The sequence below is a fragment of the Bacillus capparidis genome (assembly GCF_017832095.1).
In the GTDB taxonomy this organism is placed as follows: Bacteria; Bacillota; Bacilli; order Bacillales; family Bacillaceae; genus Bacillus; species Bacillus gobiensis.
In genome coordinates this window covers 459,175-574,517 of sequence record NZ_JAFDST010000001.1, presented here as the reverse complement: position 1 = coordinate 574,517, position 115,343 = coordinate 459,175, and the positions used below count along the sequence as shown (strand labels likewise).

At 42.0% G+C, this 115,343-nt stretch carries 113 protein-coding genes and 1 pseudogene (2 of these 114 only partly in view); all 114 read right to left on the bottom strand.

The window, feature by feature from the left end; all coding sequences use genetic code 11:
- Nucleotides 1-666, bottom strand: the beginning of a protein-coding gene (locus tag JOC74_RS02845; protein ID WP_053602875.1) for an MDR family MFS transporter. Its footprint begins 771 nt before the window's first position; the window shows 666 of its 1,437 coding nt (coding positions 1-666); its start codon is at nt 664-666; the stop codon falls past the left edge of the window.
- Between the two features lie 395 nt (nt 667-1,061).
- Nucleotides 1,062-2,912 (bottom strand): DNA mismatch repair endonuclease MutL, encoded by a 1,851-nt coding sequence (gene mutL / locus JOC74_RS02840; protein WP_053602874.1) that lies wholly within the window; start codon nt 2,910-2,912, stop codon nt 1,062-1,064.
- A gap of 18 nt (nt 2,913-2,930) precedes the next feature.
- Complete coding sequence (gene mutS, locus JOC74_RS02835) at nt 2,931-5,507, bottom strand: DNA mismatch repair protein MutS (RefSeq protein WP_053602873.1); 2,577 nt, start codon at nt 5,505-5,507, stop codon at nt 2,931-2,933.
- A 151-nt stretch (nt 5,508-5,658) separates the two neighbouring features.
- A complete protein-coding gene (cotE, locus tag JOC74_RS02830; RefSeq protein ID WP_053602872.1) occupies nt 5,659-6,207 on the bottom strand; it encodes an outer spore coat protein CotE in 549 nt (182 codons plus the stop codon).
- 266 nt (nt 6,208-6,473) lie between these two features.
- Nucleotides 6,474-6,905 (bottom strand): regulatory iron-sulfur-containing complex subunit RicA, encoded by a 432-nt coding sequence (gene ricA, locus JOC74_RS02825; protein ID WP_053602871.1) that lies wholly within the window; start codon nt 6,903-6,905, stop codon nt 6,474-6,476.
- Between the two features lies 1 nt (nt 6,906).
- Nucleotides 6,907-8,436: a tRNA (N6-isopentenyl adenosine(37)-C2)-methylthiotransferase MiaB gene (miaB, locus tag JOC74_RS02820; RefSeq protein ID WP_053602870.1), complete on the bottom strand. Its 1,530-nt coding sequence runs from the start codon at nt 8,434-8,436 to the stop codon at nt 6,907-6,909.
- A 154-nt stretch (nt 8,437-8,590) separates the two neighbouring features.
- On the bottom strand, nt 8,591-8,851 hold the full coding sequence (spoVS, locus tag JOC74_RS02815; RefSeq protein ID WP_003154135.1) for a stage V sporulation protein SpoVS: 261 nt from the start codon (nt 8,849-8,851) through the stop codon (nt 8,591-8,593).
- Between the two features lie 197 nt (nt 8,852-9,048).
- Nucleotides 9,049-9,843, bottom strand: a complete 795-nt coding sequence (ymdB, locus tag JOC74_RS02810; protein WP_053602869.1) for a 2',3'-cyclic-nucleotide 2'-phosphodiesterase — start codon at nt 9,841-9,843, stop codon at nt 9,049-9,051.
- A 110-nt stretch (nt 9,844-9,953) separates the two neighbouring features.
- Nucleotides 9,954-11,513, bottom strand: a complete 1,560-nt coding sequence (gene rny / locus JOC74_RS02805) for a ribonuclease Y (protein WP_053602868.1) — start codon at nt 11,511-11,513, stop codon at nt 9,954-9,956.
- A 363-nt stretch (nt 11,514-11,876) separates the two neighbouring features.
- Complete coding sequence (recA, locus tag JOC74_RS02800) at nt 11,877-12,908, bottom strand: recombinase RecA (protein ID WP_053602867.1); 1,032 nt, start codon at nt 12,906-12,908, stop codon at nt 11,877-11,879.
- A gap of 186 nt (nt 12,909-13,094) precedes the next feature.
- Nucleotides 13,095-14,349 (bottom strand): annotated as a pseudogene (locus JOC74_RS02795) (competence/damage-inducible protein A).
- 14 nt (nt 14,350-14,363) lie between these two features.
- Nucleotides 14,364-14,945, bottom strand: coding sequence for a CDP-diacylglycerol--glycerol-3-phosphate 3-phosphatidyltransferase (gene pgsA / locus JOC74_RS02790; protein ID WP_053602865.1), 582 nt, complete (start codon nt 14,943-14,945; stop codon nt 14,364-14,366).
- A 40-nt stretch (nt 14,946-14,985) separates the two neighbouring features.
- Nucleotides 14,986-15,900, bottom strand: coding sequence for a helix-turn-helix domain-containing protein (locus JOC74_RS02785; protein WP_053602864.1), 915 nt, complete (start codon nt 15,898-15,900; stop codon nt 14,986-14,988).
- Between the two features lie 16 nt (nt 15,901-15,916).
- Nucleotides 15,917-16,708: a DUF3388 domain-containing protein gene (locus tag JOC74_RS02780; protein ID WP_053602863.1), complete on the bottom strand. Its 792-nt coding sequence runs from the start codon at nt 16,706-16,708 to the stop codon at nt 15,917-15,919.
- A gap of 119 nt (nt 16,709-16,827) precedes the next feature.
- On the bottom strand, nt 16,828-17,085 hold the full coding sequence (locus JOC74_RS02775) for a DUF3243 domain-containing protein (RefSeq protein ID WP_053602862.1): 258 nt from the start codon (nt 17,083-17,085) through the stop codon (nt 16,828-16,830).
- A 68-nt stretch (nt 17,086-17,153) separates the two neighbouring features.
- Complete coding sequence (gene ymfI, locus JOC74_RS02770) at nt 17,154-17,882, bottom strand: elongation factor P 5-aminopentanone reductase (protein ID WP_053602861.1); 729 nt, start codon at nt 17,880-17,882, stop codon at nt 17,154-17,156.
- Nucleotides 17,883-17,951: 69 nt separating this feature from the next.
- Nucleotides 17,952-19,232, bottom strand: coding sequence for an EF-P 5-aminopentanol modification-associated protein YfmH (yfmH, locus tag JOC74_RS02765; RefSeq protein ID WP_053602860.1), 1,281 nt, complete (start codon nt 19,230-19,232; stop codon nt 17,952-17,954).
- A 1-nt stretch (nt 19,233) separates the two neighbouring features.
- Nucleotides 19,234-20,514 (bottom strand): EF-P 5-aminopentanol modification-associated protein YfmF, encoded by a 1,281-nt coding sequence (gene yfmF, locus JOC74_RS02760; RefSeq protein ID WP_053602859.1) that lies wholly within the window; start codon nt 20,512-20,514, stop codon nt 19,234-19,236.
- A gap of 282 nt (nt 20,515-20,796) precedes the next feature.
- Nucleotides 20,797-23,145, bottom strand: a complete 2,349-nt coding sequence (locus tag JOC74_RS02755) for a DNA translocase FtsK (RefSeq protein ID WP_053602858.1) — start codon at nt 23,143-23,145, stop codon at nt 20,797-20,799.
- Between the two features lie 108 nt (nt 23,146-23,253).
- Entirely contained in the window at nt 23,254-23,469 is a 216-nt protein-coding gene (locus tag JOC74_RS02750) for a YlzJ-like family protein (RefSeq protein WP_053602857.1), read from the bottom strand.
- Complete coding sequence (locus JOC74_RS02745) at nt 23,466-24,218, bottom strand: ClpP family protease (RefSeq protein ID WP_053602856.1); 753 nt, start codon at nt 24,216-24,218, stop codon at nt 23,466-23,468. Before JOC74_RS02745 ends, JOC74_RS02750 begins: the two co-directional genes overlap by 4 nt.
- A 93-nt stretch (nt 24,219-24,311) precedes the next feature.
- Entirely contained in the window at nt 24,312-25,979 is a 1,668-nt protein-coding gene (gene rnjB / locus JOC74_RS02740) for a ribonuclease J2 (RefSeq protein ID WP_053602855.1), read from the bottom strand.
- Between the two features lie 226 nt (nt 25,980-26,205).
- Nucleotides 26,206-27,081, bottom strand: coding sequence for a 4-hydroxy-tetrahydrodipicolinate synthase (dapA, locus tag JOC74_RS02735; RefSeq protein WP_053602854.1), 876 nt, complete (start codon nt 27,079-27,081; stop codon nt 26,206-26,208).
- Nucleotides 27,082-27,111: 30 nt separating this feature from the next.
- Nucleotides 27,112-28,326: an aspartate kinase gene (gene dapG / locus JOC74_RS02730; protein ID WP_053602853.1), complete on the bottom strand. Its 1,215-nt coding sequence runs from the start codon at nt 28,324-28,326 to the stop codon at nt 27,112-27,114.
- A gap of 94 nt (nt 28,327-28,420) precedes the next feature.
- Nucleotides 28,421-29,461 carry an aspartate-semialdehyde dehydrogenase gene (gene asd, locus JOC74_RS02725; protein WP_053602852.1) on the bottom strand — a complete coding sequence of 347 codons (1,041 nt, stop codon included), beginning with the start codon at nt 29,459-29,461 and terminating at the stop codon, nt 28,421-28,423.
- Between the two features lie 107 nt (nt 29,462-29,568).
- Nucleotides 29,569-30,165, bottom strand: a complete 597-nt coding sequence (dpaB, locus tag JOC74_RS02720; protein WP_053602851.1) for a dipicolinate synthase subunit B — start codon at nt 30,163-30,165, stop codon at nt 29,569-29,571.
- A 1-nt stretch (nt 30,166) separates the two neighbouring features.
- Nucleotides 30,167-31,063 carry a dipicolinic acid synthetase subunit A gene (gene dpaA, locus JOC74_RS02715; protein ID WP_053602850.1) on the bottom strand — a complete coding sequence of 299 codons (897 nt, stop codon included), beginning with the start codon at nt 31,061-31,063 and terminating at the stop codon, nt 30,167-30,169.
- 259 nt (nt 31,064-31,322) lie between these two features.
- The gene (locus JOC74_RS02710) at nt 31,323-31,568 is read right to left on the bottom strand and encodes a YlmC/YmxH family sporulation protein (protein WP_053602849.1); all 246 of its coding nucleotides are present in this window, start codon (nt 31,566-31,568) and stop codon (nt 31,323-31,325) included.
- A gap of 72 nt (nt 31,569-31,640) precedes the next feature.
- Nucleotides 31,641-32,870, bottom strand: a complete 1,230-nt coding sequence (locus JOC74_RS02705) for a M16 family metallopeptidase (protein WP_053602848.1) — start codon at nt 32,868-32,870, stop codon at nt 31,641-31,643.
- 37 nt (nt 32,871-32,907) lie between these two features.
- On the bottom strand, nt 32,908-33,867 hold the full coding sequence (locus tag JOC74_RS02700) for a polysaccharide deacetylase family protein (RefSeq protein WP_053606000.1): 960 nt from the start codon (nt 33,865-33,867) through the stop codon (nt 32,908-32,910).
- Nucleotides 33,868-34,088: 221 nt separating this feature from the next.
- A complete protein-coding gene (gene pnp, locus JOC74_RS02695) occupies nt 34,089-36,206 on the bottom strand; it encodes a polyribonucleotide nucleotidyltransferase (RefSeq protein ID WP_053602847.1) in 2,118 nt (705 codons plus the stop codon).
- A gap of 147 nt (nt 36,207-36,353) precedes the next feature.
- Nucleotides 36,354-36,623, bottom strand: coding sequence for a 30S ribosomal protein S15 (gene rpsO, locus JOC74_RS02690; protein WP_003154182.1), 270 nt, complete (start codon nt 36,621-36,623; stop codon nt 36,354-36,356).
- A 120-nt stretch (nt 36,624-36,743) separates the two neighbouring features.
- Nucleotides 36,744-37,730: a bifunctional riboflavin kinase/FAD synthetase gene (gene ribF, locus JOC74_RS02685; protein ID WP_053602846.1), complete on the bottom strand. Its 987-nt coding sequence runs from the start codon at nt 37,728-37,730 to the stop codon at nt 36,744-36,746.
- Between the two features lie 23 nt (nt 37,731-37,753).
- Nucleotides 37,754-38,674 (bottom strand): tRNA pseudouridine(55) synthase TruB, encoded by a 921-nt coding sequence (gene truB, locus JOC74_RS02680; RefSeq protein ID WP_082363749.1) that lies wholly within the window; start codon nt 38,672-38,674, stop codon nt 37,754-37,756.
- Between the two features lie 134 nt (nt 38,675-38,808).
- A complete protein-coding gene (gene rbfA / locus JOC74_RS02675) occupies nt 38,809-39,165 on the bottom strand; it encodes a 30S ribosome-binding factor RbfA (RefSeq protein WP_053602845.1) in 357 nt (118 codons plus the stop codon).
- Between the two features lie 17 nt (nt 39,166-39,182).
- Nucleotides 39,183-39,461 (bottom strand): DUF503 domain-containing protein, encoded by a 279-nt coding sequence (locus tag JOC74_RS02670; protein WP_053602844.1) that lies wholly within the window; start codon nt 39,459-39,461, stop codon nt 39,183-39,185.
- Nucleotides 39,458-41,605 (bottom strand): translation initiation factor IF-2, encoded by a 2,148-nt coding sequence (gene infB, locus JOC74_RS02665; protein ID WP_053602843.1) that lies wholly within the window; start codon nt 41,603-41,605, stop codon nt 39,458-39,460. Before infB ends, JOC74_RS02670 begins: the two co-directional genes overlap by 4 nt.
- A gap of 19 nt (nt 41,606-41,624) precedes the next feature.
- Nucleotides 41,625-41,927, bottom strand: a complete 303-nt coding sequence (locus tag JOC74_RS02660) for a YlxQ family RNA-binding protein (RefSeq protein WP_053605998.1) — start codon at nt 41,925-41,927, stop codon at nt 41,625-41,627.
- Nucleotides 41,920-42,204 carry an RNase P modulator RnpM gene (gene rnpM / locus JOC74_RS02655; protein WP_082363746.1) on the bottom strand — a complete coding sequence of 95 codons (285 nt, stop codon included), beginning with the start codon at nt 42,202-42,204 and terminating at the stop codon, nt 41,920-41,922. Before rnpM ends, JOC74_RS02660 begins: the two co-directional genes overlap by 8 nt.
- Before the next feature lie 15 nt (nt 42,205-42,219).
- On the bottom strand, nt 42,220-43,323 hold the full coding sequence (gene nusA, locus JOC74_RS02650; RefSeq protein ID WP_053602842.1) for a transcription termination factor NusA: 1,104 nt from the start codon (nt 43,321-43,323) through the stop codon (nt 42,220-42,222).
- Nucleotides 43,324-43,347: 24 nt separating this feature from the next.
- The gene (rimP, locus tag JOC74_RS02645; RefSeq protein ID WP_053602841.1) at nt 43,348-43,821 is read right to left on the bottom strand and encodes a ribosome maturation factor RimP; all 474 of its coding nucleotides are present in this window, start codon (nt 43,819-43,821) and stop codon (nt 43,348-43,350) included.
- A 339-nt stretch (nt 43,822-44,160) separates the two neighbouring features.
- A complete protein-coding gene (locus tag JOC74_RS02640; RefSeq protein ID WP_053602840.1) occupies nt 44,161-48,504 on the bottom strand; it encodes a PolC-type DNA polymerase III in 4,344 nt (1,447 codons plus the stop codon).
- Between the two features lie 90 nt (nt 48,505-48,594).
- A complete protein-coding gene (locus JOC74_RS02635) occupies nt 48,595-50,310 on the bottom strand; it encodes a proline--tRNA ligase (protein ID WP_053602839.1) in 1,716 nt (571 codons plus the stop codon).
- Nucleotides 50,311-50,333: 23 nt separating this feature from the next.
- Nucleotides 50,334-51,602, bottom strand: coding sequence for an RIP metalloprotease RseP (gene rseP / locus JOC74_RS02630; protein WP_098945200.1), 1,269 nt, complete (start codon nt 51,600-51,602; stop codon nt 50,334-50,336).
- A 6-nt stretch (nt 51,603-51,608) separates the two neighbouring features.
- Nucleotides 51,609-52,757 carry a 1-deoxy-D-xylulose-5-phosphate reductoisomerase gene (gene dxr, locus JOC74_RS02625; protein ID WP_053602837.1) on the bottom strand — a complete coding sequence of 383 codons (1,149 nt, stop codon included), beginning with the start codon at nt 52,755-52,757 and terminating at the stop codon, nt 51,609-51,611.
- 44 nt (nt 52,758-52,801) lie between these two features.
- Nucleotides 52,802-53,599: a phosphatidate cytidylyltransferase gene (locus JOC74_RS02620; RefSeq protein WP_053602836.1), complete on the bottom strand. Its 798-nt coding sequence runs from the start codon at nt 53,597-53,599 to the stop codon at nt 52,802-52,804.
- A 12-nt stretch (nt 53,600-53,611) separates the two neighbouring features.
- Nucleotides 53,612-54,397 (bottom strand): undecaprenyl pyrophosphate synthase, encoded by a 786-nt coding sequence (gene uppS, locus JOC74_RS02615; RefSeq protein ID WP_053602835.1) that lies wholly within the window; start codon nt 54,395-54,397, stop codon nt 53,612-53,614.
- A gap of 114 nt (nt 54,398-54,511) precedes the next feature.
- Complete coding sequence (frr, locus tag JOC74_RS02610) at nt 54,512-55,069, bottom strand: ribosome recycling factor (protein ID WP_053602834.1); 558 nt, start codon at nt 55,067-55,069, stop codon at nt 54,512-54,514.
- Between the two features lies 1 nt (nt 55,070).
- A complete protein-coding gene (pyrH, locus tag JOC74_RS02605) occupies nt 55,071-55,793 on the bottom strand; it encodes a UMP kinase (RefSeq protein ID WP_053602833.1) in 723 nt (240 codons plus the stop codon).
- A 276-nt stretch (nt 55,794-56,069) separates the two neighbouring features.
- Nucleotides 56,070-56,945 (bottom strand): translation elongation factor Ts, encoded by an 876-nt coding sequence (gene tsf / locus JOC74_RS02600; protein WP_053602832.1) that lies wholly within the window; start codon nt 56,943-56,945, stop codon nt 56,070-56,072.
- 124 nt (nt 56,946-57,069) lie between these two features.
- Entirely contained in the window at nt 57,070-57,786 is a 717-nt protein-coding gene (gene rpsB / locus JOC74_RS02595) for a 30S ribosomal protein S2 (RefSeq protein ID WP_053602831.1), read from the bottom strand.
- Between the two features lie 155 nt (nt 57,787-57,941).
- Nucleotides 57,942-58,430, bottom strand: coding sequence for a DUF6115 domain-containing protein (locus tag JOC74_RS02590; protein ID WP_053602830.1), 489 nt, complete (start codon nt 58,428-58,430; stop codon nt 57,942-57,944).
- 22 nt (nt 58,431-58,452) lie between these two features.
- The gene (locus JOC74_RS02585) at nt 58,453-59,217 is read right to left on the bottom strand and encodes a FliA/WhiG family RNA polymerase sigma factor (RefSeq protein ID WP_211086038.1); all 765 of its coding nucleotides are present in this window, start codon (nt 59,215-59,217) and stop codon (nt 58,453-58,455) included.
- A gap of 25 nt (nt 59,218-59,242) precedes the next feature.
- Nucleotides 59,243-59,743 (bottom strand): chemotaxis protein CheD, encoded by a 501-nt coding sequence (locus JOC74_RS02580; RefSeq protein ID WP_053602828.1) that lies wholly within the window; start codon nt 59,741-59,743, stop codon nt 59,243-59,245.
- On the bottom strand, nt 59,740-60,369 hold the full coding sequence (locus JOC74_RS02575) for a chemotaxis protein CheC (RefSeq protein WP_053602827.1): 630 nt from the start codon (nt 60,367-60,369) through the stop codon (nt 59,740-59,742). Before JOC74_RS02575 ends, JOC74_RS02580 begins: the two co-directional genes overlap by 4 nt.
- Nucleotides 60,370-60,374: 5 nt before the next feature.
- A complete protein-coding gene (locus JOC74_RS02570; protein ID WP_053602826.1) occupies nt 60,375-60,845 on the bottom strand; it encodes a chemotaxis protein CheW in 471 nt (156 codons plus the stop codon).
- Between the two features lie 17 nt (nt 60,846-60,862).
- Complete coding sequence (locus tag JOC74_RS02565) at nt 60,863-62,839, bottom strand: chemotaxis protein CheA (protein WP_053602825.1); 1,977 nt, start codon at nt 62,837-62,839, stop codon at nt 60,863-60,865.
- A 16-nt stretch (nt 62,840-62,855) separates the two neighbouring features.
- Nucleotides 62,856-63,890, bottom strand: coding sequence for a protein-glutamate methylesterase/protein-glutamine glutaminase (locus JOC74_RS02560; protein ID WP_053602824.1), 1,035 nt, complete (start codon nt 63,888-63,890; stop codon nt 62,856-62,858).
- 4 nt (nt 63,891-63,894) lie between these two features.
- On the bottom strand, nt 63,895-64,767 hold the full coding sequence (locus JOC74_RS02555) for a MinD/ParA family protein (RefSeq protein WP_211086037.1): 873 nt from the start codon (nt 64,765-64,767) through the stop codon (nt 63,895-63,897).
- Complete coding sequence (flhF, locus tag JOC74_RS02550) at nt 64,767-65,861, bottom strand: flagellar biosynthesis GTPase FlhF (protein WP_053602822.1); 1,095 nt, start codon at nt 65,859-65,861, stop codon at nt 64,767-64,769. The genes JOC74_RS02555 and flhF overlap by 1 nt, the downstream gene beginning before the upstream one ends.
- Nucleotides 65,858-67,891 (bottom strand): flagellar biosynthesis protein FlhA, encoded by a 2,034-nt coding sequence (gene flhA, locus JOC74_RS02545; protein ID WP_053602821.1) that lies wholly within the window; start codon nt 67,889-67,891, stop codon nt 65,858-65,860. Before flhA ends, flhF begins: the two co-directional genes overlap by 4 nt.
- 37 nt (nt 67,892-67,928) lie before the next feature.
- A complete protein-coding gene (flhB, locus tag JOC74_RS02540; RefSeq protein ID WP_053602820.1) occupies nt 67,929-69,005 on the bottom strand; it encodes a flagellar biosynthesis protein FlhB in 1,077 nt (358 codons plus the stop codon).
- The gene (fliR, locus tag JOC74_RS02535) at nt 68,999-69,778 is read right to left on the bottom strand and encodes a flagellar biosynthetic protein FliR (RefSeq protein ID WP_053602819.1); all 780 of its coding nucleotides are present in this window, start codon (nt 69,776-69,778) and stop codon (nt 68,999-69,001) included. Before fliR ends, flhB begins: the two co-directional genes overlap by 7 nt.
- Before the next feature lie 4 nt (nt 69,779-69,782).
- Nucleotides 69,783-70,052, bottom strand: coding sequence for a flagellar biosynthesis protein FliQ (gene fliQ / locus JOC74_RS02530; protein ID WP_053602818.1), 270 nt, complete (start codon nt 70,050-70,052; stop codon nt 69,783-69,785).
- 16 nt (nt 70,053-70,068) lie between these two features.
- Complete coding sequence (gene fliP, locus JOC74_RS02525) at nt 70,069-70,734, bottom strand: flagellar type III secretion system pore protein FliP (protein WP_211086036.1); 666 nt, start codon at nt 70,732-70,734, stop codon at nt 70,069-70,071.
- A complete protein-coding gene (gene fliZ / locus JOC74_RS02520; RefSeq protein ID WP_053605996.1) occupies nt 70,727-71,359 on the bottom strand; it encodes a flagella biosynthesis regulatory protein FliZ in 633 nt (210 codons plus the stop codon). The genes fliP and fliZ overlap by 8 nt, the downstream gene beginning before the upstream one ends.
- 33 nt (nt 71,360-71,392) lie before the next feature.
- Nucleotides 71,393-71,755 carry a chemotaxis protein CheY gene (gene cheY, locus JOC74_RS02515; protein ID WP_053602816.1) on the bottom strand — a complete coding sequence of 121 codons (363 nt, stop codon included), beginning with the start codon at nt 71,753-71,755 and terminating at the stop codon, nt 71,393-71,395.
- 238 nt (nt 71,756-71,993) lie between these two features.
- Nucleotides 71,994-73,103 (bottom strand): flagellar motor switch phosphatase FliY, encoded by a 1,110-nt coding sequence (gene fliY / locus JOC74_RS02510; RefSeq protein ID WP_053602815.1) that lies wholly within the window; start codon nt 73,101-73,103, stop codon nt 71,994-71,996.
- Nucleotides 73,093-74,091 carry a flagellar motor switch protein FliM gene (gene fliM / locus JOC74_RS02505; RefSeq protein WP_053602814.1) on the bottom strand — a complete coding sequence of 333 codons (999 nt, stop codon included), beginning with the start codon at nt 74,089-74,091 and terminating at the stop codon, nt 73,093-73,095. Before fliM ends, fliY begins: the two co-directional genes overlap by 11 nt.
- Nucleotides 74,092-74,124: 33 nt before the next feature.
- Nucleotides 74,125-74,523 carry a flagellar basal body-associated FliL family protein gene (locus tag JOC74_RS02500; RefSeq protein ID WP_053602813.1) on the bottom strand — a complete coding sequence of 133 codons (399 nt, stop codon included), beginning with the start codon at nt 74,521-74,523 and terminating at the stop codon, nt 74,125-74,127.
- Nucleotides 74,516-74,737 (bottom strand): swarming motility protein SwrD, encoded by a 222-nt coding sequence (gene swrD / locus JOC74_RS02495; RefSeq protein WP_053602812.1) that lies wholly within the window; start codon nt 74,735-74,737, stop codon nt 74,516-74,518. Before swrD ends, JOC74_RS02500 begins: the two co-directional genes overlap by 8 nt.
- A gap of 36 nt (nt 74,738-74,773) precedes the next feature.
- On the bottom strand, nt 74,774-75,559 hold the full coding sequence (gene flgG / locus JOC74_RS02490; RefSeq protein ID WP_053602811.1) for a flagellar basal body rod protein FlgG: 786 nt from the start codon (nt 75,557-75,559) through the stop codon (nt 74,774-74,776).
- Between the two features lie 20 nt (nt 75,560-75,579).
- On the bottom strand, nt 75,580-76,011 hold the full coding sequence (gene flgD, locus JOC74_RS02485) for a flagellar hook assembly protein FlgD (protein ID WP_053602810.1): 432 nt from the start codon (nt 76,009-76,011) through the stop codon (nt 75,580-75,582).
- The gene (locus tag JOC74_RS02480; RefSeq protein ID WP_053602809.1) at nt 76,008-77,870 is read right to left on the bottom strand and encodes a flagellar hook-length control protein FliK; all 1,863 of its coding nucleotides are present in this window, start codon (nt 77,868-77,870) and stop codon (nt 76,008-76,010) included. The genes flgD and JOC74_RS02480 overlap by 4 nt, the downstream gene beginning before the upstream one ends.
- An 11-nt stretch (nt 77,871-77,881) precedes the next feature.
- Nucleotides 77,882-78,472: a MotE family protein gene (locus JOC74_RS02475; RefSeq protein WP_053602808.1), complete on the bottom strand. Its 591-nt coding sequence runs from the start codon at nt 78,470-78,472 to the stop codon at nt 77,882-77,884.
- 11 nt (nt 78,473-78,483) lie between these two features.
- Nucleotides 78,484-78,927 (bottom strand): flagellar export protein FliJ, encoded by a 444-nt coding sequence (gene fliJ / locus JOC74_RS02470; protein WP_053602807.1) that lies wholly within the window; start codon nt 78,925-78,927, stop codon nt 78,484-78,486.
- Nucleotides 78,928-78,929: 2 nt separating this feature from the next.
- Nucleotides 78,930-80,246, bottom strand: a complete 1,317-nt coding sequence (gene fliI, locus JOC74_RS02465; RefSeq protein ID WP_053602806.1) for a flagellar protein export ATPase FliI — start codon at nt 80,244-80,246, stop codon at nt 78,930-78,932.
- Nucleotides 80,243-80,989, bottom strand: coding sequence for a flagellar assembly protein FliH (gene fliH, locus JOC74_RS02460; protein WP_376773322.1), 747 nt, complete (start codon nt 80,987-80,989; stop codon nt 80,243-80,245). The genes fliI and fliH overlap by 4 nt, the downstream gene beginning before the upstream one ends.
- A complete protein-coding gene (gene fliG / locus JOC74_RS02455; protein ID WP_211086035.1) occupies nt 80,982-81,998 on the bottom strand; it encodes a flagellar motor switch protein FliG in 1,017 nt (338 codons plus the stop codon). The genes fliH and fliG overlap by 8 nt, the downstream gene beginning before the upstream one ends.
- 11 nt (nt 81,999-82,009) lie before the next feature.
- Nucleotides 82,010-83,614, bottom strand: coding sequence for a flagellar basal-body MS-ring/collar protein FliF (gene fliF, locus JOC74_RS02450; RefSeq protein WP_053605994.1), 1,605 nt, complete (start codon nt 83,612-83,614; stop codon nt 82,010-82,012).
- Between the two features lie 42 nt (nt 83,615-83,656).
- Nucleotides 83,657-83,962: a flagellar hook-basal body complex protein FliE gene (gene fliE, locus JOC74_RS02445; RefSeq protein ID WP_053602804.1), complete on the bottom strand. Its 306-nt coding sequence runs from the start codon at nt 83,960-83,962 to the stop codon at nt 83,657-83,659.
- Between the two features lie 14 nt (nt 83,963-83,976).
- On the bottom strand, nt 83,977-84,426 hold the full coding sequence (gene flgC / locus JOC74_RS02440) for a flagellar basal body rod protein FlgC (protein ID WP_053602803.1): 450 nt from the start codon (nt 84,424-84,426) through the stop codon (nt 83,977-83,979).
- Nucleotides 84,423-84,815 (bottom strand): flagellar basal body rod protein FlgB, encoded by a 393-nt coding sequence (gene flgB, locus JOC74_RS02435; protein ID WP_053602802.1) that lies wholly within the window; start codon nt 84,813-84,815, stop codon nt 84,423-84,425. The genes flgC and flgB overlap by 4 nt, the downstream gene beginning before the upstream one ends.
- Nucleotides 84,816-85,104: 289 nt before the next feature.
- Nucleotides 85,105-85,884 carry a GTP-sensing pleiotropic transcriptional regulator CodY gene (codY, locus tag JOC74_RS02430; RefSeq protein ID WP_053602801.1) on the bottom strand — a complete coding sequence of 260 codons (780 nt, stop codon included), beginning with the start codon at nt 85,882-85,884 and terminating at the stop codon, nt 85,105-85,107.
- An 81-nt stretch (nt 85,885-85,965) separates the two neighbouring features.
- A complete protein-coding gene (gene hslU / locus JOC74_RS02425) occupies nt 85,966-87,366 on the bottom strand; it encodes an ATP-dependent protease ATPase subunit HslU (RefSeq protein WP_053602800.1) in 1,401 nt (466 codons plus the stop codon).
- A gap of 19 nt (nt 87,367-87,385) precedes the next feature.
- Nucleotides 87,386-87,931 (bottom strand): ATP-dependent protease subunit HslV, encoded by a 546-nt coding sequence (hslV, locus tag JOC74_RS02420; RefSeq protein WP_053602799.1) that lies wholly within the window; start codon nt 87,929-87,931, stop codon nt 87,386-87,388.
- Between the two features lie 18 nt (nt 87,932-87,949).
- Nucleotides 87,950-88,852 carry a tyrosine recombinase XerC gene (xerC, locus tag JOC74_RS02415; RefSeq protein WP_053602798.1) on the bottom strand — a complete coding sequence of 301 codons (903 nt, stop codon included), beginning with the start codon at nt 88,850-88,852 and terminating at the stop codon, nt 87,950-87,952.
- Between the two features lie 62 nt (nt 88,853-88,914).
- Nucleotides 88,915-90,219, bottom strand: coding sequence for an FADH(2)-oxidizing methylenetetrahydrofolate--tRNA-(uracil(54)-C(5))-methyltransferase TrmFO (trmFO, locus tag JOC74_RS02410; RefSeq protein ID WP_053602797.1), 1,305 nt, complete (start codon nt 90,217-90,219; stop codon nt 88,915-88,917).
- A 70-nt stretch (nt 90,220-90,289) separates the two neighbouring features.
- The gene (gene topA / locus JOC74_RS02405) at nt 90,290-92,365 is read right to left on the bottom strand and encodes a type I DNA topoisomerase (RefSeq protein ID WP_053602796.1); all 2,076 of its coding nucleotides are present in this window, start codon (nt 92,363-92,365) and stop codon (nt 90,290-90,292) included.
- Between the two features lie 252 nt (nt 92,366-92,617).
- A complete protein-coding gene (gene dprA, locus JOC74_RS02400) occupies nt 92,618-93,526 on the bottom strand; it encodes a DNA-processing protein DprA (RefSeq protein WP_053602795.1) in 909 nt (302 codons plus the stop codon).
- 68 nt (nt 93,527-93,594) lie between these two features.
- The gene (sucD, locus tag JOC74_RS02395; protein ID WP_053602794.1) at nt 93,595-94,497 is read right to left on the bottom strand and encodes a succinate--CoA ligase subunit alpha; all 903 of its coding nucleotides are present in this window, start codon (nt 94,495-94,497) and stop codon (nt 93,595-93,597) included.
- Between the two features lie 21 nt (nt 94,498-94,518).
- Entirely contained in the window at nt 94,519-95,679 is a 1,161-nt protein-coding gene (sucC, locus tag JOC74_RS02390) for an ADP-forming succinate--CoA ligase subunit beta (protein ID WP_053602793.1), read from the bottom strand.
- 146 nt (nt 95,680-95,825) lie between these two features.
- Entirely contained in the window at nt 95,826-96,107 is a 282-nt protein-coding gene (locus JOC74_RS02385; protein WP_053602792.1) for an EscU/YscU/HrcU family type III secretion system export apparatus switch protein, read from the bottom strand.
- Nucleotides 96,104-97,336 carry a hypothetical protein gene (locus JOC74_RS02380; protein ID WP_148564313.1) on the bottom strand — a complete coding sequence of 411 codons (1,233 nt, stop codon included), beginning with the start codon at nt 97,334-97,336 and terminating at the stop codon, nt 96,104-96,106. The genes JOC74_RS02385 and JOC74_RS02380 overlap by 4 nt, the downstream gene beginning before the upstream one ends.
- Entirely contained in the window at nt 97,273-97,746 is a 474-nt protein-coding gene (locus JOC74_RS02375; protein ID WP_053602790.1) for a hypothetical protein, read from the bottom strand. The genes JOC74_RS02380 and JOC74_RS02375 overlap by 64 nt, the downstream gene beginning before the upstream one ends.
- 29 nt (nt 97,747-97,775) lie before the next feature.
- Nucleotides 97,776-98,540, bottom strand: a complete 765-nt coding sequence (rnhB, locus tag JOC74_RS02370; protein WP_053602789.1) for a ribonuclease HII — start codon at nt 98,538-98,540, stop codon at nt 97,776-97,778.
- 66 nt (nt 98,541-98,606) lie between these two features.
- Nucleotides 98,607-99,455 carry a ribosome biogenesis GTPase YlqF gene (gene ylqF / locus JOC74_RS02365; protein WP_053602788.1) on the bottom strand — a complete coding sequence of 283 codons (849 nt, stop codon included), beginning with the start codon at nt 99,453-99,455 and terminating at the stop codon, nt 98,607-98,609.
- Between the two features lie 115 nt (nt 99,456-99,570).
- Entirely contained in the window at nt 99,571-99,918 is a 348-nt protein-coding gene (gene rplS / locus JOC74_RS02360; protein WP_053602787.1) for a 50S ribosomal protein L19, read from the bottom strand.
- 138 nt (nt 99,919-100,056) lie between these two features.
- Nucleotides 100,057-100,788, bottom strand: coding sequence for a tRNA (guanosine(37)-N1)-methyltransferase TrmD (trmD, locus tag JOC74_RS02355; protein ID WP_053602786.1), 732 nt, complete (start codon nt 100,786-100,788; stop codon nt 100,057-100,059).
- Nucleotides 100,785-101,309: a ribosome maturation factor RimM gene (gene rimM / locus JOC74_RS02350; protein WP_053602785.1), complete on the bottom strand. Its 525-nt coding sequence runs from the start codon at nt 101,307-101,309 to the stop codon at nt 100,785-100,787. The genes trmD and rimM overlap by 4 nt, the downstream gene beginning before the upstream one ends.
- A gap of 15 nt (nt 101,310-101,324) precedes the next feature.
- Complete coding sequence (locus JOC74_RS02345) at nt 101,325-101,705, bottom strand: YlqD family protein (RefSeq protein WP_053605993.1); 381 nt, start codon at nt 101,703-101,705, stop codon at nt 101,325-101,327.
- A gap of 172 nt (nt 101,706-101,877) precedes the next feature.
- Nucleotides 101,878-102,138 carry a KH domain-containing protein gene (locus tag JOC74_RS02340; protein ID WP_082363740.1) on the bottom strand — a complete coding sequence of 87 codons (261 nt, stop codon included), beginning with the start codon at nt 102,136-102,138 and terminating at the stop codon, nt 101,878-101,880.
- Nucleotides 102,138-102,419, bottom strand: coding sequence for a 30S ribosomal protein S16 (rpsP, locus tag JOC74_RS02335; protein WP_053602784.1), 282 nt, complete (start codon nt 102,417-102,419; stop codon nt 102,138-102,140). Before rpsP ends, JOC74_RS02340 begins: the two co-directional genes overlap by 1 nt.
- 93 nt (nt 102,420-102,512) lie before the next feature.
- Nucleotides 102,513-103,853, bottom strand: coding sequence for a signal recognition particle protein (ffh, locus tag JOC74_RS02330; protein ID WP_053602783.1), 1,341 nt, complete (start codon nt 103,851-103,853; stop codon nt 102,513-102,515).
- Between the two features lie 14 nt (nt 103,854-103,867).
- Nucleotides 103,868-104,200, bottom strand: coding sequence for a putative DNA-binding protein (locus tag JOC74_RS02325; protein WP_082363738.1), 333 nt, complete (start codon nt 104,198-104,200; stop codon nt 103,868-103,870).
- A 97-nt stretch (nt 104,201-104,297) separates the two neighbouring features.
- On the bottom strand, nt 104,298-105,287 hold the full coding sequence (gene ftsY, locus JOC74_RS02320) for a signal recognition particle-docking protein FtsY (RefSeq protein ID WP_053602782.1): 990 nt from the start codon (nt 105,285-105,287) through the stop codon (nt 104,298-104,300).
- 19 nt (nt 105,288-105,306) lie between these two features.
- Nucleotides 105,307-108,867 (bottom strand): chromosome segregation protein SMC, encoded by a 3,561-nt coding sequence (gene smc, locus JOC74_RS02315; protein ID WP_211086034.1) that lies wholly within the window; start codon nt 108,865-108,867, stop codon nt 105,307-105,309.
- Nucleotides 108,868-108,969: 102 nt separating this feature from the next.
- A complete protein-coding gene (gene rnc, locus JOC74_RS02310; RefSeq protein ID WP_053602780.1) occupies nt 108,970-109,719 on the bottom strand; it encodes a ribonuclease III in 750 nt (249 codons plus the stop codon).
- 111 nt (nt 109,720-109,830) lie between these two features.
- Nucleotides 109,831-110,064 carry an acyl carrier protein gene (gene acpP, locus JOC74_RS02305; protein ID WP_053602779.1) on the bottom strand — a complete coding sequence of 78 codons (234 nt, stop codon included), beginning with the start codon at nt 110,062-110,064 and terminating at the stop codon, nt 109,831-109,833.
- Between the two features lie 149 nt (nt 110,065-110,213).
- Nucleotides 110,214-110,954 carry a 3-oxoacyl-[acyl-carrier-protein] reductase gene (fabG, locus tag JOC74_RS02300; protein ID WP_053602778.1) on the bottom strand — a complete coding sequence of 247 codons (741 nt, stop codon included), beginning with the start codon at nt 110,952-110,954 and terminating at the stop codon, nt 110,214-110,216.
- The gene (fabD, locus tag JOC74_RS02295; protein WP_211086033.1) at nt 110,955-111,899 is read right to left on the bottom strand and encodes an ACP S-malonyltransferase; all 945 of its coding nucleotides are present in this window, start codon (nt 111,897-111,899) and stop codon (nt 110,955-110,957) included.
- Between the two features lie 14 nt (nt 111,900-111,913).
- Entirely contained in the window at nt 111,914-112,903 is a 990-nt protein-coding gene (gene plsX, locus JOC74_RS02290; protein ID WP_053602776.1) for a phosphate acyltransferase PlsX, read from the bottom strand.
- Between the two features lie 15 nt (nt 112,904-112,918).
- Entirely contained in the window at nt 112,919-113,485 is a 567-nt protein-coding gene (gene fapR, locus JOC74_RS02285; protein WP_053602775.1) for a transcription factor FapR, read from the bottom strand.
- Nucleotides 113,486-113,812: 327 nt separating this feature from the next.
- On the bottom strand, nt 113,813-115,343 hold the 3' portion of the coding sequence (gene recG / locus JOC74_RS02280; protein WP_211086032.1) for an ATP-dependent DNA helicase RecG. Its footprint extends 518 nt past the window's final position; 1,531 of the gene's 2,049 nt are visible here — the last part of the coding sequence; its start codon lies beyond the right edge, outside the window — the gene reads right to left on this strand; its stop codon occupies nt 113,813-113,815.

The window sequence follows — 115,343 nt, the reverse complement described above, 5'->3', positions numbered from 1 at the left end:
TTCCGGATCCTCTCCAACGCTGCTGAATCCGTAGATGATTCCCCCAATCCCGATGGAAGATAAAATAATCGATAAAACATCTACACTAGGGCGAGTAACCTCTCCAACGTTTTTCAAATATTTCATGGCAAATAAGATGGAGAATACAGCAAAAGGAATGACGGTGATAAATAACCAGCGCCAGCCTAATAAGTCAACGATCACACCGGACAGGGTCGGGCCGATCGCCGGAGCAAACATAATAACTAACCCAAATGTTCCCATGATTTTCCCGCGAACTTCAGGGCGATAAAGTAAAAGCAAAGCATTCATAATAATCGGTATTAACAATCCGGTACCAACTGCTTGAATCATCCGCCCAGTTAACAACATCGGAAAATTGACAGCACAAGCAGCAATAACTGTCCCAATCAAAAAAACTGTCATAACTCCGATAAACATTTGCCTCGTAGTAAACCATTGAATTAATATTGCAGAGATCGGCATTAAAACTCCCATAACGAGCATAAATCCAGTTGCCAGCCATTGAACAGTAGGCGCATCGATATTAAATACTGCCATGAGCTCAGTTAATGCAATATTCAGCAAGGTTTCATTTAATATTGCAAAAAATGCGCCAATCATAAATGTAATAAGAATCGCTCTTGAATTAATCTTTTGTTCCATACAGTTCCTCCAACAATTTTATCATAAAAATCAATCGATTATTTCATGCCTTCGTTTCTAACTAAAAGACAAAAACCCCCTATCTATTTTCTTCAATAAGGGGTCATGATCAACACATACTTAATAAAGCAGACAAGCTTCCATGTGCTTCAACAATCCTATTTCAGAAATAGAATCATATTTTTTGTTTTCTGAATAGGAAAAAGCACAAACTCTAAGGACGTTTTATGCTTTGAAATATCCATAAAAGCACAGATTTTCAATAAAACATGTACTTTTTTCACTTTATTCTAATTGAAAAAAATTATGGATGTCAAGATTTTTGATTAAGACATTCAAGTATTCCTTCTACGCTAAAAAGCCGGCATTCCATTTATTATGGAACACCGGTTTTTTTACATTACACGCTTAAACATCTTTTCCATCTCATAAGAAGTAAAGTGGATAATGATAGGCCGTCCATGCGGGCACGTAAATGGTTCGGACGTTGTTCGAAGCTCGTCCAAAAGGGCCTTCATGTCCTCCTGCTTTAAATAGTGATTCGCTTTGATGGAGCCCTTACAGCTCATCATGATGGCGGCTTCTTCTCTCAGCTTTTTGATATCGGCTTTTTTCTCCTCCAATACTTGCTGGATGATGTCTTCGATGATCATGCTTTCCTCGCCATTTGGAAACCATGATGGATGTGAGCGAACGATGTAGCTGTTAGATCCGAACGATTCCAAGAAGACGCCAACCCGTTCAAGCTCATGCTTATATTCATCAATAATGACAGCTTCATGACTTGAATAGTGAAGAGTAAGCGGCACGAGCAATTCCTGGAGCTCGTGCTCGACCTGCCCTACTTTTTCACGAAAGTATTCATACTTTATCCGCTCTTGGGCAGCATGCTGGTCAATAATATACAAGCCATTTTCGTTTTGCGCTAGAATATACGTTCCGTGCATTTGTCCGATTGGATACATCACGGGTACTCTTTCTTCAGGAATCACTTTTTCGATGGGTTCTTCTTCCTGCTCGATCGAGGTTGAAGGCATCTCCTCTTCCTGCGCTTCCTCATGAACGGATTCCTGGTAGCTGGATTCTTCATCTCTACTCTCTGTAATCAGGTCTTCTGTTTTAAAATGAGACTCATAAACAGGAGGTTTTTCAACCTTTCGTTCCATAAGCTTTTCAGATTGTGAGTCCAGAGACAAAGTTTGCTGCTCATTTTTTCCTGCAGCTGAAGTCCGTTTTGGCGGAGCCACACTAGGAATCAGCTGCTTTCTTTGGAATTGGTTCTTCACTCCATCTGAAATCAATGTATGCAATTCCGATTCTTTACTGATTCGGACTTCCAGCTTTGAAGGATGCACGTTGACATCAACTAGTATCGGATCCATTGTAATTTCTAAATACACAATCGGATGCCGCCCGATCGGCAAAAGCGTGTGGTATCCCTCTTCGATTGCTTTTGAAAGCGAGAAATTGCGAATATACCGGCCGTTGATGACGGTAGATATATAGCTTCTTGAAGCCCTGGTCACTTCGGGAAGCGAAAGATAGCCTTTTACATTAAAATCAAGGGATTGAACGTGAATAGGAATCATCTTTTTGGCAATCGCCGTACCGTAAATTGACGCAAGAACATGCCTGACGTCGCCATTTCCGCTCGTTTTCAGTATTTCTTTGCCGTTATGCCGCAAGCGGAATGATACGTCCGGATGGGCAAGTGCCAGCCGATTCAACAGGTCAGTAATGTTTCCTAGCTCCGTATGAATGGTCTTCATATATTTAAGCCGTGCCGGCGTGTTAAAGAAAAGCTGTGTGACCGTAATTTCCGACCCCTGCCTTCCAGAAGCCTTGCCTTCAGCTATCAGCTTTCCGCCTTGAAAAGTTAAATGCGAGCCTGCCTCTTGGCCCGTGCTTGTCACTAGCTCCAAATGGGAAACGGAGGCGATGCTGGGAAGCGCCTCTCCGCGAAAACCTAACGTTCTCACTCGGAACAAATCATTTTCGTCTTTGATTTTGCTGGTTGCGTGTCTGGAAAATGCGGTCTTGGCATCTATTTCCGACATCCCCTCGCCATTATCTCTCACTTGAATGGAGGATAATCCCGCTTCTTCAATATCTACCTCAATGACGGTGCTATTTGCATCAATTGAGTTTTCCACCAGCTCCTTAACGACCGATGCCGGCCGTTCAACGACTTCTCCAGCCGCAATTTTGTTTGATAACTCAGCAGAAAGCTTAATCACCTTTTGCATTTTTTGTTCACCCCTTACTTAACGAAGCTTTTTCTGAAGGGCATAGACTTCATTCATCACTTGCAGCGGCGTCATATCAAGAAGGTTAAGCTCTTTGATTCGTGAAAGTACCTTTTGATCTTTTGCCGATGCTTTATTTACTTTTTCTTGCGGTGCATGTTCTCCAAAAAATGACAGCTGCGCATTTTCATTGACCTGCTCGTTTTGATTGGATGGCCTATGGCTTTCAGGCTCCTTTTTTTCTAGCTTTTCCAGGATGGCATTCGCCCGGTGAATGAGATTATCTGGAAGTTCAGCCAGCTGGGCCACGTGAATGCCGTAGCTTTTATCGGCTGCCCCCTCCTTCACCTGATGCAAAAAGACGACCTTTCCTTCGTGCTCCTCTGCTCTTACGTGAACATTTTTCAGCTGATGAAGCTCGTTTTCAAGAACTGTCAGCTCGTGATAATGGGTGGAAAAGAGTGTTTTCGCGCCGATATGGTCATGGACATATTCAATGATTGCCTGTGCTAGTGCCATGCCGTCATAGGTGCTTGTCCCACGGCCGATTTCATCAAACAGAATTAAGCTGTTTTTCGTTGCGTTAACGATCGCATTCTTTGCTTCCAGCATTTCCACCATAAACGTACTTTGCCCCGAAATTAAATCATCAGCCGCCCCGATCCTCGTGAAAATTTGATCAAAAATAGGCAAAATCGCTTTTTTTGCCGGCACAAAGCAGCCAATTTGCGCAAGGATCGAAATCAGCGCCATTTGCCGCATAAACGTGCTTTTCCCCGACATGTTGGGCCCTGTAATTAATAAGATTTCCCTCTCGGCATCCATCATGCAATCGTTCGGTACGTATGACTGGCTGTCCATGACCTTCTCGACCACCGGATGCCTCCCTTCAGTGATTTGCACGTGATTTTCCGAAAAAGAAGGCTTTGTATATCGTCGCGTTTCACTTATCGTCGCAAAGCATTGAAGTGCGTCTAGCTCGCTAATTTGCTTTGCCAGATGCTGAAGGCGGGGAATGTAGATTTTTACCTGTTCCCTGATTGAGGTAAATAACTCGTATTCCAATTCTGAAATATTGCTTTCAGCTTCAAGTATCAGCGCCTCTTTTTCCTTCAGCTCCGGAGTAATATATCGTTCCGCGTTTGCAAGTGTTTGTTTCCTCTCGTACCTGCCTTCTTCCAACAGTGAAATATTCGCTTTGGTCACTTCAATGTAATAGCCGAACACTCGATTAAATCCGACTTTTAAAGAGCGGATTCCAGTCAGCTCCCGTTCCTGTCGCTCCAACTGGGCAATCCAATCCTTGCCGTTTTTACTGACGTATCTGTATTCATCGAGCTTGTTGTCAAAACCATCCTTAATGAGATTTCCTTCCTTTAACGAAAGCGGCGGATCTTCGTTCAGCGATTCCTCCAAAAGCTCAAAGCACTCCTTACATATATCCAATTGTTCCGCCCTGTGCTTGGCCTGCGGGTGATCAATCGAGGCAATTAAATGCTTGATCTCAGGAACCTTTTGCAAGGAAAACTTCAGCTGAATTAAATCTCGTGCATTGGCATTTCCATAAGCGACTCTTCCAGCAAGACGCTCCAAATCATAAACCTCTTTTAAAAGCTCTCTTAAATCCTCTCTTTCGAATAAATGAGTGATAAAGGCCTCTACCATATCCTGGCGTTCTTCGATTTGATTAACTCTGATGAGCGGCCTTTCCACCCATTGCTTTAACAGCCTTCCGCCCATTGCTGTTTTCGTTTCGTCTAGAAGCCACAGCAATGACCCTTTTTTGCTTTTCGAACGGATCGTTTCTGTCAATTCGAGATTTCTTTTTGAATAGAGATCTATTTTCATAGCTTCTTCAAGCTCATAAATGTTTACCTTTTGCAAATGGTCCAGGTTCCGTTTTTGCGTACGGCAAAGATAGGAATACAGTCTCATAAAACTATTTAAGAGGTTCTCATCCTCTACATGCTTAGCAATGGCTGGAATCACCTCTTCCATTTCCTCCTGATAGGAAACGGTCAGCTCTAATTTTTCCTTTATATGTTTAAGCTCTTGTTCATTTATCTCATTGCTGACGACGATTTCTTTCGCCCGAAAGGAATAGATTTCAGAAATTACGTCTTCAAGCCTCTTTACTTCCGCCACAAGATTTTCTCCAGTCGATAAGTCAGATAGCGCTAATCCGTATCCTTCTTTGCATTTCGAGATGGAAGCGATAAAGTTGTTCTCATTCTCCTCAATGATTTTTCCGTCCATTAATGTGCCCGGAGTAATGACTTGAACTACTTCTCTTCTGACCACCCCTTTTGCTTCCTTTGGGTTTTCAGTTTGTTCACAAATGGCCACTTTATAGCCCTTTTGGATAAGTTGTTCAATATAGGATTCTGCTGAGTGGTAGGGAACTCCGCACATGGGAATGCGCTCACTTGCCCCTCCATCTCTTGATGTCAGAGTTATCTCTAATACTTGGGATGCTTTTATTGCATCATCAAAAAACATTTCATAAAAATCCCCTAAACGGAAAAATAAAAAGGCATCTTTGTTATCTGCCTTGATCGCTAAATATTGCTGAATCATCGGGGTGTAGCCTGTCATAGTAACTCCCTCTCTATGTATCAATCTGCCTTTGAAATTTTACACCTATTATAGCATAAAGTGAACCTTCAATCAGTTGCGTAAGCCTAAAAGTAAGCGATTATAATACCCCCAAAAAAAGAAACTAGGGCTGATTTCCCCTAGTAACCTTTTATTCCTCAGGATCACCGGCTAAAAACTCCGGATTGATGTCTTCGAGCTCGCTGTCTAAGTCATCATCATCCCACTCTGCTTCAGTGTCTACAGTCCATTCCGGATCTAATTCTACAACGATTTTTGTCTCTCCCACAACTTCAGACAAGAACTCTCTTTCTGCTTGCACAACGATTTTATTGCCGTTTGGAGAAATGGTAACCTCCAAACAATTCGGCTGTTGAAGAACCTTTGCCATGACCTCGTGTTCGTCATCTAGGTAGTTTTTGTCTCGATAGCGGAGCTTAATCACATCCACATATTTTACCCTTTCAGTAACAACCTCAGTCTTCGTATTATCAGCATACGAATACCATACGTTAATATCATAGAATCCTTCAATTTCAACTGTTTTCCCTACTTTTTCAGCGTCATATTTATGATTGATAATCCAACCGCCGAGAATGCTGGTAGGTTTTTGTGTAGGAGATACAGTATGAGTGCTTTGGGTAAATTTTCGCCCTTTCGCGACTATAGCTTTTGTGATAATTTCTCTGTATTCAGCCATTCAAGCATGCCTCCTCGTTCTTCATTCAAATTATTTTTATGCCAGGCTTTCGTCTAATGTGCGTGACAAAAGAAACGCTCACCCATAAAAATCATTTCTGTTCCATTGTATGCATGGTTATCTGCAATCTTTCCATAAAAATAGTCAGAGGAAGAGACAATTTTGCGAGCTTAAAAAGGCTTGTTTATTTTCTAAAAGCAAAAAACAGATGCAGGACCGCTGTTCACTATTATTGAAGCAAAAAAAAGATGCCCTAAAGACATCTATTAAAGAGGGCAGCTTTCTTGAGAATTTTTTATTTTTGAGCCGGTTTCGCCTTTCAGAAGGTCGCCTCCTGTTGAGGTGATAATATCGTTTGTCACTTGGTTCGAAATGGTATTCGCTACCAGCTGAAGCAAGTCGTTTACTTCCATCTGCGAATCTTTAAATTCTTGAATGATTGGGATAGAATCAAGCTCTTCCTGAAGAGCGTCTATTTTTGCTTCCACCTGTTGTAAAGCCTCAGATTTCCCATAATGCTTAAAATTCACGGCTTGTTTTTGCAGCGCCTTAATCTGATTAATGATTTGCGATATTTTCGCATTTTCATTAATTTGTGATTCAGCACGTTTAAAGAAGGATACCTCATCTGTCTCAGCGATCATTTTGGCAAGATCCCGGGCTTTTTGAACAATATCCTTTTTCGAATAAAGAGTCAATTCACTTCACCTCGATCGTTTCTCCCACCATCTCACCGTCTAGCGACCATGTTTTCGCTTGGTGGATTTTTACTTGAACCAGTTTGCCTATGGCTGATTTAGGAGCTTTGAAGTTGACTAGTTTATTTTTTTTCGTATAGCCGGCAAGTATATCCGGGTTATTTTTGCTTTCTCCCTCTACTAATACTTCGACAGTCTGGCCTTCATATTCCTTCATTTTTTTCGCGGAAATTTCATTGACCAGCTGATTTAATCGCTGAAGGCGTTCTTTCTTAACTTCCATCGGAACATTATCGGACATTTTTGCTGCAGGCGTCCCTTCGCGTGGTGAATAAATGAAGGTATACGCACTGTCGAATTCCACTTCTTTATAAAGGGACATGGTTTCTTCAAACTGCTCATCCGTTTCGTTCGGGAAGCCGACAATAATATCTGTCGTCAATGAGGCGTTTGGCATGGCTTCTTTAATTTTTCCGACCAGCTCCATGTATCGTTTACGGTCATATTTTCTTGCCATCAGTTTTAAAACATCAGAGCTTCCAGATTGTACAGGCAAATGGATATGGTCAAGGAGGTTTCCGCCTTTTGCCAGAACTTCGATTAAACGGTCGTCAAAGTCTCTTGGATGGCTCGTAGTGAACCGGATTCTCGGAATGTCGATCTTATGAAGTTCATCCATTAAATTGCCGAGTCCGTAAGTGATATCCTCAAAATCCTTGCCGTACGCGTTGACATTTTGGCCAAGCAGCGTGATTTCTTTATAACCTTCACTTGCAAGCCTTCTGACCTCTTGAATAATTTCTTCAGGACGGCGGCTTCGTTCTTTTCCGCGTGTATAAGGAACAATGCAGTACGTGCAGAACTTGTCGCAGCCATACATAATATTTACCCAGGCTTTGATTTTTCCGTGTCTTACTTTCGGAAGATTCTCAATGATATCCCCCTCTTTTGACCATACTTCTATGACCATTTCCTTTGAAAGATAAGCTTCAGACATAAGCTCTGGCAATCTGTGAATATTATGCGTACCGAAAATTAAGTCTACAAACGGATGTTTTTTTAAAATTCGATTGACGACCGCCTCTTCCTGGGACATACATCCGCACACGCCAAGAATTAAATCCGGACGATTGTTTTTTAGAGCTTTTAAGTGGCCAAGCTCGCCATAAACTTTGTTTTCGGCATTTTCCCGAATGGCGCACGTATTTAATAGAATGACATTGGCGTCTTCAGTTGTATCCGTCGGCTCATAGCCCAAGGCTGTGAAAATTCCGGCCATGACTTCTGTGTCATGCTCGTTCATTTGGCAGCCATACGTACGGATGTAAAACTTCCGTCCATTTCCCATTCCTTTATACTTCTCTGATATATTAAAATCACTTTGATATTGTATCGATTCTTTTCCTCTTTTTTTCGCCTCTTTTAAGGAAGGAGGAACATAGACAGCTTCAAAGTATTTGCTATAATCCTTTTCGGATTTTTTGTCCGAAGGATGTACTTGTCCGCTTTCTTTACGTTGTTTTTCATTCATGGTTTCTTTCTCCTTTCAAAGCAGCTCCAACCCATAGTATAAAGGTTATTCTCCCTATAAACAACTGGTATACATGAGTCCCCTTCCTGCGGCCATAAAAACAACCTGCACCATTTGCATGCAGGCTGGTAAGAAAACATTTTAGGTTGGAGGGTTAGCGCGGCTCTACAATTAATTTAATCGCAGTTCTTTCTTCTCCGTCAATTTGAATGTCCGTAAACGCTGGGATACAGATCAGATCCACGCCGCTTGGTGCGACAAACCCTCTTGCAATCGCGACAGCTTTTACCGCCTGATTAAGTGCGCCTGCACCGATGGCTTGGATTTCTGCTGCTCCCCGTTCTCTTAATACTCCTGCTAGTGCTCCGGCAACTGAATTTGGACTTGATTTTGCTGAAACCTTTAATATTTCCATTTCTGCTCCCCCTTAATTTTACAATGGATGAGTGAGTGTTCATTAGAACAATCCTTATTAGATATTACTATTTTAAAAAGTCATCCCCAGTCCTTTTCAAAATAGCAGGCTACCTTCCATTGCTACTATATTCACTAGCAGTGTTCAATATTCCTTCTTTTTTTTGAATATTTTTCTATAATATTTACCCGTTTTGTTTACTCAAAAAACATATGGTCGTCATTGATTAAAATTCTCTCAATCTTGACCGCCTTCTTTGTCTGATCATTGATTTGAATAACGACAGCACTTAAGCTTGTTGGGCCTTCAGCCACTTCAAAACGTCCGGGCAGACCTGTTTTGAACCGTTTGATTATGGTTTCTCGTTCCACTCCTAATATCCCGTTGTAGGGACCTGTCATGCCGACATCAGTGATAAAAGCAGTGCCTTCAGGAAGCACCCGATTGTCCGCGGTCTGCACGTGGGTATGAGTCCCAACAACGGCTTGGGCACGTCCATCTAGATACCAGCCCATCGCAAGCTTTTCACTCGTCGCTTCGGCATGAAAATCGACAAATATATAAGGTGTTCTTTTTTTCGCTTCTCCAATGAGCTCATCCGCTTTTTGAAACGGGCAGTCGATCGGAGGCAAAAATGTCCTTCCTTGAAGATTTATTACCGCCAGCTCTTTCCCGGCTGATTTAACATAGGCGATACCTTTCCCTGGATTTCCTGTTGGAAAGTTAGCAGGACGAATCAGCTGCTTGGCATCATCAATAAAATCAAAGATTTCTTTTTTGTTCCACGTATGGTTTCCCATTGTGATTACATCGGCTCCGCCTTCGATAAAGCTGCGATAAATGCCTTCTGTAATCCCTTTCCCGTGAGCTGCATTTTCGCCGTTTATTATCGTAAAATGCGGCGAATACTTCTTTTTCAGCTTCGGCAAATATTCCTTAACCATTTGGCGGCCGGGTGATCCTACGACGTCACCGACGAATAAAATAATCATTTCGTTTAATCCCTTTCTATTTCTTGTCCTTTAATCAGGAATACTTAAGGTTCATTCGGGAAAAAAAGTAAAGTGATGCATAATGCACCACTTTACTTGTGAATGAAACCTTATTTAGCGTATTCCACAGCTCTTGTTTCCCTAATCACAGTCACTTTTATGTGGCCTGGGTAATCAAGCTCATCCTCAATTCGTTTACGAATATCTCTCGCTAATCGGTGAGCTTCCAAATCATTAATGGAATCAGGTTTTACCATGATTCTTACTTCCCGGCCAGCTTGGATCGCGAAAGATTTTTCAACACCTTCATAGGATTCAGATATTTCTTCCAGCTTCTCCAGTCTGCGAATATAGTTTTCAAGCGTCTCGCTTCTTGCACCCGGACGAGCTGCAGATAAAGCATCGGCAGCAGCCACCAGAACAGAAATAATTGATGTTGGCTCTTGGTCGCCGTGGTGGGAAGCAATACTGTTAATCACGACAGGATGCTCTTTATATTTGCTTGCAAGCTCGACACCGATTTCCACATGGCTTCCTTCCACTTCATGGTCAATCGCTTTACCGATATCGTGAAGCAGGCCTGCCCTTTTGGCAAGTGTGGTATCTTCACCAAGCTCTGCAGCCATAAGACCTGTCAAAAATGCAACTTCCATGCTGTGCTTCAGAACGTTTTGGCCATAGCTTGTACGGAATTTTAAACGGCCGAGAATTTTAATCAAATCAGGGTGAAGTCCGTGAACCCCCACCTCAAACGTGGTTTGCTCACCCATTTCCCGAATATAATCGTCGACTTCACGCCGGGATTTTTCGACCATTTCTTCAATTCGTGCAGGGTGGATTCGTCCATCCTGTACTAGCTTATCTAGAGCAATCCTCGCTGTTTCACGTCTGATTGGATCAAATCCAGAAAGTATGACAGCTTCTGGAGTATCGTCAATAATGAGGTCAATTCCAGTTAATGTTTCTAATGTACGGATATTACGCCCTTCACGGCCAATAATACGTCCTTTCATCTCGTCATTCGGAAGATTAACAACTGAAACCGTCGTTTCTGCCACGTGATCAGCAGCACAGCGCTGAAGTGCCAAAGAAAGTATGCTTTTTGCTTTTTTGTCTGCTTCTTCTTTCGCTCGGTTTTCAGTTTCTTTCGACATGATTGCGATGTCATGGGAAAGCTCGCTTTCAACCCGATCCAGAATGATTTGTTTTGCTTCATCTCGAGTTAAACTAGAGACACGTTCCAGCTCCAATTGCTGCATGCGTATCATCTCATCCACTTTGCTTTCCATCTCTTCAATATGTTGTTGTCGTTCATTTAGAGAATCGTCTTTCTTCTCTAACATCGCTTCGCGTTTATCTAACGCATCTTGCTTTCGGTCAAGGTTTTCTTCTTTTTGAAGCAATCGGTTTTCTTGCTTCAGAAGTTCGTTCCTTCTTTCTCTAACTTCTTGCTCAGCATCTACCCGAAACTTGTGTATATCATCTTTTGCCTCGAGGAGCGCTTCTTTTTTCAAAGCTTCTGCATCACGCTTTGCGTCTGCTACAATTTGTTCCGCAGCAGTTCGCGCACCTGCAATTTTCGCTTCGGCAATGGTTTTTCGAACAAAATAGCCAACAACTAAACAGAATAGGCCCAGCAAAATGGAGATGAGAATAAATTGCCAATTCATACTTTCACCTCCTCTTGCTATGAACTTGCTTCTTGCTAAAAATAAAAGTGGTGATTACTGATTTCAGGTCACACCTTGAGCGAATGAAATCATTCACTGCCCTTTTCATTTTTCAATATTTTACCAATCATGTTAATAAAATAAGTGACACACACTTATTGTAAGTGTTGAGTGAAATACTTGTCAAGCCCGCCGTCTAAGCCTTTTCACTCAAAAATGAATGTAACGTTTTTTGCTCGTTCTTCCTTCCCGGTTTGGTCATCAGGAAACACAACAGGTAAATCATGCACTTAATATACGTTGTTCCCTTTGACATGAGTTTTTAGACATAAAAAAAGATGCATCAGCGCATCTTTTTTCACTTTAGATTTCAAGTTCTTCTTGTTCTTCATCCTTCGGAGCAACGCCGGTATCGAGGCCGTAATGCTCGCGGATTTGCTCCTGGATCATCAGAAGAACGTCTTTATTTTCTTTTAAAAATTGCTTGGCGTTTTCTCTTCCTTGACCCAGGCGCTCTTCCTGATATGAGTACCAGGATCCGCTTTTTTGGACAATATCAAGCTCTGTACCGAGGTCAATGATCTCGCCTTCTTTCGAAATACCTTCACCGTACATAATATCAACCTCTGCTGTACGGAACGGAGGAGCTACTTTGTTCTTTACAACTTTAATTTTTGTTTTGTTACCCATGACGTCATTGCCTTGCTTCAGCTGCTCGGCACGGCGCACTTCAAGGCGTACAGATGAATAAAATTTTAAAGCTCTTCCTCCCGGAGTCGTTTCCGGGTTACCGAACATAACGCCAACCTTCTCACGAATCTGGTTGATGAAAACAGCGATTGTTTTCGATTTGTTAATAGCGCCGGAGAGCTTGCGCAACGCTTGGGACATCAGTCTCGCCTGCAGACCGACATGTGAGTCGCCCATATCTCCTTCAATCTCAGCTTTCGGCACGAGTGCGGCCACGGAATCGATGACGACGATATCAATAGCACCGCTTCGAACGAGCGCTTCCGCTATCTCGAGCGCCTGCTCGCCGGTATCCGGCTGGGAAAGAAGCAGATCGTCTATATTTACGCCTAAATTTTGGGCATAAGAAGGATCAAGCGCGTGCTCAGCATCAATAAACGCAGCTTGTCCTCCCTGCTGCTGCACTTCTGCAATGGCATGCAGGGCCACAGTTGTTTTACCTGAGCTTTCAGGTCCATAAACTTCGATGATTCTCCCACGCGGATACCCGCCTACTCCAAGAGCGGTGTCCAGCGTAAGAGAGCCGCTTGGCACGGTTGAAATCTTTCTCTCAGTTTGTTCACCGAGCTTCATAATGGAACCTTTTCCAAATTGCTTTTCTATTTGCTTAAGAGCCATATCAAGGGCTGCCTGACGATCACTCATAATTGTTTCCTCCTTTATCATTACCGCTACATATACTATACCTTGTTTGCGAGGATTTGCCAAGAAAAAAGCGAACGCATATTCGATTTTTTTAAGAATAAAAGTGTTGCAAAACAGAGAAATGGCTTTAGGAAAAATTGTAATTCTCCTAATAAAAAGGCTTCAAAAATTAAAATCAGCCTCTACTCATTCATTTTCAAGTTCCTTTAAAAGCAGGTAGCTTCCGTATTTGGCAGACCTTTTTCGAATTCCCGACCTCGTTCCAGCAAAAATAAACTCAAATGACAATACCTGCTTTCCAGTAATAGCGATTCCGATAAAAACCTTGCCTGGCGGATGGCCTTCTTGGGAATCAGGACCAGCCACTCCGGTAAAGCTGATTCCAATATCGCTCCCGGATACGCTTTTTATCCCCGCAGCAAGCTCTTTCGCACATTCTGCACTTACAGCCCCGTGATGCCTGAGTGTTTGTTCAGACACTCCGACAACAGAGTTCTTCATCTCATTTGTATAGCATACAACGCTCCCTTTAAAAAAACTTGAGACTCCGCTGATATTCGTAATTCCTTCAGAAAAAAGCCCCCCGGTAAAGCTTTCTGCAGCTGAAAGGCTCAACCCTTTTTCCCTGCATGCCTTAACAAGCTCACCAACAAGAGAAGTATCATCGTATCCATAAAAATACTCGCCTACACGATCCATGATTTTTGCTTCTGCTTCTTCAAGCAATCGCTTTGTTTCATCCTGATCAGCATGCTTGGCCGTCAAACGGAGAGTGACCTCCCCATCTGCGGCAAGAGGAGCGATCGTAGGATTCGTTTGAGAATCAATGATATCTTCCAAATCTGTTTCAAGCTGAGATTCGCCAATTCCAAAAAAAACGGAGAACCTTAGAGACAATCTTTTCATTGTGCCCAAATTTTTCAAGCAAGAGCGGGATAGCTTCCTGCTCTACCATCGGCTTCATCTCGCTAGGCGGTCCGGGAAGAAGCATATAAAAACAGCCATTGCTTTCTAAAAGCATTCCCGGAGCCATGCCGAATCGATTCACCAGTACATCAGATCCCTCAAGAACAAGTGCTTGCTTACGGTTGTTCGGTGACATCATTCGGTTCGTTTTGGCAAAATACCTTTCTATCGAAGCCATAGCTTCATCATTAATCACCAGCGGGCGGCCGATAATTTCAGCAATTGTTTCCTTTGTCAGGTCATCCTTTGTCGGTCCCAGCCCCCCGGTAAAAATAAGAAAATCGGAGCGCTCTTGGGCCGTTTTAATGACTTGCTTGAGCCGGGATACATTGTCTCCTACGACGGTATGGTAAAACATGTTTACACCGATTTCCGCCAGCTGCTTGCTGATAAACTGGGCATTCGTATTCGCAATCTGCCCGAGTAAAAGTTCCGAGCCGACAGCGATAATTTCAGCATTCTTTTCAATCTTCAATTCAACCACTCCCATTAATCTGACGTTTTAAGAGCGTCCCAATTTTTCGCAAAATAGTCCCAACCGGAAATGACTGTGAAAAACACAGCTACCCAAAGAGCCAAAGTGCCAAACGGAAAGGAAATCAGTTCAAATGGGAGGTTATGTAAGAGCAGCGCAGATACAGCAATGATTTGTGCCCACGTTTTAATTTTTCCCAACATATTGGCAGCAACGACTTCTCCTGTCCCTGCAAGCACAAGCCTAAGTCCGGTGACAGCAAATTCTCTGCTGATAATGACAATTACCATCCATGCAGGCGCTAATCCAATTTGTACCAAAATAATCAATGCAGCAGAAACGAGAAGCTTGTCAGCTAAAGGATCGAGAAATTTCCCGAAATTCGTAACCATATTCAGTTTTCTTGCGTAATAACCGTCGACCCAATCTGTAGTTGAAGCAATAATAAACAGAATGGCTCCTGCAAGATGCGCAGTCTGTATACTTTCATTTCCAATCTGCACCTGGCCAAAATCCAGCGGAGCCAGCATGAAGATCATAAAGATTGGAATAAGTGCAATTCTGGAAAGTGTTATTTTATTTGGGAGATTGAACATTTTTTTCCTCCATCATATGAAAAAGTCATCTTCGGTGATTTCAAGATGACTTTTCCTCCTTTTTATTTATTATCTTTATATTTTGAGTTATAGCTTCATTTGGATTTAATTTGTAAGAGACAGTTTTCCCATTCACTTTCAATTCGATTCCCGGCGTATAGCCAAGGCGCAAATCAACTTCTGCCTGATCGGAAATATCATGAGAAAAAGATTTTCCTTTAGAAAGCTCTCCGGCCTGAAGCTCCTTTCCTGCCTCATCACGAACGCGGACCCAAGAGCTTTCTTTAGCAATCACTTCTAATTTAAGTGATTCCGCTCCTGTTACTTCATAAGTGGTTGTCGTACCTTCCGAGCCTACTGCAGAAATATTCAATTCCGGCTTCTTGTTTTCCGTAGTAGATGCAGCAGAATCATTTGATTCCTGGTTTGTTGTCTTTTCTGATTGGGTTTCACCGTCTTTTTGCTTTTTTTCTGCATCAGTTAGCGGAGAATCATCAGAAACAGCGTACTCACTTTTTTCAGTATTTGGAGATGTATTATTAGGAGGAGACTGAGATTGATTTCCTCCCAAAATTAATATATAAAAGATTGCCGCAACGACGATCACACCTAAAATGACAAGAATGGTAGGCAATGCCCCCATGAATTTAGAGGCTGATTTTGGCAGCTCCTTTTTAGCGGGCATTTGTGAAATCTTCTCTGATACTTCGTCCGTTTGCGTACTTGGAACATCCTTTTTATACTCATCGAACAAAAGATCGGAATCTAGCCCGACAGTTTCTGAGTATTGCTTAATGAATGCTCGTACATAAAACTTTCCTGGGATGACATCGTAGTTTCCTTCTTCAATCGCCACTAAATACCGCTTTTGTATTTTCGTGGTCCCCTGAAGATCCTCAAGAGTCATTCCTTGTTCCTCTCTGGCCTCTTTTAGCCGTAGTCCTAATTCAGTCAAAACTACACCCTCCATTTTAGAAATCAAAGCCGGATAATCCCGATTGGTCAAACATTTGAGATTCTTCGGCATTTTCGTATGTAATTACTTCGTCATCATGATTGCGAAGCTCAATAATATAATCAAAGTCATCCATCGTATATTCCGTATTCTGTACGAAAATATCGGGATGTTCAACCACCTTGGTCGCCGGCAATTGCATAATTTCTCTGAGAAGCTGAAGGTGTCGTTCAGAACCCCTTCTGGTCGAGACAATCCCATCCACGATGAAGACATTTTCTGTACTGTATTCGTCTGCAATGAGCTGGCTTCGAATCGTCTGCTTTAATAGAGTTGATGAAACAAAAAGCCACCGCTTGCTTGCACAAACGCTTGAAGCAACAATCGATTCCGTTTTTCCGACTCGAGGCATACCGCGGATGCCAATTAGCTTGTGGCCGTCTTTTTTAAAAAGCTCAGCCATAAAATCAACTAATAAGCCCAGTTCATCTCTAACGAACCGAAACGTTTTTTTATCGTCTGCATCCCTCTGAATATAGCGCCCGTGTCTGACGGCTAATCGATCTCGAAGCTTTGGCTCCCTTAGCTTTGTCACTCTAATTGTATCCATTGTATTTAAAATCGATTCCAATCGCTTGATTTGATCCATGTGGCTGCATCTGAGCAAGAGGCCCCTTCTGGACAAATCAACACCATTGATCGTTACAATATTAATTGAAAGCATGCCAAGCAATGAAGAAATATCTCCAAGCAGCCCTGGACGATTGACTTGAATTTCATATTCGAAGTACCATTCAAGCTTTGTCAAACGACAAACCCCCTACATTGTGGCAAAATTTCACTCCTCTTAATCATAAATCATTTTTGCGGATTAAGAAAGTCTTATGTGCAGGTAAACGAAAAAAAGAGAGGATTCCCTCTCTTTTTTTAGTGGGTACTGTTATTTTCAACAAGTTTTACCATGATTTTTGCGATTGCTCTTTGTTCATCTTCAGAGGCAACACTCCATAGATCGGCAAGAACTTTCTCCTGCTGGTTCTGTGAATCAACCTGATTCGCTAAGTACCCGCCAATTTCAAAGGCTAAATCTGAAATGGTTTCATCAGACATTCCTCTTTCATGAGCAAAGTTAATTCTGTCACCTAAAAAGCTTTTCCAGCTGTCCCAGTTGTCTAATACAGACATAGCTGCCCCTCCTTTTTAATTATCTTACGATGGTAGTGTGTCCTGACAATTTCGTTTTCATTCACTTTTTAGCAAAGCCATCCGCCGTTTGCCGAGAGAATTTGTCCGGTCACATAAGAGGATTTTTCAGATAGCAAAAATTCAACACAGCCAGCGATTTCGTTCGGCTTACCGAGCCTTCCCATCGGAATTTCTTCAGACATCATACGGATTTCCTCATCTGAAAACTGTTCATTCATGGCAGTGTTGATTGCGCCTGGCGCCACCGCATTGACACGGATTCCGCTTGGTGCCAATTCTTTGGCGAGAGCTTTTACAAATGAATGCTGCGCACCCTTTGCCATACTGTACAGCACCTCACACGCAGCACCGGTTTCTCCCCAAATCGAGCTGATGACAACGATGCTTCCTTTTTTTCTTGATATCATTGGCGGCAGAAGATTTCGTATTAACTTAAAAGGAGAGGAGACGTGAATATGTATCATTTCTTCAACGAGTTCATCTGTCATGTCTGTGATAAGCCCGATTCTGCTGATTCCGCTGGTTAACACAATAGCATCTAGCGGAGTCGTGATTTCATCAGAGATCCGATTCACCTCTGTTTTGCTTGAAAAATCACATTGGATTAGAGTTGCAGACACATCGAATTGCTTATTCAATTTTTCAGCCAGCCGGCTGGCAGCCTGATGGTTTTGATGATAATGTAAATAAAGATTATAGTTGTTTTCCGCAAGGGATTCCGCCACACGCTGTCCGATTCCTCCGCTTGCACCGGTAACGAGAGCCGCTTTCTTCATGTTCTAAAAACCCCGCTTTCTTTTTTCTATCCATCATACGGGAAAACCATCCCTCTTGGCGAAGGATGGCTATTTAGGGACCACTTTACAAACCGTGATTCTGTTCTCAGAAAATTCCTCATCGGCAATTTTCATAATATCTGAAAGCTTAATCCGTTCAAGGAATTGGACAACTTCTAGAAGATTCATTTGACTAAAGGCATATCTCGTAAATTGATTAGCGATATATTCCGGTGAATTCATTGCTTTTAAAAACTGTCCGATTTTCTTCTTTCGAGCCAATTCCATTTTTTGTTCGCTCACAATGGATGATGCTTTCAGCAAAGTTTCTTGCAGAGCGCTTGCCAGTTCGTCCGGAGAATCGGTATCCCCTCCGACAGACACGAAGCCAAATCCATACTCTTCGGTGTAATCATAGCTGAATGTCTCGTCAATCAATCCTTTTTCGTAAAGCTCTTCATAGTTGGAAGAGCTCTTGCCGAACAAGCATTCAAGCAGCAAATTCATTGCCAGCTCATGGGTAAGCAGCTCATCTCCTTGTTTGAATGGATTTTTCGCTTTTACTCCAACTAAGCATTTGGATCGCTGCACACTCATTTTAATTTCATTTACTTTTTTTATAACATGGTCGGGATCTTTAATATCCTTTCTGGCGATTTCCGGCTGATCCGTAAAAGGTTTCTTCTCTTGATTTTCCCTGACCTGTGTAATAATTGCCTCAGGATCTACCGGACCAACGACAAACAACAGCATGTTGCTCGGATGATAAAACGTGTTGTAGCATTCGTACAGCAAATCTTTTGTAATATGAGAAATGCTTTCTACTGTTCCGGCGATATCAATTTTAACAGGATGCTCTTCATACATATTCTGGATCAAACCGAAAAACAGCCGCCAATCAGGATTATCCTCATACATGTGAATTTCCTGTCCGATAATCCCTTTTTCTTTTTCTACCGTTTTTTCTGTGAAGTAAGGATCTTGAACAAAGTCGATCAATGTTTCCAGATTGCGCTCGACATTTGAGGTGCTTGAAAACAAATAAGCGGTCCGTGTAAAGGAAGTAAACGCGTTGGCTGAAGCGCCATGCTTGCTAAATTGCTGAAAAACATCGCCATCTTCCTTCTCAAATAGCTTGTGCTCAAGAAAATGAGCGATCCCATCCGGCACATGGATCATCTCGTTTTTTTGCAGCGGGACAAACTGATTGTCAATAGATCCGTACTTCGTAGTAAATGTGGCATATGTTTTGTTAAATCCGGTTTTAGGAAGTACATACACCTCAAGACCGGTTTTCATTTTTTCGTGATATAAGGTTTCCTGAAGCTGTTCAAATGTCTCGGTTTTCATTTTAAGCTTCTCCCTCCGATCCCTTTAAAAAATAGGTGGTATCGAGCTCGATTTTTGCGGCTGCTTGAACGATTTCATCTTTTGTCACACGTTCAATGGCTTCAAGAATGTCTTCAACGCTTTTTTCTTCATGTGCTGCAGCCTGCTGATACAAAAGCTCTGTAACACCATGAGAGGTATCCAGCGTTTCAAGCATCTGATTTTTGATGACGGCCTTCGTTTGGGCAATTTCATCTTCCGAAAAATCCCCATTTTTCATCGCCTGAAACTGTTCTTGAATAATGGTGACGGCTTTTTCGTAATTTTTCACTTCAATTCCCGACATCACCATTAAAAGTCCTTTAAAGCTTTCGACACGGGATGCTGCATAGTAGGCAAGGCTTTCCTTTTCCCTGACATTAATGAATAGCTTTGAATGGGAAAATCCGCCGAACAGTCCATTGAAAACTTGGAGTGCCGGATAATCTTCATCGCCGTAATGAATGTTTGTTCTGTAGCCAATGTTTAATTTTCCTTGCTTGACATCTGAATCTTCAATAACTTCCTTAGGCTCTTGCCCGCCTTTGGCCTCGGCTGCCTGAAATAAGCGGTTCTCTCTGTCTTTAGTCTGGAAAAATTTTTCCGTCAGGTTTTGAACCTGCTGCTCGTCGATGTCCCCTACGATGTACAGATCTAGCTGATCCTCATGCAAAGCTTTTTGATACGCATCGTACAAATCTTGCTCTGTAATCTGTTCAACATCTTCAAGTTCTCCATTGACGTGTAGGGCATATGGTTCATCCTTGCACATTTCCTGCACGAGACGTAAATTTGAGTATCTCATTTTATCATCGAATACCGCTTGAATTCTTTGTTTCATCGTTCGTTTTTCCTGAGAGACATAGTGGGCGGAGAATGTATCGTTTTCCAGACCAGGGATGAAGATTATTTCTGAAAAAAGCTGCATGGCTTTTTCAAGAAGCGGCGTTTGGTCGGATAAAAACTTTTCATTCGCCACTTCCATCCGAAAGGAAATGACATGCTGTTCCCCTTTTTTCGTTAGATCCACAGAAAAAGTGGCCCCATATAACGTATCTAAGTATGCTTGGATGTCCGATGTTTTCGGATAGTTCTTCGTGCCTCTTTGAAGCACATAAGGAAATAGCGCCCGTTTCGTCACCGTCTCTTTTTGCAAAGGCGCAAGCATTTTAAAAGTTACAGTTATCGTTTTAAATTTTTCTGTTTTTATGAAATGAGCAGTTAAGCCGTTTTGTTTATGCTTCGTTTCAGTTAAGCCTTTCAATGTATGACCTCCTTTTGCTATTCTTTAATCATATGTAGAAAGATTGGTATAAATCGCTAATCCGCTTATGAATGTCATTATACCAATTGAAAAAAAATTAGGGAAACAAAAGCCCTGACTTGTTTTAGTCCGAAAAACATGAAAGCAGCAACTTCCTGTCTATTGTGTCTGCTCTATAAACAAAATATGTATGTGGTAAAGAAAAACCACAGATCACTTTAGTTTACATAATAATATTATTCAACACTAAAATAACACCCGCCAAATTGGCGGGTGTTTTGTTTAAGAAGAAAGCTCTTCATATTTTTCTTTTGATAAAAGGACTTCCCTCGGCTTGCTGCCTTCATAAGGACCGACGACTCCCCGATCCTCCATATAGTCAATTAACCTTGCAGCCCGAGTGTATCCGATTCTGAATCGTCTTTGCAGCATAGATACTGACGCCGTCTGCATACCGACGACCAGCTCAACTGCTTCATCATATAAATCATCTGATACTTCTGCTTGCGGTTCAGAAACTTCATCAGGAATCATTTCCTCCTGATATTGTGCTTTTTGCTGTGTGATCACATAATCCACGATTTTTTCTACTTCTTCGTCAGACAAAAACGCCCCTTGTACCCGTACCGGTTTATTTGCCCCGACCGGAAGGAACAGCATGTCCCCGCGGCCCAGAAGCTTTTCCGCGCCGCCCATATCGAGAATGGTCCTTGAATCAATTTGAGAGGAAACGCTAAATGCAATCCGTGAAGGAATATTCGCTTTAATGACCCCTGTAATGACATCAACAGAAGGACGTTGAGTCGCGATAATCATATGGATTCCGGCTGCCCTTGCCATTTGCGACAGTCTTGTTATGCTGTCCTCCACATCGGATGAAGCCACCATCATTAAGTCGGCGAGCTCATCGACGATCACAACGATATATGGAAGCTCCGCCTGCATAGCGCCTTCTTCCTGATTGCTTCTTTTGATATAGTCGTTAAAGCCTTCGATATTACGCGTACCGGTATGTGAAAACAATTCATATCTTCGCTCCATCTCGTTAACGACCTTTTTCAGCGCTTGTGAAGCTTTTTTCGGATCGGTCACGACCGGCGCAAGAAGATGCGGAATTCCATTGTACACGTTAAGCTCAACCATTTTTGGGTCAATCATCATCAGCTTCACTTCATGCGGCTTCGCTCTCATAAGAATGCTGATGATAATTCCATTTACGCAAACGCTTTTTCCGCTTCCGGTCGCGCCTGCAACGAGTAAATGAGGCATTTTGTTTAACTCGGCAAGCACCGCTTCACCGGAAATATTACGACCAAGCCCAATCAAAAGCTTGGCGTCCGGCCGGTCATTGAGCTTGGATTCCAGCACCTCCCGCAAGGAAACCATCGCAACTTCAGCATTCGGTACCTCGATTCCAATTGCTGATTTTCCCGGAATCGGCGCTTCAATCCGGATATCCTTCGCAGCAAGGGCAAGAGCCAAATCATCGCTTAAATTAACGATTTTGCTTACTTTTACACCTACATCCGGGTAAACTTCATACTTTGTCACCGCTGGTCCAAGATGAACTTGAGTCACTTTTGCCTTAACTCCGAAGCTTTGAAACGTCCGCTCAAGCTTTCTTGCATTCTCATAAATATTTTTCTTATCCGTTAGCTGGCCGGAATGAGCCGGCTGGGAAAGAGACTCAATCGAGGGAAGATGGTAATCCTTGTTTTCCGGTTCAGAAAACGTAATGGCTACATTTTCATTTGCAGGAGATTCACCTGATTCTTCTGTTTTGTTTTTTGCTGCGGGTGCTTTTTGCCCGGAGCCAGGTTGTTCATCCTCAGGAATTTCAGATTGAAAATCATCCCGATCAGAAAAGCTTGAGATGATGGGCTCACTGTGAACCGGCTGAGATGGTTCCGGCTCCCAGGCGTCTTCAACATCTTTTTCTTCAGCGGGCTTTTTCCGGACCTTCTGTTTTTTTGCAGATTTCGTTTTTGAAGATTTTGCACCTGCCCGGAGCTGCTTTAGATCATCGATAAAAGAAGACCATTGGTTCTGGAAAAAACGGAACACCGGACCGCCAAATTTTTTCAGCATCTCCTGCAGGGATCTGTCAGTAATCAGGACAATCCCGATCAAGATAAGCAAAATCGCCACCAGACGCGATCCAAATGAAGCAAACAGGAAATACGAGGCGGCAAATAAAACGGCGCCGATCATGCCGCCACCGAGATCTGCTTGTCCCCGTTGTCCTTTTAATTCCTCACTAAACAGCTCCCATGTTACCCTGATTACACTCGGAGAATGCATGCCATTTGCCGCATTTTGAAAAAGCATAATGTGAGAGAGCAAGAGTATACTTGCAATGATGCAATAAACCCCAGCTTTTCTCCTCGTAAAAAACGTTGGGGTTTTTTTCTTCCAAAATACTGAAACACCAATTAAAAATAAAGAAATAAGACAAAGGATAAACCATTCGCCCATAAAAAAACGGAACAAATAAACAAACGTATTGCCGACGACTCCAAGTTGAAGAACGGCAATAATCGAAATTGCGATACATAATAAGCCATATAGCTCATATTTAATCGATAATTTCTTCACCGATTTTTTTTTTGACCTGCGTTTTGTTTTTGCCAATCTCATCACCTTACCGAAAAATTCTATACCGAATAACAAAAGCAGCCTAATCTGGCTGCAACAAAAATCTTACTTCATTATACCATACAAGCTGTTCCAAGCTAAAACCTATTTCAAGCTCAGCTTTATTTTTTGGCCGGGGTTTACTTCCTGTTGAAGAAAATGCATCGGGTCTGTACTCATGACCTGAATAATCTCTGCTTCATCACCGGCAATTTCGACAAGCACAGGGATCCCATTTACTTCTGTCAATTGCCGGTTTGCAGCGTCTTTTTCGTTATTGGCAAAAACGATTTCCAGCGGAGTCGTTGTATATAATATCACTGCAATAACTCCCCATTCTTTTGATTCCCTTTTTCAATTAGCTCATTTAGCTTTTTGATCGCCTGTCCTACTCCTCCGACCTCATTGATTAACCCAAATTTTACAGCGTCTTTACCGATGACATTCGTACCGATATCTCTTGTTAAATTACCTTTTGAGAGCATTAACTCTTTGAATTTCTCATCCGATATTTCGGAGTGGGCCGTAACAAAGTTGATGACGCGTTCCTGCATTTTGTCCAAATATTCAAAGGTTTGCGGAACACCGATGACAAGACCTGTCAGCCTGACGGGATGAATGGTCATCGTTGCAGATTCTGCAATATAAGAATAATCACATGACACTGCAATCGGCACTCCGATGCTATGGCCACCTCCAAGTACAATGGATACGGTCGGTTTTGAAAGAGAGGCAAGCATTTCTGCAATCGCAAGACCAGCTTCCACGTCTCCTCCTACAGTATTTAAAATGATTAGCAATCCTTCAATTTTAGAATTTTGTTCAACAGCTACTATTTGCGGTATCACATGCTCATATTTTGTCGTTTTGTTTTGCGGCGGCAATTGTACATGCCCTTCGATTTGACCTATGATCGTTAAACAGTGGATATTTGTATCCTGCCCCATTTGCGGAAGATTCGTTTCTCCCATCTGCTGGATCTTGTTGAGGATGTTTTCTTTTTCCGGCTGTTTTTTCGGTTCTTCCTGAGGGTAATCTCCAGCATTTGTGTCTGCATGATTCTTGCTCATATGCACCACCCTTTCCAAGTGTTCTTTGGATAGTATTTTCATGAGGCGCACTTTTCATGCCTTGACATAAGAAAAAACCGGGATCGTCCCGGTTTAAACTTCCATAATGATCGGAATGATCATCGGCTTGCGTTTGGTTTTTTCGTATAAAAATTGGTTGAGTTTATCTCTCATGTTTTGTTTTAGAGTCGACCATTCCACGATCGAATTCTCAGTATTCTCAACAGTAATCTGACGAACCAGCTCTGTCGCTTGCACGATTAGCTGTTCAGATTCCCTGACATACACAAATCCGCGGGTTATGATTTCAGGACCGGCTACCAGCTGTTTTTTCTTTTTATCCAAAGTAACCACAACGATAAGAATACCATCCTGAGAGAGCAAGCGACGGTCCCTGAGAACAATATTTCCGATATCGCCTACCCCTAATCCGTCAATTAGTATATTACCGTACGTCACTTTCTCGCCGACTTTCACGTTTTGGCCGCGGAATTCCACAACGTCTCCCTTATCCAGCAAAAAGATATCGCTCCGCTTCATGCCGGTTTCTTCTGCTAGTTTGGAGTGGGCTTTTTGCATCCTGTATTCCCCGTTGACCGGAATCAAATACTTCGGCTTCATCAAATTCAGCATCAGCTTCAACTCTTCCTGAAAGCCATGTCCCGTTACGTGGACACGTTTTTGGGCAAAAACAACGTTTGCTCCTGCACGCGTTAACAGATTGACTGTTTTTGAGTAGATAAGCTCATGTCCGGGTATTGGCGTAGATGCAATAAGAATCGTGTCGCCTTCTTCGATTGAGATTTGCTTATGGCCTTGGCGCACCATTTTCGTAAGTGCCGCAAGCGGTTCGCCATGGCTTCCCGCGGTTAAAACAACCACTTGATTTTTTGGTTGGTTTTTTATTTCCTGCAGCGGGACAAATATTTCTTCTTCAACTTCAATAATACCTTGTTTTATTGCAAGCTGTAAGATGGATTGGATTTCTTTTCCGGCAATGGCGAGCTTTCTGCCGTGTTGAATAGCTGCATCGATTACCTGCTGGATTCTGATTACATTCGATGCTGCGACTGCAACGATCACCCTGTTTTCCGATCCGTAAATAGCGTCTGAAATTTCAGCTTTTACTACGGCTTCCGATGGTGTATACCCCGGCTTCTCAGCGTTAGCGCTGTCTGATAAAAGACACAAAACCCCTTCTGTTCCAATGTTCGCCATCTTGCCGATATCACTTGCCTGTGTGGCAGAAGGCGTTTGGTCAAATTTAAAATCCCCGGTACAAACGATGGAGCCTAAAGACGTTTTAAAGCTGACTCCTACTGAATCTGGGATGCTGTGATTTGTTCTGAAAAACGATACTTTTGTTGAATTGAACGTAATCACGGAATCTGAATGAATTTCACGAAAATCCGCTTTTGAAGATGGACGAAACTGCTTAAAATTTTCTTTTAATAAAGCAAGAGTTAGTTTTGTTCCGTAGACAGGTACTGAAAATTTGTTTAAACAATAAAAAACGCCACCAATGCTTTCTTCGTGGCCGTGAGTTAAAAAGATTGCTTTTACACGATCAGACCGTTCGATTAAATAACTGATATCAGGGATCACTACGTCAATTCCAAGCATTTCATTTTCAGGATGCATAAGCCCTGCATCAACAATGAAGATCTCGGAATCAATTTCAATCACATAGAGATTTTTGCCAATCTCCCCTACCCCTCCAAGGGCGATAATTCGAATATTTTCTGTATTTTTCTTTTTCAAATTCTAATCCTCCTAATCTCTCTTGCCCGTTCAAAACAATTATCTTTATTATAACTGAACTTGAATTTATAAAACAAGCGAATCACCATATTAGGTTTTCGTGTATGTATCAATTTAAACAGACAGCCGCTCTCTTTTTCATGAGAGCGGCTGTCCTTACGTATATTTCGCAGGCAAAAAATCTGTCCGCGAAATATTTAAAATTTTGCTTAAAGAAATTTTTCTATTATCGATGATAGGCATTCAGTACGAAGCTTAAATTATTTCTCTCATTCTCTGTCAATGGAATAAGCGGCATCCGTACAGGTCCCACATCCAAGCCCTTCATTTGCAATGCTGTTTTTACAGGCGTCGGACTCGGCGCTGAAAAAAGCTCTTTCATGATAGGGAGCAGGCTTTGATGAAGCGATGCTGCTTTACCTATCTCTCCTGCTTTGAAGCTTGTGACCATTTCCTGCATGTCGTTTCCAACAACATGGGAAGCGACAGATACAACGCCTCTTCCTCCTAGAGAAAGAATAGGCAATGTCAAACTGTCGTCTCCGGAGTAAACGAGAAAACGATCATCCGTTTCCGAAATGATGGTTGTAATTGCATCCAGATTGCCGCTTGCTTCCTTCACTGCGACAATATTCGGCAGGTCAGAAAGACGCACAATCGTTTCCGGCAGAAGCGAGGAAGCTGTTCTGCCCGGTACATTGTACAGCATAATTGGCAGCGGAGTTTCTTCCGCAATTGCCTTGAAGTGCTGATACATTCCTTCCTGGCTTGGTTTATTGTAATACGGAACGACCAGCATAATCGCGTCAACGCCTGCTTCTTCTGCTTTTTTTGTCAATTGTATGGATGCTTTCGTATTATTGCTGCCAGTACCTGCAATGACGGGTACACGTCCGTTCACTTCTTTGACGACAAACTGAAACAAAGCGGCTTTCTCTTCTGTCGTTAATGTAGGGGATTCTCCGGTTGTTCCAGCTACGACGATCGAATCGGTACCGTTTCTTAATAAATATTCAATTAATGTCGATAGTTTTTGAAAGTCGATATTTTCCTTTTTGTCAAAAGGGGTGACCATTGCGGTTGAAATATTTCCGAAATCCATTTTTTTCACCTCATCATGATTCAATCACATTTATTTTGAAAGTTCAAATGCTTCGTGAAGCGCATTTACAGCTGATGCCAGATTTTCTTCATGCACGAGCACCCAAATCGTAGTATGGCTGTCCGCGGATTGCAGGATTGATATCTCTTTTTCCGACAGGGCAGAAACGATTTTGGAGGTCACGCCTGGTACTCCCATTATTCCTGCACCAACCGCAGAAACCTTCGCACAATTTCGTGTAATGACCGGGCGGTAGCCAAGCTCCTTCAAAATTCTTTCCGCAAGCTCAGCGACTTGTCCCGGGACTGTATAAACAATTTCACTCGGAGTAATGTTGAAAAAATCGACGCTGATTTCAGCATTAGCCATCGCTTTAAACACTTCCGTCTGAACCGTAAACTGTCCTTCTTTTGCTGGGACTTTAATCTGGGTCACATTGCTGACATGTGCAATTCCAGTAATCAGGCGCTCGTATACGTCGCTGCCTGCTTTATCCGTGTGATGGGAAGTGACTAGCGTGCCGGGATCGTTTGAAAAAGTTGATCGAATCCTAATCGGAACCTTTGCCTGCATCGCGATTTCTACCGCTCTTGGATGAATGACTTTTGCTCCCTGATAGGCCAGATTGCAGATTTCTGTATACGTGACCAATGAAAGCGGCTTTGCGTTTTCAACAATTCGCGGATCTGCTGTCATTACACCCGCCACATCTGTAAAAATATCAATAAATTCAGCATCTAATGCAGCGCCTAATGCAGCAGCCGATGTATCGCTTCCTCCACGGCCGATTGTAGTGACATTTCCCTTTTCCGTAGCTCCCTGAAATCCGGCAACAACGACTACGTCATTTTCTGCCAAATAACTGATGAGCCGTTCAGTTTTCATTTCAATTATTTTTGCATTCGTATAATTGTCATCTGTCACAAAGCCAGCTTGAGCACCGGTAAGTGCTGTAGATTTGATTCCGTTTTCTCTAAGCATGCTGGCAAACACAACAGAAGAAATCGTTTCTCCGCAGGACAGCAGCAAATCCTGTTCTCTTTCCGAAACCGCCGATACCCCTCCATAAAGAAGGCCTAACAAGGAATCCGTCGCATAAGGATCGCCGTTTCTACCCATAGCAGACACAACAACCACTGATTTGTAGCCGTTTTTTATCGCTTCTGTAATATGGGCGAGAGCGCGTTTTCTGCCGTATTCATCCTTTACAGATGTTCCGCCAAATTTTTGCACGATTATTTTCACTTTTTTCACTCCAAGCCTGCGGACGTAACAGAAGAGAGCTGGCTATCTGAACCCAACTCTCTTCAACTTACCCGCGTTTCCAAAAAAATCAGAATTAGACCAGATTTAATGCCCTTAATCGTTCAGCGATTTGTACCGAATTCCAGGCTGCACCCTTTAATAGGTTGTCTGAGACGATCCATAGGTGAAAGCCGTTCGGCCGATCTAAATCTTTTCGTATTCTACCTACAAAAACATCGTTTAAGCCCACTGCATATGCCGGCATTGGATAGATTTGATTCTCCGGATCATCCTGAAGGGTAATGCCAGGTGAAGATTTCAGCAAATCCTTTACATCTTCAACCGAAACGTCGTCTCGATCCAATTCGATGTATACAGATTCCGAGTGTCCGGTTTCAATCGGAAGCCTCACACATGTAGCAGCCACTTCAAGCTCGGGCATGTGCATGATTTTTTTCGTTTCGTTAATCATTTTCATTTCTTCAAATGTATAGCCGTTCTCTACAAATTTATCAATTTGCGGAATGGCGTTAAATGCGATTTGATAGTGCTTCTTATCTCCTTTTACCGGCATCACTTGCGGCTCATACTCTTCATTATCCAGAATCGCCTTAGTCTGGCTGTACAATTCATCTGAAGCGACTGTACCGGCTCCGGATACCGCTTGATAAGTAGACACAATCACTTTATTTAAACCGAACGATTTTCTGAGCGGCTCCAGTGCAACTACCATTTGGATCGTAGAACAATTCGGATTGGCAATTATGCCTTGATGCTGTTGCAAATCGCCTTCATTGACCTCAGGTACGATTAGAGGAGTATTTTCATCCATTCGGAATGCACTCGTGTTATCAATCACGATCGCACCTCTTTTTACCGCTTCTGGAGCAAGCTCTTTTGAAACACTTCCCCCTGCGCTGAATAAAGCAATATGAACGCCTTCGAAGCTTTCTGGAGTCGCTTCTTCAACGGTATATTCTTTTCCATTAAACAATACCTTCGTACCAGCTGAACGTTTGGATGAAAGCAACGATAGCTTCTCCAGTTCAAACTGCCGATTTTCAAGTGTTTTCAACATTTGCTGTCCTACAGCACCTGTCGCTCCAACTACTGCTACATGCAATCCAGTTCCCATGATAAATCTCCTTCCAACTCTCAAGTAGCTAAACAATTTACCTTATATTCTAACATAGAATAGAGGGGAAGATGGTGATTTATTTTTTCTATTTATATCCTGATCTCTTATATGGCAAGATGCGAGCCAATAATTATCGGTTGAAGCTGCTTATGCTCTAACGCATGTTCTACCGTTTTCAATAAGTATTCCATATGTGCTACCATCGAGTTCGGCTTATTAATGGGATCGTCCTGGCCAAAAGGAATGAAATAAATATTTTTGCCCGAGATTAATTTCATTAAGTTTACGCCGTTAAAGCCAAGAGCATCGTTTGTTGAGATTCCGAGCACAACCGGGTTGCTGTTTCTCATGGTCGCCTTTGCTGCCATCAACACGGGAGAGTCTGTCATAGCGTTTGCCAGTTTGCTCATGGAATTTCCTGTTAATGGAGCAATAACCATACAGTCAAGCGGCAGCTTAGGTCCAAGTGGTTCTGCTTTTGGGATCGTATCGATGACAGAGAAGCCTGTGACATCTTCAATTCGTTTCACCCATTCTTCTCCTTCACCAAAACGAGTGACCGTTGATTTCACAGTATTTGTGACAATCGGCCTGACTTCCGCCCCGCCTTGAACCAGCTTTTCAATTTGCGGGAACACTGCGTCATATGTGCAATGGGACCCGGTGAGACCAAAACCGATTCGTTTACCTTTTAAAGACATGTTATTTCTCCTTTCCTTCTGCAATCGATCCGGATATTAGCATACTTAAGACATTCGCAATGATTTTCCCGGCTGTTTTTGGGGCGACGATCCCCGGCAATCCTGGAGCCATTAATGCTTTGATTCCTTGCTTTTCCGCAAAATCAAAGTCGGTTCCCCCAGGTTGTGATGCGACATCAATAATGAGAGTTTTTGGGGTCATTCTTAGTAATACTTTTTGATCAAGAACTTTGGCAGGAATGGTGTTGATGCATATATCAACTGGCTCAATGAAGTCCTTCAGCACTTTAATATGGACTGGAGTCAATCCCATTTCCGTTATCCTTGCAAGCTGAGCCGATTCGTTTGCTGCTACCGAAACTTTTGCGCCAATTGCCGAAAAGGTACGGGCAATGCTCATGCCGATCCTTCCCAGTCCTAACACCATCACTCTTGACCCGTGAATGGTATAATCCGTGTGCTGGATGGCCATCATTAAAATTCCTTCCACTGTCGGAATCGAATTGTAAATCGCCACATCATCCCGTTCAAACAGCTGAACCAGCTTACGGTTTGCAGATTGTGTCAACGTATTTAAGTAATTGTTTGATATTCCGGAATATACCACGCAATGCGGGGGTGTTTTATCCAGCATCTCTTTCGTAAGTACAACCTCTTCGTTTGAAAAAACAGTTGCCACCACTCCCTCTAAGGAAGTAGCTGATACAGGCAAAATCAAGCAGTCCATTTCTCCAAATTTCAATTCGTTGATCTTAACCTTTGTAGCTCCGGTAAACCCGTGATCAAGCTGGTCAAAACCAATTAAATAAACGGAAGCATTTTGTTCTGTCAATTTTCTTATAACTTCGAGCTGTCGTGCGTCACCGCCTATAATTGCAACTTTTAATCCGGTTAACATTTGTATGAGCCACCTTTTTATATACTAGTCATCTAACTGCATTAGCTCCTATGTATCATATGAAAAAACAAAAATGTCGGTGACGGCAAAAAGAAAGGGAATTAATTAAATTCATGAAGAAAGTGAATTCGTTTCAGCTGTGACTTCGTAGACGCTAATCTGCCTGATCCGGGATATCCCGCCTACGCTTCGCTTAGAGATGAGGGTCATAATCAGAGGAAAATGGGGAAAATAAAAAACCGGAAATCATCCGGTTTTTCTAGATTGCATCATCTGGAACATCCAAAATTATCATTTCGGAACCAATTTTTTGGATTTGCTGCCAAGGTACACGAATTTCGCTTCCCTGTCTTTTCATTCCAAACCATCTCATACTGGGAATAATCAATGCTGTAATTTGTCCATCCGTTTCATTAATTTCTAAATCTGTTTGTCCAAGAACCCCTAAACGCTCTGCACGCTTTATATCAACAATTTCTTTTCCGGATAGCTCACTCAGCCGCATTCAATCGCCTCCCTATGTACTATGTATGTTGATTTATAAAAAAAATGCCTGCCTTTTGGCAAGCATGATTTTTTACATTGGCAAGTCTCCGCTCGGGCTGATCAAAGCAAGAGCATATTCATCTGTAAACAACTGATTAGTAAGCTGGTTGACACTCTCCATACTTACACGGTTCAATTCTTCCAAAATTTCATCCATCGTTTTATGCTTCCGTAAAATCAGCTCGTTCTTTCCATTCCTGCTCATTTTACTATTCGTGCTTTCCAGGCTCAGCATCAGGCTGCCCTTCATCTGCTCCTTGCTGTTTTCAAGCTCTTTTTCGGTGATGCCGTCTTTTTTAAGCGTATGAAGCGTTTCATGAATCGTCTCGTACAGTACCTGCAGCTGATTGGCGCCTGTTCCGCCGTATATCGTCAGCATGCCGCTATCCCGAAACGAGCTGTGATAGCTGTAAATCGAGTAAGCGAGGCCTTTGTCCTCCCTAACCTCTTGAAACAGCCTGCTGCTCATGCTTCCTCCAAGGATATTGTTAAGTACAATTAAATCATAAATGCGTTTATGGCCGACTTCCAACCCTTTAAAACCTAAGCATAAATGTGCCTGTTCTGTCTCTTTTTTTCTGCTTAATTTTTGTTGGAAAAAAGTGGGTTCGGCAAGTGTTTCTGGAGAACTTGCAGATTCATAAGCTCCGAAATGAGCTTCTACGTTTTTAATAAACGCCTCATCTACATTTCCGGCAATTGACACAACCACTTTGTCGGGCGAATAATATTTATCCATATATGAACGAATATGATCTTCATCAAAAGTGCCTAGTGATTCTTCGGTTCCTAAAATCGGATATCCTAACGGATGATTCTCATATACCGATTTGCTTAACAGGTCATGAACGATGTCATCCGGAGTATCTTCGTACATTTTAATTTCTTCATAGACTACATTTTTTTCTTTCCTCAGCTCTTCGCGATCAAATGTTGAATGAAAAAACATATCCGCTAAGATATCGAGAGCATAGCTTGCATGCTCATCCAAGACCTTCGCATAATAACAAGTATACTCTTTTGACGTAAACGCATTGACCTGGCCGCCGATTCGGTCGAAAGCTTCAGCGATCTCTCTGGCCGAACGGTTTTTTGTACCCTTAAAAAGCATATGTTCAATAAAATGGGAAATTCCGTTGTTATCTGGTGTTTCGTATCTCGAACCAGTTCCGATCCATACACCTATAGCAACAGACCGAACGGTAGGGTTGTTTTCTAAAACCACTCGAACACCATTATTGCATGTATATTGTTTAATCATTGTTGTTCCTCCTATTTCAGCCGGACCGACATTTCACTTAATTAATGATTCTAGTTTCATCCATTAAATCCGTAACGGTTCCGAGTGAGTAGCCTTTCTTTTTTAGTTGAATGATAAGTGATTCAAGGCTTCTTGATGAAGAAGCTGTAGGATGCATCAATATCATAGCTCCATTATGTACTTTGCTTAATACTCGGTTGATTAACACATCCGGTGACGGCTTTCGCCAATCGATCGTATCCACTGTCCACATAATGGTTCCCATGCCCTTGCTGGACGCAATCTCAACCACATCTTGCCGGTAGCTGCCGCTCGGGGGCGCAAACCATTTCACTGTCACTCCAAGTGTTTCTTTAATCTGGCTATTTGTGCTGGTTAACTGTTCCGCAATTCGATTCTTTGTCAGTTTGCTCATATCTGGATGATTGTATGAATGGTTTCCGATTTCGTGCCCGGCTTTCACGATTTTTTTTGCAAGCTCAGGATTATTTTTCGTCCATTTTCCCTCAAGAAAAAACGTCGCTTTCACTTGATGTTTTTTTAATACTGGAAGCATTTTTTCTAAGTACTCATTGCCCCAGGCAACATTAATTAAAAAGGTCACCATAGGTTTATCAGGATGTCCTTTATAGATTGGAGCTGAACCCAGGTCATTTAAATGAATGCGCGGCTTGATTTGGTCATATACTAGCAATTCTTTATCAAATGTGCCATTCTTCTTCATTTTCTGATAAGATTTTTCCACATTTACTTTTATGCCATTGTATCCGGGTATCGCTTTCCAAATTTGATCGACCTTTGCATCTTGAGGTTTTCTTTCATATTTTCCCGCTTCGTTTGAAATCTCCAAATATAGTGGGTTTCGGCTAACTGCGGGCGTTGTATTTTCATTAGGAGTTTTGCCAATTATGAATAAAGAAGGGATATCGATTATGGTTTGAATGCTGACAAATAAAATAAACAAAAAACAGACGAACGCAGTCACTTTTCTTTTTATCAAAGCAAGTCCTCCTCCTTCTCATTCACAAGCTATGTGAAAAAAGGACGAGGTAGAACCTTGCCAGGAAAAACAAAGAAGCCGGGTCTCCCAGGCTTCTAACTTTTTTGCTTCACTAGTAAGCATCAGAACTTTTAGCGGCATAAACAACTCCCGCATTTCATCCAAACGGGCGGGAGAAGTCCGCTTGATCCGCTAGTAATGGTTTTCCTGAAAAAACCTTAGGAGTTTTGCTCTTCTTTTTCTTTTTGTTCTCTTAATACAACTTTGCGGGACAGGTTTACTCTTCCTTGCTTGTCAATTTCGGTTACTTTAACCAGGATTTCATCACCGATTTTGACAACATCTTCAACTTTCCCTACACGCTCAAGCGCGAGTTCAGATATGTGAACAAGACCGTCTTTTCCGCTGAAAAGTTCAACAAAGGCACCGAATTTTTCAATGCGTTTGACTTTTCCAAGATACATTTGCCCCACTTCAACTTCTCTCACCAAATCTTCAATGATTTTTTTAGCTTTTTGATTCATGCTTTCATCAGTAGATGAGATAAAAATGGTTCCATCTTGTTCAATATCAATTTTCACACCGGTATCTTCGATGATTTTATTAATTTGTTTTCCGCTTGGTCCGATAACATCACGGATTTTATCAGGATTAATATACATCGTTAAGATTTTCGGTGCATAAGGAGAGAGCTCCGTCCTGGATTCACCAAGAGTTGCCAGCATGCTTTTTAAAATTTCCATTCTGCCGATTTTAGCTTGCTGAAGCGCTTCTTCTAAAATCTCTCTGGACAATCCTTCAATCTTAATGTCCATTTGCAGGGCAGTTACCCCGTTTGCAGTACCGGCCACTTTAAAGTCCATGTCGCCTAATGCGTCTTCCATTCCTTGAATGTCTGTAAGGACTGAGTAAAAATCGCCTGATTTGACGAGACCCATAGCAATTCCGGCAACCGGTGCTTTGATTGGAACTCCGGCGTCCATCATAGCCAATGTGCTGGCGCAAATACTTGCCTGGGACGTCGATCCATTAGATTCCAATACCTCTGACACTAGACGCACGGTGTATGGGAAATCCTTTTCGGAAGGGATCACAGGCTCAAGTGCCCGCTCACCTAATGCACCGTGGCCGATTTCACGTCGTCCTGGCCCGCGCATTGGACCTGTTTCACCGACACTGAATTGCGGAAAGTTGTAGTGGTGCATAAACCGTTTTGATTCTTCTACGCCAAGGCCATCCAAAATTTGAACGTCCCCAAGAGCACCTAACGTACAAATACTGAGCGCTTGGGTCTGTCCCCTTGTAAATAATCCTGAACCGTGGGTGCGCGAAAGCAGCCCAACCTCGGATGACAGTGGGCGAATTTCTTCAAGACCCCTTCCATCCGGACGGATTTTTTCTTCTGTAATGAGACGGCGAACTTCGTCTTTCACAAGTTTTGAAAGGATATCCTTTACTTGATTAATCGTTGCTTCATCATGTTCTTCTTCTTCAAACTTTGCAACAACTTGATTTTTCACTTCAGTAATTGCATCTTCGCGGGCATGCTTTTCGTGTACCTTGATCGCAGCTAGCAAATCTTTTTCTGCGACCGATTTCACTTCGCTTACGAGCTGTGAATCAATTTCATAGAGGTCAATTTTTGCTTTTTCTTTCCCAATTGCCGCCGCGATTTCTTCTTGGAACGCAATTAATCGCTTAATTTCCTCATGGCCGAACATAATTGCTTCAAGCATGACTTCTTCAGGCACTTCATCAGCACCAGCTTCAACCATGTTAATGGCATCCTTCGTCCCGGCAACGATTAAATGGATATCGCTTTCTTCCAGCTGTTTGACATTGGGATTAATGATCATTTCACCGTTTACTCTTCCTACAGTCACTCCGGCAATCGGGCCTTCAAATGGAATATCTGAAACACACAGAGCGAGAGATGAGCCGAACATGGCTGCCATTTCTGAAGAACAATCCTGATCCACACTCATTACGATGCTGACGACCTGTACTTCATTTCGGAATCCGTCTGCAAACAATGGCCGAATCGGACGGTCAATTAAACGACTTGCCAATATTGCTTTTTCACTTGGCCTTCCTTCTCTCTTAATAAATCCTCCGGGGATTTTACCGACTGCATAAAGCCTTTCCTCGTAATTTACTGTTAAAGGAAAGAAGCTGACCGCTTTCGGCTCCTTAGAGGCAGTTGCTGTACTAAGAACAGCTGTTTCCCCATATCGGATCATTACTGCGCCGTTTGCTTGTTTTGCCAGCTGGCCGGTTTCAACAGTTAATGTTCTTCCGGCCCAGTCTAAGGTAAAGACATGTTTATCTTGTCCCATTTCGATTCTTGGCTCCTCTCTTTTTATGATTTGGATGGTAGTCCTATTATGGCCGAGATAAATTTATCATATCACTAGTTATCATTATGTAAGCCCGGCAAATGTTTTTATACGATAAAAAAGCGGGAAAACTCCCGCTTTTTGTGATTATCGACGTAAACCTAGTTTATTGATTAACTCACGATAACGTGTTACGTCTTTATTACGTAAGTACGTTAACAGATTACGGCGTTTCCCTACCATTTTTAAAAGACCGCGACGTGAATGGTGATCTTTTTTGTGTGTGCGTAGGTGCTCGTTCAAATTGTTAATCGAATCTGTTAGGATAGCAATCTGAACCTCTGGAGAACCAGTGTCAGATTCATGAGTTTTGAACTCACTGATGAGTTGATTTTTACGCTCTTGAGTAATGGCCATCCTTGTTTCACCTCCAATTTCATAATTAGCCCCAATTACCCAGCAATCGTCGGTGATTCGAATTGCCAAGCAATGGTTTTAAAGCTACGGATACTATCATACCAACCCTTGACACAAAAATCAAGTTGTTCTCTCAGAACTTTTGCACATCGGAAGCTTTTCATCAAAGCGTTTTAAATCTTCGTATGCTTGTTCCTTATCTTTTGAGATTTGCTCAATTAATTCATTAATGCCATTAAATTTTTGTTCACTTCTGATTCTCTTCATCCAATTGATCGTTAATTCTTTTCCATAAATCATTTCATCGAAGTTAAATAAGTGAACTTCAATAGAGGGCAAAGAGGCCCGCTCTTTTTTAAAAGTTGGCTTATAACCTATATTACAAACACCTTTAATCGCCTTGCCGTCCAATTCAGCTATTACCGAATAAACACCTGTCGGCGGGACAATATATGGATCTGAAAGTTCGGTATTGGCTGTCGGAAAACCGATCGTCCTCCCCCTCTTATCACCGTGAATAACTGTGCCTTTTACGTAGTGCGGCCTGCCAAGCAGCTCTGCAGCCAGCTGTACGTCCCCGCTCTTCAATGCTTGTCGAATTAAGGTTGAGCTTATTTTGCTGTCATCGCGGCTCAATCTTTTTACTGTCGTACTTTTGACGGCATCCCTTGAAAATGAAGGGAAATTCTCCATGTTTCCTTTCCCCATGTGACCAAATGAAAAATCAAAACCTGCTGTGATGTGCTTCACATTCAAGTTTATGATATAGTTATCGACAAATTCCTGGGGAGTAAGCGATGCAAAAATAGGAGTAAATTCAACAATATAAAGGATATCAACACCTAATGACTCAATCAAACGTTCTTTTTCCCGAATGGGAGTGATAACATCCTTCGGCTCGCTTTCCTTTTTTAAAACGGATGTTGGATGAGGGTAGAACGTCATGACTGCCGTCTTTCGCTTTTCCAGCTCTGCGATGTCCTTGGCTGTTTGAATGACTTTTTGGTGGCCAAGGTGAACACCGTCAAAATAGCCTAATGCCATGACAGTCTCTGGGAGATCCCCCCGGGTAAATGAATGAGGATGAGAAATATGTATTGTCTTCACAGAACGTTCACCTTTTCTAATCTTTACGAGTTTCCTGCCAGTACTTTCGCAGGTTTGAGCAGTCCCGGTTTTGAAGGGTGCAGCTGGTAAATAGCCATGCATAAGCCTTCTTTTGAATAAATAACTACTCTATCGCTTTCCCCTAAGTTCCGGAACTGTTCGGGAATTTCCAGTACAGCGCCGTTTTCTACTTTCTTAGCTAATGTATCACTTATTACCCATTTCGGCAAATGATTAAGTGCTCGTTCGATCGGCAGCAAAAGATCATCCTTAACGCCGGTTTCAATTTTTTCTATTATTTCTTCAAATGTAACACATTCATCTAAAGTAAAATCCCCTGATGCCGTCCGAACCAAATGGGACATATGCGCAGGATATCCGAGCATCTCTCCTATCGTAACAGCTAAAGTTCTTACATACGTCCCTTTTGAGCAATGTACTCTGAAACGGAAAGAAACTTTGCTGTCGTTCTGATTAATATCCGACGTTCGCTTCAATTCATGGATCGTTACAGTTCTTTCCGGCCTTTCGATTTCAATTCCTGCACGAGCATACTCGTAAAGCTTTTTCCCGTTTACTTTAACTGCTGAATACATCGGCGGGATTTGACTGATATTCCCTGTCAATTTTTCTAAAACATCGTCGATCATTGCTTCACTAATGGTTGTGGCAACTGGCTTTTTCGTGATAATATCTCCGGTTTGATCCTCTGTCGTTGTAGAGATTCCGAGGGTAACCTCTGCATCATAAGATTTGGATTTTTCGGTCAGATACTCCACTATTTTTGTTGCTTTGCCAATACAAATTGGCAAAACACCTTCAACTTCAGGGTCAAGCGTGCCGGTATGGCCTGCTTTTTTCGTTTGGAAGAGTTTACGCACCTTCATAACACAATCATGAGATGTCCAACCGACCGGCTTATGTAAAAGAAGTACTCCATTCAACGCGATTCTAACACTCCTTATGTAAATAAACTTGCCGATTCCTGGCAAGCTTATGTTTTTACATGCTGCAAAAAAGGATGGACTGCTATTCGTTCCATCCTTTTTGGCTGATTTTTCCAGGCTGAATCCACCCGCTATTTTTCTGTATCTTTATCATCGTTAATTTCGTGAATAAGTGTTTCGATTCGATTCCCGTAATCAATCGACTCGTCAAATTCAAACGAAAGTTCTGGCGTTTTTCTAAGCCTGATCCTGTTTCCAATTTCAGACCGTATAAACCCTTTTGCTTTTGCAAGGCTGCGAAGGGTCGCTTCTCTCTGTTCTTCATTTCCAAGAACTGAGATATACACTTTTGCATTTTGCAAATCGCCGGTGACTCTGACATCTGTAACAGTTATAAAGCCGATTCTTGGGTCTTTAAGCTTTCTTCCAATGATGTCGCCTAATTCTTTTTTCATTTGTTCACCAATACGGGTGGCTCTAATACTCATTCCTAATCACCTTTCTATTAAAACCATTCAGTTTCGGTAATTGTCCGTTCAATTTCCGGAAAGGAATCGATAAAGTCCAATACTTTCTGTAATTCCTTTTCCGTTTGAACGCGAGAAGAAGATACCGCTGCAATTGCAAGACTGGTCCTTTGCCAAGTGTCCTGATAATCAACTTCAGAAATTGACACATTGAACTTTGCTCGGACTCTTGTGATAATCCGCTTGAGCACCGAACGTTTATCCTTTAAGGATGACGCATCATATATCATGCATTCACATGTGACGCAGCCGATCATTTTCTTTCAATTTCTTGCATGACATACGCCTCTAGTACATCGCCTTCCCGTATATCATTGTATTTTTTTATTGTGATTCCGCATTCGTATCCTTGTGATACTTCCTTTACGTCATCTTTATAGCGTTTCAAGACGTCTACTTCGCCTTCATAAATAACAACGCCGTCACGAATCAAGCGGATCCCGCTGTCTCTAGTAATCGAGCCTTCTGTCACGTATCCACCGGCAATTGTTCCGATTCTGGACACTTTAAACGTTTGGCGGACTTCCACTTGGCCGATCACTTTTTCCTCGTATTCTGGATCAAGCATCCCTTTCATTGCGGACTCAATTTCCTCAATGACTTTATAAATGATCCGGTGAAGACGGATATCGACGTTTTCAGAATCTGCCGTTTTTTTGGCATTGCCATCCGGACGAACGTTAAAGCCGATTACAATCGCATTTGAAGCAGAAGCTAAAATAATATCCGATTCGGTGATCGCTCCAACGCCTGTGTGAATGATTTTTACCTTGACGCCTTCTACTTCGATTTTTTGAAGGGATGCGGTAAGGGCTTCGGCAGAACCTTGAACGTCAGCTTTCACGACAAGATTAATATCCTTAACGTCCCCCTGCTTGATTTGTTCAAACAAATCATCTAAGCTGAGCTTCGCTTTATCAGATCGCTGCTCTTCCATTTGTTTCGAAGCACGCGCCTCTCCTACTTGACGGGCTGTTTTTTCGTCTTTAAATACTAGGAACTGGTCGCCAGCATTCGGAACATCATTTAAACCTGTTATTTCAACAGGGGTAGATGGACCGGCCGTTTTCACACGTCTGCCAATGTCGTTTACCATCGCACGGACGCGGCCGAAGGAATTTCCGACAACGATAGGATCTCCAACGTTAAGCGTTCCTGTCTGAACTAAAAGCGTTGCGACTGAGCCGCGGCCTTTATCAAGCTCAGCTTCAATGACGGTTCCTTTTGCCCTGCGATTAGGGTCAGCCTTCAATTCTTCTACTTCACTCACAAGAAGAATCATTTCGATTAATTCATCAATACCTTCTCCATTTAATGCAGAAAGAGGTACAAAGATCGTTTCTCCGCCCCAGCTTTCAGGCACGAGCCCATGCTCAGTCAGCTCTTGCATCACGCGATCTGGATTTGCTCCAGGTTTGTCTATTTTGTTTACAGCTACAATAATAGGAACTTCGGCAGCTTTTGCATGGTTAATTGCCTCCACAGTTTGCGGCATTACGCCGTCGTCCGCAGCTACCACTAATATTGTAATGTCAGTTACTTCCGCTCCGCGAGCACGCATCGTTGTAAATGCTGCGTGTCCCGGGGTATCAAGGAACGTAATTTTTTTGCCGTCATCTTCAATTTGGTAGGCACCGATATGCTGGGTAATACCGCCAGCTTCTCCAAGGGCGACCTTCGTTTTCCGGATGCTGTCAAGCAAAGTCGTTTTCCCGTGGTCGACGTGTCCCATAATCGTAACAACCGGCGGCCTGATCTCTAGATTCTCTTCCGTTTCAGGCTCTTCATATTTTTCAAGCTCGGTTTCTTCCAAAACAATGACTTCTTCTACTTCAACGCCGTATTCTGCAGCGATAAGCTCTACCGTATCTTTATCGAGGTCTTGGTTGATTGTAGCCATAACACCAAGCAGCATAAGTTTTTTAATGATTTCAGAAGGCTCTCTGCCTAATTCTTCTGCCAGTGCCCCCACCGATTTGCTGTTTGTAAAAGTGATTTTTTCAGGAAGTGCTTTTACAGGCTTTGGCTGCTTAAAATTATTTTGTTGATTATTATTTCGTTTATTATTTTTTTTGTTGTTTTTATTGTTTTTCTTGTTTTTGTTGTTATTTTGTATATTTTGCACGTCATTCTTCTTTCCGTTGCGGTTTTTGTTTTGATTTGCAGTAATCTGTTGGACTTTGTTCGGTTGCGCTCCCTGCTTTTTATCAGGGGCAGATTGTTTTCCGGCAGGCGATCCGCCGTTTGTTTTAAATTTCCCATCCAACTGTTTGATAACATTCTCATCGATCATAGCCATATGGTTGTTTACTTCCATATCCAAATCTTTCAGAGTCGTTAAAATATCCTTGCTTGATACATTTATTGTTTTCGCGTATTCATAAACTCTCATTTTAGCCATTCGTTCACCCCCAAAAAAATTAATCGAGCAAGTTTAGTAACTTTTTCGCAAATCCTTGGTCAGTGACGGCTACCACAACTCTCGAATCCTTGCCGATTGCCTGGCCAAGAATCTCGCGGTTTGATACTCGTTTATAAGGAATATTGTAGTATTTGCATTTGTCCGTTACTTTTTTAGCCGTATTTGCTGAAGCGTCATCACTAAGCAATACGATTTTTGCAGAGGTACTCCGAATTTCTTTAATGACTGACTCTTCACCAGTAACGACCTTCCGTGCCCGATATGCTAGACCCAGCAAGGGAAACCAGTTGTTATTATCCATTTGCATTGTTTCCCTTTTTCGCTAATTCTAATAATTGATCGTATATCTCATCATCAATTTTTGTTTGAAATTGTTTTGACAGGATATTTTTTTTCTGCGCCGTGAGAATACTTTCTTCAGTAAGTGTCAAATACGCGCCACGGCCATTTTTTTTGCCAGTAGGATCGACGGATATGTCTCCTTCTTTGGATCTGACAATTCGGATGAGTTCCTTTTTAGGCATCATTTCTCCTGTCACGATACATTTTCGCAAAGGAATTTTTTTCTTGCTTTTCACCCAAAATCACCCCTCTTATTCATCCTGTTCGGAAGATGGAGCTTCAGAAACAAATTCGTCCTGTTCGTTTGATAATAAACCTAGCTCTGCAGCATCCGTCTCGCTCTTAATATCGATTTTCCAGTTTGTTAGCTTCGCTGCAAGACGGGCATTTTGCCCCCTTTTACCTATGGCTAATGAAAGCTGGTAATCCGGTACGATCACAGTTGTCGCTTTGTCCTCCTCATTGACGAGAACCTCGATCACCTTTGATGGGCTTAAAGCATTGGCCACAAATTCCACTGGATCATTTGACCATTGGACAATATCGATTTTTTCGCCTTTCAGCTCATTTACAATGGCTTGAACTCGCTGTCCTTTCGGTCCAACACAGGAGCCTACCGGATCGACATCAGGATCATCTGTACGGACGGAAATTTTTGAACGGTCGCCAGCTTCTCTTGCAACTGACATAAGTTCCACTGTTCCATCATAAATTTCCGGTACTTCAATTTCAAATAATCGCTTCAAAAGTCCAGGATGTGTTCTAGAAACGTAGATTTGCGGACCTTTCGTCGTTTTCTCCACTTTTGTGATAAATACTTTTATCCGATCATGCGGTTTATAGCTTTCGTTCGGCATTTGTTCATTTACCGGTAAAATCGCTTCAATTTTTCCTAACGAAACATAAATGAATTTATGATCGATTCTCTGAACAATGCCTGTCATTATGTCCTCTTCGCGATCGATGAATTCATTATAAATTACTCCGCGCTCGGCTTCTCTTACACGCTGGGTAACCACCTGTTTTGCAGTTTGGGCTGCAATCCGGCCGAAATCCTTTGGTGTTACTTCAATTTCTACGACATCACCGCTTATATAATTCGGATTAATCTTTCTGGAGTCGTCGATAGAAATCTCTAGCCTCGGATCATATACTTCATCGACGACGTCTTTTCTAGCAAATACCCTAATTGTTCCGCTTACGCGATTTAGATCGACGCGGACATTTTGAGCCTGGTTAAAGTTTCGTTTGTAAGCCGAGATCAAAGCCGCCTCAATGGCATCGATAATAATTTCTTTACTGATCCCTTTTTCTTTTTCTAGAACAGTCAGGGCATCCAACAATTCACTGCTCATGCTTAAACGCTCCCCCTTTAATCATTAATGGAATGAAACAGCCAATCTTGCACTTGCGATTTTTTCATAAGGAATGTTGATTTGTTTTTTTCTCGTTTTGATCTTGATTGTGACAGTTACTACTTCCCCGTCAAATCCGCTCAGTTCTCCTTCAAAGACCTTTACTCCGTCAATCGGTTCATACGTTTTTATGTAAACGTTTTTTGAAATGGATTTTTCAAAGTCTGCCCTTTTTTTCAACGGACGTTCAGCTCCGGGCGAGGAAACCTCAAGAAAATAATTTTGCTTGATAGGGTCTGCCTTGTCAAGCTTTTCGCTTAATGCTTCGCTTACATTCGCGCACTCTTCAATGTCCACACCGTTTTCCGAATCAATAAATACACGAAGGAACCAGTTTTGACCTTCTTTGACAAACTCAACGTCTACAAGTTCAAGCTGGAGATTTTGCAGGATAGGCAGAACCATCTCTTCAACAATATCAATTACTTTTTTGCTCATTTTTTCCTCCTAGCGACCGTACAAAACGTATCACGGTGAATAAAAACCCTGCCTTTTACAAGGAGCAGGGATACATAAAGTGAACCTTGCCAATGGAATGAATACATACCCACTGGTGACCAACCGAAGCATTTACTGGCAGTTGATCAAATGTAGATTGAAAATCCCCTGATCGGGGTTCATACTAAAAACGATTGCAGATCAATTGCCTGCTCAATACAAAAGAGCGGGTTTCCCCACTCTTTGCCAAAAAAACATCAGGATTTCCATTAAAACTATATCATAACCAAAATCGATATGCAAATGAAGTACCAATGGCAACAAAATAAGCGAAAAAGATTAAAACAGTGACAGTTGATTTTGGTCCGGCAATGCTTCTAAACAGCCGTGCCGATCAAGATACTCCAATATGGTTTTTGATACCTTCCCTCGCTTTTGGAGATCTTCTTTCGACAGAAATTCTCCTTCTTCACGAGCTTTGACGATATTTAAGGCTGCGTTTGTTCCGAGACCCGGAATTGAGTTAAATGGAGGTATCAATGTTTTTCCTTCAATAATAAATTCCGAGGCGCTTGATTTATACAAGTCCACCTTCTGAAAAGAATAACCTCTTTCAACCATTTCAAGCGAGATCTCAAGCACGGTTAACAAATTCTTTTCTTTGGCAGATGCGTCAAGCCCTTTGCTCGTGATTTCTTCAATTGCAGCTCTTATAGCATTTGAACCTTTAATCATGGCATCAATATCAAAGTCATCTGCTCTAACCGTAAAGTAAGCAGCATAATAAAGCAAAGCATGATGAACTTTAAAGTAGGCGATCCGTACAGCCATAAGGACATAGGCGGCAGCATGCGCCTTCGGAAACATATACTTGATTTTTTTACAGGAATCAATGTACCAATTCGGTACATTATTTTCTTTCATTTCTTCTTCCCATTCGGGGTTTAATCCTTTCCCTTTACGGACAAACTCCATGATCTTGAAGGCAAGGGACGGATCTAGGCCTTGATAGATCAAATAAACCATAATATCATCCCGGCACCCGATAACTTCACTTAATTCGCAAATCGAATTGTGAATCAGCTCCTGGGCATTTCCGAGCCAAACATCAGTGCCGTGTGAAAGTCCCGAGATCTGGACCAACTCGGAAAAGGTTGTCGGCTTTGTATCTTCAAGCATTTGCCGGACAAATTTTGTTCCGAATTCCGGTATGCCGAGCGTTCCGGTTTTACACATGATTTGTTCCTCGGTCACTCCAAGAGGCTCTGTCCCGCTGAATATTTTCATCACCTCAGGATCATCGGTCGGGATCGTCTTCGGATCAATCCCGCTTAAATCCTGAAGCATTCTGATGACTGTTGGATCATCATGTCCCAGTATATCAAGCTTCAGCAGATTATCGTGGATCGAATGGAAATCAAAATGTGTCGTTTTCCATTCCGATCCAGTGGCATCTGCAGGAAACTGAATCGGAGAAAAATCAAAAATATCCATATAGTCCGGTACAACGATTATCCCCCCGGGATGCTGCCCTGTGGTTCTTTTTACGCCGGTGCAGCCTTGAACGAGCCTGTCGATTTCAGCGCCTCTATAGTGCAGATTATGGTCACTTGCATAGCCCTTCACGTAGCCATAGGCTGTTTTTTCTGCCACTGTTCCGATCGTTCCAGCACGGTACACATTGTCTTCACCGAATAAAACCTTCGTATAATTGTGAGCTCTTGGCTGATATTCGCCTGAGAAATTCAAATCAATATCGGGAACTTTGTCCCCTTTAAAGCCAAGAAATGTTTCAAACGGAATGTCATGGCCGTCTTTACTGTACTCAGCCCCGCATCCTGGACAAGCTTTATCGGGCAAATCAAAGCCTGACCCTACCGAACCGTCATTAAAAAATTCTGATTGCTTGCAGTGCGGGCACACGTAATGCGGCGGCAGCGGATTAACTTCTGTAATTTCCGTCAAAGTCGCGACTAAAGAAGATCCCACAGACCCCCTTGATCCAACAAGATAGCCGTCATCGAGCGATTTCTTCACAAGCTTGTGCGAAATCAGGTAGATGACTGCAAAGCCGTGTCCGATGATACTTTTCAACTCTTTTTCAATGCGGTCCTCAACGATCTTCGGCAAATCGTCACCATAAATGCTCCTCGCACGCGCATAGCTCATTTCCCTGATTTCTTCATCAGCACCATCTATTTTTGGTGTGAACAAATCATCTTTAATAGGTTTAATCTCGTCAATCATGTCGTTGATTTGATTCGAGTTCTCTATCACAATTTCTTCTGCTTTCTGCTTGTCCAAAAATGAAAAAGAAGCGAGCATTTCGTCAGTCGTCCGAAAATGTACTTTCGGAAGCTTATGGCGGTTCAATGGATTTGCGCCGCCCATGCTGCTGATCAATATTTTGCGGTATATTTTATCCTCAGGATCTAAATAATGGACATTTCCTGTTGCCACAACAGGTTTGTTTAACTTGTCTCCGAGCTTAACAATATTGGATATGATTTCTTTTAAGGCTCTTTCATCCCGTACCAATTCCAGCTCTAAAAGATGCTGGTATACGTCAGGCGGGTGAACCTCAATATAATCATAGAATGAAGCAATATCCTCTACTTCATCAGGTGATTTTTGCATCATTCCTTCAAATACTTCCCCTTTATCGCAGCCTGAACCAATTAATAGCCCTTCTCTGTATTTTTCAAGCAGGGATCTTGGTATTCTAGGAACTCGGTAAAAGTATTCGATATGGGATAATGAAACGAGCTTAAATAAATTTTTCAATCCCGTTTCGTTTTGTGCAAGCAGTGTCGCATGATGCGGCCTTGATTTCTGGTATGCATTGGATTGCCCCATGTTTTCATTCAGCTGATCATGGAACAGAATGTCTTTTTCTTGAGCATCCTTCAGCATTTTTAATAATAAATATCCAGTCGCTTCCGCATCGTAAATGGCTCTATGGTGCTGTGTCAATTCGATATCAAATTTTTTGCAAAGCGTGTTCAGCCGATGGTTTTTGAATTCGGGATATAAAAACCGACCTAGCTCAAGCGTATCAATGACCGGATTCGCTGCTTTATCCGTCTTTAACAGCTTTTTATAAGCAACGTTCAGAAAGCCCATGTCGAAGCTTGCATTGTGCGCTACTAAAATATCGTCTTTTATCCACTCTTTAAATTCCCGAATAATCACATCCACATCAGGCGCGTCTTTAACCATATCATCCGTAATCCCTGTCAATTCAATGGTCGTTGCGGATAACGGATGATGGGGATTCGCAAACCGTTCGAATCGATCAACGATTTCTCCGTTATGGATTTTTACTGCGGCAAGCTCAATGATCGTGTCATATACAGCGGAAAGACCGGTAGTTTCCACGTCAAACACGACATACGTATCCTCTGCCAGATTCCTGTGAGTTGGATTGTAAGCAATTGGTATCCCGTCATCGACAAGGTTGACTTCCACTCCATAGATCATTTTCACGCCATGCTTTTTACTGGCTGAATAGGCGTCAGGAAACGATTGAACCACTGCGTGATCGGTAACTGCAATTGCTGTATGGTTCCATTTTTTTGCTTGCTGAACATACTTTTCAATACCAGTAACGGCATCCATTTGACTCATTGGAGAATGCAAGTGGAGTTCGACTCTTTTTTTGCCTTTCTCAGAAGTATCCTCACGGGATTTCCCTTTGATTTCATTCACATCATTTGCGATCATGACTAGGTCTCTTACAAACGTGTCGTTTTGAATGCTTCCTCTCGCTTTGACCCACATACCTTTTTTGAGTGATTTCATCAATTGGGCATCTTCTTTTTCACGTGAGAACATTTTTACTAGGATGCTGTCCGTGTAATCTGTCACTTTAAAAATACAAAGTGTCCTGCCGCTTTTTAATTCTCTCGTTTCAGCATCGAACACATAGCCTTGAATCGTTATTCTCCGCTCCTCGTCCATAATGCTGTCTAGAGATCGGATCTCCTCGCCATCTTTGATCGGATAGCCTAGTACGAGCGGGCCGGATGGTTCTGCATCGTCGGAGCTTTCTTTTTCCATACGCTCCATGTCGATCAGCGCTTGATGTGCTCTTTCTTTATCTTCTGCCAATTTAAGTTCTTTGAATTTTTGAATCTCATCTTCCGACACAAAAATTTCAGTCTCGATCATAAATTCCGGGAAACCAAAACGGCGGTAGCTTTGCTGGATGTAATGGCTGTATTTTGTCTTCAGCGCTTGCGCTTCAGTATCTGTTTTCGCCTTGAGAATAAGCTTATTTCCAGAAAGCACGGGTTTTTGTTGACTCAACAATGTATAAATCGGCGGGGATATTCCGTCAATTCCGTTAATACACGCTCCCCAAAAGTCCTGAACAATTCCCAATTGAACGTTCGGATTTTCGACAGAAATGGTACAGTTTACAGCAGCAATATGTGAAAAAGCATTCTTTAGTTTAAGAATAAATGCATCATAAATTGTCAGAGGCAGCAAGTCCGTGAGTTTTAATTGAAACTCCCACGTTTTTGTTGACTTATGGACGGTTAGCTTTTCGATTTGTCCGTCTTTAAAATGGGACTTCTTCCACTCATCTGATATTTGAATTTGCTCAAGCAACAGTTGAAATTGCTGTCCGCTGTCTGGCCTTTTTTCTTCCAAAGCCGGATCCCCCTTATTTTTATTCATAATAGAAGGTACCTCGAGGGATTGACGAGGTACCTTCTATTTTAATTTACATTCGATTGAAATGAAACACCCGGAGGCCTTCTCAGATCATTAAATTTTCTTCAGTTCAATTAGATGGTGATTGACGTGATCAGGAAGTTCTGATATATGGACGTCAAACGACTCGCCGGTCTTGCGGATTTTCAACTCCACAATTCCTTCTTCCGCCCGCTTCCCAACTGTGACTCGAAGCGGCAGGCCGATTAAATCAGAATCGGCAAATTTCACCCCAGCACGTTCTGCACGATCATCGAACAACACATCCATTTTCCGAGTCAAAAACGCTTCGTACAGCTCCTCGGCCAGCTTTACTTGAGGCTCATTTTTCACATTCACAACGACCAGATGCAGCGCATATGGAGCTACACTTACCGGCCAAACCAACCCTTTTTCGTCATGGTGCTGTTCGGCGATTGCTGAGAGCGTCCTTGAAATCCCAACACCGTAACATCCCATGATCATCGGCTTGGCACGACCGTTTTCATCCAGATAAGTGGAATTCATAGATTCACTGTATCTTGTACCTAATTTAAATACTTGACCAATTTCAATTCCCTGGGCAAACTGAATTGTTCCTTTACCGTCTGGTGACGGGTCGCCTTCACGGATAGATCGCAGATCAGCATATTTAGAGATCGAAGCATCTCGTTCTAAATTGACATTTTGATAATGATAACCCGTTTCATTAGCACCCGTTACACCATTTGCAACGTTTTTCAATGCAAGGTCAGCAATAATCTCGATCGAATCATCCAGTTGAACAGGTCCTATAGAACCAGGGTCTGCTCCAGTTAATTCGCGGACTTTTTCCGGACTTGCCATTTCAACAACCTGTGCGTCGGCAAGGTTTTTCACTTTGATGTCGTTGATTTCATGGTCTCCTCGAACCAAAACGAGAATATACCGGTCATCTGCTTTAAACAAAATGGATTTTATACACTTGCTTACATCCACTTTGAAGAAGTCTGCAGCTTCCTCAATCGTTTTGACTGCGGGGGTTGAAATTTTCTCCAAGGAAAGTGGTTCTTCAGTGAGAGAAACTTCCTCTTCTCTCACTTCTGCCATTTCAATGTTGGCGGCATAAGAAGACGAATCTGAAAATGCAATCGTATCTTCACCAACCTCAGCCAATGCCATAAATTCGTGAGTATCCTTGCCCCCCATCGCTCCTGAGTCAGCAATGACAGCTCTGAAATTCAATTCGCATCTGGTGAAAATTTTCGTATAAGCGTTATACATGTCTTTGTAAGTGACATCGAGGCTGTCCTGATCGCTATGAAAAGAATATGCATCCTTCATGATAAATTCACGACCGCGCAGCAAGCCAAAACGAGGGCGCTTCTCATCGCGGAATTTCGTTTGAATTTGAAAAACAGTAAGAGGCAGGCGCTTATACGATTTAATTTCGTCACGGATTAAGGACGTAATCACTTCTTCATGGGTTGGCCCTAGTGCAAATTCTCTCCCATTACGATCCTTCAACCTCATTAATTCCGAACCGTACGTATACCAACGCCCGGATTCCTGCCACGTTTCAGCCTGTTGAAGGGCAGGCATTAGTATTTCGACAGCATCGATCCGCTCCAATTCTTCACGAACGATTGTTTGAATGTTTTGAATGACTCGGTAGGCGAGCGGCATATAGCTGTAAACACCGCTCGTATTTTGCCTGATAAATCCCGCTTTCAGCAAAAGCTGATGGCTCTTTGCTTCGGCATCAGCAGGAACCTCCCTAAGAGTCGGGATTAATGTCTTGCTTTGTCTCATTTTTGCACCTCATCTATCCTTCATTATAAAAACAGCCGTTGTATGTCGTTCCATGTTACAACCAACATAAGCAGCATTAAAAATGCAACGCCAATAAAGACGACAAAGGCTTCTTTTTCGCGATTGATCGGTTTGCCCCGAACCGCTTCAACAAGTAAGAATAAAAGTCTTCCTCCATCTAATGCCGGAATCGGAAGAAGATTGATGACACCAAGATTCACACTTAAAAATGCTGCAAAATAGAGCAGATTCATGATTCCTGTCCGCGCCACTTGACCTGTCATATCATAAATTCCCACCGGTCCGGCAAGCGCATCGATTGAAACCTGTCCTGTCACAAGCCTTCCTAAGTGTTGAATGATCGCCGTGGAATTCTCGATCGTTGTATTGGCAGCATACGCATAAGGGCTGAAGAACCCTTTTTCTGTCGGTCTGTAAACTCCCATAATTCCAACAGTCTCGCCTTCAACCGTTTGCGGCTTAGGAGTTACCGTCACATCCATCGTTTCGCCGGCGCGGTTTACTTCAAATTCTAACGGTTTATTCGGATTTTCCTGAACAGTCTTTACGACATCGTCTTTCCATGAGCTCATTCTTTCCCCATTAATTGTAAGGATAGTGTCGCCTTCCTTTAGCCCAGCTTCCATCGCCGCTCCATTATCCGCAAGCTTGCCAAGTTTTGGCGCGTCAGAAGGTACCCCTTGTACGTATCCAATAATGATTAAAAGCACGAAGGCCAATACAAAATTCATTAATGGTCCTGCAGCTATCGCTTTAATCCTTTGCCATACCGTTTTCGATCCGAACTGCCTGTTATACGGGGCAATCTGGATCTGCTCACCGTCTACGAGAAAATAGGAAGTTTCACTGACAGAAAACGTCTTCAAGCTGTCTTCATTTCCGTCTTCATAGCCCGTAATGGTCATTTTGTGCTCTAAATCCGCGTGCTCTACTTCAAGCATAAGCGCATCAGGAAATTTTTCTTTTTGATTTAATACGATTTTCTCAACTTTGTCTTCCTTGTTAAATAACATCCCGATTGAATATCCGGGCTTTAGTTCATGCATTTCCGGATCTTCACCAGCCATGCGGACAAATCCGCCAACAGGAAGAAGCCTGATCGTATACACTGTTTCGTTCTTTTTAAAGGAAAAAATTTTCGGTCCAAAACCGATGGCAAATTCCCGGCAAAGAATTCCTGCTCTTTGAGCAAGAAGCAAGTGTCCAAGCTCATGGATAAAAACGAGTGTCCCAAAAATTAATATAAACGCAATAACCGTGTTCACAAACATACCACCTTATGCAAGTAATGATTGAACAAAAGCTCGTGTCTCTTTGTCCACTTCTTGGATGTCCTGAAGATTTGGCCGGGCAATTGCCTGATGGCGATTCAACGATGATTCAATTAGCTCTTCAATTTGTAAGAAGGAAATCCTTCCATTAAGAAACGCTTCGACAGCCATTTCGTTTGCAGCATTTAGAACTGTAGGCATTGTTCCCCCTATTTTACCTGATTCAAAAGCAAATTGTAAGCAACGGTACCTCTTCTCATCAGCCTTTTTGAAATTCAGCTGCCCTACTTCCCATAGATTTAAGCTTTTTACCGAAGGCAAAGACAGCCGATCTGGATAGGTCAGTGCGTATTGAATCGGCACCCTCATATCGGGAGAACCGAGTTGAGCCAGAATGCTTCTATCCTTAAATTCTACCATTGAGTGGATAATGCTTTCTTTATGTAATAGGACTTCGATTTTATCATAAGGAATATCAAACAGCCAATGAGCTTCAATGACTTCAAATCCTTTATTCATCATTGTTGCTGAGTCAATCGTAATTTTTGCTCCCATGGACCAGTTCGGGTGGTTTAATGCTTCTTTAACAGTTACCCCTTCAAGCTCTTCCCGTTTTTTTTCCCTAAAGCTTCCGCCTGAAGCCGTAATAATTAAACGCTCTATCGTTTTCGGCTGCTCGCCATGCAGACATTGAAAAATAGCAGAATGCTCACTGTCAACAGGAAGAAGAGGGACATTGTATCTTTTAGCGTGTTCTTTTACTATATGCCCCGCTGTGACAAGAGTTTCTTTATTTGCCAAAGCGACAGGGATTTTTTCTTCAATCGCCTTCAGGGTAGGAACCAAGCCTACGCTGCCGACAAGGGCGTTGACGAGGAAATCTGCTTTATAAACTGCAGCTTCTGCAAGAGCTTCTTCGCCATACCCCACCGAAAAAGAATGTGAGAATACATTGGAAGATAATATATCATAGGCTTCTTTACTGCCCGCTGCAACATATTCTGGTTTAAATTCGTTTATGATTTTAACTGCTTGCTCGACATTGCTGCCAAAGCTCATCGAAACAAGCTGAAATTGATCCGGATGGCACCTTAATACGTCCAATGTTTGAATTCCAATCGAACCTGTGGCGCCTAAAATACTTATTTTTTTCAAAATGACACTCCTTTTCCAGCCACTTCAGGAAGCTTAAATGTGCCTTAAAAAAACCGAAGAAAGAAATACATAAGCGGCATCACAAACAAAAAACTATCAAAACGGTCGAACATTCCTCCGTGCCCCGGCAATATGTGGCCGGAATCCTTCACCTGATAGTGACGCTTTAACGCCGATTCCACTAGATCACCGATTTGTCCAAATATAGATAAAAATACTGTTGTGAAAAGTATAAGTATGTAAGAGTCTGTAAAGCTTGTAATCGTTTGATAAACGATAGCGAATACGACACTGACTATAATTCCGCCCACGAAGCCGCCAACTGTTTTATTCGGGCTGATTTCCGGCCAGAGCTTTCGCTTTCCCAAAGACTTCCCGATAAAATAAGCACCGGAATCAGTAGCCCAAATGACTCCGATTGCATAAAAAATCATCTCAATTCCAATTCCGCTATAATTGCGGATCTCGATAAAACAATAAAAACCCATTCCCAGATATAAAGTCGAAAGTATAACAAATGCTGCCTCATCAAAGGAAAATGTGTTTTTCGTAAGTACAGTGTACGCGAGCAAAACGAGCACGCCAAAAAGGACAGCTTCTACTTTCGTCAGTTTTATAATTTCCATCTGCTCATAGACGCTTGGCAATAGTAATGTCCATAGCATAAGCAAGCTGATGATTCCAGGGGTACTCGATAATTTAACCCTTTTCATCCGCAGAAGCTCGTAAAGCGAAATGCTTCCAATAAGATAAATTAACAGGGTAAAAGGCAGCCGGCCAAGCAATACAAATAGAACAAATGCGGCTCCGGCTGAAATTCCGGTCACTAATCGTATCTTCATTTACACCATCCTCTAAACTCCACCATAACGGCGTGCACGACGCTGGTACTCTCCAACGGCCTGCAGGAAATGACTATCTTTAAAATCAGGCCACAATACATCTGTAAATACAAATTCGCTGTAAGCAATTTGCCAAAGCATGAAATTACTGAGCCTGATCTCACCGCTTGTCCGGATCAGCAAATCAGGATCCTGGAGCGATTCTGTCATTAAATAACTGGAGAATAGTTCTTCATCGATTTCATCAATTTCGATATCTCCGTTTTTCGTTTGTTCTGCGATTGATTTAACTGCACGAATAATTTCTTTCCGCCCGCCGTAATTTAACGCAAAGTTAAGAACCATACCAGTATTGTTTTTTGTATCAATAACCGCTTTCTCGATTGCCCGAAGCGTATGATCCGGCAGCCCGGTGCGGTCCCCTATGATTCGAACTTGAACATTTTCCTCAACAAGCTCAGGTAAATAAGTGGACAAAAACTCTTCCGGAAGTTTCATTAGAAAATCAACTTCAAACTTAGGACGCTTCCAATTCTCAGTGGAGAAGGCGTAGAGTGTGAGGATTTTGACTCCCAATTGATTCGCAATTCTTGTCGTATTCTTGACCACTTTCATTCCTTCGTGGTGTCCTGCTACTCGCGGCAATGCTCGCTTCTTAGCCCACCTGCCGTTCCCGTCCATAATAATGGCAATATGTTCAGGAACATGTCCATTTAATACATCTTCTTTTGTATAGCTCTCCATATCGGATGCTTGCGGCTGGTTATTATTCTTCCAGTTTTTGAGTAAATTGAGCATGAGATTCCTCCGTCACCCAAAAGGTTGCTTTTCGTCATAGTCAGTATTAACAAAAAAACCCCCTGTAAACGTGAGAGGGTCTTTTCACTATTATCTATTGTACAGAGTTTTTTATCAAACTTCCATGATTTCTTTTTCTTTATCCTTTGTAACCGTGTCAATTTTCGCGACATAGTCGTCAGTCAGCTTTTGAACATCTTCCCCGGCAGAACGCAATTCATCTTCTGTTATATCGCCATTTTTCTCTGATTTTTTCAAATCGTCATTTGCGTCCCGGCGAATGTTTCGGACGGCTACTTTTGCATCTTCTGAATATTTTTTAACTAGCTTGACAAGCTCTTTCCGTCTTTCCTCTGTTAAAGCAGGAACAGCGATGCGAATAATGTTTCCGTCATTTGATGGCGTAATGCCTAAATCAGCTTTTTGAATGGCTTTTTCGATATCTCCTAGTGCTGTTTTATCATACGGAGTGATGATCAGCATCCGTGCTTCAGGAACACTGATAGAAGACAATTGGTTTAGTGGAGTCTGTGCCCCGTAATAATCTACAGTAACTTTATCAAGCAAGGAAGGATTTGCCCGGCCGGCACGGACAGTTGCCAATTCACGCTGATAAGAAGCTAACGCTTTATCCATTCGTTCTTGTGTTTCAGTTAATATCTCATTTGACATGTCATTTCCCCCTAACAATCGTTCCGATAGTTTCACCGATCACGGCGCGTTTGATATTTCCTTCTTCCATTATTGAGAAAACAATAAGCGGAATATCATTATCCATGCAAAGTGAAGACGCAGTAGAATCCATTACGGCTAATCCATTTTTAAGTACATCAAGATAAGATAGCACATCATATTTAACAGCTGTCTCATCAATTCGAGGGTCAGCATTATATACCCCGTCCACATTGTTTTTAGCCATCAGGATCACATCTGCTTCAATTTCAGCTGCTCGCAGGGCTGCAGTCGTGTCCGTAGAGAAGTAAGGATTGCCTGTGCCCGCCGCGAAAATAACGACCCGTTTTTTTTCAAGATGGCGAATAGCTTTTCTTCGTATGTAAGGCTCAGCTACCTGTCTCATTTCAATTGACGTTTGTACCCTTGATTGGATTCCAAGAGATTCTAAACTATCCTGAAGAGCAAGCGAGTTCATAACTGTTGCAAGCATACCCATATAATCAGCTGTTGCCCGGTCCATCCCCAGGTCGCTCCCGGTTTTGCCGCGCCACAAATTGCCTCCGCCTACGACAATGGCAGTTTCTACGCCCAGTTCTGCGATTTCTTTTACCTGCTCTGCTACTGAATGAATGACTTTGGGATTGATTCCGTTCCCTTGTTCACCAGCCAAGGCTTCTCCGCTAAGTTTTAATACAATGCGTTTATATTTTGGGTTATCCATTATGACCTCCAAGTATATTCCTTTGCCGCTTATTATTATGCAAGAGAAAATTAGCTTTGTAAATCATGTTTTAAAAATAGGGAACACGGCATGTGTCCCCTATTTTCTTTAGGCAAACGTATTAGGAAATCCATACGCAGCCCTTGTTCCTCCGCATGAACGGGCAGTAGCCCCCGCTTCAAAGTTGAAGCGTTTTTGGAGAAAAACTGCCCGTATAAGCAAAGGTTGGTTTAGTTAGACGCCAGCAGGGCAATCCCCTCTGACAGATGATTCACATTATTTTTTCACTTGGCTCATAACTTCTTCTGCAAAATTATCTTGGCGTTTTTCGATCCCTTCGCCCACTTCGTAACGGACAAACGTTTCTACTTTTGCATTTCCAAGCACTTTTTTCACTTTTTCATCAGGATTTTTAACGAACGGCTGATCCAATAAACAAATTTCTTCGAAGAACTTGTTTAAACGGCCTTCTACCATTTTCGCAACGATATTTTCAGGCTTGCCTTCCTGAAGTGCTTGCTGAGTTAAGATTTCACGTTCATGATTTGCTTCTTCTTCAGACACTTGGTCTCTTGAAATGTATCTTGGATTCACTGCGGCAACATGCATTGCAATGTCTTTAGCAAGGTCTTCATCAGTAGTTCCGCTGACAACAGATAAAACGCCGATGCGTCCACCCATATGCAAATATGCGCCAAAAGCTGAATTATCATCTTTTGTTAACAGTTCAAAGCGGCGCAAAGTTAATTTCTCGCCAATTCTTGCCATCGCACTTGTAATATATTCTTCGACTGTGGAGCCGTTGCTCATTTTTGAAGCCAAAGCGTCTTCAAGTGTTGAAGGCTTGCTGGCAATCAGATGATCTGCAAGAGTGGAAAGAAGCTCTTTAAATCCTTCGTTTTTCGCAACAAAGTCTGTTTCAGAATTCACTTCTAAAATGACAGCCGCATTTCCATCCGCTTTAATAATCGTAGATCCTTCAGCAGCAATGCGGTCTGCTTTTTTAGCAGCTTTCGCAATTCCTTTTTCTCTTAGTAGATCTACAGCCTTATCCATATCTCCGTCTGTTTCAGTAAGAGCTTTTTTACAATCCATCATTCCTGCGCCGGTTTTTTGGCGTAATTCTTTAACTAGCTGAGCAGTAATTGCCATTATCCATTTCCTCCTTATAATAAAGAAAGTATATGTACCATTTTACCCTTTTGTTTTAAGTTATAAAACGGCTTGTAAAAAGGTGATAAAAGGCCCATTCCCTCTTATCACCCTATATAAAATATTATACAGTAGCAGCGGCTTCCGGTGCTTCTTCTTCTCCTTGCTTCGCTTCTAAAATCGCATCCGCCATTTTAGATGTAAGCAATTTAACAGCGCGGATCGCATCGTCGTTTGCTGGAATTACATGATCAATTTCATCAGGATCACAGTTTGTATCGACGATTCCGACAATCGGAATATGAAGTTTGCGAGCTTCCGCAACTGCAATGCGCTCTTTACGAGGGTCAATGATGAACAATGCATCAGGCAGCCCTTTCATGTCTTTGATTCCGCCTAAGAATTTTTCAAGACGCTCTAATTCTTTATTCAACTGAACGACTTCTTTTTTAGGCAAAACGTCGAACGTGCCGTTTTCACGCATTTTTTCAATATCTTTTAAACGTTTGATGCGTTTTTGAATGGTTTCAAAGTTTGTTAATGTTCCGCCTAACCAACGTTGGTTTACGTAATACATTCCAGAACGTTCTGCTTCTTCTTTCACAGACTCTTGAGCTTGTTTTTTTGTTCCGACAAAAAGGATTTTTCCTCCGTCAGCAGCAAGCTGTTTTGTGAAGTTGTAAGCTTCTTCTACCTTTTTCACCGTCTTTTGAAGGTCGATGATGTAGATTCCGTTACGTTCAGTAAAAATGTAACGTTTCATTTTTGGGTTCCAACGGCGAGTTTGGTGGCCGAAGTGAACACCAGCTTCAAGCAATTGCTTCATTGAGATAACTGACATGCTTTTGTTTCCTCCTATTAAATGGTTTTTTTCCTCCGCTTTTCGTCATCTTTAATGCAGAACCGAACGGCACCACCTGCAAAAATCAAAAAAGCGTGTGTAATTAACACCAAAAAATACTATAACATATGCTCATGTGACAATCAAGTAATTTCTCATCTCATCCCGCGAAATTTCAAAAGCAATTCGATTTCAGTTTTCCCGCTTTTTAGTTTGCGGGCAATCTCTTCTATTGAATGTCCCTTTTGGAACAAAGCGACGGCTTGCTCATCGAAGGACAGCTGTATCTCTTGCTCCGGCTGCATAACCGCTGCCTCATTCCTCTCTGTTTCTTTTAATAGAGACTCAATATACGAAGGCAATTCTTCTTTGTTTTCACTTTTTTCATTGGTTGATTGATTTTTGGTTTCGAAGTGTTTTGATTTTGTAGCTTCAGGCACTTCCAGCTGCTTCTTTAATTCCCGATTTTCGTCCTTTAATTCGATTAAAAATGCGGTCAGAGTGTTCTCTGTTTCTTCGAGCAGCTGCCTTTGTTTCGCTTCCATATCATGTGTTGCTTTCAACCGAGTATATAAAATAAGAACAAAATAAATCAGGACTCCGTGAAGGGTAAAGCTGGCGAGCCATAGCATTACAGTTGTCATATGTACCACCCGCAAATCTTTTTTAATCAATTGCCTTTTCAAGCAAATGTTTTAACTTAAATAATGCTTTTGAATGAATTTGTGAAATTCGCGACGTAGAAAGCTTCAGTACTTGTCCTATTTCAGTCAGCGTTAATTCTTCTTTATAAAACAAGCTGATAACAATTTGCTCTTTTTCTGAAAGCTCACGAATTTGATCGGATAGCTGTTCGATTAATTCTGCTTTTACAATTTTTTCTTCTGGCGTCTGTTCGTTATGGTCTCTGATCATAACCTGAATGTTTTCCCCTTCATCCTGATCATGAAGTTTATCATCAATTGAAAGAAGGTTGGCAAAAAATCCTTCATTAATCGTTGTTACGACATCCTCTTGTGTCATTCCTAATTCTTTGGCAATTTCATCCGGTGTTACATTTCGTAAATAACGCTGCTCCAGCCGCTCAATTGCCACATCCACCTTCTTTGTTTTTTCACGTGACGTTCTTGGCAGCCAGTCCTCTTTGCGAAGCCCGTCAATAATGGCACCTCTGATTCGAAATGAAGCATAGGTGTCAAACTTTAAATCACGTCCAGGGTCGAATTTTTCTAAAGCATCATATAATCCCATCAAGCCTAAACTCGTTAGATCATCCTTATGGACTGATTTTGGCAATCCTACTGAGATACGACCTACGTGATAGGTGACAAGCGGCATATATTTTCGAATTAAGTCATCACCGGCATTGCGGTCTCTCCATTCTTTCCAGCGTGACCAAAGCAATTGGTCTTCAGATCTTAAGGATTGCATGTTCCTCTACCCCCTTCATGCGAATTTATATCACTTTTACTCCTTGAGTCACTGTACGGATTGTAAGGTTTTCTGTGTCCATATCGAATTCAATCGTTCTTCCATTAGTTCCTCCTGTATCAGAGCTGACGATAGGAATATTGAGAAGACTGAGGTTATTTTTGACTGCTTCCACATTTCTCGGTCCAATTCTCATGATTTCAGGCTGGTAAGAAAACTTGAACATCTCAGACCCGCCGGCCATTTTTGCTAAAAGTGACGACTTCTCGCATCCGGCACTCTCAAGCATTTCAACCAAATATTGGACGGCTGTATCTGCGTACTTTGCTTTGTTCAGTTCACTGGTTTTTGAGAAGGATGAATCAGGAAGCATAATATGTACCATCCCAGCCGTCTTGTTAACAGAGTCATAGATCACTAATCCAATACAAGATCCCAAACCCGAGGTTCGCAGCCTGTTCGGTTTTGCCGCTATCTTTAGATCCGAAATGCCAACTGTTACAATTTCTGGTTCAACTATACTCATTGCGCAACGCCCAATTTCGCAAAAAGTTTTTCAAACGAATCTGCAGTTGGCAGCAAAAACATATGGGCTTTCATATCTCGCCTATCTTTATGGTCGAAGATTGATGTATCGATCACCATAGCCTGTTCCCCCAATTGGCTGAGTTCGAGAAGCCCTTCTCCAATTACGGCGCCAAACATATCGACCGTTACTTCAGGAACGCTGGGGTACAAAGAAAGATTGGCTAGATCAGCAATAGAGCTCAAATACGAGCCCGCCAATATATTACCGATTTCATGAAGAGCAGAATTCCCTAATTCATGGCTTGAGAGAATGTTCATCGAAAAAGTGGAGTCGCCGATCACTTCTTGAATGATGTTTTCTGCATGATCAAGAGGTAATATAACGAATAAGGAACCAGGAAATTCCCCTTCCATCCGCAAAAATATACTAACAACCGTCAAGTCCGCCCTGCCGAAAAAATTCGCTAGTTCGTCAAAGGATAAAAGCTTAACATATGGGACTTCCATTTCAATTTTTCGATCCAACAGGGTCGCTAATGCTGTTGCAGAATGCCCCGCACCAATATTTCCAACCTCTTTTAGCAGATCGACCTGATACTCATTCATGTGGAGTAAGATATTCATTTACACTACACCAAGCTTTGTGCTGGTTCGGAATGTATGCTGCGATCGAGAACTGCCTTCGAATCTAGAAGATTCAAAATCCTGTTCCCTCTTTTAATTATTCCTGTCACCCACTCATCAGCTGCCTTTTCTGCGGTTTCCGTAGGCTGTTCAATTTCATGCTGACAGGCAGAAATGACATCATTAGCCTCATCAACAATAAAACCTGCTTCAAGCTCACCAATGGCAACGATGATGATCCTCGTGCTCTCCGAAACTTCAGATGATGGAAGCTCCAACCTGCTTTGCAAATCAATGATTGGCGTCACAACTCCTCTAAGATTAATCACACCTTTAATATAAGCTTCTACTCCAGGAACCCTTGTCGGCTGCTGCCATCTTTCTATTGATTTTACTTCAAGTACGGGAACGACGTATTCTTTGCCCAACAATTTAATCACTATCATCTTTTCTTCCGTTTGAACTGCTGTGCTCATTTTTGCCATCCCTTTCTTTATTTAATTAAAGCGTTGCAATCAACAATAAGAGCAACTTGGCCCTCTCCCAGAATGGTTGCTCCAGAGATCGCAAAGACACCGGACAAATAATCACCAACAGATTTTAATACCACTTCCTGCTGTCCAATAAAGGAATCAACGACAAATGCAGTTAATTTTTCGCCTTTTTGAACGACGATAACATGCATCTGTTCGACTTCTCCGGATATAGATTCAACTGAAAATTGCTCTTTCAGGTACACCAATGGAACCGTTTGGCCTCTAAAGTCAATCACTTCCCTGTCATGGGTATATAAAATATCCTGTTTTTCGATGACCGCAGTTTCAATGATGGATGAAATCGGTATGGCATATGTTTCTGATCCAAGCTTTATTAATAGGACGGAAATGATTGATAACGTAAGCGGAAGCTGTATCGAAAAAAGTGAGCCTTCACCTTCAGCTGACTCTATCGTGACCATTCCACCCAAAGATTCCAGCTTGCTTTTGACAACATCTAAACCTACACCGCGCCCGGAGATATCGGAAATTTTCTCTGCAGTCGAAAATCCCGGGGCAAAAATTAATGACTCAATCTCATTTTTTGACATAGATTCTGCTTCAGCGTCCGTTACGATGTTTTTCGCTATCGCTTTCTCCAATACTTTCTTTGTGTTAATCCCTGCTCCGTCATCTTTCACTTCGATAAAAACATGGTTTCCGCTATGGTAGGCTTTAAGACTTACTTTGCCCGTATCGGATTTGCCGTTTTTCTTTCGTACCTCTTGAGTTTCGATTCCATGGTCAATGCTATTGCGCAAAAGATGAAGAAGTGGATCGCCAATCTCATCAATTACCGTTCGATCAAGCTCTGTATCAGCACCGTCGATCGTTAATTCTATTTTCTTTTCCAAATCTTTGGAGAGCTGCCGGATCATGCGCGGAAAACGATTAAAGACCGTTTCGACAGGAACCATCCGCATCTTCAATATAATTGATTGGAGATCGCCGGAAATTCTAGTCATTCTTTCTACAGTATCAGATAAATCCTGGTGGTTAATCTCTTTTGAAATTTGCTCCAGCCTGCCTCGGTCAATCACCAATTCTTCAAATAAATTCATCAACGAATCAAGCCTGTCAATATTGACGCGAATCGTTTTTGTTCCTGAATGAGAGGTTTTTTTCACCTCCGATTTTTCATCAACCGGCTGCTCGGCTTGCTGAACTTGATCGGGTCTTTGAAGTTCATTTGAAGCAGGGCTTACATCCTCAAGATTTATTTCTTCCGCACGGACGGCATCAATTTCAGACACCTTATGGATAAGCTCGATAACTTCATCTTTCGTTTGTTTTGAAAGATAGCCCATTGTGAATTCAGAGTCAAAATTTTCTGTTTCGAGAGCCTCTGTATCCGGAATGGTTTTAATAACCTCTCCTGTTTCATTCAGCTGTTCAAAAACCATATATACCCGGACTGCTTTTAGAAGGCAATCTTCTTTTAAGGAAACAGTCAGCTGATAAAAAGCATAGCCTTGCTCAATCGCTTCATTAATTACATTTTTTTCGACGTCATCAAATGTCAGCTGAATTGATCCGGATGCAGGAGGCTTTTCTTGGCTGGTCTCATCCCCGTTCAGTTTTGCGCATATATCACCGACATGTTTTTTGCCGTCACCGCCGCCAATGATGGATTGAAGGATGTCTTCCAAATGATCGAGTGCCTCAAACATTAAATCGATTTTTTCTGAAGAGACTGGTGCTTCTTCGTTGCGCAATCGATCAAGCACATTTTCTAAATGATGTGTGAGCTGCGCCATATCCTCAAATCCCATCGTTGCGCTCATGCCTTTAAGGGTGTGGGCGGATCTGAAAAAATCATGAATGAGATGAATATCCCCAGGTTCTTTTTCGAGTAAAAGAAGTTTTTCATTACACGCTTGCAAATGTTCTCTTCCTTCTTCAATAAACACGTCTAAATATTGATTTAATTCCACTCATTTTCACTCCCAATTATTTCATATAAGACATAATGGCACCTGCAATGTCGTTAACGTGTCTGACTTTGTGCACCAACCCCGTAGCAATGACAGATTTCGGCATTCCAAACACGATAGCTGATTCTTCTGATTCTGCAATGGCGTGCGTCTGGCCTTCTTCAAGCAGCTTTTGCAACCCTTCCGTTCCGTCATTTCCCATTCCAGTCATTACTACAGCGATTTTTTGGCGGAATTTTATCTTGGCGAGTGAACGGAATAAATGGTTTACTGATGGACAATGACCACCCTTAGCATCCTCCCGGCACAACTCAATTTTCAAACGTGAACCTACTGAGACAACAGACATCTGTTTTCCCCCCGGAGCGATGTATACATACCCATCCATTGCAAACTCCCCATCTTCGGCTTCCTTCACATGTACGTCACACAGCTGGTCAAGTCTGGAAGCAAGAGAGGACGTAAATCCAACAGGCATATGCTGGACTACAAAGATCGGGGCTGCGATGGCTGCCGGAATCTCCTCAAGAACAATTTGAAGGGCTTTAGGCCCTCCTGTCGAAGTACCGATACAAACGACACGTCGTTTCAAATGATCCCTATTAATATGAGGACTGTACTCAATAGGAGTCGCTATTTCGCCGAAACTTCGAAGGCTGTCTCTCGCTGCCGCTTTTACTTTTTCGATTAATTCCTCTTTAACAGTATATAAATCCAATGAAATAGATCCTGACGGTTTAGTGACAAAATCAAAAGCACCTAGTGAGAGACATTTGATGGTCGTCTCAGTCCCTGTTTTTGTACTGCTTGAAACCATAATGACAGGCAGTCTCTCTGTTGCAAGAATTTTCTCTAACGTTTCCAATCCATCCATGACTGGCATTTCAACATCTAAGGTAATGACATCCGGAGAGCAAGCTTCCATTTTATCCAAGGCGTCTCTGCCATTTCTTGCTGTTCCCGCTATGGTTATGGAAGGATCCGAGCTAAAAAAATCGTGAAGGAGCTTTCTCATAAAAGCAGAATCATCGACGATAAGAACACGAATCAATTGACTACCCCCTTTTAAAAAATGCGGAAAGCTTATTCAAAAACGATGCTTCTTTTGCCTCCACCCTTTTTTCTTCAGTATGTAGAAACGCGTCCGCCACACGATATATGGATTTTGAAAGTTTAGAATGGGGATGGCTGATAACGAACGGGAGCTGTGACGTTACTGCTTTTCGAACCAATGGATCCTCCGGGACATTCCCAAGATAAGAAATCCTTTGTTGCAAAAATGTGCGCATCGTTTTAGACAATTTGGAAAATGCCAGCTCACCTTCACGTTGGTGCAGGCATCTGTTCATCAGCACATGGAAGCGCAAATCTTTTTTATTTAACGTAATGTGCTTCGTAGCGCTATAAGCATCCATTAATGAAGTCGGTTCAGGAGTTGCCACGACTAAAATATGTGTGGATGAGACGACAAACGGAAGCTGTTCCTTCGTTAACCCCGCCCCCATGTCGAAAATCACATAATCATATTTATCCAGCAGCTCTTCAAGCTCCCTTGAGAAAAATGACCATTTCTGTTCATTCAGTTCGATAATGGAATTTAATCCAGATCCGCCAGAAATATATTGCAGCCCTAAAGGTCCGGCTGTCATTGCTTTTTGAAAAGACATTTCCTGCTGCAGTAAATCTGCCAGAGAATAACGAGAAGACTCACCAAGCAAGACGTCAATATTTCCCATCCCGATATCCAAATCGATTAACAGGACTTTTTTATTCCTTTCTAGTAAAGAAAGCGATAGATTTAAGGAAAGATTCGATTTTCCAACTCCGCCTTTCCCGCTTATGACAGCGATCGTTTCTGCCGATTTGGCGGATATTTTTTGCCCTTTCCTCTCCGCTAATAATTTTCGCAAATATTCAGCCTGATCCATCAGAGGAACCTCATGAGCGATTGAACAAACTCTGACTTGTTCATTTTCCTTATATCTTCCGGCACGGCCTGCCCGTCAGTAATATAGCCAATACATGTTTTCGTTTCCGACAGAAGTGTAAGAACCGGGCCAAGCGTATCGGTTTCATCCAATTTAGTCATAATATAGCGACAAAACGGCAAATGGGCGAACTGTCTGGAAATTTGCAGAAGATCTTCCTGCTTGCTGGTTGCCGACAGAACCAAATATGATTCAATATCGTCTCCAAAAGGAATAAGTTGCTCCAGTTCTTTTATAAACTGAGTTTCTTTATAGTTCCTGCCTGCGGTATCTATAAAAACATGATCATACTCTGAAAGCTTCTGCTGTGCCTTTTGAAAATCTTCTTTCGAATAACAGACTTCCAAAGGTGCTGAGAGCAACTCCGCATATGTTTTTAGCTGTTCAACTGCCGCAATTCTGTAGGTATCGGTTGTGATAAACGCAATTCTTTTTTGCTTATTGAGAAAGCTGTCAGCTGCCAGTTTCGCCAATGTCGTTGTCTTTCCGACACCGGTCGGCCCAAAAAGGGCAATGTACTTTGTTTGATCATTAAAGCCTTTATAATCATCTATAAGGCATGACAGTTCCTGCCCAATGATGTCCAACAGCCTTGGTTTTTCCGGCCACTCATTTTTCAAGGCCAGTTCAATCAGCGGCAGCATGATTTGATGGTGAATTTCGGATGAAACACCTTGATTCAATAACAGGTTGCTTATTTGTCTTACATGGTCCGGAAAAAGCTCATACCTTGTTTTGTCAATCGGTGAGTGTACCATCTGTCGAATCGGCTTCTGTTCCGTCTCTGAAACAGGAGCCGGAGAAGGTCCAGGCTTCAAGGTACGGAGAGCTTTTTTTTCTTGAGGGGCAGTTACATCCAGTCCGCTTTGATCGGCTACAGCAATCACCTCGACAGCCTTTTTTTTCGTCAAGCCAAACAGCTTTCGTTTATATACCGTCTTACTATTTAGAATGACCGCATCATTTCCTAATTCTTGTTTAATGATTTTTGCCGCAGAATTCATCGTATCAGCAGTAAATTTTTTTATTCTCATGGTATATCAACCACCCCAATGCTCTGAACTTCCACATTAGCTTCAAGCTCGTTGTACGATAGAACCGGAAGATCAGGAAAATAGCGTTCTAAAAGCTGTTTTATATACATCCGAACAGGAGGTGAACATAGCAGTATCGGTGTTTCCTGCTGCAGAGAGAGCTGTTCAATTTCTCTTGCGACCGATTGAATAATGTTATCCGATGCGGCAGGTGCAATTGACAAATACCTTCCTTGCTCTGTTTGCTGAACCCCGTCAGCAATTGCTTTTTCTACCCTGCCCGAAAAAGTGACAACCTTCATTGATTCGTTTTCATCCGTATACTGAGATGTAATCTGTCGGGCTAACGCTTGTCTCGTATATTCGGTTAATAAATCCGAGTCGGATGTCATTTTTCCATAATCCGCCAGCGTTTCAAAAATAGTGACAAGATTGCGGATTGAAACGTGTTCTTTTAAAAGCTTGGCCAGCACTTTTTGTACATCTCCGACAGAAAGAGGATTGGGTGTCACTTCTTCAACAAGCACTGGATACGATTCTTTTAAATGGTCAATTAGCTGTTTGGTTTCCTGTCTCCCCAATAATTCATGGGCATGCTGTTTCACCATTTCTGTTATGTGTGTTGAAACAACTGAAGCTGGATCTACAACTGTGTAGCCGAGCATTTCTGCACTATCTTTTTCTGATTCAGCAATCCATTTCGCGGGCAGGCCGAAGGATGGTTCAATCGTATCAATACCTGTGATCAAGTCTTCTTCAGATGAAGGAGACATCGCCAAATAATGATCGAGCAGCAATTCCCCTTTTGCCGCTTCATTTCCCTTGATCTTTAAGCGGTATTCATTCGGCTGAAGCGCAATGTTGTCCCGTATGCGAACGACCGGAATCACCAAGCCGAGCTCAAGCGCAAGCTGTCTGCGTATCATTACGATTCGATCGAGAAGGTCTCCGCCCTGGGCAGAATCAGCCAGTGGAATTAACCCGTAGCCAAATTCAAATTCGATCGGATCAATATGGAGCAAATGAACGACACTTTCTGGGCTTTTGAGAACTTCTGCTTCCGCTTCATCGATTTCATCTGCCGCCATTTCCGGTTCTTTCGGTTCTCTTGAAAGCATGTAGCCTCCGATAGCCAATATGGCTGCAAATGGTCCAGTCAAAAGAATACCAATCGGCGTAAATAATCCTAAAAGAGCAATGGTTGCTGCTGTGATGTAAAGGAGCTTCGGAAAAGCAAAAAGCTGATTAGTAATATCCTGACCGAGATTCCCCTCCGACGCTGCTCTTGTCACAACAATTCCCGTGGCGGTTGAAATCAGAAGGGCAGGGATTTGGGAGACGATTCCGTCACCGACTGTTAGCAATGTGAAATGAGAAGCCGCTTCCTGAATTGACATACCCTCCTGAAGCATTCCGATTATGATTCCGAAAATAATGTTAATGAGTACAATAATAATTCCGGCAATAGCATCTCCTTTGACAAACTTGCTCGCTCCATCCATTGCTCCATAAAAATCGGCTTCTCTTGCTACCTTTTCTCTGCGTTCTTTTGCATCGTGTTCTGTTATCATTCCGGCATTTAAATCGGCATCAATACTCATTTGTTTTCCTGGCATCGCATCTAAAGTAAACCTGGCTGCAACCTCGGATACCCGCTCTGACCCTTTTGTGATGACGACAAACTGAATGATAATTAGTATAGTGAATACGACCAAACCTACCAGTACGTTTCCGCCGACCACAAAGGATCCAAATGTTTCCACGACTTTTCCCGCATCGCCATTTGCAAGTATCGATCTGGTGGTAGAAATATTTAATCCCAAGCGAAACAACGTAAGTAATAATAATAAAGACGGGAAAATGGAAAATTGCAGTGCTTCCTGCATATTCATCGTTGTTAGAAGCACGATTAAAGCAAGAGATATATTAATGATTATGAAAATGCTCAGCATCCAAGGCGGAAATGGAATCACCAGCATTGCAACAATGAGGACAACACTGAATAATACGGTAAAATCTCTTGCAGACATTGCTTTTCTCTCCTTTAATACTCAAAAACTATCATTCTTATTTTTTCTTGATCCTGTAGACGTATGCGAGGATTTCAGCGATTGCTTTAAAAAATTGCTCGGGAACAATATGGTCAAGCTCTACTTGATCGTATAACGCACGGGCTAACGGCCGATTCTCGACTGTCATTACATCGTGCTCACTAGCGATTTGGCGAATCTTAAGGGCTATTGAGTCAACTCCCTTTGCTATTACGAAAGGCGCATCCCTCTTGGATTCATCGTATTTTACAGCTACGGCATAATGCGTTGGATTTGTAATGATGACATCAGCTTTTGGCACCTCTTGCATCATTCTTCTCATCGTCATTTCTTTTTGCCTTTGCTTGATTTTGGATTTTATGAGAGGGTCACCCTCCGTTTTTTTATACTCGTCTTTGATATCCTGTTTGGACATCCTGATATTTTTTTCAAAATCATATTTTTGATACAAATAATCCAATAAAGCTAGAAAAGCTAGAGCAACACCTGCAAAAAGGCCCATATACAATGTTAATTTACCAAGCAATGAAAGCGCCTCTTCAGCTGTTAATAGGGGCAGCCGAATGATTTCACCGAAATGAACCCAAATGACTGAGAATGTAACAACACCGATAATCGCAATTTTTAAGATCGACTTCAATAACTCAACAATCGCCCGTAAACTGTAAACTCGTTTAAATCCGCTGATCGGATCAATTTTTTTTAAGTCCGGTTTTACCGCTTCAGTTGAGAACAGAAACCCGACTTGCATGATGTTGCCGGCCATTCCAGCGAGAAAGGCGATGCCCAAAATCGGCAAAAGAAGCAATGCACTCTCTGTCACCATATCGATAAATAATTGTTTTACATTGTTCAAAGAAAGAGAAAACAATAATTTTTCTGTGTAAAAGCTTTTGATTAATGCGATGAGCCGATCTCTCATAAACGGTCCGACAAGGGTTAAAGACAAAAAGAGAAAAATGATCAAAAATGCAGTGTTCACATCTGAACTCTTGGCAACTTGCCCCTTTTTTCTAGATTCCTGCTGCTTCTTCGGGGTCGCTTTTTCGGTTTTCTCACCTGCAAAATATTGCAAATCCAATCGGATCATGATATTCCTCCAAAGAGCGTCAATAAATCCCTCATTGTCCGAATGATTTGCTCAAACAGCAATTGAACGGAATAGAATAATACACCCATACACACAATCAACATGATAAAGCTGACAGCAATCTTTAACGGCAGGCCGACGACAAACACGTTCAGCTGCGGAACAGTTCTTGCCACAATGCCTAGAGCCAGATCAACAAGAAACAAGCTGGCAACGATAGGAGCTGACATTTGAAATGAAATAACAAACATTTGATTGAAACGCGTCATGATAAATTCGGCCAGGCCTTCGCCGGAAAAAGAAATCAACTGATCGACAGGTATGTACTGATAGCTGTAAAAAACACCATCAAGCAGCATGTGATGCGCATTAATGCTCAGCATAAACATCAGAGCCATCGTGTACAAAAAATGACTGACAAGAGGGTTCTGTGCCCCCGTTTGCGGATCAATTACGTTCGCTACCGCAAAGCCCATTTGAAAATCAATAAATGAACCTGCGATTTGAACGGCAGAAAGCATAATATATGCAATTAACCCCAGAAGTAAGCCAACCAATATCTCTTTTCCAAGTAAAAGAAAATAATAGCCATCAACCTTTAATATAGGAGGATCATTCAACGTACTGAAGCTGACAACTCCTAAAAAAAAGGCAAATCCTACTTTATGAACGGCAGGTATCGTTCGATATGAAAATAGAGGCAAAGTAACAAAGAAAGCTGTGATTCTTATAAAAACAAGCAAAAAAGCCGGAAAATAATCGATAAATGATCCCATGCCGTTACCTGACAAATTGATTCAAATTAGAAAAAAGTTCAGTTGTAAACGATAGAATAGTTGAAAGCATCCAAGGGCCGAAAACCACCAATCCGATTAATACGGCGACGATTTTTGGTATGAACGCAAGGGTCTGCTCCTGGATCTGGGTAGTAGCCTGAAAAATGCTGACCGCTAACCCGACAACTAAAGCGAGACCAAGAGCCGGGCCACTGATCAGCAATGTGATATACACTGCTTTTTCCGCGATAGAAATAACAAATTCTGAACTCAAAATGAAAACACCCATTCTAATAGCTTTGTAATAATGACTTCACAATTAAATACCAGCCGTCTACCAAAACAAATAAAAGGATTTTAAAAGGAAGCGAAATGATTACCGGCGGCAGCATCATCATCCCCATTGCCATAAGGACGCTGGCAACTACCATATCAATGATTAAAAAAGGAATAAAGACCATAAAACCGATTTGAAAAGCAGTTTTCAGCTCTGAAATGGCATAGGCAGGAACCATCGTTGTTAGCGGGATGTCTTCCAGTGACTCTGGCTGTTCCATGTTTGCATAATTCATAAACAGGGCGAGATCCTTTTGTCTCGTATGCTTGCTCATAAACTCTTTTATTGGCATTTCCGCCTTTCCATAGGCTTCTTCCAGGCCAATTTCATTATTCAATAACGGCGTTAACGCTTGATCGTTTATGTCTGAAAACGTAGGAGCCATGATAAAGAAAGTCATAAACAGTGCAAGCCCGAGCAATACTTGGTTGGGCGGCATCGATTGGGTAGCCAGTGATGTTCTGACAAATGACAATACGATTACAATTCTCGTGAAACATGTCATTAAAATTAAGATCCCGGGCGCTACGGATAAAACCGTCAAAAGCAGCAGAAGCTTGACTGATGTGCTTACTTGTTCCGGATCACTCGAATTAAAAAGATTAATAAATTCATTCATTGTGATGCGTGCCTTTCTTTATTCCTTCTTTACGCAAATTCTTTAATTCCTTAAGTTCCTTTTTTAGAGAATCTGCAAATGAGCTCTTTGGCTCAGAAACTTTTTTATGACTGCTTTTCACCTGGTCCAGCCATTTTGGCAACTCAATTTTTCGATTGACTGTTTCCTCATGCTGAGCCAGAATAACTTTTCGTTCTTCTTCATTTTCAATTTCCTTTAATAATTGAATAGATTCCCCGACGCCGACAACCATAACTCTCTCTCCTACTTTGATAAGCTGGACCGATCGATTCTGTCCGAGAGAGGTTCCCCCGAGGTTTTCAATATATTGAAAGGGCCGAATCATCTTGTTCCGTTTGTTCAACAGCTTAATGACCGCATAAATAAGAAAGATAACAAAAAGCAAAGCCCCAATCATTCGGAAAAAATCCATTGCTGATACGGAAGCAGACGGTTGTTTCACAGGCGGGCTCTGTTTTTCTTCCTTACGGTTTTCTACCGGTTTTACCTTATCTTCATCTTGCTGCTGAAACCATTCATCAACAGTGGCGTCTCCAGTTTCTGCAGCTGAAACTGGAGATGCATGATAAGCGAATAGAAGACAAACGATAAAGCTGATTGACATAAAAGATTTATAAGAAACCACCTTTTACACCTTCTAACTTAACGTTTTATTAATCGCTTCGAGCACCCGGTCGGCTTGAAATGGTTTCACAATAAAATCCTTTGCTCCGGCTTGGATGGCGTCAATTACCATCGCCTGCTGCCCCATTGCTGAGCACATAATCACTTTGGCCTGTGGATTAATTTGTTTAATTTCTTTCAAAGCTGCTATTCCGTCCATTTCAGGCATGGTGATGTCCATCGTCACAAGATCGGGCGATAATTCTTTATATTTATCTACTGCTTGTACACCGTCCGCAGCCTCGCCTACTACTTCAAAGCCGTTTTTCACTAAAATGTCTTTAATCATCATTCTCATAAAAGCTGCATCATCTACGATTAAAACTTTATATGCCATTTTGTTCTCTCCTCTTAAAATATTATCCTGCATTAACGGGCAGTATGTCCCCCACCTCGGGGGCTTTAGGCCACCCTCAGAAGTCTGTGGGGGATCAACTGCCCGTAAAAGCTAGGGTTGGCTTCACCTAACAATCAGTGGGAGATGAATGTACGAAGGCTAAAAGCTTAGGCGTCCTGTGCGGGCGCCTTCACTAGCACATCCTATGCGTCGAAACCCCTACTGATTGAGGTTCACTTTATTTCAATTTATGGATTCTTTCTTTTTGGCTTAATATATCGGTCACTCTTACTCCGAAATTTTCATCGATGACGACTACTTCGCCTTTAGCTACAATCCGTTGATTAACCAAAATGTCAACTGGCTCCCCGGCCAGCGTATCAAGCTCGATAATGCTTCCTGCTGAAAGCTCTAATATTTCTTTTACACTTTTTTTAGTCTTTCCAAGCTCCACGGTAACTGATAAAGGAATATCCAACAGCATATCCAGGTTATTAGTCTTGCTTGTTCCTTCATGGGTCCGATCTTCAAAAGCGGAAAATTCGACTGGAGACACGCTCTGTCCGGACGATTTTTTCTCTTTTTGAAGAGAAGATGCCGGCTTCGAATGGACTGCTTTCGGCTCATTCTCTGGGTGTAAAACTGGCTCCGGTTTAGAAACACATTCAGAGGAATGATCATCATTATTATTTGCAGGTTCAATTAATTCATTGATAAATTCTTTAGCAAACGTGATCGGCGACACCTGCATGATGTTTGAATCGATTAACTTTCCAACTGTTAACCTGAATGATACTTTAACCAGCTTTTCTTCTCCAGGAATGGTTTCGGTTCCCTCGCCCTGGTTAACATCGAGTAAGTTCAAACGTGGTGGCGAGATGTCAACTCGTTTTTTAAAAACCGTTGACATGGATGTAGCAGCTGAACCCATCATCTGGTTCATCGCTTCCTGAACAGCGCTTAAATGAATATCATCCAACGGAACATCTGAATTGTTTCCGTCACCACCCATCATCAAATCGGCAATGATTGAAGCGTCCGATTGCTTGATGACTAACAAATTGCTGCCGGTGAAGCCTTCGGTGTAGTTTACTTCAATCGCTACATAAGGATGGGGAAATTCCTCATTCAATTTGCTTTTTAGGACAATCGAAACATGAGGAGTTGTAATTTCCACTTTCTGGTTCAACAGTGTTGATAAGGCGGTGGCTGAACTGCCGAATGAAATATTTCCGATTTCTCCGATGGCGTCCTGCTCGATCGGTGACAATTCTTCATAACCTTCTAAACTGCTCGTGCCATTGAGCAATGAATCAATTTCATCCTGAGATAACGAATTATGTTCCAATTTTTTCACCTCTTATGTCGTGATCTAATATTTGAATGGCTACTTTTCGATTCACCCGGCCGGCTTGTCCAAAAAACTTTGGTCTTTCACCGACCTTCACAGTGAGAGGCTCTGTAACGGATTGATCAAGTGTAATGCAATCTCCAATTTCAAGATTTAGAAATTCTTCAATCGTTAATTCTGATGTCCCTAGTTGAGCGACGACAGGAACGTGAGCATCCATAATCTGTTTTTTAAGTGAGTGTGTTTCTTCCGGCTTCGGTTCAATTCGCTCGGATTGCATCCAATAATGCATGGACAGTTTAGGTATAATCGGCTCCAAAACCACGTGAGGGATGCAGAGGTTGATCACTCCGCTGATGTTGCCAATTTGAGCATTGAGTGAGATGACAACAACCGTTTCATTTGGAGATACCATCTGAACAAATTGAGGATTTACTTCAAACCCTGTCATCTCGGGGTTGATTTCGGCAACCTGTTCCCATGCTTCCCGATAATTAACCAACGAATTTTCACAAAGATTCGAGATAATTTTTGTCTCTATTTCTGTTAAACTATCTTTTTTACTTCCGCCCATTCCGGTTCCGCCCATGACCCGGTCCATCATCGTATAGGCGATCGTTGGATTAACCTCCATCATGATTTTCCCTTCTAGCGGACGAACCTCAAACAAATTTAAGATCGTCAAACTGGGAATGCTTCGAATAAATTCTTCATAAGGCACTTGATCGACAGAGCCGACCGAAATATTTATGTATGTTCTAAGCTGAGCTGAAAAGTATGTCGTGAGCAGCCGGGAAAAATTTTCGTGTATTCGGGTTAAGCTTCGAATCTGATCCTTTGAAAATCGAAGAGCCCGTTTAAAATCATATGTTTTCACCTTTTTTGCTGTATCTTCTTTTTTTAGTTCATCTGCATCCATTTCACCAGTTGATATCGCAGACAAAAGTGCATCAATTTCATTTTGGGACAATACTTCCCCTGCCATTTACTCACCTCCCTGGTACCTTATCTGTCCTTCTTATTGAAGATTAAAGGAGGTTATATACACCTTTGTTATCTGTCCTTCTCGCATATATGCATTCACTTTTTCTTTCAGCTTATTTTTGAATGCGACCTTCCCTTTTGCACCTTCAATCTCATCAGCCTTCAGATTGGCAAGAAGCTCAATTGTACTGTCCTTTTCTTTCGCTTTTTTTGAATCTGTTTCTAATTTTAGCGAGATGCGTACGATAGAATCACCCTGTAAATTCGTGATGACATCATTGATATCGACAGAGGCTTCCAGTACTTCGTCAATCGTCGGTTCCTTGTTCGAATCCTCGATTAAACTGCTTTTCAGAACCAAAAATGCCGCGGTGCATAATGCTGCAATAGCTACTATGACGATCACGCTAACGTTTACCAATTTCTTATTCATTGCTGCCTCTCTTCTCTCCTTTATCTAAAGAAAGGATGTGTATCTCTTTGTAAAAAGCTTTGATAAGGGAATAAACCGTTTCTTCATCCTCCTTTACTACAAATTTTTTCCCATTGGTTAAGGTAATCGTAGTATCAGGAAAACATTCGATCTGTTCAATAAATAACGCATTAAGAGAAAACATTTTTCCGTTCAGACGGGTAACTTTGATCACGGTTTTTCGGGAGTCTAAGCTAAGCCCCCATCCTCCTTATCGTTTGAGATTCAAAAGCTCCTGTAAAATTTCATCTGACGTTGTAATAATTTTGGAATTCGCTTGAAATCCCCTTTGCCCTACAATCATTTCCGTAAATTCATCTGAAAGCTCAACATTGGACATTTCAAGATAGCCTTGCTGGATTGTCCCTTTTCCGTTTTGACCCGGGTTACCAACATCGGGATTACCTGAATTTAATGATGCAGTATACAAATTCCCGCCGGCTTTTTCTAATCCTTCGCTGTTAGCAAATGTCGCCAGTTGAATTTGTCCTGCATTCTCTACTTGATTTTCATTATTTAAGTAAGAGACTGTTCCAAATTCATCGATGGTTAAACTCGTTGCATCTTGAGGTATCGGACCATTCACTCCATTGACATATAAGCCATCTGCTGTAACCAATCTGCTGTCTTGATCGAGGTAAAGATTTCCTGCTCTAGAATAGAAGGTTTCCCCTTCTTCATCTGAAACAGTTAGATACCCCTCGCCTCTTATTGCAATATCAAGCTTTCTCCCTGTGAACTGAGGAGCGCCTTCTGACTGAACCGTATCGATAGTGCCCATTGATGAACCGAGTCCGATTTCTTGAGCGTTTGTTCCCCCTTGGCCACCAGCAGGGGCTTTGGCACCCGCCAACTGCTGGCTGAAGGTATCTTGAAAAGTCACTCTGCTTTTTTTGAACCCAGTCGTTCCGACATTGGCGATATTGTTTCCGATGACATCCAATTTTGTTTGGAAATTTTTCATTCCGCTTACTCCAGAGTATAGTGAACGTAGCATGTATAATTCCTCCCGATATTTTAATTTTGATTCGTAATTGCGACTACAGAAGCAGCTTTAATTTCTTTTCGGCCTTTTAGGACAAGCGTAAATTCATTATTTGCTTTTTTTACAGATTCAACGACACCGGTTTCTACAGCCGTTTCGCCATTGTTCTGTGCAGTTTCCCAGCTGACTTCTTTGCCTATCCATTCCGCATAGGATGAGATAGCGTTCTGCCCGGATAAATAATTTGTTAACGAGTTGTTTAAATTGGTCATTTGCTCCAAGGAAGAAAAGGTAGCCATTTGCGCAATAAAATCTTTGTCTTCAAGCGGTTTTAACGGATCTTGATTTTGCAGCTGAACCATTAATATCTTTAAAAAATCATCTTTTCCTAAATTGGAACCTTTCGACTGTCTTTCTGGTGCATTCGATAAATAGAGATCTGAATCAATCGCGTTTGTGCTCATTGCTGCTCCCTCCTATCTTCGGCCACTGATTCGATTTTCATCTCATCAAGAAATTGTTGAAATGGTTCATTTTCTTCGTCTTCAAATCGTTTATGCTCTCTTTGCCGGGAATGTCTCTCACCTTCTCCATTGTGCTGATTTAACTGCAGGTGGCTTACATCCTGTAAAGGAACGGAGAACCGTTCGATTTGCATCGGCATGTTCGGCAGCGCCTGTTTTAACAATGGGAGGTGATGCTCTAACAATTCCTTTGCTGAATCGGAAGAAGCGATAATTCGACCCGTCATTAGCCCATGCTTATTATTAATTTTGACTGTGAGATGCCCAAGATGCTCCGGGTGAAGACGGACCGTAAAGCTCCCGGTCATTTTCCCAAAAGGAGTAAATTTCGCCTTTTTCCAAGCCACGATAATTTGATCTGGTAAAACCGGTTTTTGTTTCTTAGGAGAAATTGGTTCAGCTTGCTGCACCTCTGCACTTTTATTCATTTGAAGTACCGGTTGGACTTGGCTTTCTTCTAAATCACCGGCTTTTGGTTTTATTTCTGCATGTTTTCCGGTTTCTGCTGTACCGGATTTGCCAAGAAACTGATGGTTAAGGGGAAAGCTCAAAGGCAGCTTGCTGGCTTTTCCTTCGCTTTTTTCATCCAACAGCACTGCTTGGGAGGCGGTATTCGTTTTCCATTCCGTTTCCTTTTTTTCTCCATTGATTGAAGACAGCAGCTTTGCTATGACATCTGTTTCACTCTGCGAAAGCTGAACTTCTGAGCTTTTTAGCTTTAATTCACGTAAGGAACTATCTGCCGAAGTTGCCTTTTCATTGCTTTCACTTGTTGTCTTTGTCAATGAATCAGGTTGCTGCACTTCTTGTACTGCTTGTTCTGACCAAAGAAGTGGCTGACCATCCGCTTGAATTCTTTTTCCCAAAAATCCATTTTCTGTACTTATCCCAGCACTATCTGATCGAATAATATGCTTAAAGAATGATGAAAAAATCTGTAAAAACGCTTTTGCTTCCATCCTGATATTCCCTTTGATAGGATTACTCTGCTGTTTCATCGGCTGAATGGACTGGTTCTCTAAATGTTCAGGTTTTATTTGAAGATCCGCTAAACCAGCAAACAATTGAGAAAGCTGCTTTACGTCTTGCTGAGAAATATCTGGCATTGCAACTTGCTGAAATAATTGCCCTAATGCACCGGAAGTATCGCCAGACATCGCGCGAATTGTATTGTCCTGATTTTCTTCCCAGCTTTCATTCAGCCCGGATATTATTTCGTTGTCCTGCCGAATGTTGTCCGCTGTTCTCGTGTTCGGTTCAAAAGGCTGCATCAATGGCTGATCCTCAGTTCGTGTGTCTTTGCCGGGTAGTGCTTGAATGCCGAGCAGCTCAGGGCTTGCTGCTAATCTTTCAAACAATCGGGATAATACCTGGAAATCATGCTGGCTCAAACCCGTTAATAGGTGCTCCAAGTTTTCACTTTTCTCTGTAAAATCAGCTTCACTATCTAATTGTTGGCTGCTTTTCTCATCCAGCGCTGGAAGCTTGTGAAAAATGTCTGGTATCGCACGATAGTTGTTGTTCGTTTCGGTGGAAAGTGAATCCTTTGTGCGAGATACCTCCTGCAGCTGATCTGGTTGAATTCTATTTCCGTTTAGTAAAAAAGAGAGCATTCTCCCCAAATCTTGAAATTTTTGCTCCGCAATGTTTTCAATTGCAGGTTCCTGAGCAATCTGCCCGCCTATTTGTGCGGATAGCAATTGCTGAAAGATCTCCGGACTGCTTCTGCTTGAATCACTCGTTTTTTGTCCATTTCTTGCATTGGACAGCACAACATCAAGAAGTTTGATCTCATCCACCTCCATTCTCTTTAGTTTTCAGAGAGCTTTGTTGTAAAACGAGCCGCATCTTCAGGCTTCATTTGTGACAGTATTTCTGTTAGTTTTTTATTACTCATCTTCTTTAAAATGTTCAAGGCTTCTTCATCGTTCAATTCTGCTAATATCTTAGCTGCTTTGCTTCCAGTCATCGATTCATAAATAGTAACAAGCTTATCCTCTTCACTGCTTTCATTCGCTTCATCTGAAGGTTCATTATCATTTTTTTGATCAAGATTTTCCATCGATCGGATTTTTTGATTCAACCTGTCAATTTCATCCTGGCTGGTCTTCAAATCACTTTCTAAAATTGACAGCTGTTTCGTTTGGTCTTCAATTGTTTTTTTTAGTTTTTGCTTCTCTTCATCATTTTTTGGTGCAGCAGATTTATCAGCTGGTTTCTTATCTGTGATCAGCTCCTTTACTACCGGAAGTTTACTGGCTGTATTTTGCAGCGGTGCTGACAGATCCACGTTTAACAATTGAAGAAGGACAATCGATAACACAACAGCAAACACTAGCGGAATAAGAATGACAAATAGAAACCATTGGAATTTTCCGCTTTCTTTCTTTTTGGCAGACATTGGAGCTCCCTCTAGCTTCCTTGAAACATAAATTGTTTCATTGATAATTCGTCCATTTCCTTTATTTGAACGGCATTTTCTTGAGTAAGAAAGCTTAACTTTTGTTTTTCTTTCATTTTTTCATACTTCTTCAATTCCATTGAAATTTCTGTCAGTTCCTCTTGTTTTTCATTCATATGGTTTCTTTTCGCTAAGACGAGCTGTTGGTAATGAAAAATAGTCGTTTCAAGATTAGTGCAAAAACGTTGATAATGCCTCATTTCTTGAATACTCATGCCATTTTGGAGTTTATTGTCTTTGCTTTTTTCCAGCTCTTCCTTCAGCTTCATATTTTCATATAACTTTTCAGCGGCTTTTTCAAAATCATCCACTGATTTTTGATACATAGCAAAGGATTGATTCTTCTCATTTTCTTTTAGCACAAACAGCTTTTGAAATTTATACGCAAACGCCATCATCAGACCTCATTTCTTTTCAGTTTTAAAAGAGCAGAAATACTTTCTTCCATAGAAGAAGTGCCATCTATTCCTTGTTTCAAAAAAGAAATCAGCTTGGGCTGAAAATGAATCGCCTCATCTATTTCTTTTGACGAACCGGGTTTATAAGCTCCGATAGTGATTAAATCTTCATTGTTTTGATAGACAGAAAGCAGGTTTCTAAACCGGGATGCTGCTTCCTTGTGCTCTCTTGAAACGATATTATTCATAACTCGGCTTACGCTTTTTAAAATATGTATCGCAGGAAACTGGCCCTTATTGGCTAATTCCCTGTCCAAGACGATATGGCCGTCCAGTATCCCCCTAACCGTGTCCGAGATCGGCTCATTCAGATCATCTCCATCGACCAAAACGGTATAAAAAGCAGTGATGGAACCCTTTTTATCCATTCCAGTTCTTTCTAAGAGACGGGGTAAAATAGCGAACACAGAAGGTGTATATCCCTTCGTTGCAGGCGGTTCTCCTGCAGCCAAACCAATTTCCCGCTGAGCCATCGCCACTCTCGTCACAGAATCCATGATCAGCATGACGTTTTTTCCTTGATCTCGAAAAAATTCAGCAATTGACGTAGCCGTATATGCAGCTTTCAATCTCATTAAAGCGGGCTGATCCGAAGTAGCTGCTACGACGATAGATCGCTTTAGCCCGTCAGATCCGAGCTCTTTATCAATGAATTCTCTTACTTCGCGTCCTCTTTCTCCAACTAACGCAATGACATTGATATCTGCTGTCGTCTGCTTTGCGATCATTCCGATTAGCGTACTCTTTCCAACACCGCTTCCGGCAAAAATTCCAACCCTTTGTCCTTTTCCAATCGTTAACAGTCCGTCAATCGCTTTTACGCCCACCGTCATTTTTTCATCGATCGGAGGACGGTTCATTGGATTAGGAGGTTCTTGATCAATCTGCACCTGGGATAATCCTTTTGGCAGCAAGCTTTCATCCAGTGGTTCTCCAAATGCATTTAAAACCAAGCCTTTTAAACTCTGTCCAACCTTCACCTTTAAAGGGCTTCCTGTCGATTCCACTATGCTGCCCGGTGCAATATTGGCTACCGGCAGATAGGGCATCAGCAAAATATATTCATCTCTGAAACCGACAACTTCTGCCTTGACTGGGTTATGAACGCCTTTCTGTCCATGGATCAAGCATACGTCACCTATTGAACTTACAGGTCCTTTTGATTCGATCATCAAGCCTACGACTTTTTTTACCTTGCCGTACCTTTTATACGAATCGACGCTATTAATAAATTCAGCGATTCTGGCAGTGTTCAATATTCTCCACCTGCCTGAATCAATTCAAGCAATTTTGCTTTTAATTCATTCAATTGCGTATCAATGCTGGCATCGATTCTGCCAAAGTCTGTTTCAATGTAACACGTTCCTTTTGATGCTTCCGTATCAGCATAAATATTCAGATGGCAATGGTGCGGAAGGCAGTGAATGAGCTCCTGTTTAAGTTCATACACGTACTCCACGTATTTTGCATCGATAAATATTGAAATATTTTCGTATTCCTTTAAGTCGTTAATCACTTGGGAGACTAAAGATTGAAATTCCTCTTGATCGTCTTCTTTTTGGTTCCAAACCTTTTTGGCAAGTGCGACGGCAAGATTGATAATTTCCTCCTGCGCTCCTTCCAGCTTTTCTTCATAATCAGCTCTTGCAGCATTAGAAATTTTATTTGCCTTTTCTATTAAACTGGAATATTTATTTTCTGCTTCCTTTTTCCCGAGCTCCAAGCCGCAATCATATCCTTCTTGCCTCGCAGATTGAATAAGCTTCTCTTTTTCGCTTGACCATGCTTGCCGTTCTTTCTCTAATTCAGCTCGCGCTTCGGCTGTAATCCTTTCTGCCTCTGCCTTTGCTTCAGCAATCAGGATCTCTGCTGATTTGGCATCCGGTATTTCATCTATTGATTCCTCATATAAATGGTCTTCCGCCACATTCCATTCAATCTTTTGAAGTGAAAGGGTTCGTTTATGATTTGAAACAGCTTGCTTTATCACTTTAGACAATAATATCATCCCCTCCGCCTCGGGCTATGACAATATCTCCTGATTCTTCCAGCTTGCGTATAATGCTGACAATTCTTGATTGGGCTTCCTCAACATCTCTCAATCGAACAGGCCCCATAATTTCTATATCTTCTTTAAATGTCTCCACCATCCGCTGAGACATGTTGCTAAAGACGATTTCCTTCACCTCTTCACTTGCGACTTTTAGCGAGAGAAGCAAATCTTCATTTTCGACATCTCGAATAACGCGTTGAATCGCTCGGCTGTCCAGGGTTACGATGTCCTCAAAGACAAACATTCTTTTCTTAATTTCTTCAGCAAGTTCTGGATCTTGAACCTCAAGAGAATCAAGAATCGTTTTTTCCGTGCTTCGGTCCACACCGTTTAACACATCAACAACAGCCTCGATTCCCCCGGTTTGTGTATAATCTTGGGTAAAGGTAGACGAGAGCTTTCTCTCTAGAATTTGTTCAACCTCGTTGATAATTTCCGGAGACGTCCGATCCATGACGGCTATTCTTCTTGCTACTTCAGCTTGTACCTCCGGATGTAATTCCGACAGAATCTGTCCTGACTGGACCGGATCAAGATACGACAGAATTAACGCAATTGTTTGATGGTGCTCATGCTGGATAAAATTCAAGATTTGCGAAGGTTCTGCCTTACGGGCGAAGTCAAAAGGTTTGACTTGTAGTGAAGAGGTCAGCCGATTAATTATACTTCCAGCTTTTTCTTCCCCTAAGGCTTTTTCGAGAACCTGTCTGGCATAATCAATGCCTCCTTGGGTAATGTAATCCTGTGCAATCGCAATTTCATGGAACTCTTCAATTACATCTTGTTTTTTATTCGTACCAACCGATCGAACACTTGAGATTTCCAACGTTAATTTCTCTATTTCTTCTTCGGTTAAATGTTTGTACACATTTGCTGAAACATCTAAACCTAAGGAAATCATTAAAATGGCTGCTTTTTGTTTGCCGTTCAGTTTTTTTTGTTCTCTTTTCGCCATTTCGATTCCCCCTACTCTTCAGCAAGCCATCCGCGAAGCAATTTCGCAAATTCTTCCGGTTTTTCTTTTGCCATTTTCTCCAGCTGTTTTCTCCGTACACTTTCTTCTGATTCTTTTTCGTCATTGACGTCTTCGACAAATATTGGCTCTTGTCTTTCGAAGACAATCTCCTCTTCTTCATTTTCACTGTCATTCTTTTTCCTACGGATGAGCAAAATGAGTAGTAAAATAACAATGAGCAGCAGAGCGCCAACTGCGGCATAGATCCAAATTGGAATGCCTCCGCTTGTTGTTTCAGGAGGAGTTGATTCGATTTTCCCATCAAACGGCTGGACGGATACGACGATCTTATTGTCAATCTCATTCTGGGTAAGGGGCTGGCTCTCTATATCTTTATTAATTGACGTAGTAACAATGGTCGAGAGAATTTGCCTAATGTCATCTTCTCTGTCAGACGTCAAGGATTGAACATTCTTTGGATCCGGCGGCTCAACCATTACTTGAATGCCTAAGTCTCTTATTTTATACGGGCTTTCTACGATTTCTTTATGTACTCGGTTAACCTCATTGTTGATCCGTTCTTCATTTTTTTCATAATCGCCATTTCCGGACCCGCCAGCTGCCTCATTATAATTTGTTATATCATCTTCCCCTGTGCCGTTCACTCCGCCAGCTTGTGCACCTTCACCTGTATACGTTTCTGTTACACGTTCGGCACTGACTGCTATACCTTCCATATTTTCTTTATCCACCGGCTCAACAAGATCTTCTTTTCTGCTTTCTTTTGTAAAATCGATATCGGTTGTGACAGATACAACTACTTTGTTCTGTCCCATCATCGTGCCAAGAAGCGATTGAACTTGTCTGCCAATATCTTTCTCTACTTGGGCTTTTATTTTTTGTTGAGAGGAAAAGTTATCTGAAGCGTATTCAGAGCCTTGTTCGTTTTGGTCATAATATGTAAAATTTTGATCCATGATAACAATATTCTCGGGCTGCAAATTCGGAACGCTTTTTGAAGCGAGGTGATATAACCCATTAATTTGCTGCTGGTCCAGGGTATTAGCACCTTCAAGCTCAAGAACGATAGATGCTGACGCGGAAGGTGCTTTTTCTCCTACAAACACAGTTTCCTGGGGGAGATTTATCAATACCTTACTGCTCTTCACTCCATTAATCGTATTAATAAGATTAGACAGCTCCGTTTGCATTGCATCGACTTTCAACACTTCAAATTCATTATCTGTCATTCCGAAGCCAACACTTTGGCCAAAAAAGGAGTAATCAATTTCTCCGCTTTTCGGAACCCCTTCTGCTGCTAGTTCAACCTTCAATGAATCTACACGATCCGCAGGTACTTTAATCACCGTACCGTTTGCATCGAGCTCGGAGATGACCCCTTTTTCATCCAATGTTTGCTTGATTTGTCCTGTTTCTTCTGCAGTCAAATCCTTATACAGCGGCACCAGATTCTCTTTCGAAAAAAAAATAACGGCGAGTAGAATTATAATAATTACAGCTGCGATTCCACCGATTACTAATCTCTTTTGCGTTTTTGTATACTTCATCCATATATCATTTATTTTGTTTGTTATCTTCTTCACATTCATACTGATCCCCCGATATTGCACTAGTTCTTGATTCGTAATCTCCCGCCATTACATTTGCATCCTCATCATTTCTTGATAAGCTTCAATCGCTTTATTTCGAAATTCTGTAGCAGCGGTCAGCGTTATGTTTGATTTTTGAGCTGCGATCATCACTTCATCGAGATTTACATTTTGCCCTTGTGCAAGTGCATTTGTCAGTTTATCAGATTCTGCCTGTGATTGATTTACTTCTTCAATAGATGATTTGAGCATATCTGCAAAACTGGTTTTCGTTGACTGTATATTCGAATGGGGGGCTGCTCCATGACTTTGTCCAATTGATTGTAGTTGAAATGGAGAAACTTGGTTTATCATATTGCTTATTCACCTTACTTTCCGATTTCTAATGCCTTCATTAACATTCCTTTTGTGGCATTCATAGCTGTTACATTCGCTTCATAGGACCTGGTGCTGCTCATCAAATCGACCATTTCCTTAAGAGGATCGACGTTAGGAAGCTGAACGTATCCTTCATCATTCGCATCAGGATGAGACGGGTCATAAATTTCTTTAAATGGCGTTTCGTCCTCTGTAATGCCGCTGACCCTTACTCCTCCACCGGCTTGATTGTTCTTCATCGCGGAATTCAATACAGACGAGAACGATTCACCCTTAGCTTCTGTTTCGACCATTTTTCTGCGATAAGGTTGCCATTCCCCATCAACCATCTTTGCTCTCGTTGAATCGGCATTGGACAAATTTGAGGAAATCACGTCCATTCTGACTCGCTGCGCCGTTAAAGCCGAAGCCGAAATGTTCATTTGGTTAAATATTGTCATGCTTTTCCTCCTGTTATGGCTGTCTTAAGCGAATTAAACTTTCCGCTTAGCCGATCAACCAGCGCCTGATACTCGATTTGATTTTGGGCAAGCTTGGACATTTCTTGATCAATGTCCACATTGTTGCCATTTTGCTGATATGTACCTTTACTTTTAGTAACAATTGAATAATTCAGTCCAGAATTCAAAAAATCAAGATGTCTTTCGTTAGTTTTTAAGGCATTTAGTTTTTCCGATTCATTTTTAAGAATATTTGAAAAGGAAACCTCTTTCGATTTATAGTTCGGAGTGTCTACATTAGCTATATTTTCAGATATGACTTTTTGCTTAACATCCGCTCTGTTTAAGGCATTTTCGAGTGAGTGAATCGATCCCGAAAATAAATCCACTGCCAAAACCTCCAATCTTTGCATCTAAATAGAAATTATCCTTGTCGAGAATTGTAAAACTATATGAATATTGTATGTAAAATTAGGCTAAAAGTCTATGAAGTTTGTGTAAAAAAAAGTCGTATGATGTATCTATTTTAAAAATAGGACTTTTATCATGGATGTTTAGGACTATATTTTTTTCTTTTCTCTATTTTCTGAAATCTTATTGCTTTTCCCCAAAAAAAAAAAGCCAATAAAAACACCAGATGGATTCTGGTATTTTTATCGACTCAATTACAATTCGCGCTTAATGGGATTTTAAATTTTCTAATTCGACTAGGAATTTATTATTAAGGACTTTTATATACGTTCCTTTCATACCAAGAGATCTTGATTCAATAACTCCGGCACTTTCTAGCTTTCTAAGCGCATTTACAATAACAGAACGCGTGATTCCCACACGATCAGCAATTTTGCTTGCGACAAGCAGTCCTTCGTTACCGTCCAGCTCTTCAAAGATATGTTCAATGGCTTCTAACTCACTGTATGATAATGAACTAATTGCCATCTGTACAACTGCCTTGCTTCTAGCTTCCACTTCAATTTCCTCAGCTTTTTCTCTGAGGATCTCCATCCCTACTACTGTGGCTCCATATTCTGCTAGAATTAAATCATCGTCTTCAAATTGATCCTGCAGTCGGGATAGAATGAGCGTACCAAGACGTTCTCCGCCGCCGACGATAGGGACTACGGTCGTTAACCCAGCTTGAAATAGATCTTTATTTTCAACTGGAAATGCTGTATACTCGCTGTTAATATCTAAATTTGATGATGTTTCCGAAATAGCAAACAAACTTTTTGTATATGCTTCAGGAAATTGCCGGTCTTCGAGCATTTTTTTCATTCTGTCATTTTCAATTTGCTCGTTAATAGAATATCCAAGCAGCTTCCCTTTCCTGCTTAGAACAAAAACATTCGCAAGGATGACGTCCATTAACGTCTCAGACATTTCTTTGAAATTCACTTGTCTTCCAGCTCTTTCTTGCAGCATAGAATTAATTTTTCTTGTTTTTTCTAATAATGCCATTTCATTGTTCCTCCTAAAGTGCTTTTAAAATTTATCGGCTCCAATTAATAGGTGATGTGCGCTATTGTTGGATGAATCATCTTATAAAATAAATTGGCTTAAATCTTTATTTTTGGCGATTTCGCCCAATTTCTCCTCTACATATTGAGGAGTAATCACAATTTTCTCAAGCGTTATATCCGGCGCTTCATAGGACAATTCCTCTAATAATCGTTCAAGAATCGTATGAAGCCTTCTTGCACCGATATTATCGGTGTCTTGGTTCACGTGAAAAGCAATCTCCGCGATCTTACGAATAGCATCGTCAGAAAATTCAAGAGATATACCTTCTGTTTCCAATAATGCTTGATACTGCTTAAGAAGCGCATTATCGGGCTCGATTAATATTTTTACAAAATCTTCTATCGTCAGCTTTTTCAACTCAACGCGAATTGGAAAACGCCCTTGAAGTTCCGGGATCAAATCTGAAGGCTTTGCCATGTGAAATGCGCCCGCTGCGATGAAAAGCACGTGATCCGTCTTAACCGGTCCGTATTTTGTCATAACAGTTGAACCCTCTACGATCGGGAGTATATCACGCTGTACGCCTTCTCTTGAAACATCAGCTGAAGACCCTCCGCTTTTTTTGGCAACCTTGTCAATTTCATCGATAAAAATAATTCCTGATTGTTCCGCCTTAAATACAGCCTCTTGGCTTACTTCATCCATGTCAATCAGCTTTGCTGCTTCCTCGTTGATTAACACCTTTCTGGCTTCCTTGACCGTCAGCTTGCGGCGTTTTTTCTTTTTAGGCATAAGATTGCTTAAGGCATCCTGCATATTCATGCCCATCTGCTCCATCCCTGAGCCTTGAAGCATATCAAACATCGAAGGCTGTTGCTCCTCTACTTCAATGGTAACATAATGATCCTCAAGCTCTCCCATTGCAAGCTGATGGGCAATTCTTTTGCGGTTATTTTCAATATTTTCTTCTTCCGCGCCTTCATTTTCTTCATTTTGCTGTCCTTGAGCTCCGCCAAACAGCATTTCAAAAGGATTCTTGACATTTGATTGCTTTTTCTTACCCGGAACAAGTAGGCGAACAAGCCGTTTATTGGCGTTTTCTTCTGCAGCACCTTTAACCTCTTGCATTTTCTCTTCCTTCACAAGCCGCACGGACGTTTCAATTAAATCACGGACCATTGATTCCACATCTCTGCCTACATAACCCACTTCTGTAAATTTTGTAGCTTCAACTTTTATAAACGGGGAACCAACCAGCTTGGCAATGCGCCTTGCGATTTCCGTCTTTCCGACACCGGTAGGACCAATCATTAATATATTTTTTGGAACGATTTCATCACGAATATCTTCAGAAAGCTTGCTTCTTCTATACCTGTTTCGCAAAGCAACGGCTACAGCCTTTTTTGCTTCCAGCTGTCCGATTACATATTGATCAAGCCGTTCTACGATTTGCCTAGGGGTTAGTGTTCTCTTTTCCATAAAACGATTCCCTCCCTTATCAAAGCTCTTCAAGAATGATTTGATCATTCGTGTATACGCAAATTTCCCCGGCTACCTCAAGTGCAGCTCTTGCAATCTCCTTAGCTTCCATCGTATCATGTGCGTATTTTTTCAACGCTCTTCCCGCTGAAAGAGCATAGTTTCCTCCAGATCCAATCGCAAGGATGCCATCATCGGGTTCGATAACCTCACCAGTTCCGGAAACTAGAAGCAAATGCTCCTTGTTCATCACGATCAGCATGGCTTCCAGCCTCCTGAGAACTTTGTCGCTTCGCCATTCCTTAGCAAGCTCCACAGATGCTCTGCGCAGGTTCCCGTTGAATTCTTCAAGCTTTAATTCAAACATTTCAAAAAGGGTAAAGGCATCAGCCACTGATCCGGCAAAGCCCGCTAAGACGTTTCCATTAAAAAGCTTTCTTACTTTTCTTGCTGTATGCTTCATAACGACCGCTTGACCGAAAGTAACCTGGCCATCACCGGCCATCGCACATTTCCCCTCATGCTGAATGGCAAATATTGTTGTTGCGTGAAAAGATGAATTCATCTATAAGCCCTCCCTTTTTTATGCTCTTGGGTGATGAGACATATAAGAGTTTCTCAATTGATCTTTTGACACATGCGTATACACTTGAGTGGAAGAGAGGCTCGAATGTCCCAATAGCTCCTGAACGCTTCTCAAGTCTGCACCTTCATTTAATAGATGGGTAGCGAATGTATGCCTGAACATGTGCGGATGTATATGTAATGTACCTGAAGCCTTTTTGATTAAAGCGGTTAATATATAGCGAACACCGCGGCTCGTTAATGGGCCTCCCTTTTGATTGGCGAATACAAAGGAATGCTCATCCTTGCCTTTTGACAAAAGCTGCTGCCTGCCTTGTGAAAGATAAAGCTCCAAAGCACCCTGGGCATAGGAACCAATCGGAATATATCTTTGCTTTTTTCCTTTCCCATAAACAAGCACGGTACCCAGAGACAAATCAATGTCCGAAAGCTTAAGTGAACAGCATTCGCTGACACGTATACCGGTTCCGTATAAAAGCTCTAAAAGAGCCTGGTCCCTCTGCCCGCTTGGAGTGCTCTCATCAGATAAATGAAATAGTTCTTCGAGTTCTTGACTATAAAGAAATTTTGGAATTCTTTTATCCTGTTTTGGAAGGCTGACCAATTGAAAAGGATTCTCATGCACAAGCCTTTCACGCAGCAGAAATCTATAAAAGCTGCGCAACGCTGATATTTTTTTCGCTATTGTTTTACGTGAAAGCTTTTTTTTGTATGCATTCGTCAAATAGATACGAATATCCTGATACGTTACCCTTTCAAACTGTTCAATGCCTTCGTTATTAATAAAAATGAAAAACTCTTCGAGCGCAGCCTTGTAACTCTCAACAGTAAGCTGAGAATAATTTTTTTCAATTTGCAAATATTCAAGGAATAAATCAATACAATTCTCTTGACTATTCATAAATCCACCTCTTTAAGGCTTTTAAATGGTATCACATTATCTATTGAGGATGCAATTAATTACTATAACGTTTTCGAAATTTTGCGAATTGTTTCCAATGCACGGTTAGCGTATTGTTCATTACGCTCCTGTTTGTTCTTGATTTTTACTTCCAACTCTTTAAGCAATCCAAAGTTAGCGTTCATCGGTTGAAAATTTTTCTTGTTGGTTGTCGTAATGTAATTGGCCATGCTGCCGATAACGGTTTCTGTCGGAAATACAATCTGATCTTTTTCAGCCGCAAGCCGAGAGCAGTTAATTCCAGCCACAAGTCCCGCAGCTGCAGATTCAACATAGCCTTCAACCCCAGTCATTTGGCCCGCAAAGAACAAATCTTCTCTTTCACGGAATTGATAGGTTGCTTTCATAAGGCTGGGTGAATTGATAAACGTATTTCTGTGCATAACGCCATATCTTACAATTTCTGCTTGTTCGAGTCCGGGAATGAGGCGCAATATTTCTTTTTGATCGCCCCACTTCAAATGTGTCTGGAATCCGACAATATTGTAAAGAGTTCCAGCAGCGTCATCCTGCCTAAGCTGGACAACAGCGTATGGACGTTTCCCTGTTTTTGGATTTTCAAGGCCTACAGGTTTCATCGGGCCAAACAGCATCGTTCGTTTGCCGCGTTTTGCCATCACTTCAATTGGCATACATCCTTCAAAAAAGATTTCCTTCTCAAACTCTTTTAACGGAACTGTTTCAGCTTCGATCAGCGCATTGTAAAAGCGATCGAATTCCTCTTCAGTCATCGGGCAATTTAAGTACGCAGCTTCTCCTTTGTCGTAGCGGGATTTTAAGTACACTTTGTCTAAATCCAGGCTGTCCTTTTCTACAATTGGCGCAGCTGCATCATAAAAATAAAGATATTCCTCACCTGTTAACTCCTTTAATTGGGCTGAAAGCGCTTCTGAAGTCAAAGGACCTGTAGCGATAATCGCCGGTTCATCAGGAATAGAGGTTACTTCATCTTGAAACACCGTAATGTTAGGGTGATTTCTTATGCTTGAAGTTACTTTTTCGGCAAATTCGTGCCGGTCCACAGCTAATGCTCCTCCTGCAGGAACCGCGCATTCATCAGCAGCAGCAATGATTAATGAATTAAGCATTCTCATTTCTTCCTTTAATACGCCAACTGCATTAGTTAGACTATTCGCTCTTAACGAATTGCTGCAGACAAGCTCGGCAAACTTATCGGTGTGGTGAGCGGGAGTTTTTTTCACCGGCCTCATTTCATAAAGCTCGACATGCATCCCGCGATTTGCAAGCTGCCACGCCGCTTCACTTCCTGCCAAACCTGCTCCTATTACTTTTACTGTCTTACCCATGATGGTTCACTCCTATTATAACTATTCTTTGACTTCACAAAAAGAAGGTGAGCAAATTCTCAGCTCACCGTTACTTCTGTTGTTCTTCCTTATAATCGCAATTGACACACTGAACTTGAACCCCTTTTTTCAGCTTTTTCTCGACAAGCATTTCCTGGCATTTCGGGCATTTGCGTTCAAGTGGTTTATCCCATGAAACGAAATCACATTCCGGATAGCGATCACAGCCGTAAAATATCCGGCGTTTCTTTGATTTTCGCTCTACGATATTGCCTTTATTACACTTAGGGCACTTAACGCCGATTTCTTTCACTATCGGCTTTGTGTTTCGGCAGTCAGGAAAATTCGAGCAAGCCATGAACTTTCCGTAGCGGCCCATTTTATAAACCATCTCGCTGCCGCAGAGATCACAATCTACTCCAGCATACTCAGGTTTGATTTCAACCTCCTGCATTTCGGCTTCCGCCTTTATAACGCGCTTGGAAAACTCAGTATAGAATGAATCAATAATTTTCACCCATTCCGTGTTGCCGTCTTCAACACCATCGAGATCTTTTTCCATTTTCGCGGTAAACTCTACATTAATAATTTCAGGGAAAAACTCCATGATCAATTCCAAGACGATACCGCCGAGCTCTGTCGGAACGAAACGTTTATTATCAAGAGTAACGTAGCCTCTTCTCTGAATCGTATCCAGTGTAGGGGCATAGGTAGACGGCCTGCCGATTCCCAGCTCCTCAAGGGTTTTTACCAATCTTGCCTCTGTGTATCTTGGAGGCGGCTGGGTAAAATGCTGTGCTGGTTCGATATCTTTTGAAAGAACAGTGTCCCCGATGTTTAGATCAGGCAAAATCCGATCCTTTTCTTCGAGCTGGTCATCCTTACCTTCCACGTAAACCTTCATGAATCCCGGAAATTTCACCTTGCTGCCATTTGCGCGGAATTGCACACCGTTATTTAACAAATCTACGGTCATCGTATCCAATACAGCTGGTGCCATTTGGCTTGCCACAAAACGTTCCCAAATGAGACGATATAACCTGAGCTGATCTCTTGATAGCACATCCTTTAAATCGGCCGGTTTTTTTAATGTAGAAGTTGGCCGGATAGCTTCATGGGCATCCTGTGCATTTTCATTTTGCTTCGCAGGCTTCTTCTTTTGGGAAAGATACTCTTTTCCGTAGGCGCTGCTTATGAATCCTGCAGCTTCTTCTGCAGCTGTTGCAGAAATTCGGGTTGAGTCGGTTCTCATATATGTAATCAGACCGACTGTCCCTTCTTTTCCAAGATCGATCCCTTCATAAAGCTGCTGAGCGATCATCATCGTTTTTCTGGCCCTGAAATTCAGCTTTCTCGCTGCCTCCTGCTGAATGGTTGACGTAGTAAACGGCAAAGCGGGATTGCGCTTTCTTTCTTTTTTGGTGACATTTTCAACCTGAAACTGTTTTCCATTGATTTTTGCGAGAATTTTTTTTACATCTTCTTCGCTGCTCAATTTGGCTTTTTTGCCGTTTTCTCCGTAAAATCCGGCTTCAAACGTTTCTTTTCCTTTTAGAAAAGAGCCTTCAATTGTCCAATATTCTTCCGGTTTAAAGTTGTTGATTTCTTTTTCCCGGTCAATGACCAGCCTTAACGCGACTGATTGTACTCTTCCGGCGCTTAAACCCTTTTTTACTTTTTTCCATAATATTGGGCTTATTTTATAGCCGACCAGCCTGTCTAAAATTCGTCGGGCCTGCTGGGCATCCACTAAATCCATATTAATCATTCTTGGATGCTTGAACGATTCCTTGATGGCGTCTTTCGTAATTTCATTAAAAACGACACGGCAATCCGATGTCACATCGATGTCCAAGCTTTGTGCAAGATGCCAGGCAATGGCTTCCCCTTCTCGATCCGGGTCAGCTGCAAGAAAAATCTTTTTTGCTTTTTTTGCAGCGCTTTTTAAGTCTTTCAAAACCGGCCCTTTTCCACGTATTGTAATATATCTGGGCTCAAAGTTTTTTTCAATATCAACACCCATTTGGCTTTTTGGCAAATCTCTGACGTGACCCATAGATGCGCGAACCTTATATTTTTTCCCTAGGTATCTTTCGATGGTTTTCGCCTTTGCCGGCGACTCCACTATGACTAGATAATCTGACATTGCATAATCCCCCTCAAGAGGTAACTCTCTCTTTTTATATCAATCAATATTCGATATTTTATTCTTGCTCGCCAGTTGATCAAACAAGAAGGAATATTTTTATTTTCCATACTTTAATAGCTAATTATTAGTAAATCATTCGGTTCATTTTCAGGATAGTAAGCAATCCTGACACGACTTGTTGAAAAATAGTGCAAACATGAAATCCTCACTATTATTAAATAACCGAATGGCTTTTGTCAAACAATAATCTTACGAATGTTCCCAATAATGAACAGGTGATATCCGTAATTCTTCCATAACATCCTGTTTGGAAACAACTAATTTCGCGCCTTCCTGGATTAATTTGAATGGTCCAAGCGAGCAAGGATCAAAGATTGGGCCTGGGACCGCAAATACCTCACGCCCTTGTTCTAGAGCTTGATAAGCTGTAATCAATGATCCGCTTTTCTCTCTTCCTTGTATAACCACGATTCCCTTGCTTAATCCGCTGATTATTCGATTTCTCAATGGGAATTGCCATTTTTGGGGTGTTTCATATGGAGGATGCTCTGAGAGGAGCAAATGAGATTCTGCCATTTGTGAAGCAAGCTGGTGGTTTTCTTTCGGGTAAATATGATGAAATCCGCCTGCAATGACTCCTATCGTACTTCCGCCTGCTTGAATGGCAGTTTGATGAGCTAGTCCGTCAATTCCTTTTGCCAGTCCGCTTACAATGACGATCCCCTCTTCCGTAAGGTCTCTAACTAATGATCTTACCGCTTTTACTCCATAAGGAGAAGGGTGTCTCGTGCCGACGATACCGATGAGAGGATGATGATGCATGATTTCTTTTTTTCCTTTGGCAAATAAAACAGGTGGAGGATCATGAATGGACTTTAGCCAAAGAGGATATTCGTCTGAAGAAATTGGAATGGCTTCGATGCCAGAGGACTTTATGTCTGCCAGCGTTTGCTGCAAAATAGGAAATTTGCGTTCCAATTCGTAAGACAATTCACCCACTTTCGTTTTTCCATTCGAAAGAATTGATAACGGATGGAAGCTTTGAGGAGTAAGGGAAAGGGTGCTATCTTCTTTCCACCATTTGTAAAGCAGGGATGGAGACATAGTGTGCAGCAACCTTAATAATACTATTTTCCTGTCAGTGTTCAGTTCTTTCATTATATACCTCCTAAGAATGGTTATAAATAATCAGGAATAGCCCAAAATCAGCTATTCCTGTATCTGTATTAGTGGGTTTTGCATGTTTCAAATAATCCGCTCTCTTTAAGAACCTTAATCAGTGTTTCACCCATTACAGAAGGCGTTTCTGCAACCTCGATGCCGCATGCCTTCATCGTTTTCATTTTTTCTTCAGCAGTTCCTTTTCCCCCGGAAATGATCGCTCCTGCGTGGCCCATACGTTTTCCCGGAGGAGCCGTTTGTCCGCCGATAAAACCGACAACTGGCTTCGTCATATGGGCTTTCACCCACTCAGCTGCTTCTTCTTCAGCCGTTCCGCCGATTTCGCCAATCATGATCACAGCGTGGGTTTCTGGATCATTATTAAATTCGTTAAGAACATCGATAAAATTGGTACCGTTTACAGGATCTCCGCCAATTCCAACAGCAGTCGATTGGCCGACCCCCGCCTCAGATAGCTGATGAACCGCCTCATACGTTAATGTTCCCGAACGAGAGACTACGCCAACATGCCCTTTTTTGTGAATATAACCCGGCATAATGCCTATTTTGCATTCTTCAGGAGTTATGACTCCAGGGCAGTTTGGACCAATCAGACGCGTTTTTTTGCCTTCCATATACCTCTTCACTTTTACCATATCCAAAACAGGAATATGCTCCGTGATACAAATGACAATGTCAAGCTCAGCATCGACCGCCTCTAAGATCGCATCCGCAGCAAACGGTGCCGGAACATAAATGACTGATGCATTCGCACCTGTATTTTTCACTGCCTCTTCGACCGTATGAAATACTGGAACTCCTTCAACCATAGTACCGCCTTTTCCCGGTGTGACTCCGGCAACAATTTTTGTCCCGTAGTCAAGCATTTGCTTCGTATGAAATAAAGCAGTAGAACCGGTTATCCCTTGGACGATTACTTTCGTATCTTTATTAACAAATACACTCATTTTTTCTCCCCCCGCCTTTTCTTACTTGACCAACGAAACGATTTTTTGCGCACCGTCTGCCATCGATTCAGCCGATGTAATGTTTAGACCCGATTCATCTAATAATCTTTTGCCTAATTCAACATTCGTTCCTTCCAAACGTACAACAAGCGGAAGCGTTAAGCCTGCTTGCATCGTCGCCTCGATTATGCCTTCTGCAATGACGTCACATTTCATAATTCCCCCGAAAATATTGACAAAGATCCCCTTTACATTTTTGTCTGATAATATAATTTTAAATGCTTCAGATACTTTTTCAGCTGTAGCGCCGCCTCCAACGTCAAGGAAGTTCGCAGGATCCCCGCCATAGTATTTAATAATATCCATCGTCGCCATGGCTAGACCCGCTCCATTCACCATACAGCCGATATTGCCATCCAAAGAGATGTAGCTTAAGTCGTGCTTTGATGCTTCGATTTCCTTCGGATCCTCCTCGTCGAGATCTCTGAACTCGACGATATCCTTTTGCCTGTACAGCGAATTGCTATCAAAATTAAGCTTGGCGTCAAGTGCGATGACATTGCCGTCACCAGTTACAACAAGCGGATTGATTTCAGCAATCGAACAATCTTTTTCAATAAAAGCTTGATAGAGTGCCATCATAAATTTTACAGCTTTTCCGACGAGTTCTTTTGGAATATTAATAGAAAACGCAATTTTTCTTGCCTGGTGTGCCTGCAAGCCGATGGCCGGATCAATCGTAATTTTCATAATCTTTTCCGGAGTTTTTTCTGCGACTTCTTCAATTTCGGTACCGCCTTCTTCAGAAGCCATGAGCACGACTCTTGATGTGGCCCGGTCAAGTACAAGACCAACGTAATATTCCTTCTTGATGTCGCAGCCCTCTTCAATAAGTAAGCGTTTTATTAATTGTCCCTCCGGACCCGTTTGATGCGTGATCAACGTTTTGCCGAGAAGTTCTTTTGCATATTCCCGGACTTCTTCTTTCGATTTTGCAATCTTTACCCCTCCGGCTTTTCCTCTGCCGCCTGCATGAATCTGTGCTTTTACAACAAATACATTGCTGGTCAAGCTTTCAGCTGCTTGAACCGCTTCATCCTCTGAAAATGCTACTGCCCCATTAGGCACGGCTACCCCATAATTTCTGAGGACTTTTTTCCCTTGATACTCATGGATATTCATTTCCCATCCTCCTCGCTTATGTAACGATAATAATAAGAGACTGCGCTTTCATTTTATATAATCCTAGATTGATTGTCTAGCATTAGTCCGAGATTTGCAAGGTTTGTTCGAAAATTCAATTTTTTATTTCGTAAAAAGATAAAATTCTAGTCTTTTGATGATGCTTCTTTATCCATACGATAAACAAATGAAAAAACCTCAGCTACTACCTCGTAAAGTGCCTCCGGGATCTGTTCATCAACCGTTAAGTTTTTCATTAATTGGACAAGCACAGGATTTCTTTCAATCGGTACGCCTGCTTCTTCTCCAAGCTTAATAATTTCTTCTGCAAGAAGCCCTTCCCCTTTTGCAGTTACTTTCGGGGCGAGGTCCTTTTGCTCATTGTATTTTAAGGCAACAGCCCTCCTGAGCTGGTGATCGTTTCTCATATTTTAATATCCCACCCTGTCTCACTAATATAGTCTTTTAATTCGGTTGCAAAAAAAGAACCTCTGGTTTTCTTTCTTTGTTTGGCGGTAATTCCGGTAAGGTGATAGCCAAGCGTAAAAAGACGATCTTTTAAATCCGGCGTCATCTGCTGGATCAATCCTATCAGTTCGAACTCGGCTTCCACTTTAAGTGATATTACTTTTTTTTGAATGAAACAGTCAACGATCATTTCTTTCAGATAAGGCAGCTGCAGAAAAAACACAAGACGGCACTGATCGAGATCAAGTTCATTGTTTTTATTTTTCTTGCCGTTATAAATGACTTTCATATCATAAGACAAACCGTTAAGCGATAATGGAAGGTGGATGAGAAGCTGTGTGGCGGTTTGGTCATCCTGAAGCACCAACAACTGTCCATTAAACCGGTTGATCATCTGTTCTGCTTTTTGCTGGACGTTCTCGGGGAGCTCCTGCGATAATGCCGCTTCATTTAATAACAGCTTTAGCGAATCGGTGATGGTATCCAACGGGAAGCTCTTTTTTCCTAATGAGCGAATAATTGAAAGCTCATGGCGGTGGCCAATTAATTCGTTGATCTTTCGGAGAAACGAGAGAAGGTCATTTTTGCCGATCGTCGGCGCCGTTTTCTCGGCTATTTGGCGAAATCGTTTTGCTTCCGATGGATGAAATATTTTTTGATCTGTCCAAAAAGAGGCTTGATCAGAAGCTGAACGAAGCAATTGAAATATTTGCTTCTCCATTGATATCCCGTTCGTGCCCGCAAGTTCAGCGATTTTCTTAAAGAGACGATATTCAACCTTGTGAAAAAGCTGAAAATCAGTCTGCCTTTCCAAATGGGGAAAAAAGACCCAATCTGATCTGTGGGCGATACAATTACGCTTTGCAGTCTGGCATAAGCCGCCACTTGTTTTTGCATAGTAGCCACGATTTCCGAAAAGTACTTCACCATTTTTTCCATGTACGAATTGATCACTATGAGAAATTGCAAGAAGTTGGTCTCTCATTCGTTGGAGCAAATGATTTTGCTGATGTGGCAGATTTTCTAACGCATGATGCAATTCAGCAAGTTCATCTGAAAGAGTAGACTCAGCTTTCAGTGAATGTAAGCTGTTCAACACCTTCGTTTCAATAGGAAAACCTTTTTTCAAGGTAAATTGAAGAGTATCGATCGCTTCTTCAGCCTCATGTGACGATATCCTGACAGCCAATTAACAGCAGCCTGCAGCTCTTCCTTTGTAAATGGCTGATTCGTTCCCAATAGTTGTGAAATAAGAGCGAGGTTCTCTTTCGTTTGACTCATGGACAGGCCGGATAATATGGTGGCTGCCGCATCCTTTATTGTTTTCGGCTCTTTTTTAAATGCTTGAATAACCTGCATGGTTCCTGCAGGCTCAGAAGTGTTTTTTTGGAAGTGAAAGAGATACGTATTTCCTAAGGTGAGAGAAATGTCCAATTTTGCCTTGATGAAAGAAGAGCCCACTTGAAGTACAGCATGCTCTTCTCCTGCAAACTTTACAACCTTGCCAAGCAGCAATTTTTTCTCACTGTTTGAGAGTGGAAGCTTCTCTGCATTTACAGTTGAGAAAGATTTTTCCAGATAACCAGTCAGCTGATTCAAAATCTATCATTCTCCTTGTCCATATGAATCTATCCCCTATTTCTGACAGGAGCAAAGCTGCGTCGGTGGATTGGAAGCGCACCGTAGGCGGCAATGGCCTCTAAATGCTCCTTTGTTCCATACCCCTTATGTTTTTCAAAGCCGTACTGCGGATATTTCCTTGCATAATCCATCATGATTTGATCTCTTGTTACTTTTGCAATGCATGAAGCAGCTGCAATCGATACGCTTTTTGAATCTCCTTTAATAATTGATTCCTGTGGAACGTTTACCTCCAAAGAAAGTGCATCTATCAGCATAAAATCCGGTTTCTGCTTCAGATTGGCCAGGGCCTCTTTCATCGCTGTTTTCGAGGCTTCATAAATATTGATTTTATCTATGGTTTCAGCCTCAACAATGCCGAGTCCAATGTCCAACGCTTCATTTTTTAGCAAATCATAAAAATACTCTCGTTTCTTTTGAGAGAGTTTTTTCGAATCTGTCAGTCCTAAAAACCTGTTTTCAGGATGCAATATAACTGCAGCGGCCACTACCGGTCCTGCCAGGGGACCGCGCCCTGCTTCATCTACGCCGGCAATCTTCTGATATCCGGACTTTTTGGCACTTGTTTCATAATTGTTCATCTCGTTCCATTGCTTTTGCAAAAGCTCATCTTGCAGCTTGTTTTTCTTCCATTTGCGGACAAGCTCTCTCACGCTTATCCTTTCATCGGCAGCAAACAATTCAATGGACGGATGGCTTGCTTCCTGAATGCTGTCTAATTCTTCCTTTATCTCTCTGACACTTTTTTTCAATGTTCCTTACTCCTTATGTATACTATCGGCTCATGAGGCATTCGAATGAAGCCTTTATTTGCCGAATCAATCAAATGGGTCTTCAAAAGAAATCGGGCCAAACTTATCCGTCCGCAAATCTCTAATAATCACTTCAGTTGTTTTATCATAGTTGATGGCGCCTCCGGCCATGAGACAGCCCCTGTTTTTCCCAATTTCATCAAATAGCTGTACTATATCTTCAGGCAAACTGTCCAAGTTGTACCTTTCCATTAGCCGTTCGGGGTTTTTTTCCTCAAAAAACCGCAGCACAAACACCGCAACGTCCTGAAGGTTAATGATCGCATCTTTTATAGCTCCAGTTGCGGCCAATTTTAATCCGACCTGCTTGTCCTCAAACTTCGGCCATAAAATTCCCGGCGTATCAAGAAGCTCAAGCTCCTTTCCAACCTTTATCCATTGCTGGGAGGTCGTGACACCCGGTCTGTCTCCTGTTTTTGCGATTGATTTTTTAGCAAGTTTGTTAATTAAAGTCGATTTCCCTACGTTAGGAATTCCTATGATTAATGCCCTGATCGCACGCGGTCTCACTCCTTTAGCTGCCATTTTCTCTATTTTGTCCTTTAGCAGCTCTTTAGAAGCCGGCACAATCCTGTTTAATCCAGTTCCATTTACTGAGTTAATCGAAATAGCAGGAATACCTTTGGATTGAAAATAATCAATCCATCCGGCTGTCACACGAGGCTCAGCCTTGTCAGCTTTGTTTAACAAAACGATTCTCGGTTTATTTTTCACGATTTCATCGATCATCGGGTTTCTGGATGCCAAAGGGATTCTTGCATCTACGAGTTCGTATACGATATCAATCAGCTTTAATTTTTCAGTGACTTCTCTTTTTGCTTTGGCCATATGGCCTGGATACCATTGTATGGTCATGTCCTTCATCCTTTTTATTAATTTAGCAGATATGTATATTTTTTAAGCGAAAGAATGTCAGTTGTATGTAAAAAAAGAGCCTGTTTTGTAAACAAGCTCTTTCCCTATGTTGCAATTATCGTCTGATTTCTTTAATACGTGCTGCTTTTCCGCGAAGATTACGCAGATAGTAAAGCTTAGCACGGCGGACTTTACCGTAGCGCACAACTTCAATCTTAGCGATTTTAGGTGTGTGCAATGGGAATGTACGCTCAACTCCAACACCGTAAGAAATCTTACGTACGGTGAATGTTTCGCTGATTCCTCCGCCACGACGCTTGATGACAACACCTTCAAATATCTGGATACGCTCACGGTTTCCCTCAACAACCTTCACGTGTACGCGAAGAGTATCACCGGGACGAAACGCAGGCAGATCTGAACGCAATTGTTCTTTTGTAAGTTCATCAATTAATTTTTGCATCGTAATTCAACTCCTTCCAACAGATGCTCTTGCAAGCTCTTTCCATTACAGCGGAACACCGTTTTCGTGGTCTAAACAATTATCTGTTTAAGCCACAGCTACTATCATATCACTTCTGTTGATACCATGCAAGATAGACTAGCTGTTTTTCCACTCGTCCACCCATCTTTTTTCTTGCTCCGATAAAGAATAAGAGTCAAGAAGATCTGGCCGTCTCGTATACGTTCTGCGCAGCGACTCTTTCCTTCTCCATTCTTCTATTTTTGCATGATCTCCGGAAAGCAGAACATCGGGAACCTTTAAACCTTCATAATCTGATGGTCTCGTATAGTGAGGGTGCTCCAAAAGGCCCGTGCTAAATGAATCCTGAATATGCGATTCTTCCTTGCCAAGCACTCCGGGCAAAAGTCGCACCACACTATCCGCCATTACCATTGCAGGCAGCTCTCCTCCGGTTAGGACAAAATCTCCGATTGACAGTTCATCTGTGACAAGATGGGTTCGGATTCGTTCGTCGTACCCCTCGTAATGGCCGCAAATAAACATTAGATGCTCTTCATTTGCCAATTCCTCCGCTTTTTGCTGAGTGAACCTCTCGCCCTGGGGACAGAGCAAAACGATCCGCGGAGGCTTTGATAAGGGTGCTGTGAGATGCTTTACTGCATCGAAGACCGGCTGTGCCTTCAATACCATTCCGGCCCCTCCTCCATACGGATAATCATCGACGGTTAGATGCTTATTCGCTGAAAAGTCCCTGAAATTAACGACCTGAAACTGAACCGCCTCTTTTTCTTGGGCTTTCTTAAGGATCGAGGATTGAAGCACGCCGTCAAACATTTCAGGAAACAACGTTAAAAAATCAATTTTCATTCGTCAAGCAGCCCTTCCATAACATGAATCTTAATGGTTTTGTCTTTAATATTGATCTCTTTTACGACCGATTCGATATAAGGGATTAACGCATCCTTGCCGTTTTTTCTGCCGATTACCCATACATCATTGGCTCCAGGAGTCAGGATTTCTTTCACCTTGCCGATTTCGCTTCCGTCTTCAGAAAATACGGTGCATCCGATAATTTCATGAAAATAGAATTCATCGTCGCCGAGTTCGCCAAGATCTTCCTCAGGAACTTTAATAATCGCATCTTTAAAAGCTTCAGCCTCAGATAACGAGGGGGCTTCTTCAAAGGCAAGCAGATCAAACTGCTTATGAATTCTGTGAGTTGATACAGTTACTTTTTTAGGCTCGTTTGAATCCTTTAAAAAAAGATAGAGCGTATTGCCAGGTTTATATCGTTCATCAGGAAAATCAGTTTTTGAGATGACTCGCACTTCTCCCTTAATGCCGTGTGTGTTTACGATTTTCCCGACGTTAAACCAGTTTCTCTGCATACTATGTTTTCCACCTCATCTTATTTCAATCACCGTTCCATTTTTCACCACAATGGTTTTCGACAGGATTTCATCATTCCACGAGTCTCCAACCGAAATGGTTGTAATGGCGTCCATTTCTTTTTCTTTGATTTCACTTCCGAGCGGCAGCGTATTTACTTGGCTCAGTTGAAAATCGATCATTTTTATTTTATCCTGCCGCTTTTCAATTTCTTTTTTAAATTGGGCAGTAATGGTTTGGCTCAGATTCTCTTTTTCATGTTTTCTCAGTTGGAAATATAGCTGGTTGCACTCTCTTTCAAGGGTGTTTTTTTTATCTTCAAACCCGTCTAAAAGCTTTTTTTTGCTTTGTTCAGTTAATACCTGCATGACCGTGACGCGCTGAATGATTTGCAACACCACACAACCCCCTTTTAGGCCTGAGTATTCGCTTTCTATTTTAAGCCCTCTGTTTTAGGAAAGCAAAAAAAGCCGATGATTAGAAAAACTCTTGTTCTTTCAATGAATAAGAATTTTTCTAATCACCGAAGAAAATTTGGCCTAAAGCAACCACATAAAAAAGGGAAGGTTATTTAACCTCTCCCTTTCCCTTAGAAATCTCAAGCCGAATTTTTTTAGAAGAACGGGCTCCGGCTGCAGCTAATACAGATCGTATTGCTTGAGCAGTCCGGCCCCCTTTACCGATTATTTTGCCAATGTCATGTTCGCTGACTGATAGTGACAAGGAAACGTTATGGCTTTTTTCAACCATTTCAACCCTTATTTCCTCAGGATGATCAACAAGCGGGGTAACGATGGCTGTAACCAGCTCTTCCAGATTCACTTGCATTATTTAGCGGCGTTGCCTTGTTTTGCATTGTGGAATTTTTCTAGAATTCCTTGCTTTGAGAAAAGATTTTTCACTGTATCAGAAGGCTTTGCACCTGTTAATAGCCATTTAAGAGCAAGCTCCTCGTCAATTTTCACTTCTTGCGGAGTAGCAACCGGATTGTAAGTTCCTACTGTTTCAATGAAACGACCGTCACGCGGTGAACGAGAATCTGCGACTACGATACGATAAAAAGGAGATTTTTTTGCTCCCATACGTTTTAAACGAATTTTTACTGCCATTTTACTAGCACCTCCGAAAATATTTCAACAAGATAGTATATTAACAATGATAAAACTGTTTGTAAAGTGTTTTTTCTTAACACAAGTGATTTTTTACATAAAGGGCAGCTTAAAGCCTTTTTTCTTGCCTTTAGACATATTTGTCATTTGCTTCATCATTTTTTTCATTTCTTCAAACTGCTTAAGCAGCCTGTTTACTTCCTGAACCGATGTTCCGCTGCCATTTGCGATCCGTTTTTTTCTACTCGCGTTAATGACCTCAGGCTGTTCTTTTTCTTTTGCGGTCATCGATTTGATGATCGCTTCGACATGATTCAGCTGCTTTTCATCCACCTGAATGTTTTTCATGCCTTTCATTTTGTTAGCCCCCGGCATCATTTGGATTAACTCATCCAATGGCCCCATGCTTCTGACCTGTCCGAGCTGCTCCAGAAAATCATCGAGCGAAAAACTCATCGTTTTCATCTTTTTTTCGAGCTCTCTTGCTTTATCTTCATCCACATTTGCCTGAGCTTTTTCGATCAGGGTGAGAACGTCACCCATGCCAAGTATGCGTGAGGCCATGCGTTCTGGATGAAACGGCTCAAGCGCATCGAGCTTTTCGCCCATACCGGCAAATTTAATCGGGGTATTGGTCACGGCGCGAATCGATAAAGCAGCTCCGCCGCGTGTATCGCCATCGAGTTTTGTCAGAACCACACCAGTAATGCCGAGCTGTTCATTAAAGCTCTTCGCAACATTGACTGCGTCCTGCCCGGTCATGGAGTCTACCACAAGGAAAATTTCCTCAGGGGAAGACACTTCCTTCACCTGTTCGAGCTCATTCATTAAGTCATTATCAATATGCAGGCGTCCTGCGGTATCGATAATCACATAATCATGATGATCTTCTTTTGCTTTTTCAATCGCTTTTTTGGCAATTTCAACCGGGCTGACCTGATCCCCCAATGAAAAGACTGGCATGCTTAACTGCTTTCCTAGCGTTTCAAGCTGTTTAATCGCTGCAGGCCTGTAAATATCGGCTGCAACGAGTAGCGGATTCCGATTTTGCTTTTTACGTAGCAAATTCGCAAGCTTTCCAGTCGTTGTCGTTTTCCCGGCACCCTGCAGCCCGACCATTAAAATAACAGTAGGGGTGCGTTTGGAAACGGCAATTTTGCTTTCTTCACCGCCCATTAAGGCAGTAAGCTCTTCTTTTACGACCTTGATGACCTGTTGGCCGGGAGTCAAGCTTTTCATTACTTCCTGGCCTACAGCCCGTTCGCTTACTTTTTTGATAAAATCCTTTACAACCTTAAAGTTGACGTCCGCTTCGAGTAGTGCTAAGCGCACATCTCTCATCATTTCTTTGACATCTTGCTCTGAAACCTTGCCTTTGCCGCGGATTTTTGTAATTGTCTGTTGCAGTCGGTCGGCCAATCCTTCAAATGCCATCGTTTTGCCGCCTCCTAATCTGATTTCTCAAGCGCCTCAATGAGAGCTACAGCCTCATCGCTGTTTTCTGCATAAGCTACGCAGGCTCTTAACTTTTCATAAATCTCTTTGCGCTCTTGAAATTTTTTTAACAGAAGCAATTTTTCTTCATATTGTTCAAGCATCGCTTCCGTGCGTTTAATATTATCATACACAGCCTGTCTGGAAACTTCGTATTCTTCTGCAATTTCACCAAGGGAAAGATCGTCCAAATAGTAAAGTGACATATAGCTTTTTTGTTTGGATGTCAATAACGATTGATAAAAATCAAATAAATAGTTCATCCTGGTTGTTTTTTCAAGCGTCACGATGACTCTCCCCTTTTGTTAAGTTAAATCCCTTTACATATAGTAGTTTACGCTGTTTTCAATGTACTGTCAAGTTTTTATCTTGTCAGCAATATCTTCATTCTGCTTCCTTTTCAACAAGGTCAGAAAACAGTCCGTACACATATGATTCCGCATTAAACCTTTGAAGATCATCCATTTTTTCTCCTAAACCGACCAGCTTGACCGGGATCTTCAGTTCATTTCGAATCGCAAGAACAATTCCGCCCTTTGCCGTTCCATCGAGCTTGGTTAATACAATACCGGATACATTGGTCGCGTTAGCGAATTCTTTCGCCTGAACCATTGCATTTTGTCCGGTGGTAGCATCAAGGACAAGCATCACCTCGTGCGGGGCATCAGGGACTTCCCGCTCAATGACTCGCTTCACCTTTTCAAGCTCCTTCATCAAGTTTACTTTATTTTGCAGCCTGCCTGCAGTATCGCAGAGCAAAACATCTGCATTTCGAGCTTTTGCCGCCTGAAGTGCGTCGTAGATAACTGCTGCGGGATCAGACCCGGCTGCTTGCTTAACAACGTGAGTCCCTACGCGCTCCCCCCATACCTCCAGCTGTTCGATCGCACCAGCTCTGAACGTGTCGCCGGCTGCGAGAACGACCTTTTTGCCTTCCTTCTGCAGCAGATGGGCCAGCTTTCCGATGGAAGTCGTTTTTCCAACACCATTAACACCGACAAACAGTATAATGTTCAGGCGGTTTTCCGCGATGTTCAGCTCAGGCGATTTCTCGTCTGCGCTTTGATAAATATCGACCAGCTTTTCAGAAATGACTGCCTGCACTTCCCTCGGATCCTGTATGTTTTTTCTCTTAACCTCATCTTTTAATTCATCAACCAGCTCTAAAACCGTGGAGACACCAACATCGGCGCTGATTAATACTTCTTCGATCTCTTCAAAAAACTCCTCGTCTACTTTGCGGTAGCGGGAAACAATATCATTGACACGCTCTTGAAAGGAGTTTCTTGTTTTTTCAAGTCCCTCTTTAAATTTGCCGGATACACTATCCGTTTGTAACGAAATTTTTTCTTTAAGTTTTTTAAAAAAGCTCATTGTGATCACACCGCTTTCTTTACTGAACTAATTCTTTTGTTTCTTCAAGTTTGACTGACACCAGCTTAGAGACGCCGGAACCCTGCATCGTCACTCCGTAAAGCACATCAGCCTCCTCCATCGTGCCTTTTCGGTGGGTAATGACGATAAATTGCGTTTCATGACTGTAATTCTTTAAGTATTGGGCAAATCGAAATACATTGGCTTCATCCAAGGCAGCCTCAACTTCGTCCAAAATGCAAAACGGAACGGGACGAACCTTTAAAATTGAAAATAATAGCGCAATGGCAGTCAGCGCCCGTTCACCGCCGGACAAAAGGCTGAGATTTTGAAGCTTTTTCCCTGGAGGCTGGGCGACGATATCTACACCCGAACGAAGCAGATCATCCGGATTTGTTAATTTCAGCTCCGCTCTCCCGCCGCCAAATAAAGCTTTAAAGACGGTCTCAAAATGCGAGCGAATGTCACTAAAGGTTTGACTGAACCGTTTGGACATTTCTTCATCCATTTCTTCTATCACTTTAAATAACGTTTCTTTCGCTTCTAACAAATCATCCTTTTGCTCTTTTAAAAACATGTAACGTTCGTTCACCCGCTCAAATTCTTCAATACTGCCAAGATTGACGGTCCCAAGCTCGTCAATCGCCATTTTTATTAATTTCACTTGCTTTCTTGCTTCTTCAGGCGGCGTTTCCAATGTATAGTTTTCTTTTGCAGCTTCGTAGGAAAGTCCGTACTCCTCCCTTAAAAAAGAAAGCAAATTGTCGAGTTCCACTTCCATTTTTGCTAATTTTACTTCTTGGTCTTTCAGGATGGAGGTCATTTGTTTATACAGCCTTTTTTCTTCTTTTAGCTCCGCCTCTTTTGTATCAAGACCGCTTTGAAGCTTGATGCGCTGCTCCCGCCTTGTGGAAATAAGCGCAAGAGTATTGTTTTTATCCTTTGATTTTTGGCTGGCTGCTTCCTGGAGCTTTTCTTCACCGCTTGAGCTCGAGTACATTTCATCTGTTAAAAATTTCAGATCCTCTGATGCTTGTTTATACCCTTGTTCGTTTTCTTCACGGTCCGAGTAAAATTGTTTAAGTGCCGTTTCTTCACTCGTAAGCGCCTGTTCAGCTTTAGCGATCTGGATTTTAAGCTCGGTAACTTCCGATGATATCGAATCCTTGTTTGAAGTTTGCGCCTGTTTTTGCTGATTCAATTGTTCCAGCTGCTCATCAAGCTGTTCCATTTTTTCTGTTAAGTCGGTTAAATTCCTTTGCAGCTCTTCCTTGCGCCTGTTTTTTTCAGTTTCTTCTTCCAGAAGCGTCGATTTTTCCTGATCATATAGCTCCAAATGGCGATTTATATTTTTTTCTTCGATTTGAATTTCATATAGCTCGCCTTTAAGCTCCTGCTGCTTTTCTCTTACATGCTCGCCGTTTTTGCGAAGCTCGTCAAGGCGTTTTTCTTCCTCGCCAACCGTATTTTTTAATACCTTAAGATCCTTTTCTAAAAGCTCCGTTTTTTCTTCCATATCCAAAAGGCGTGCCGATAAGGTCTCTAGCTCCCTGTTTCTTGAGAGCAAGGAAGTGTTTTTCTTTTTCATGGCACCGCCTGTCATGGAGCCTCCTGGATTGACGACGTCACCTTGCAGCGTAACAATTCTGTATCTTTGTCCAAGTCGTTTGGCGAGCTCGTTTGCTCCCTTTAGATCTTCTGCAATGAGAACTGCTCCAAGCAAATTCTGGACAACTGGCCTGTAGAGACCTTCAAATTCAATTAAATCTACGGCCACGCCAATGAATGAGCTGTTTTCTTTTGCGATTTGAATATCACGTTCTGCTATATGTCTGGCTTTCATGACATTCAACGGAAGAAACGTCGCCCTTCCAAATGAATTTTGTTTTAAATACTGAATCGCCTGGCGGGCAGAATTTTCGTTCTCTGTCACTATGTGCTGACCTGCTGCACCAAGAGCAATTTCAATCGCTGTTTCATAAGCCTCTTTTGTATTGATCAGTTCCAGGATGGCACCATGCACGCCAGAAAGCTTGCTCTTTGCCTTCAATATTTCTTTAACCCCTTGATAAAATCCTGAAAAATCCTCTTGCATGGCTTCAAGCATTTCTTTTTTTGATTTGGCCTGCTGAACGTATTGGTAGGCTTGATACAACCCCGATTCTTTTTTAGCATAAGCTTGCTTATCGTTTTCATATTTTCGCTCTGCTTCACGATAAGCCAAGACCTGCCGATTTATTTGTTCCTCAATTTGACCAAGCTGAGCCTCGCATTTCATTCGCCGATCTTTGATTTCATCACGTTCCTTAATATACTGCAAGTTGTTATCGGTAAGACGTTTTTTCTTCGCCTCATTCTGGGTCGTTTGATCTTCAATAAATTGCAGCTCGTTTCGAATGGATGCCTGGTCATTAAGCAATTCAAAATAATCGCTTTTTACCTGTTCGATTTTTCCCTCAATATTTTCGCTGTACAAGGAGAGAGAATGCTGCTTTTCTTTCAGAAGGAGCCTGATCTCTTCCGCTTTTGCCTGCAGCTCTTCAACTGCTTTGCTTTGGAGGCAGATACGGTCATCCAATTCTTTTGTTTTATCGGAATATTTAGCGATCATTTCTTCAAGCTGTTCTTGATTTTGAGTCGCATTCTTTTTTCGTTCTTTTAAAACTTCTTTTCTTCCTTCTAGCTTTTCCAGTTCTTCACTAGTCACTAATAGAATCTGCTGCAATTCGTCAACTGATTCATCCAAAGCCTGGATTTTGTCCCTCGTTTCCGAGATGTCTGCTTCCTTTGCTTGTATCGAGGCGGATGAAGCGATTTCTTTACCTTTTGCCTCTTCAACACTGCGAGACAAAGCAGTCCAGTCCTCGTTAAGTTTTTCAATATCATAGGCCGTTAGCGAAATTTCCACGTTTTCGAGCTCTGCTTTTTTATCCAAATAATCTTTGGCGATAGAGGCTTGTACCTTCAGAGGCTCGACCTGTCCTTCCAGTTCGTGTATGATGTCTTCCACGCGATTTAAGTTATCCTGGGTCTCTAAAAGCTTTGCTTCTGCTTTTTTCTTTCTTGATTTATATTTTAATACGCCGGCAGCTTCTTCAAAAATGCTTCGCCGTTCTTCTGCCTTACTGCTAAGTATTTCTTCAACCTTACCCTGGCTGATAATCGAAAAGGCTTCCTTCCCTAGTCCCGAATCCATAAATAAGTCTATAATGTCTTTTAAACGGCACGCTTGCTTGTTGATCAAAAATTCGCTTTCACCCGATCGGAAAACCCGTCTCGTTACACTGACCTCATGGTAGTCAATCGGCAAAAAGCGATCTTCATTCTCAAGCGTTAATGTAACTTCCGCAAGGTTCATCCTTTTCCTGGAATCGCTCCCGGCAAAAATCACGTCCTCCATTTTACCGCCTCGAAGCGATTTGGCAGACTGCTCACCGAGCACCCAGCGGATCGCGTCAGTAATATTGCTCTTTCCGCTTCCGTTTGGGCCGACAACAGCTGTCACGCCCTTGACAAAGTCAACAGATATTTTTTCTGCAAATGATTTAAACCCAATGATGTCTAATCGTTTGAGGAACATGTTGATCCTCCTTATGTATTTAGCGTATTACAATTTTACCATATTCCAATGAAAATTAAGAGAAAACAAATTGAAATCCCCCTTATCCTGTTGGAGGGGGATTTATTGTTTTGTATGATGTTTTTGGAGCTTCTCTAAAGCTTCCTGGGCAGCGTGCTGTTCCGCTTCTTTTTTTGAACGCCCTCTTCCTACGCCAAGGATTTCTCCACGGAGTGAAACATTTGCTTCAAACTCCCGATTGTGGGCAGGACCTTTTTCCAGCATGATTTTATATTCCAATGCTCCTTTGCCATCTCTTTGAACAAATTCTTGAAGCTGGCTTTTAAAATCCATCACATGGGAAAAAGCACCGTCATTGATTTTAGGGATCACATATTTTTCAAGAAAAACTTCCACTGAAGGTAGTCCTTGATCAAGATATAATGCCCCGATAAAAGCTTCGAACACGTCTGCCAAAAGTGCAGGACGCTTTCTTCCACCTGTCATTTCTTCCCCTTTTCCCAAAAGTACAAGCTCGCCAAACGCAAGCTCATGAGCCAAGGAAACAAGGGATGGCTCGCACACGATTCCGGCACGAAGCTTTGTTAAATCTCCTTCACTCATCGCTGGATATTTAGTAAACAAAAATTTTGATATCGTCAGCTCTAGAACGGCATCTCCTAGAAATTCCAATCTTTCATTATCCTCGAAAGGTTTTTTCCGATGCTCATTCACATATGATGAATGGGTAAATGCTTGGTACAACAGTTTTTCATTCTGAAAATGAACGGAAATTCGCTCTTGAAACTGTTTAAATTGTTCTGTTTTTCTATTCATTACTTTTTTGCCTTTGTAAGGAAAATTTTTTGACATAGTTACCTCCATTCCGGCCCGTATATGATGCCTTTAATAAACGAACTGTAGAAATTTAACATGTAAAAAGGGATAAAGCCCCGCAGAAGGGCGGGACTTTTTCGGTAGAAACTATTGCTGGTTATTTATGTAGTTCACAGCATCGCCGACTGTTGCAATTTTTTCAGCATCTTCGTCAGAAATTTCCATATCGAACTCATCTTCAAGTTCCATAACAAGCTCAACCACATCCAGGGAATCAGCACCTAAATCCTCTTTAAAGGAAGCCTCAAGTGTGACATCTGCCTCGTCAACGCCAAGACGATCCACAATGATTTTTGTGACACGTTCTAATGCGTCTGCCATAACTATTCACCTCCCCTCAAGTATTATAGTAGATCGGTTAGTAAAAAACCAGAGCAATCAAACGTTTTTTATAGAAAGACCAATTTTCATGCAAAACCTCTTATACAGTATGCATCAACCGATCGAAGCGTTACACTCCGATGGGTAAATTACATGACCATTCCGCCGTCAATGTTGATCGTTTGTCCGGTAATATACGCTGATTTTTCTGAAGCTAAAAACGTGACCACTCCGCTAATGTCATCCGGCTCCCCAAATCGGGCAAGCGGGATAACCTTCAGCATCTCCTCTTGAACCTCGTCGGACAATTTATCTGTCATGTCAGTGGATATAAATCCAGGAGCGACAGCATTTACAGTTATATTCCGGGAAGCAAGCTCTTTTGCTGACGATTTCGTTAATCCGATAACCCCGGCTTTTGCTGCGACGTAGTTTGCCTGTCCTGGATTCCCGCTTACTCCGACAATGCTGGATACATTAATGATTCGTCCGCTTCGTTGCTTCATCATTTGCCGTGTAACAGCTTTTGTACAGTTAAAGACTCCCTTTAAATTGATGTTTATGACATCATCCCATTCATTTTCCTTCATTCTCATCAATAAATTGTCCTTAGTGATCCCTGCGTTATTCACCAAAATATCAATCGAACCAAATTTTCCAACGGTTTCTTTCACCATCTTTTGAACCTCTTCTTGGCTGGATACATCCGCTTTAAAAGCAAAAGCTTCTTGTCCGAGCGATTGAATTTGATTCACAACCTCGTTTGCTTTCTCTTCATTTCCTGCATAATTGACAACCACATTTGCTCCCTGCTCGGCAAGGCTTAAAGCGATTGCTTTGCCGATTCCTCTGGAAGCTCCGGTTACGAGAGCTACTTTGTTCTCAAGCATCTACGCTTCCTCCTTTAATGTTTTCACCGCAAGCTCTATCGACTCAGGGTCTGATACGGCAATTGTTTTCGCCCGGCGGTTAATTTTCTTCACAAGCCCTGAAAGCACCTTTCCAGGTCCGATTTCAATAAACGTATCAACATCGTGATCCAGCAGTCTTTGGATACTTTCTTCAAAGCGAACCGGAGAATAGAGCTGTTCAATTAATTTCTTTTTAATCTCTTCGCTTTCTTGCATCACGTCACTGGTAACATTAGATACAACTGGAATGTTTGCGTTGTTAATTGCGCAGTTGTCAAGCACCTCTCGCAATTTATCAGCAGCAGGCTTCATTAAATCGGAGTGAAACGGTCCGCTTACATCTAGTGGAATTACCCGTTTTGCCCCTTTTACTTTTGCAAGCTCTGACGCAAGCTCTACGCCTTTTGCGGTTCCGGAGATAACAATCTGGCCCGGGCAGTTAATATTGGCTAGCTGAACTAAATTCCCTTCAGTCGTGATTTGTTCGGCCACTTCTTTTAACAAAGCTGTATCCATTCCTAAGACTGCAGCCATTGCCCCTTCACCTGCAGGCACCGCTTCGTTCATAAATTCTCCGCGCTTCTTTACTGTATAGACTGCTTCTTCAAATGAAATAGCGCCGGTAGCCACTAAAGCTGTATATTCACCTAAGCTGTGGCCTGCCGTAAAATCCGCTTTAATTCCAAATGTTTCAAGTTTTTTAAGAATAGCAATGCTTGTCGTAAGCAGTGCAGGCTGCGCATTGTATGTAAGTGTTAATTCTTTGCTGTCTCCGTTAAAGATAAGGTCACTCAACTCGAAATTAAGCGTCTGATCCGCTATTTCAAAAATGCTTCGTGCGGATTCATCGCTTTCATATAAAGCTTTCCCCATGCCAATTTGCTGGGATCCTTGTCCGGGAAACAAAAAAGCGATTTTTCCCATACTATTCCCTCCAATTAATTATCTTTCTTGCTAATGCCTTCAGTAATAAAGGATGTTACGTTTTGGCTGACCATTTCTCTCGCCTGCCGGATCGCATGGTATACCGCATCTGAATTAGAAGACCCGTGAGCCTTGATGACCGGCGCTTTTAAACCAAAGAGTCCCGCTCCCCCATATTCAGAGTAATCCATTTTTTTTCTCATCTCTAATAGCTTTGGTTTTAGAACAGCGGCTGCCAGCTTTGCACTAACGCTTGATGTAAGAGAAGATTTTAGCATTTGAAACAATGAAAGAGCAGTGCCTTCCACTGTTTTCAAGGCGACATTCCCTGTAAATCCGTCAGTCACAATGACGTCAGCCACGCCTCCAAGCATATCTCTAGATTCAACGTTGCCTATGAAATGAAGATCGGACTCTTTTAAAAGCGTAAAGGCACCCTTCGTTAATTCGTTCCCTTTTTTATCCTCAGTTCCGACATTCAGAAGGCCGACCCGCGGCTTTTTGATCGTCATTACCCGTTCTGCATACACGGATCCCATCATTGCATATTGCAGGAGATGCTCAGGCTTCGCGTCTACGTTTGCCCCAACATCCAAAAGCAAAAATCCTTCTGCATTTATCGTTGGCAAAGTAGGAGCAAGAGCCGGGCGGTCGATTCCGTCAATTCGGCCAACGATAAACAAACCAGCTGTCATAAGCGCTCCCGTATTTCCTGCGGAGATGCATGCATCTGCCCGCTTCTCGGCTACTTCCTTCGCCATGAGGACCATAGAAGAATTCTTCTTTCTTCTCACCGCGCGCACCGGCTCATCCGTGGCTTCTATCACTTCATCTGCATGAAGAATCGTCAATCGTTCTGTGGAAGTTAATTTGCTTTCAATCGTTTGTTTATCGCCCACAAGTGTAATTTCAAGATCCTTAAATGCTTGAATCCCTTTCGTCACACCTTCGATGACTGCATCAGGAGCATTGTCTCCTCCCATTGCGTCTACTGCAATTCTCATTCGAATTTCCACCTTTTACGTTTGTTTTGAGCGATACATTTCAAAGGTGCCTGAAAATACAAGTTCTTCTGAAACGTAGCTGTTTACTGCGACTGCAGTCCACCCTTTTGGTTTATCCAAATTCATAACTTTTGCTTTCGCTACGACCCGTTCTCCCTGCTTAACCTGCCTGGAAAATCGGATGCTCGCTTTTGCAGTAAGGGCAAGCTCATCATCTATGACAGCAACTGCCAGCGAATTTGCTTGGGCAAATAAATGATGCCCCCTTGCGATTTGGTTGCGGCTGAACACGTGCTCATCTTTTATCTCTAAAATTGATATCGCCTGCTCATCCAGATTTAAATCAACAATTTCACCGATCACTTCATCGATCGGCAGGGATTTCACCTCGTCCTGGAGCGTTTGTTCAGCAACTGATTTAATTCGTTCTCTAAGCTCAGGAATGGAAAGCTCCAATCGGTCTAATCTTATCGTCTGTATGCTGACTTCAAATTTCTCTGCAAGCTCTTCATCTGTTATGAATGGTGTCGACCGTATGGTTTGCTGAAGCAGTTCCTGGCGTTCTTTTTTATTTTTTCTCATCGTTTTTCACACCATCCGCGGAGAAATTAGTTCATATGATAATCAGTGTGGTTAACTAAGTGTGAAACCTAAGACGTCCGTTGTAATGAATTCAATCCAATACGTCATCACCTGTCACTGATTAAATTCTTCGTATTATGACTAGGTCCTAACAGTAGTATATAATCTCATAGATTAGAATGCAATGGAATCCCGGCAGATTCCTAATCGACCGCATGCTCTGCTTAAACTATGGAAAAAAGCATCATGTGCGGTCGGGAACACCATTTGTTCGCTATTGGACAAAATGCCTCTCACGAAGGAATCCTCTTTTATATAGTATGAAAATCAACTGAGCTTTTCACCTTTTAGCGCCCCGCTGTTCTCTAAATAAATCCTAAGTGCTGAATATTCTTGCTCCGTCCAAAAAGTGTTCGAGGATATGAGTTCGGCTGCATCTCGCCTTGCCGTTTCAAGGGCGCGGTAGTCATGAACCATATCGGCAACTTTGAAATCAGGAAGCCCGCTTTGTTTTCTGCCAAAAAAATCCCCCGGTCCGCGCAGCTCCAAATCTTTTTCGGACAGCTTAAAGCCATCTGTCGTTTCGGTCATTATTCTCATCCGTTCTTTGCCTGTTTCAGATTTGGGATCAGCCATTAAAATACAGAAGGACTGATTATCTCCCCTTCCTACCCGCCCTCTTAGCTGGTGCAGCTGGGATAATCCGAAGCGGTCGGCATCATAAATGACCATAATGGAGGCGTTTGGCACATTGACCCCTACCTCTATGACCGTCGTAGATACTAAGATGTGGCATTCATTTCCGCTGAAGCTTCTCATGATCTGTTCTTTTTCATCTGCAGGCAGCTTTCCATGCATAAGCCCTACCTTCCATCGGCCGTTAAGCGCATGAGTGAGCATACTATGAACGTCAAGTGCGTTCTGGACATCCAGTTTTTCAGACTCTTCGATTAAAGGGCAAACGACATAAGCTTGCCTCCCTTTGCGAAGCTCTTTTTCAACAAAAGCAATGATTCTTTCCAACATATCGTGCTTTACCCAGTATGTTTCAATTTTTTTTCGTCCGGCTGGAAGCTCATCAATGACAGAAACATCCATTTCACCGTAGACAGTAATCGCCAGCGTCCTCGGAATAGGTGTCGCCGTCATAAACAGTACGTCCGGATCCTTGCCTTTGCTTTTTAGTTTTTTTCTTTGCTCGACGCCAAATCGGTGCTGTTCATCCGTGATGACGAGGCCGAGCTGCTTGAATTCCACTTCTTCTTGAATGACAGCGTGCGTACCGACGAGAATTTGAATCTCACCGCTTTTTAAACGTTCAAGCAGCTCTTTTCTCGCTTTGCCCTTTACAGAACTAGTCAACAGGCCGATCTGAATTTGATGTTGTTCAAACATGGCATGCAAGGAATCGGCATGCTGCTCAGCAAGGATTTCAGTCGGAACCATCATTGCACCCTGATACCCCGAAACACATGCACCGTATAATGCAATGGCAGCCACAGCTGTTTTGCCAGAGCCGACGTCTCCCTGCAACAGTCGATTCATCGTATGCGGTGATGCCATATCACCAATAATTTCGTTTAACGATTTCGATTGGGCTTCTGTAAGGGAATAAGGCAGTCTATTAATAAACGGATCTAGATCAGTTTTCCTAAGCTGATGCTGGATTCCTATTGAGCGTTCTCTTTGAATTTTTCGGAAAGCTTGCATTTTTAATTGGAAGAGAAGAAATTCTTCATAAATAAAACGGCGGCGCGCATGTTTCAAAGACTCTCGATCTTTCGGCGCGTGTATAATAGTAAGCGCATCCTTATAATCAGGCAGCTTGTATGTCGTCCTCAATCGGTTCGGCAATGGA

Bases quoted from the DNA above. Each gene is read 5' to 3' on its own strand.
- pgsA (WP_053602865.1), bottom strand. From the start codon at position 14,945: ATGTTCAATCTCCCAAATAAAATAACACTTTCCAGAATTGCACTTATT.
- smc (WP_211086034.1), bottom strand. From the start codon at position 108,867: ATGTTCCTCAAACGATTAGACATCATTGGGTTTAAATCATTTGCAGAA.
- JOC74_RS02340 (WP_082363740.1), bottom strand. From the start codon at position 102,138: ATGCAAGTGAATCTGGAAGAGCTGGTTACAGCCATCGTTACCCCGCTT.
- sucD (WP_053602794.1), bottom strand. From the start codon at position 94,497: ATGAGTGTATTTGTTAATAAAGATACGAAAGTAATCGTCCAAGGGATA.
- cheY (WP_053602816.1), bottom strand. From the start codon at position 71,755: ATGGCATATAAAGTTTTAATCGTAGATGATGCAGCTTTTATGAGAATG.
- fliJ (WP_053602807.1), bottom strand. From the start codon at position 78,927: ATGGCGTTTGCGTATAAATTTCAAAAGCTGTTTGTGCTAAAAGAAAAT.
- rimP (WP_053602841.1), bottom strand. From the start codon at position 43,821: ATGAGCAAAAAAGTAATTGATATTGTTGAAGAGATGGTTCTGCCTATC.
- topA (WP_053602796.1), bottom strand. From the start codon at position 92,365: ATGTCAGATTATCTAGTCATAGTGGAGTCGCCGGCAAAGGCGAAAACC.
- trmD (WP_053602786.1), bottom strand. From the start codon at position 100,788: ATGAAAATTGATTTTTTAACGTTGTTTCCTGAAATGTTTGACGGCGTG.
- frr (WP_053602834.1), bottom strand. From the start codon at position 55,069: ATGTCAAATGAGATATTAACTGAAACACAAGAACGAATGGATAAAGCG.
- fliP (WP_211086036.1), bottom strand. From the start codon at position 70,734: ATGAATGAATTTATTAATCTTTTTAATTCGAGTGATCCGGAACAAGTA.
- rnc (WP_053602780.1), bottom strand. From the start codon at position 109,719: ATGTCAAAAAATTTTCCTTACAAAGGCAAAAAAGTAATGAATAGAAAA.
- fliR (WP_053602819.1), bottom strand. From the start codon at position 69,778: ATGGGATCATTTATCGATTATTTTCCGGCTTTTTTGCTTGTTTTTATA.
- fliM (WP_053602814.1), bottom strand. From the start codon at position 74,091: ATGGCAGGGGAAGTATTGTCCCAAAATGAAATTGATGCACTTTTGTCT.
- JOC74_RS02570 (WP_053602826.1), bottom strand. From the start codon at position 60,845: ATGAGCACAGCAGTTCAAACGGAAGAAAAGATGATAGTGATTAAATTG.
- pyrH (WP_053602833.1), bottom strand. From the start codon at position 55,793: ATGGATAACCCAAAATATAAACGCATTGTATTAAAACTTAGCGGAGAA.
- spoVS (WP_003154135.1), bottom strand. From the start codon at position 8,851: ATGGAAATATTAAAGGTTTCAGCAAAATCAAGTCCAAATTCAGTTGCC.
- rpsB (WP_053602831.1), bottom strand. From the start codon at position 57,786: ATGTCAGTTATCTCAATGAAGCAATTGCTTGAAGCTGGTGTTCACTTC.
- JOC74_RS02585 (WP_211086038.1), bottom strand. From the start codon at position 59,217: ATGCAATCCTTAAGATCTGAAGACCAATTGCTTTGGTCACGCTGGAAA.
- rpsP (WP_053602784.1), bottom strand. From the start codon at position 102,419: ATGGCAGTAAAAATTCGTTTAAAACGTATGGGAGCAAAAAAATCTCCT.
- fabG (WP_053602778.1), bottom strand. From the start codon at position 110,954: ATGCTTGAGAACAAAGTAGCTCTCGTAACCGGAGCTTCCAGAGGAATC.
- JOC74_RS02710 (WP_053602849.1), bottom strand. From the start codon at position 31,568: ATGCGGCTGAGTGAGCTATCCGGAAAAGAAATTGTTGATATAAAGCGT.
- recA (WP_053602867.1), bottom strand. From the start codon at position 12,908: ATGAGTGATCGTCAGGCAGCCCTTGATATGGCTCTTAAGCAAATAGAA.
- rny (WP_053602868.1), bottom strand. From the start codon at position 11,513: ATGAATTGGCAATTTATTCTCATCTCCATTTTGCTGGGCCTATTCTGT.
- JOC74_RS02500 (WP_053602813.1), bottom strand. From the start codon at position 74,523: ATGAATAAGAAATTGGTAAACGTTAGCGTGATCGTCATAGTAGCTATT.
- miaB (WP_053602870.1), bottom strand. From the start codon at position 8,436: ATGAATGAAAAACAACGTAAAGAAAGCGGACAAGTACATCCTTCGGAC.
- asd (WP_053602852.1), bottom strand. From the start codon at position 29,461: ATGGGAACTGGATTGCATGTAGCAGTAGTTGGAGCGACAGGTGCTGTA.
- ylqF (WP_053602788.1), bottom strand. From the start codon at position 99,455: ATGACCATACAATGGTATCCAGGCCATATGGCCAAAGCAAAAAGAGAA.
- flgD (WP_053602810.1), bottom strand. From the start codon at position 76,011: ATGAGCACAAACGCGATTGATTCAGATCTCTATTTATCGAATGCACCA.
- fliE (WP_053602804.1), bottom strand. From the start codon at position 83,962: ATGATAAACCAAGTTTCTCCATTTCAACTACAATCAATTGGACAAAGT.
- tsf (WP_053602832.1), bottom strand. From the start codon at position 56,945: ATGGCAATTACTGCTCAGCTAGTTAAAGAATTACGCCAAAAAACCGGC.
- infB (WP_053602843.1), bottom strand. From the start codon at position 41,605: ATGGCTAAAATGAGAGTTTATGAATACGCGAAAACAATAAATGTATCA.
- nusA (WP_053602842.1), bottom strand. From the start codon at position 43,323: ATGAGCAGTGAATTGTTGGATGCCCTGACTGTTCTAGAAAAAGAAAAA.
- JOC74_RS02670 (WP_053602844.1), bottom strand. From the start codon at position 39,461: ATGATCGGCTGCGTCACATGTGAATGCATGATATATGATGCGTCATCC.
- mutS (WP_053602873.1), bottom strand. From the start codon at position 5,507: ATGACAGGCTACACCCCGATGATTCAGCAATATTTAGCGATCAAGGCA.
- ftsY (WP_053602782.1), bottom strand. From the start codon at position 105,287: ATGAGCTTTTTTAAAAAACTTAAAGAAAAAATTTCGTTACAAACGGAT.
- dpaB (WP_053602851.1), bottom strand. From the start codon at position 30,165: ATGTCTTTAAAAGGTAAACGAATCGGTTTTGGTCTCACCGGGTCCCAT.
- JOC74_RS02590 (WP_053602830.1), bottom strand. From the start codon at position 58,430: ATGACAACTGTAATGCTATGGCTCGCCAGCTTTACCCTTCACGGAGTC.
- JOC74_RS02475 (WP_053602808.1), bottom strand. From the start codon at position 78,472: ATGTCTGCCAAAAAGAAAGAAAGCGGAAAATTCCAATGGTTTCTATTT.
- JOC74_RS02660 (WP_053605998.1), bottom strand. From the start codon at position 41,927: ATGGATAATAACAACTGGTTTCCCTTGCTGGGTCTAGCATATCGGGCA.
- fapR (WP_053602775.1), bottom strand. From the start codon at position 113,485: ATGAGAAAAAATAAAAAAGAACGCCAGGAACTGCTTCAGCAAACCATA.
- rplS (WP_053602787.1), bottom strand. From the start codon at position 99,918: ATGCAAAAATTAATTGATGAACTTACAAAAGAACAATTGCGTTCAGAT.
- cotE (WP_053602872.1), bottom strand. From the start codon at position 6,207: ATGGCTGAATACAGAGAAATTATCACAAAAGCTATAGTCGCGAAAGGG.
- ymfI (WP_053602861.1), bottom strand. From the start codon at position 17,882: ATGAAGAAAGCGGCTCTCGTTACCGGTGCAAGCGGAGGAATCGGACAG.
- flgG (WP_053602811.1), bottom strand. From the start codon at position 75,559: ATGCTACGTTCACTATACTCTGGAGTAAGCGGAATGAAAAATTTCCAA.
- uppS (WP_053602835.1), bottom strand. From the start codon at position 54,397: ATGCTCAATTTACTCAAAAACTGGAAGAATAATAACCAGCCGCAAGCA.
- ffh (WP_053602783.1), bottom strand. From the start codon at position 103,853: ATGGCATTTGAAGGATTGGCCGACCGACTGCAACAGACAATTACAAAA.
- rpsO (WP_003154182.1), bottom strand. From the start codon at position 36,623: ATGGCCATTACTCAAGAGCGTAAAAATCAACTCATCAGTGAGTTCAAA.
- JOC74_RS02575 (WP_053602827.1), bottom strand. From the start codon at position 60,369: ATGAATATCTTACTCCACATGAATGAGTATCAGGTCGATCTGCTAAAA.
- rseP (WP_098945200.1), bottom strand. From the start codon at position 51,602: ATGTTTGTGAACACGGTTATTGCGTTTATATTAATTTTTGGGACACTC.
- trmFO (WP_053602797.1), bottom strand. From the start codon at position 90,219: ATGGGTAAGACAGTAAAAGTAATAGGAGCAGGTTTGGCAGGAAGTGAA.
- sucC (WP_053602793.1), bottom strand. From the start codon at position 95,679: ATGAATATCCATGAGTATCAAGGGAAAAAAGTCCTCAGAAATTATGGG.
- flhF (WP_053602822.1), bottom strand. From the start codon at position 65,861: ATGAGAATAAAAAAATTTACTGCTGATACGATGAATTCTGCGGCAAAA.
- fabD (WP_211086033.1), bottom strand. From the start codon at position 111,899: ATGGGAAAAATCGCTTTTTTGTTTCCCGGACAAGGATCCCAGCAAATT.
- dprA (WP_053602795.1), bottom strand. From the start codon at position 93,526: ATGAAAGAACTGAACACTGACAGGAAAATAGTATTATTAAGGTTGCTG.
- JOC74_RS02745 (WP_053602856.1), bottom strand. From the start codon at position 24,218: ATGAGCAAGAATCATGCAGACACAAATGCTGGAGATTACCCTCAGGAA.
- fliZ (WP_053605996.1), bottom strand. From the start codon at position 71,359: ATGTCAATCAGCTTTATCGTTTGTCTTCTATTCGCTTATCATGCATCT.
- JOC74_RS02640 (WP_053602840.1), bottom strand. From the start codon at position 48,504: ATGAATAAAAATAAGGGGGATCCGGCTTTGGAAGAAAAAAGGCCAGAC.
- dapA (WP_053602854.1), bottom strand. From the start codon at position 27,081: ATGGATTTCGGAAATATTTCAACCGCAATGGTCACCCCTTTTGACAAA.
- rimM (WP_053602785.1), bottom strand. From the start codon at position 101,309: ATGCAGAGAAACTGGTTTAACGTCGGGAAAATCGTAAACACACACGGC.
- acpP (WP_053602779.1), bottom strand. From the start codon at position 110,064: ATGGCAGACGCATTAGAACGTGTCACAAAAATCATTGTGGATCGTCTT.
- JOC74_RS02635 (WP_053602839.1), bottom strand. From the start codon at position 50,310: ATGAGACAAAGCAAGACATTAATCCCGACTCTTAGGGAGGTTCCTGCT.
- yfmH (WP_053602860.1), bottom strand. From the start codon at position 19,232: ATGAAAACCGAGACATTTGAACAGCTTCAGGAAACCTTATATCACGAA.
- hslV (WP_053602799.1), bottom strand. From the start codon at position 87,931: ATGAATTCATCTTTTCACGCAACAACAATATTTGCCATTCAGCATGAG.
- pnp (WP_053602847.1), bottom strand. From the start codon at position 36,206: ATGGGACAAGATAAACATGTCTTTACCTTAGACTGGGCCGGAAGAACA.
- JOC74_RS02555 (WP_211086037.1), bottom strand. From the start codon at position 64,767: ATGGATCAGGCTGAATATTTGCGAAAATTATTAGCGGAGAGGAAAGGG.
- mutL (WP_053602874.1), bottom strand. From the start codon at position 2,912: ATGCAAAAGGTGATTAAGCTTTCTGCTGAGTTATCAAACAAAATTGCG.
- JOC74_RS02385 (WP_053602792.1), bottom strand. From the start codon at position 96,107: ATGAGAAACGATCACCAGCTCAGGAGGGCTGTTGCCTTAAAATACAAT.
- plsX (WP_053602776.1), bottom strand. From the start codon at position 112,903: ATGAGAATTGCAGTAGACGCAATGGGAGGAGACAATGCTCCTGATGCA.
- hslU (WP_053602800.1), bottom strand. From the start codon at position 87,366: ATGGAAAAGAGAACACTAACCCCTAGGCAAATCGTAGAACGGCTTGAT.
- dpaA (WP_053602850.1), bottom strand. From the start codon at position 31,063: ATGTTAACCGGATTAAAAGTTGCAATTATAGGCGGTGACGCACGACAG.
- rbfA (WP_053602845.1), bottom strand. From the start codon at position 39,165: ATGAGTATTAGAGCCACCCGTATTGGTGAACAAATGAAAAAAGAATTA.
- JOC74_RS02580 (WP_053602828.1), bottom strand. From the start codon at position 59,743: ATGAGTATAGTTGAACCAGAAATTGTAACAGTTGGCATTTCGGATCTA.
- JOC74_RS02775 (WP_053602862.1), bottom strand. From the start codon at position 17,085: ATGTCTGTATTAGACAACTGGGACAGCTGGAAAAGCTTTTTAGGTGAC.
- ymdB (WP_053602869.1), bottom strand. From the start codon at position 9,843: ATGATTATTTTATTCGTCGGTGACGTCGTAGGATCACCCGGCCGCCAA.
- flhA (WP_053602821.1), bottom strand. From the start codon at position 67,891: ATGTCTGCAAGAGATTTTACCGTATTATTCAGTGTTGTCCTCATTGTT.
- JOC74_RS02620 (WP_053602836.1), bottom strand. From the start codon at position 53,599: ATGAAGATACGATTAGTGACCGGAATTTCAGCCGGAGCCGCATTTGTT.
- xerC (WP_053602798.1), bottom strand. From the start codon at position 88,852: ATGAATAGTCAAGAGAATTGTATTGATTTATTCCTTGAATATTTGCAA.
- fliG (WP_211086035.1), bottom strand. From the start codon at position 81,998: ATGGCGAAAAGAGAACAAAAAAAACTGAACGGCAAACAAAAAGCAGCC.
- flgC (WP_053602803.1), bottom strand. From the start codon at position 84,426: ATGACAATATTTAACCAAATGAACATTTCGGCTTCGGCTTTAACGGCG.
- codY (WP_053602801.1), bottom strand. From the start codon at position 85,884: ATGGCATTATTAGAAAAAACAAGAAAAATTAATTCTATGCTGCAAGAA.
- JOC74_RS02705 (WP_053602848.1), bottom strand. From the start codon at position 32,870: ATGATTAAACAATATACATGCAATAATGGTGTTCGAGTGGTTTTAGAA.